The organism is Bacillus sp. B2-WWTP-C-10-Post-4, from assembly GCF_009183805.1.
GTDB classification, from domain to species: Bacteria; Bacillota; Bacilli; order Bacillales; family Bacillaceae_G; genus Bacillus_A; species Bacillus_A cereus.
In genome coordinates, this window is sequence record NZ_WEII01000003.1 from 1 (window position 1) to 115,343 (window position 115,343).

Here is a 115,343-nt window from a genome sequence, read left to right on the forward strand (position 1 = left end):
CCCCTAAATAGTTAGATGATTCAGTCATTTATATTGTACTTGAAAACGCTCTATCAGAAAAGAGCAAACTACTACTTGTTAAAAATATTCCATAAATTCAGTTTATTGTTTTTTATTGTCATATCGCTTATTATTTCGATAATTATTAACGTTTCTCATCATATTTTTCGCTTTTCTACATATATTTTTGTATATAATAAACAAAATTAATCGAAAAATCGAAAAATGAGCATTTGCAAATCAAAAGACAATTCTGTAAAATAAATTACAAGAAATTGTAATCGTTGCCCATAGCTAAATTTTAACAAAAATTAACAAAATAAAAAAGTTTACTTCACAAAAGTGAAGTAAACTTAAAAAATAACCTATTCTAAGAAATCCTTAAGACGCTTACTACGGCTTGGATGTCTTAATTTGCGAAGTGCTTTTGCTTCAATTTGACGAATACGCTCTCTCGTTACGCCGAATACTTTCCCAACTTCTTCAAGCGTACGAGTTCGTCCATCATCTAAACCGAAACGAAGACGTAGAACATTTTCTTCACGATCTGTTAGTGTATCTAACACATCTTCTAATTGTTCTTTTAGCAATTCATAGGCTGCATGGTCCGCAGGCGATGTTGCTTCTTGGTCTTCAATAAAGTCACCTAAATGGGAGTCATCTTCTTCACCAATTGGTGTTTCAAGAGAAACTGGCTCCTGTGCAATTTTTAAGATTTCACGTACTTTTTCTGGAGCAAGATCCATTTCCTCACCAATCTCTTCAGGAGATGGTTCGCGACCTAAATCTTGTAATAATTGACGTTGTACACGAATTAACTTATTAATCGTTTCAACCATATGAACTGGAATACGAATTGTTCGCGCTTGGTCTGCAATGGCACGTGTAATAGCTTGGCGAATCCACCAAGTTGCATACGTACTAAATTTGAAACCTTTACGATAATCGAACTTTTCAACAGCTTTAATTAGACCCATATTACCTTCTTGAATTAAGTCTAAGAAAAGCATACCACGGCCTACATAGCGCTTTGCAATACTTACTACAAGACGTAAGTTTGCTTCTGCAAGACGACGTTTCGCTTCTTCATCGCCTTCTTCAATACGCGTTGCAAGTCGAATTTCTTCTTCTGCAGATAGTAAGTCTACACGACCAATTTCTTTTAAATACATACGAACAGGATCGTTGATTTTAACCCCAGGTGGTACACTTAAATCATTGAGGTCAAACTCTTCTTCTGTTTTTGTAATTTGGCGATTATTAGGGCCTTCTTCGTTGTCATTATCACCAACTAAATCAATGCCTTGTTCACCTAAATATTCATAGTATTCATCCATTTGATCGGATTCAATTTCAAATCCATTCATGCGTTCTGCAATCTCTTCATATGTAAGAACGCCACGTTTTTTTCCGAGCTCAGTGAGTTGTTCTTTCACTTGCTCAAGGGTCATTTCAGTTTCAATTTGTTTAGAACGAGCTGGTTTGTCAGCCATCTGTTCCCCTCCTTACGCGAGATACAAACATTCATTATACTAAAACTTTATCAAAAAAGCTATTTTCTCGCTTTTTGATTTTGTAAATATGCTACATAATATTTAGCAGCCTCTACAGGATCTGTTTTTTCCATTTGTTTCACTTTAAAGATAATTTCCATCTTTTCAAGTTTTTCCTGATGCCGTCTAAGCGTCTCCAAATGGCCTTGCAACACTTCTTCTGTGTATTCTGGATTAATAAATTCATCCGTCGAAATATCAGTGATAATATTTTTCAACTTTTCATCAGAGAGCCAACTTAAAAATGTTCCAACTGAAGGTTCATTTCCCTTTTCATAATATGCGTATAGTTCATATAAAATCCCTTTATGTTCTTCTGTATGAAAATCTTCTATATGGGATTCCATACGAACAGCTACTTCTGCACTTTGCAACATATGGTAAATAATTTCTCTTTCCGCTCTTTCAAAACCTGTTAACTTCGGTTTTGTTTGAACGACTTGAGACGGTTTAGCAACCTGCTTTATTTGTTTTTGCTGTACCTTTTGTTCTTTGCGATATTGGTGCAATTGGTTCAAAAGTGTTTCCATTGAATACGAAAATTCTTGCGATAATGACTTCAAATATGACTCTGCCTGCATCGCATCTTGTAACAACGATAACTCTTTTAAAACACTCTTCACATATTCTTCTTTGCCAGACTCATCTTGCAAATTTTTCCCTAAACGCAAATAATTTATTTTAAAACCAACAAAACTCACACTTGATTTCACAAGATTTTCAAAAGCAGTAGTCCCATATTGTTGCACATATTCATCAGGATCAAGCTTATCTGGCAAGGATGTGACTTTCACTTGGCAACCAACTTTTAGCAATAATTGCCCTGCTTTCATCGTCGCTTCTCGCCCTGCTTTATCACCATCATAGCAAAGAACAACAGTTTCAACGTTACGTCGCAGAAGTTTTGCTTGTTCTTCAGTTAAAGCTGTTCCCATTGTCGCAACAGCTTCTTCCACACCACTTTTTACCGCAGCTAGTACATCGGCATATCCTTCGAAAAGAACCACTTGCCCACGCTTTCTAATAAACGGTCTTGCTTGGTGGAAGTTATACAACAATTTACTTTTGTGAAAAATCGGTGTTTCAGGGCTATTTAAATATTTCGGAGTGTCATCTCCTAACGCCCTTCCACTAAACGCTATCACCTTACCTTGTAACGTATAGATCGGGAACATAACTCTTCCACGGAAGCGATCATAATGACTACCATCCTTCTCACTTCTTATTAGAAGGCCAGCTTGTTCCATACTAGACAGCGATAAACCTCTTTTTTGTAAAATTTTCGTCGCTGCATTCCAAGCAGGTGATGCATAACCAATTTCAAACTTCTCAATCATCTCTTTCGTAATACCACGGTTTAATAAATATGAAAGTGCTTCATTTCCCTCTTCCGTATTTACTAATAAATGATGATAATACTTTTTCAATAATTCATGAGCTTGTTGCATGATGACAGTGTCATCAGATATGTCTTCTTGTTGTCCTTGCCCTGATGTATACTCTGCAACCGCAATTCCATTTCTTTCGCCTAGCTTTTGAACAGCCTCGGTAAAAGCCAGTCCTTCCATTTTCATTAGAAAGGAAAATACATTTCCACCTTCTCCACATCCGAAGCAATGAAAAATTTGCTTATCAGATGAAACAGAGAATGAAGGAGAATTCTCACCATGAAATGGACAAAGGCCGAAATAATTACGCCCCTGTTTTCTAAGTTGAACGTATTCACCAATGACTTCTACAATATCGGATGATGTCCGAATCTGTTCAACAACTTCTTCGGGAATTCTGTTCCCCATAACTCCATCTCCGTGTCGTATTTTGTATTCGATATAAATTAAAAAATTCCTTTATAATTCGACAATATTTTTCTAAACTTGTTAGAAAGTGTTGCCGATTACATTGTATAAACGATTTTGAACCTTTCCTATAGGTCCTTTATCTGCATAAATCGCATATACATACTTGCTATATAAAATTGTATACATTTGCTCATCTGTTACAAATGTATCTCTTAGAAACAATACATATACACCTTTTTATAAGAAGAGTAGCAAGCCACATATACTGTTTGATCTTGAGATTTGTAACTTTTTCATGTTGATCCATATAACGATCAACTCCATTTTGTTCAGTATCTACAAAGATCCAATTGCCTTGCTATTTCCTTAAAGGATGAGCATATGATGCGACAAACAAAATTCCGACATGAAATTCCGCTCCAACTTGCACAATTTCAGCCTTCACGGGATATACATCTACACCAACTAATATGTTGTTGATGCTTTGCATATTTCTGTATTCTACATCCCTTCTGCGAATCCTTCCATAATGTGCGTTTTCTTGTATAGATTTTGTCGATTTAACGTAATTACATGTCTTTTTCGTAAATCCTATCCCTAGTTTATTCTGAAAAATTAAAGTCTAAACGTAAAATATAGGTTTTTATCACAATTTTTTATTATAATATATTTTCTTCAACTACGCTACATATCCCTTTATTTTTTCATCTTACATTTCAGGATGACAAACTCACACCTTGAATATACTAAAAGACAAAGGAGTATAAGTATAACCATTACACTACAATCTATTACAAAATCCATAGGTATCATATTTCACACGAGCGAAAAAAGCACATTCACCTTTGGTAAATGTGCTAAAACATTTTTTGGTTTTGCACTGCATTCACAATAATATTTGCTGTTTCTTCAATCGCTTTATTCGATACATCGATTACTTGGCAATTTATTTTACTAATTACTTCCTCAAAATGATTAATTTCTTCTTGAATACGATTAATATTTGCATATGTTGCTCCATCACTTAATCCAAGTGATTTTAATCGTTCTTTTCGAATATGATTTAACTTATCTGGCGTAATTTTCAAACCGAAACATTTTTCTTTTGCCACTTGATATAGTTCTTCAGGTGGGTCAACTTCTGGCACGAGTGGTACATTCGCAACTTTCAAGCGTTTGTTATGAGCTAAATATTGGGAAAGTGGTGTTTTTGATGTACGCGAAACACCAATCAACACGATATCCGCTTTTAAAATACCTCGTGCATCTCTGCCGTCATCATACTTCACAGCAAACTCAATCGCTTCAATCTTTTTAAAGTATTCTTCATCTAACCTACGGACAACGCCTGGCTCATATCTCGGCACTTGCCCCGTAATTTCTTCTATTTGATCAATAAGAGGGCCGATAATATCGTATGCCTCTACCCCTTCTTTTGCAGCCTCTGTTACTAAATATTTGCGCATATCAGGCTTAACTAACGTAAAACATATAAGTGCTTGATTACTCTTAGCAATCGAAATCACTTCTTTTAGTGTCCCTGTATCTTCTACATATGGTACACGTCTAATATCAGGAGCAAACGGGAATTGCCCCATTGCTGCTCGAACAACCAAATCAGCCGTTTCCCCTACAGAGTCAGATACGACATATACGATTTTATTATCCATTACATTACCTCACTTTAAACAAATTACACTTATTCGTTATTTACTAAATTTACAAACGCACGTGTAATATTTGTTTTTGTAATTCGCCCAATCACTTCTAAACCTTGTTTCGTATCTTTTACAACTGGCATTGCATCAATCTGTCTTTCTATTAATTCCATCGCAATATCATATAAAGAATCCTCTCTACGACACATCGCAATGTTTGGCATCCTTGTCATGATAATATTAACCGGAAGAGAGGTTAAATCCTGCTTTCCTAAGCTCGCTCTTAATAAATCTTTACGAGACACAACACCAACTAATAGAGTCATCTGATCTACAACGAACAATGTACCAACGTCCTCTAAAAACATCGTACAAATTGCATCGTATACGGAAACATTTTTATCAATTACAACCGGTCTAGATTGATAATCTTGTACTTTAATTTTCTTAACAGCTTCAGATAATAGCTGCCCCCCAGTTTTACCCGTATAAAAATAACCTACGCGTGGACGTGCTTCTAAATAACCAGCCATCGTTAAAATTGCTAAGTCTGGTCTTAGCGTCGCACGTGTTAGACCCAATTGCGCTGCAATTGATTCCCCTGTAATAGGACCGTGATCTTTTACAATCTGAATGATATGTTCTTGCCGTTTATTCAGCTCTATGATAATCACCACCTTTAATGCACAACGAAAAAAGTTATACTATCTCTTAAATATTATATACTAAATATGCTATTCGAAAAAGAAAGTATGTAAAAAGGACCGTATACGGCCCAAAATTATATTTGAAACTTATCAAGTTGTTCTAAAAAACGTCTTGATTTCAAATAAATTCCGCAATATTCATCATAATATGTATTCAATACTAAACGCATTTGTTTTTTTGTGCTATCCTTTACCGATACATTTCCGAGCCTATGTAAATCAAAATGGAAGAAAAGACGTAATAATTTATGAACAGCTTCTCCTACCGGTATACGATACGGGTCTTGCTCCGCATGACGTGAGCACAGAAAACCGCCTTCCCTAACGGAGAAGGCGACAAAGTCTGTTTCTTGATGACAAATCGCACATGTATCAAAGTACGGGCGCATCCCTAATACCGGAAGCATTTTCGTTTGATAAATTAATGATAATACTTCTGGATCAACACCCTCACACATATAATGCAACGTTTGATATAACATTTCAAATAAATACGGATTATGTTTTTTATCTTCTGTTGCTTTATCAGTTAATTCAACAATAAATGATGCATAAGCAGTTAAAAATATATCCTCGCGAATTTCTTTCATAGTTGAAATAATCTCGCCTTGTTGCAATGTTCCAAGCCCAGATCCCATTTGAATAAGAAACTGGCCATGTGTCATTAATTGCGACATAGATGCTAATCGGCTTTTCGGTTTTTTTGCCCCTCTTGCCATTGCACTTACCTTACCAAGTTCTCTTGAGAATATTGTAACAATCTTGTTCGTTTCTCCGTAATCTGTCGTACGGATAACGATGCCCTCAACTTTTTGAAACATGTTCGTCACCATCCAAGGTTTGAACAAAACGGGTCAAGAAATTGGAGAGTCTAGATGCGCTAGCTCCTCTTCATGTTGATCCATCTCATCGTTTACGTCTTTTTCCATTTCTTTCAAAAGCAAGTACGTTTCAATGCTTCCTGTTTTGGAGAAAAACTTCCAGGTAAAATCTAGCATAAGAATCCACCTTTCTCAATAAGCGTAGCCTATAAACCAATTTCCTTTGTTGTTATTAAATTGACCCATTTTGTCCATTTTCATGTGAGAAAAATTTTTCCTAATTTATCAAAGTTCATAAAAACCAATAATCAGTGGATGAACCAACCATCCACTGATTACAGCTTGACTCTATTTTAGTACTCATCCTCGCGGAAACCTAGGTCACGAAGCTGAGACATTTTATTACGCCAATCTTTTTGCACTTTTACCCATACTTCTAAAAATACTTTAGAACCAAGTAGCGCTTCAATATCAAAACGAGCTCGCTTACCAACTTCTTTTAACATTTTCCCTTGTTTTCCGATGATGATTCCTTTTTGTGATGCACGTTCAACAACAATCGTTGCATTTATATAAACTGCCCCGCCCTCACGCTTTTGAATCGCATCGATAACAACAGCCACAGAATGCGGCACTTCTTCACGTGTTAAATGTAGTACTTTCTCACGAATAAGCTCTGCAATAATAAATCTCTCCGGATGATCCGTTACTTGATTATCTGGATAGTATTGTGGTCCTTCTGGTAAATACTTTTTAATTGTTCCAATTAAAGCGTCCACATTATTACCGTCTAACGCAGAAATTGGTACAATCTCTGCAAACTCATGTAGTTTACGATATTGATCAATTAACTCTAGTAATTGCTCTGGATGAAGTTGGTCAATTTTATTAATTACTAAAAATACTGGTTGTTTCGTTTCTTTTAACTTCTCGATGATGAATTCTTCACCACGACCAAAGCCTTCGACAGCATTAACCATAAACAGAACGATATCAACTTCTTTTAATGTCGTTTGCGCCATCTTCACCATGAAGTCGCCTAGTTTATGTTTAGGTTTATGTATTCCTGGTGTATCAATGAAAATAACTTGTGCATCATTTTCTGTATATACACCTTGAATTTTATTACGAGTCGTTTGTGGCTTATCACTCATAATAGCAATTTTCTGGCCGATAATACGATTTAAAAATGTAGATTTCCCAACATTCGGTCTGCCAATAATAGAGACAAAACCTGATTTATAACCTTTTCTATTCATGTAAATCCTCCGCTAAAAATGCTCCTGGTAACAATTCTCCGACTGTCGTCTCTTGAACGTCACCATGTAAATTTGTTAAGTATACTTTCGTATCCTGTTTACATAATTCTACCATAACTTGTCGACATGCTCCACAAGGAGGTACTGGGCGCTTTGTATCTGCTACAACCGCAATGGCTACAAATTCTTTATCTCCTTCAGAAACCGCCTTAAATAAAGCTGTTCTTTCAGCACAATTACATAAGCCATATGATGCATTCTCAACATTACATCCACGATATACTTTTCCATCGCGCGTTAATAGTGCTGCACCTACTTGAAATTTAGAATATGGTACGTACGCTTGTTTACGCGCTTCGATTGCTTCTAAAATTAATTGTTTACTATTCATATTCCCGCATCCTTCCTGTTCACAGCTATGAAGAGGTACACTCTCTCATTAAAGCCCCTTACGGCACTTCCAAAGCTTAATAAAAGCTTCGGAATGCAACTATACCATATACGGTAAAAAGATAATAGCACCAATTATAACAGCTATAATTGCAAACAATAAAACCGCTCCTGCCGCAACATCCTTTGCAATTTTTGCAAATGGATGAATATCGGCAGTCGCTAAATCTACTGTTTTTTCCACAGCCGTATTTACCATTTCTAAACTCATTACACTCCCTATTACAATAAGTAATATCATCCACTCTGTTCTCGTAATATGGAAATAAAAGCCGCAGCATATAACAATGACTGCGGCTAAATAATGGATTTTCATATTTCGCTCATGACGAAAACAAAAGAATATACCAGCTATAGCATATCCAAAACTATCTATAAGTTTTCCTTTTTTCATCGTCCTAATCCAAAAGCTTCTAAAATTTCTTTTTGTCTTCCGAACATTTCTTTTTCATCTTCTTCTGTCATGTGATCATAACCAAGTAAATGTAAAAAGCCATGTAATGCCAAAAATCCAAGTTCACGATCGAAAGAATGTCCGTACTCTTCAGCTTGCTCTTTCGCCCTTGGAATAGAGATAATAAGATCACCTAACATGCGTGGCATCTCTGCACCAACAATCTCCATTTCTCCTTCTCCCATTTCTTCCATCGCAAAGGATATTACATCTGTAGGTTGATCTTTATCTCGGTAATCACGATTAATTTCTCTAATGCGCTCATTATCTACAAATGTCACCGATACCTCCGCACCCTCCTCGATATTTTCCATTTGAGCTGCTTTTTCTAACACTTCACGAATTAAACTCATATACGCTTCTTTTACTTCTTCTGTTTCATCAATAAAATCAATTAACAAACTCATTCTTTCTCCTTTTCTTCCGGAAGTTCCGGATATGTAATACGCGAATGGAAAATACCATTTAACGTTTCACACAACGTTTTTCCAACGATTTGTAGTTCCTTAAACGTCAAATCACATTCACTAAATTGACCGTCTTGTAGTCGATCTTTAATAATACTTTGCACCAAATTATTAATTTGTTCTGGCGTTGGGTGATTCATAGAACGTACCGCAGCTTCTACACTATCAGCAATACCAACAATTGCCGATTCTTTCGAAGTTGCTTTTGAACCTGGATAACGGAACATCTCTTCTGTATATTTTTCTTTATCTTCTTTAATAGCTTTATAATAAAAATATTTCAGTAACGTTGTACCGTGATGTTGCCCAGCGATATCAATAATTTCTTGTGGAATATGATATTCTTCGAGCATTCTTACTCCATCCGTTACGTGAGCAATTATAATATCTTTACTCGTTACAGGATCTAATTTATCATGCGGGTTTTCAATTCCCATTTGGTTTTCAATAAAAAATTGCGGTTGTACTGTTTTTCCTACATCATGATAATATGCCCCTACACGCGCTAATACACCATTCGCCCCGACTGCTTCACAAGCAGCCTCAGAAAGATTCGCTACCATTACACTATGATGATATGTCCCTGGCGCTTCTAACAAAATTCTGCGTAAAAGCGGATGATTTGGACTTGATAGTTCCATAAGCTTCATGCTTGATACGATTCCAAGTCCACTTTCTAAATATGGTAAAATCCCCATAGCCAAAACGGATGATATAATCCCTGAAAGTGAAGCCATTAATAATTGCGTACCAATTTCAAGAGGCGAAAAATTCCCATTACGTAATAATAAGAGCGCCGCCAATACGACTACATTTAATACAGAAACGAGTATACCAGCTTGTAAAATCATTGTACGACGATTTTTTTCTCGCAAGAAAATACTAACCGATAATGAACTTAACAATACGTAAATCCCTACACTATAATTTAATGTACTCGTTACTCCTTCATTAAACATAATACTTCCGCATACAGAAAAAATCATACTCGTTAAAAAGACAAATCGATCACCAATCATTAGTTTTACAAGTATTGTTCCCATCGCAACTGGGACAACATATGCAATCCCCGCGTATTCAAGTTTTTGAAACAAACTAATGATTTTCATTAAGACGATTGTGATAGACAAAATTGTAATATACGCTAAAACATACGGTCTATCTTCTCTTTTTCTCTTTAAAAATAATTCAAATTGTTTATGCATAAAGTATAGTAACACACCAATGAGTACCGCTAATCCAACATAAGGTTGAAAGCCGTTCCCTTTTTCTAACAAACCAACTAATTTCAACTGATTATACACATCACTTGAAATTGTTTCACCTTCTCTAACAAGAACTTGTCCTTGAAGAATATAAACAGGTGGAACTAAATCTTCCTCTGCTTTTCTCTTCTCTTTCGTTAAGATCGGGTCATAAAAATAGTTTGCTGAAATTGCATATCTTCCTAGCGCCTTAATTGACTCTTTTAAACCATTATCAACATTAACACTATTCATCTCACTTACATATCGTTCTTTCGCATCTTTCAATTCGTCCATTTTAATATGCTCAGTCATGATACTATTAATCGCTGTGACCGCAGCATCTTTCGCTAATACTAATTGGCTCGAATCTGCATTAATCAAACTTAGTAAGTTTGAATCAGATAATTCTTTCGTTAAGTCAGCGGGTAGTTTCTTTTTTAACTTCTCCACTTTCTCAGCATCAGTCATCTTTTTTTGATCATCCGGTCCAACAGCTTTAATCTCTTGCACCACTTCATCCACTTTAGCAAAGACGTCATTCACAATATCAACTTTGTTTTGTTTATACTCACTTTTATATGTATATTGATCTTCAACTTTTGTAGCGGCTTCTTTTTTCTTTTTATCCGTTGTAACTTTATCTTCAATTTTTATAGGAGAATGGATTGTCTTTTTCGCAATAGAATACATATTAACATCTAATTGCTCTGGTTTTACATTATTCATAAGCGCAAAAAACAGCACTGCTCCTAATACAACGTAAGAAATCCAACTTAGTTTTTTCGAATGTTGTAAATTACGAAACCACTTAGAAATTTCTTGAGATCTTGACATGATTTCAATACCTTCTCCTCTCCAGAAATAAAGTGAAACTATTTATAGCTTTCATTTCTTCTACCAAACGATACTTTGAGGCAACATTTTATACACTAGTACCTATAGTTTATTTTCCTTATCTTTCATGATAGTAAAAAATATGACGTTCGCCAACCTTATCATACAAAAAGAAATGATCCTGACAAATAGGATCATTCCATTTTATCATATGCCTCAATAATACGTTGCACCAATGGATGTCTCACAACGTCCGTTTGTTCTAATGTAATAAATGACAGGCCTGATACACCAGATAAAATATTAGCAGCTATAGATAGCCCTGATTTTACCCCTTTTGGCAAGTCTACTTGTGAAGGGTCCCCTGTAATAACCATTTTAGAACTAAAACCTAATCTTGTTAAAAACATTTTTATTTGAGCACCCGTTGTATTTTGAGCCTCATCTAAAATAACAAATGAATCATCAAGCGTACGCCCCCTCATATAAGCAAGCGGCGCGATTTCAATTACTCCTCGCTCCATCATACGCTGCGTATATTCTTGTCCAAGAATATCATGTAAGGCATCATATAATGGGCGTAAGTATGGATCTACCTTCTCTTTCAAATCCCCTGGTAAAAAACCTAAATTTTCTCCAGCTTCTACAGCAGGTCTTGTTAAAATAATTTTCTTTACATACCCTTGTTTTAAAGCCCTCACAGCCATTACTACAGCTAAGTATGTTTTTCCAGTTCCTGCAGGCCCTATCCCAAAGACAATATCATTCTTCTTCATCGCATGAATATATCGTCTTTGCCCCATTGTTTTTACACGAATGGATTTACCTTTTGCAGTCTTGAAAATTTCTTCTTCATATAACTCTTCAAATTGAGCAATTTTCCCTTGTTGTGCAAGCTGAATTGCATACGCAACATCTCTCTCTGAAATTGATATACTTTTACGAATTACAACAAGTAATTGCTGTAAGATTTTTTCTACGAGTGTCACCGTTTCAACTGCCCCAGATACATGAACAGTTTCTCCTCTAGTTACGATCGATACATTCAGTTCTCGTTCAATTACTTTTAAATGTGCATCATTGACTCCAAAAAGAGCGATTGCTTCGTTAGTATTTTCCAATTGTTGGTTCATTTCTACTAATTGTTCTGCCATTACTCAGTCTCCTTGAATATCGGATTCGGATATTGGTTGTGGCTCTGCAATATTTTCAACCACAGTATAATGCAATGTGACCTTTAGTTGACCCGCCTCAACCTCTTTACTCAAAATCTTATCACTTACAATCATAGCATGTTCATCCAATTTTTTCTTTAGTTCTTTTTCGGCCATCTCTTTCGCTACTTTCAGCGCTTGCTTTTCTGTATATTCTCGATTCGCTTCTTCCTCTTCTCTCACAACATCTTTTTCATATGCAATCGGCAGTGTAAAACCAAATAATTTCACATCATGCTTTACACTTTCAGTACGAGAGCGTTTATACTTATCATGCTGAAATCCCCATATTTTTATTTTCGTATCCCCAAATTTAAGAAAATGTTCATTGTATACATTACCAGTATACACTTGGAATTGCGTCTTTAACGGGACATCCACCTTAGATGTATACCACGTTTCTCCATACACAATACCTTTCGCTGAAACAATCGTCGGACTTTCCTCATTACCATATATTCCTGATACGAGAATCTGCCCTTTTTCTACATGATCATTTTTCAGTACAACCGGCTTTCCAACTTCTACGAACGTCTTTGTAATAATCGCTTCTTTTTTTGCTACTAAATTTTGCGGCCTTTGTTCCTTTTCTTTCTTCGGTTCGTTTTTTTCAACAATTTTAAAATGATACGTCGTTCCTCTTACTTCTAGTCCCGCCCAAGTAATGGCATTAATATTATCTGTCAAATGGCGTTGTACATCTTCTACATTCGGCATTTGAAATTGTAGTTTCCCTTTTTTAATACCCATTTTATCCAATTCTTTCATCAATATATATTCCGTTTCAGGTTTTGCTCCTGTAATTTCAATTTTCCAAACCATATTTGACATTGCAATCACACCAAAAAAGAAAATTAAAAAACCAATTAAAAATCCACTATTTTTAATTAAACGCTTATTCCAAAAAGGAAAACCATAACGTCCAATAAAATATAATTTACATTCATTTTTTCTATAAATTGGTTTTATTTTTTTCACATCGCGTAACAACATACAAAAAACTAACGTTTCATCAGCTATCTTTTTAACATCCCAAACTAATAAATTCCTCCGTACACATTCATTAACAAACCGTTCCGCTCCTCTACCTTCAATTCGCACTTTTACATATCCAAGCCACTTTATAAACCATTTATTTTTCATTTACCACCTTCACTACCTTTCTAAAAGTAGATATACTACTTTTTATTTGAAACATTAAAATAGCTCGTACTAAAATGAAACCGAGTAAAACTGTAATCAGTCTCTATCAACGGAACTTTTACAGGATAAAGAAGAAAAACTTCACAAATGGAAGTTTTACTTCAATCACCTTTTTTTTCATTTTCTAAAAATGTTACTTGCTCAATTATCCCTTCGAGCAAAAGCTCTTCTGGAAGAATCGTTTTAATAACAAAGGATTGTCCTTTAATTAATAATTGACCGTGTTTTAAAAGTAATCGCACTTCTTTATCTGAAAACACTAATAACCCCCGATGATTTTCTATATAAATATGTATTTGCCCAACAAGAGTAATCCGAGGTAGATCCATTAATACATCCACTGGTAGGTCTACTTGTTTTGTCAACCAATTTTTCATTTGTTCTAATTTCTTCATCTCGAAAGACCCCCTCTCATCCCATATATATGTATTTCTTCACAAGTGCCTATCGTGTTATAACGACTTCACTAACATAACTATATTCTGTAAGAGTTCATATCATGTTAATTAAAACAGTCGCTATATGAAATCATATTTGTCAGGACAATGATGGATCAGAGGATGTTACCTTTAATAATAGAAGTATTAATACAAGAATATGCGCCCCTACAGGATATCAGTACAAGTTACATTAAGAAATTGAGCCTAGCGAGAAGTTAGAAACTTGAAAAAAACTGTTACAATTCGTTCTGGATGTGACATACTGACCATAGAATAAGTAGTTGTCATTTATTGGACAAATGAGATAAAGTGAAACTTTAATCCCCCCTCACCAATCGGGCTGCCCGTTAATGAGGGATAAAATCAAAAAAAAAAAGAAAATTTCTCCACTCTGAATGTTACGTTGTAAGTAAGAATATTTTATAGATGGTTGTTATATGAATTTCAAAAAATATTAGGGTTCATTAAAAAATGAATTAATAAATGAGGAAATACGAAAGTAAATTGGCTTTAGTCAAGAAATTTCGAATGTTATAAAACAAATTATCGACAGTAATATCCGGCCATTTTATGCAACTGATGCAAAATCTAAAATAGTTAGAATCTCTTTCGTTACCTTTGAGGATTATGCTGAAGAGCAAGCTATAAAACTTCAATCTGATTTTCAGAAGGTTCGGTACTTAGCTTTTATTTGCGAAAGAAGTTTTAGTCAAGGAAGTAAGAATAGGTGTAGAATCGGAATTATACAAGGAAATAATAAATTGAAACTTTAACTAGAGGGTTTTCTATCACTTATAGAAACCCTTTTTAAGTAATATAGCGTTTCTCCTTAATAAGAACAATAAAAAAACGTCTCATACGAAATGAGACGTTTTTTTACGCTAATAGCTGGATAACCAGCTTATTCACAAGTGATCCGTCTGTTTTACCTTTTACTTTCGGCATAACAGCAGTCATCACCTTACCCATATCTGCTTTAGAAGTCGCACCAACTTCAGAAATAACTTGCTTGATTACATCAACTAGTTCTTCTTCAGTTAATTGCTCTGGCAAATATGCGCTTAAAATCTGAATTTCACTTTGCAGTTTATTAACAAGGTCTTCACGACCAGCTTTTTTAAATTCAAGGAGGGAGTCCTTATACTGTTTTACTTCACGAGCTAAAACTGTTATTTCCTCTTCTTCAGTAAGAGTATGTTGCAGTTTAATACCTTCATTTTGTAAAGCAGCCTTAACCATACGAATAACGGTTAATTTTTCTTTTTGTTTATTCTTCATCGCTTGTTTCATATCATCGTTTAAACGACCGAGAAGACTCATAACTTACACCCTCTCTTAGAATTTACGCTTTCTTGCCGCTTCAGATTTCTTCTTACGTTTTACACTTGGTTTTTCATAAAACTCGCGCTTTCTTGCTTCAGCAAGTGTACCAGTTTTAGAAACCGATCTTTTAAAACGGCGAAGTGCATCCTCCAAAGACTCGTTTTTACGAACGACTGTTTTTGACATTCTCTTTCCCTCCCTCCGAAACATCACACTTACATACTAACTTCAGCATGCAAAAAGAAACACTTCTTCAGCATGTCTTTTACGATTATAATACATTTTATCACTTCAGGTCAACTATTTGGCAGAATAAAAGAAGAATAGAAGCATTTCCTTTTCATAAGTTATGCAAATAGCTAGTATCCTTTACTGATGAAGACAACTATATTTTTATCATTTCATCTTTTTTCATACAGGGATGCATGAAACGCCTCCCCACCTTATAGTACTTAACCGCTTCAAATAAAGAAAGCATGCAAACCGTTTCCGGTTGCACGCTCTTTTTATGCGCTAGCTGATTCTTTTTTTACATCATCTTCAAGAACACGAACAAATTGCGCTTCGTTATATGGATAACCAGCTTTCGTAATTTTCACTTTCACTAGCTTACCAATTAATTCTTCTGATCCTTCAAATACAATTTTCAAGTAGTTATCTGTATACCCTACATATAACCCTTCACGGTCGCCGTCTTTAAATTGCTCTTCTGGAATGATTTCAAGCACTTCACCTTCAAACGCTGATGCATATTCTTTCGCTAATTGATTAGATAGCTCAATTAAACGATGAACACGATCATTCTTCACATCTTCAGGAACTTGATCTTCCATGCGTGCTGCAGGTGTTCCTGTACGTTTTGAGTAAGGGAACACATGTAACTCAGAGAAGCGGTTCTCTTTAATGAAATTGTATGTTTCCATGAATTCTTCTTCTGTTTCACCTGGGAAACCAACGATTACGTCAGATGTAATCGCAAGGCCTGGTAACGCTTCTTTCAAACGATCTAAACGCTCTTGGAAGAACTCCATCGTATATTTACGACGCATACGTTTTAATACAGTATTAGAACCAGATTGCAACGGAATATGCAAGTGGCGTACAACTACTTCAGATTTATCTAACACTTCAATTACTTCATCTGAAATTTGACTCGCTTCAATAGAAGAAATACGAAGACGTTTTAATCCGCCTACTTCCGCTTCCATATCACGAAGTAATCCAGCTAAGTTATAATCTTTTATGTCTTCGCCGTATCCACCTGTATGAATACCCGTTAATACGATTTCTTTATAGCCTGCATCCACTAATTGTTGTGCTTGTTTAATAACTTCTTTTCCATCACGAGAACGCATTAAACCACGCGCCCAAGGAATGATACAGAATGTACAGAAGTTATTGCAACCCTCTTGTATTTTTAAAGACGCGCGTGTACGATCCGTGAAATAAGGTACATCAAGTTCTTCATACACACGTGTTTTCATAATATTACGGACAGCATTAATTGGTTGACGCTCTTTACGGAATTCTTCGATGTAACCTAACATCTTTTCACGATCCTGTGTACCAACTACAATATCTACACCCGGAATCGCCATAATTTCAGCTGGAGATGTTTGTGCATAACATCCCGTTACGCAAATAACTGCATCTGGATTTTGACGCACAGCACGTCTGATTACTTGACGGCTTTTTTTGTCCCCAGTATTCGTTACTGTACATGTGTTAATAACATATACATCAGCTTTCTTTTCATATTCTGTTCTTTCATAACCACCTTGTTTAAACAATTGCCAAATGGCTTCTGTTTCATAGTGGTTTACTTTACAACCTAACGTATGGAACGCAACAGTTGACATTGATCATCACCCCATCAATTCAAAATGATACGAAGCAGCACTTAACGCGTATAACGGCGCCGTTTCTGTTCTTAAAATTCTTGGTCCTAAACTACATGGTACAAATTTATGTTCACGAAGCGCTGTAATCTCTTCCTCAGCTAAACCGCCTTCTGGGCCAAATACAATCAATAGCTTTTGACCTGGTTTCATTGTCGTTAAAGCTTTCGCAAAATTAGATTTCTCACCTTGTTTTGCTTCCTCTTCGTAAGCAACAAGACAAACATCATACTCACCACTCATTGAAAGCAATTGCTTAAATGATGCCGGAGCATGTACTTCTGGAATTTCACTTCTATGTGATTGTTCCGCAGCTTCTTTCACAATTTTTCTTAAACGCTCAACTTTTTTATCAGCTTTTTTCGCATCCCATTTTACGATAGAGCGAGATGCTTGAAATGGTAAGAATGCAGCTGCCCCAAGCTCAGTTCCTTTTTGAAAAATTAACTCTAGCTTGTCTCCTTTTGGCAGTCCACTTGCAATCGTCACGAAAACAGGAAGTTCACTTGACGCCTCTACCCATTCTACAATAGCCGTATTAATAAATTCACTGGTAATTTCATCAATTGAACATACTGCTGTTTTTCCGTTTACACAGCAATAAATATGATCACCAGCTGACATACGCATCACTCTTGCGATATGATGTACGTCATCACCTACAATGCGAATACTTGTCTCATTTACATATTTCTCTTCTACAAAATAACGTTGCATATAATCACCTTAGTAGAGTTTCGTTCCTTTCGTAAGTCAACACTTACGAAAAGAACGAAACGTTATCATTTTTCATATAACAAACGGCAAGTCTCTCACCTTATAGTGAGAGACTCCCCTTTTCATTATAGACTAAAATCTATATTACGCATTTCGTGCAATAATTGCTACCCAATCTTCCATTCGTAACACTTCTTCAATTGTAAATCCAGCTTGTTCTAACGCCTCAGAAATTACTTTTTCCTTCGCAGCAATAATGCCCGATGTAATAAATAATCCACCTGACTTCACAACTCTTGCTGCATCTTCAGGGAATAATAGAATAATTTCTGCTAATAAGTTAGCTACGATTAAATCAACAGGACCTTCAATGCCTTCTAAAAGACTATTTTGTCCAACAGACACGATATCATCTGTTTTATTTAAACGTACATTCATTTCTGCACTTTCAACCGCAACCGGATCTAAATCATATGCTTGAACAGAAGACGCACCTAATTTTGCAGCCGCAATACTAAGTACACCAGAACCTGTTCCTACATCAATAATAGTGTCACCTGGCTGTACTGTTTTTTCTAAAGCACGGATACACATCGTTGTTGTTGGATGAGTTCCTGTACCAAACGCCATACCCGGGTCTAATTCAATGATTTTTTCATCAGGAGAAGATGGTGTATATTCTTCCCAAGTCGGTACGATTGTGAATGTATCAGAAATTTGTACTGGATGGTAATATTTTTTCCAAGCAGTAGCCCAATCTTCTTCATTGACTTCGTTAACGGTAATATTTCCAGTACCAATTTCGATGTCGTAAGATGGAAGCACATCAATAGATGATTTTACACCTGCAATCGTTTCATGTAAAGAATCCGTTTGCGGGAAATACGCTTTTATTAATACACCTTCCGCCGGATATTCATCTGGGTTCAATGCATAAATTTCACCATATTGTTGCTCGCGCTCTTTCGTTAACTCCGCTGGATCCTCAATCGCAACTCCACTAGCACCAGCTTCATGTAAAATATGAGAGACAGCTTCTACTGCTTCTTCTGTTGTATGAATACTAATTTCTGACCATTTCACAATTTACCAACTCCATTTTTTATTTCCATTATTCCCCTTTGAAAGCACGTTTAAGCTTTCCGAATAAACTATCATCCTGCTCTTCTTGTCCTGCAAATTCACGTAATAAATCTTTTTGCTGCGAAGTCAATTTCGTCGGTACAACAACACGAACGACTACATATTGATCTCCTTGGCCGTATCCACGTACGTTCGGAGCACCTTTTCCTTTTAAGCGGAATTCTGTTCCAGTTTGTGTTCCTGCTGGAATTTTCAGCTTCACTTTACCATGAACAGTAGGAACTTCCACTTCATCACCAAGCGCCATTTGCGCAAATGTTAATGGCATTTCGCAAATAATGTGATCTCCTTCACGCTCGAAGAATTCATGATTTCTTACATGAACGACAACATATAAGTCTCCTGCTGGTCCGCCATTTACGCCGGCTTCACCTTTTCCAGACACACGAATTTGTTGACCATTATCAATACCCGCTGGAATTTTAACATTGATTTTTTTACGTTTACGAACTTTACCTGAACCGTGACATGTCGTACATTTTTCTTTAATAATTTGTCCAGTTCCTGAACAATGACCACAAGCTTGACGATTTACGATACGACCAAACGGTGTGTTTTGTTCTACACTCACTTGACCAGAGCCTGAACAATGTTTACATGTTTCTTTTGAAGTTCCTGGTTTTGCTCCACTACCTTTACAAGTATCACATGGATCTTCTACTGGAATTTCCACATTTAATTCCTTACCAAAAATAGCTTCTTCAAAATCTAAAGTGACTTGATATTGTAAGTCAGCACCTTGGCGCGGAGCATTTGGATCACGACGTCTGCCGCCGCCACCGCCAAAGAAAGAACTAAATATATCTTCAAAACCGAAGCCACCGCCGAAGTCTCCTCCGCCGCCAAATCCACCGAATCCTTGATTTGCACCAGCATGACCAAATTGATCGTACTGTGCACGCTTTTGATCATCACTTAACACTTCGTATGCTTCTTGTACTTCTTTAAACTTTTCAATTGCATTTTCTTCTTTGCTTACGTCTGGATGGTATTTTTTAGCCAAACGACGATACGCTTTTTTAATTTCATCTGTTGAAGCGCCCTTGCTAAGTCCAAGGACCTCATAATAGTCTCGTTTACTCATAAATTTACAACCCCCGAATCTTTCACATAAACGTAATTTTAACACCGAAAGAAAGTGCTTTGCAACAAAGTTTCCTCACTTACAGTATGCAAAGCGAAAAACTTAAGATCCTCACACATCGCTTCTCATTCGTGAAAAAAGCCAAAGTCAAGGCACGCTTGACTTTGACTTTTTGTCATCTTACTTATTATGTTTACAGTTGAATTACTTGTCTTCTTTTACTTCTTCAAACTCAGCGTCAACTACATTGTCTTTCTTTGCGCCAGCGTCTTGTGCACCTTGCGCACCTTCTGCTTGACCGGCAGCTGCTTGAGCCTGCTCGTATAATTTAACAGTTAATTGTTGTACGATTTCTTGTAAAGCATCTTTTTTCGCACGAATTTCTTCAAGCTCGTTTTTCTCAATTGCAGCTTGTAATGCTTCTTTCGCTTCTGTTGCTTTTGCAACTTCAGCTGCATCTACTTTACCTTCTAAATCTTTTACAACTTTGTCTGTTTGGAATACAAGTTGGTCAGCTTCGTTACGAAGTTCTACTTCTTCCTTACGTTTTTGGTCAGCGTCAGCATTTGCTTCCGCTTCTTGTACCATACGTTCTACTTCTTCATCAGAAAGACCTGAAGAAGATTGGATTGTAATAGCTTGCTCTTTGCTTGTTCCTAAGTCTTTCGCACGTACGTTAACGATACCGTTCGCATCAATATCGAATGTTACTTCGATTTGTGGAATACCACGTGGTGCTGGTGGAAGGTCAGTTAATTGGAATCGACCTAACGTTTTGTTGTCAGCTGACATTGGACGCTCACCTTGTAATACGTGAATGTCTACTGCTGGTTGATTATCAGCAGCTGTCGAGAATACTTGTGACTTACTTGTTGGAATTGTAGTGTTACGCTCGATTAATTTCGTGAACACGCCACCCATAGTTTCAATACCTAAAGAAAGTGGAGTTACGTCTAATAATAGAACGCCTTCTACATCACCAGTAAGTACGCCACCTTGAACTGCAGCACCTAATGCTACAACTTCATCAGGGTTTACACCTTTATATGGCTCTTTACCAGTTTCACGTTTAATAGCTTCTTGTACAGCTGGGATACGAGTAGATCCACCAACAAGAATAACTTTATCTAATTCGCTTGGAGCAAAACCAGCGTCTTTTAATGCACGACGAGTTGGCTCTAATGTTCTTTCAACAAGACCTGCTGAAAGCTCTTCGAATTTCGCTCTTGTTAACGTTAATTCTAAGTGTAATGGACCAGCAGCTCCAGCACTAATGAATGGTAATGAAATTTGAGTTTGTGTTACACCAGAAAGATCTTTTTTCGCTTTTTCAGCTGCATCTTTCAAGCGTTGAAGCGCCATTTTATCTTGGCTTAAATCAATGTTATTTTCTTTTTTGAACTCAGCTACTAAGTGATCGATGATAACTTGGTCAAAGTCATCGCCACCAAGACGGTTGTCACCAGCAGTTGAAATAACTTCGAATGTGCCGTCTGCTAACTCAAGGATAGATACGTCAAATGTACCGCCACCTAAGTCATATACTAAGATTTTTTGTTCTTCGTCTTGTTTTTCTAAACCGTAAGCAAGTGCTGCTGCTGTTGGCTCGTTAATAATACGCTCAACTTCTAAACCAGCGATACGACCAGCATCTTTCGTTGCTTGACGCTCTGCATCGTTGAAGTATGCAGGTACTGTAATAACAGCTTTCGTTACTGTTTCACCTAAGTATGCTTCAGCAGAAGCTTTTAAGTTTTGTAAAATGATTGCAGAAATTTCTTGAGGTGTATAATCTTTACCTTCAACTTCTACTTTGTAGTCTGTACCCATATGACGTTTAACAGACATGATTGTATTTGGGTTTGTAATTGCTTGGCGCTTTGCAACTTCCCCAACTTGACGTTCTTCATTTTTGAAAGCTACAACAGAAGGTGTTGTACGGTTTCCTTCTGGATTTGGGATAACCTTTGGTTCTCCACCTTCCATAACAGCTACACAAGAGTTTGTTGTACCTAAGTCAATACCGATAATTTTACTCATGGCGAATCCTCCTAGTTTTATGTAAATTATTGATTTACTTTTACCATTGATGGGCGAATCACACGGTCTTTTAGTTTATAACCTTTTTGGAATTCTTCCACAACCGCGTTTGATTCAAATTCACTATCTTCCACTTGCATAATAGCTTGGTGTTCATTAGGATCAAACTGTTTACCAACAGCTTCAATCACTTCCACACCTTCTTTAGTCAGCGCTTCTAACAATTGACGATGCACCATTTCCATACCTTGTAACAAGGATTTCGTTTGCTCATCAGTCGCTTCCACTTGCATTGCTCTTTCAAAATTATCAAGAGCTGGCAAGATGTCTGAAACTAGACTTTGTGCTCTATATTTTTCAGCAGCCTGTTTATCCATTTGGACACGGCGCTTATAATTTTCAAAATCAGCTTGTAGACGTAATGTGCGACCTTCCGTTTCCGTTAGTTTCGCTTGTAGCTCATCTACTTTTTCTTGTAAAAGAGCAGCCTCACTTTTTTCTTCTACAGTTTCTTCACTGTTTTCTGGCGTGACAGCTTCTTCAACTTGCGCTTCTTTTACTTCTTCTACCACTTGTTCGTTACGCTCTTCCACAATATTCACCTCCTTAAAAGGTATTAGGTATCATGCATAGCATGATTACCTAAGCATTATATATTACACACAGCAATGAAAATTTCATCACTTGAGCGAATGTATTACTCTCATTTACTTTTTAAGTCCATCAGTAAATTGTCTCGTAAATAACTGTAACAAACTAATTACACGAGAATATTGCATTCTCGTAGGACCTAAAATAGCAATTGTTCCAAGTTGCTCTTCGCCGATTGAATATGTTGCAGAAATTAAACTACAATCCTCCATAGCCGTCGAAGAGTTTTCCCTACCAATTTTCACTTGAATCCCGACTTGTTTATGACGCAAAATGTCATAAAATTCGGCTTCATTATCAATCATGGTAAGTAAAGATCTAACCTTTTGAATGTCATGGAACTCTGGCTGCGAAAGCATATTTGCTTTTCCTCCAAAGTATATCTTTTCCGATAACGGAACTTGAAATGTACCATCCAACATTTTTATTGCACTATCGTAATTATGAACATACCCACGTAAAACTGTAACAATCTCCTTAAAGATTTTATTATGAAGTTCTTCCATCGGTACGCCAGATAGCTTTTCATTTAAAATATTAACCATTTTTTCTAAATCTGATAAATCAACAGATTCCGGAACGGTAATCGTTTTACTTTGTACATGCCCTGTATCGGTTACAATAATAGCGACAGCAGTTTGACGATCAAGCGGCACAATTTGTACATTTTTAAGTTTATTTGTACTTAACTTCGGTCCAAGAACAATGGCCGTATAATTCGTAAGTTCTGATAAAATTTGAGCAGATTGTTGTGCAATTTTTTCCGCTTCAAAAATTCTTTCAGCAAATAAATCTTTAATTTGTACAATTTCAGCGTTCGGTAAGTTTTGCGGTGCTAAAAGATGGTCTACATAAAATCGGTAGCCTTTCTCAGAAGGAACACGTCCAGAAGAACTGTGCGTTTTTTCAATAAAACCTAATTCTTCTAAGTCCGCCATTTCATTTCGAATAGTAGCTGAACTAAATGTAATTTCATCTTTTTTAGCCAACGTTCTAGACCCAACGGGCTGCGCTGATCCAATAAAGTCATCAATAATTGTTTGTAAAATTAAGAGCTGACGTTCCGTAAGCATCTCATCATCACCTCTGTTAGCACTCTTTGTCTTTGAGTGCTAAATCTATTAATAACTTACCAAAATTGACATTCAATTGTCAACGGAAACGTCACGAAATAATGAAACTTTTTCACGCCTATGGAACATTTAATTAGTCAATCAAAAATGATTGGAATACTTCATTCCCTAATAATTTTCCTTTTCGCGTTAAACGCACATGTCCATCTTCCTCTTCAAGCAATCCCTGCTCTTGGTTGCTTTGTAACTGCTTCGCGAAAACTTGATCCATCTCTACATTAAATTTATTGCGGAACGCCGTTTTAGAAACACCTTTTGTTTTTCGAAGCCCTAAGAACAACTCTTCTTCCATTCTTTCTTTCTCCGTCACTTTGTGAACATCTAAATACGGAAATCCTGTTTCATCAATTTTATTAAAATATTGCTTCAGCGGACCTACATTTTGAATACGTTCCCCGTTCACATAACTATGAGCTCCAGCTCCAAATCCATAATACTCTTCATTATTCCAGTATGTGAGATTATGTCTACTTTTATTGTCACCTTTTGAGAAATTACTAATTTCATACTGGTTATAACCGTGTTTCTCCATTTCATCCATTACTATTTCATACATTTTCGCTTCATGGTCTTCACCCGGAAGACGCAATTTCCCTTTGTTCATTAAGTTATAAAACACTGTTTTAGGTTCCACAATTAATGAATATGCAGAGAAATGTTGTACACCAAGCGTAAAAGCAATATCTAATGTTTCTTTTACATCTTCTATCGTCTGTCCTGGCAAAGCATAAATAATATCTACATTAATATTTTTAAATCCTACTTCCTGTGCTTCTCGAATCGCGAGGAATGCATCTTCCCTCGTATGCTTGCGCCCGATTTTCTCAAGCAGTTCATCACGGAACGTTTGCACACCAAAACTAATTCGATTCACTCCACCTTCTAGCAGTACATTCAACTTCTCTTTCGGCAGATCTCCTGGATTCGCTTCAAATGTTAATTCACAATTTGGGGCGAACGGACGCAAATGACGATTAATAATCTCGAGTAATTTTTTTGTCTGTTCCATATTTAACGCTGTCGGAGTTCCCCCGCCCACAAAAATCGTTTTTATACTATCAAACGGAACTTTTTGAACCGTATTTATTATTTCCTTCTCTAAATAATCTAAATATTGATCAACCGGTTGGCGTTCAATAAACACTTTATTAAAATCACAATAGTGACAAATGTGCTGACAAAACGGAATATGAATATATGCAGCTTGTACCAAATATAACTCCTACCTTTCTAAAAAGAAAACCTCCGCACTCCGGAGGGTTCTCTACTTCTCTAACGTATTACGAATTTGTTCCATTCGCATTTTTCCCCAATCATACATCATTTCAACGATCGGTAAAAGCGACATGCCTAGTTCCGTCATATAATACTCAACGCGAGGAGGAATTTCGGGATATACTGTCCGATCAACAATTCCATCTTCCATTAACTCTTTTAATTGGTTCGACAAAACTTTATGAGAAATGCTTGGGAATAACCGTTGTAATTCACTGAAACGATGTGGTCCTTCCACACCAAGGTGCCACAGTATCACAACTTTCCACTTTCCACTAATAATAGAAAGCGTCAATTCCTTTTCACAATTAAAATTACCATTTTGTATTTTATCTTGAATATCTTTTCGAATATTTTCGGACATTAACAATCTCCTAACTCTATATGAACTAAAAAGCTCTCTCATTATTGTAAATGAGAGCTGCTCAGATGTCTAAAAAGTAATTATACAGAAAAAAGAAGCCGCACAAACGACTTCTTTTTTATTTCAAATATTAGTTGTCATCCATTTTCAGTACAGCCATAAATGCCTCTTGCGGTACTTCTACAGAACCAACAGACTTCATACGTTTTTTACCTTCTTTTTGCTTATCAAGAAGTTTACGCTTACGAGAAATGTCACCGCCGTAACATTTTGCAAGTACGTTTTTACGCATCGCTTTAATTGTAGAACGTGCTACAACTTTATTTCCGATAGTCGCCTGAATTGGCACTTCAAATTGTTGTCTCGGAATTAATTCTTTTAATTTCTCTACGATTACTTTACCACGGTCATATGCTGAATCACGGTGTACGATAAATGATAAAGCATCCACTTGTTCATTATTTAAAAGAATATCCATTTTCACAAGTTTAGATGGTTTATAGCCAATTAACTCGTAGTCAAACGATGCATACCCTTTCGTATTTGATTTCAATTGATCGAAGAAGTCATATACGATTTCTGATAACGGGATTTCATATGTTAATGTAACACGCGTTTCATCTAAATATTGCATATCAATAAACGTTCCACGTTTACCTTGGCAAATCTCCATTACAGCTCCAACATAGTCATTCGGAACCATAATTGAAGCCTTCACAAACGGCTCTTCTACACGATCGATAGACTGTGGATCTGGCATATTAGATGGGTTATCAACAATAACATCTTCACCGTTAGTTAAATAAACTTTATAAATAACGCTTGGCGCTGTTGTAATTAAGTCAATCTTAAATTCACGTTCAATACGTTCTTGAATGATTTCCATGTGAAGAAGCCCTAAGAAACCACAACGGAAACCAAATCCTAGCGCTTGAGATGTTTCTGGTTCAAACTCAAGAGCAGAATCGTTTAACTCTAATTTTTCTAATGCATCACGTAAATCGTTATAACGAGCAGAGTCAATTGGATACAGACCACAGAATACCATCGGGTTTAACTTACGGTAACCTGCTAACGGCTCTGCAGCTGGACGTTTCGCATGTGTAATCGTATCACCAACACGTGTGTCACCAACATTTTTAATCGATGCTGCTAAGAAACCTACATCACCTACTGTTAACTCGTCACGTTGCGTAGTTTTCGGTGTAAATACACCTACTTCTGTTACTTCAAATTCTTTACCCGTTGCCATCATACGTACTTTATCGCCAACTTTTACTGTTCCATTTACAACACGGATATAAGCAATTACACCGCGGTACGGATCATATAAAGAGTCGAAAATCATACATTGTAATGGCTCTTCTGAATCACCCGACGGAGCTGGTACTTTTTCAACAATTTGTTCTAAAATTTCTTCAATACCAATTCCAGCTTTCGCAGAAGCAAGTACCGCTTCTGATGCATCTAAACCAATTACATCTTCTACCTCTTGACGTACACGTTCTGGATCCGCACTTGGTAAGTCGATTTTATTAATAACTGGTAAAATTTCCAAATTGTTATCAAGCGCTAAGTATACGTTTGCTAACGTTTGCGCTTCAATACCTTGCGCTGCATCTACTACAAGAATCGCGCCTTCACAAGCCGCTAAACTACGAGATACTTCGTACGTAAAGTCGACATGTCCTGGTGTATCAATTAAATGAAGAATATACTCTTCACCATCTTTTGCTTTATAGTTTAATTGTACTGCGTTTAATTTGATTGTAATACCACGCTCACGCTCTAAATCCATAGAGTCAAGCAACTGAGCTTTCATTTCGCGTTGTGTTAACGCGTTTGTTTTCTCTAAAATACGGTCTGCTAACGTTGATTTTCCGTGGTCAATATGAGCAATAATAGAGAAATTACGAATTTTGGACTGTCTTTTTGCTCTTTCTTCTTTATTCATCTATGTTCTCAACTCCTAATAGTCTCGCCAATATACACTAGCACTGATTATATCAATAGAGCAACAAAGATTCAATGAAAACTCGTGCTGCTTACGATACAAATCATTCTATCTATATCTTATGCGAATAAACCATAAGAGACAAACCCTTTTCAAATTTTAAAACGGCTGTCTTACAAATCAGTAAAACAACCGCCTCCCATGTTACTCTTAGCTAAAAATTCCTTTTATTTTCCCAACAACTATATCCGTCCCGAACTTCGTCATTTCATAAGCTACACTTGCTACCGCCATCCCAATTCCTTCTACAACATTAAAACTTCTTAAACGTTCTAATTGCTGTTGTTTTTCTGAGGCCGAAAACGAGCTACCCAAAATTTCTGATTCAGCACCTGTACTTTCTGTCCCTGTCATATGAGCTATTTGTTCATATGACAATTGCTGATAGCCTTTCATACTTTTCAAACCATGATTAGCAAGTGCCACTCCTGCTATCATCATAAGTAAACATAAAGCTACACTACATATACACAAAAGCGCAAAGCGACTCAAACCATAATCATCTGTTCCCCTCAATGTGTATATGCTCCCGTATTATCTTGATCAATTTGATGATGTAGCGCTGCATTTAAACCACTCGCTATTACATTCGCCATATCCTCAATAAAAGTATCTACTTCTTTTGGGGTTACCATTAAATTATGACCAAGAGGAGATAGCACTTCATAAATCAGCCTTCTTTTTTCTTCTTCTTCCAACGTACCAACAGCACCTAAAAACATATTTCTGCTCTTTTCATCCGGCATATCTTCTTCTGTTAATTTTTTCTTTTCTCCAAATGAAAATCCCGCTGGTAACAAAGATCGTGAAGGTTTATTTCCTTCTTTCATCTCTCGACCAAAATGTTTCAAAATAAAATCAATCGTATCACTTGTAATCGAAACAGCATCGACCACAGTCGGAACACCAATTGCGATAACAGGGATACCTAATGTGTCTTTACTTAGTTCTTTACGTTTATTCCCAACCCCCGATCCAGGATGGATTCCAGTATCAGAAATTTGTATCGTGCTATTTACTCGTTCAATAGAACGGGCAGCTAATGCATCAATTGCAATTACAAAGTCCGGGTTCGTCTTCTCAATAATTCCATAAATAACATCGCTCGTTTCGATTCCTGTAATCCCCATTACCCCCGGCCGAATTGCACTAACAGGCCTAAATCCTTCTTCTACACTTTCAGGCTGCAATTGAAACAAATGTCTCGTTACTAATACATTTTCTACAACTATCGGTCCAAGAGCATCTGGTGTTACATTCCAATTCCCAAGACCTACAATTAAACAGCTTGCTTCTTTTGTAACTCCAACCTCTTCTAAGAAACAAGAAAATTCTTTTGCAAAAATACGCTCCACTTTTTGTTGAAGTTCTGTATCTTGCTGACGTATCCCTTGTACTTCAAGTGTTAAATAATTTCCAGGTTTTTTCCCCATCGCTTCAGAGGCAGCTTCATCAATCGTTACTTTTGTAATTATAGTACCTTCTTCTTCTCTCTCTTTTACAATAACTCCCTGTATCCCTTTTTGTTCTTCTTGGCTTTCTTGCAACATTTGATGAGCTTCTACAGCAAGGTCAGTTCTAATGCTATATTTACTTAAATCTAATGGTTCTTTCATCGTATCTCCTCCGTAATTCATAGTAAATATCGTTAGATTTCCCAAAGTTATATAAGGTCATTCTTTCCTTTACGTGAAATTTCATGGATATACTATTGCAATTCTCTTCACCGTTTGATAGAATATCACTTGTTCTATGTAAGAATCGAGTCATTCGATTGCACCAGGGAGGTGAAAAGTATGGCAAACATCAAATCTGCTATCAAACGCGCTAAACTTAGCGAAGAGCGTCGTGCACATAACGCTTCTATCAAGTCTGACATGCGTTCTGCTGTTAAAACTGTAGAAGCTTTAGTTACTAATAACGATCTTGAAAATGCTAAAGAAGCTTTCAAAACTGCTTCTAAAAAACTTGACAAAGCAGCTCGTAAAGGTCTTATCCACCAAAACGCTGCAGCTCGTCAAAAATCTCGCTTAGCGAAACAAGTAAACGCGTAAGGCGTTTAAAAAACGATCCATTTGGATCGTTTTTTTATATACAAAAAAGTTCATGCACTAAGTACATGAACTTTTTTGTGTCATCACATATGATTTAATCGCATTAAGAAAAATTCGAGCACAAGCTTCTTATCCATCTTTCCCGTCTTCATACTATAATCAGCTTCCGCTAATTCTATAATCACTTTTTTTAATTCTTCAAAAGAGAAAAACTTCGTTTGATTCATTGCTAACTTTACACGATACGGATGTACACCAATATGAGACGCAATTTGATTTTGGCCATAACCACGTTGCTGTAGCTCTTTCACTTGATACAACAAGCGGAATTGACTCACTAATAACGCAAGTAATTTAATCGGCTCTTCCTGCTGCGTAAATAATCCATCCAAAATTTGCATTGCACCTGCAATATCTTTTTTCACCACTTTTTCTGTCAAAGCAAATACATTTTGCTCAACTGATTTTGGCACAAGCTCTGCAACAAGTTTCGTCGTAATCTCTCCGCCCATACCAACGTATAACGTTAACTTGTCCATTTCCTTCGCCAACATCGTTACATTACTTCCCACAAGCTCTAGCAACAAACTAACAGCCGCGTTATCAATATGCACATGCACTTCATCTGCACGAGCAACAATCCACTTCTGAACATCCTGTACTTGCATCGCATTCGCTTCTACTACATCTGCTGTTTTCTTTAATAGTTTTGTAATTTTTTTTCGCTCATCAAGTTTTTCGTAAGGCGCAACAAAAACAAGAATAGAAAATGGAGAAGGTTCACCAATGTATTCTTCTAAAATTTTTATATTTTGCTCTAACTTTTCTTTTTGCGAAGTCAAAAATAGCGGTGATTTTATTAACAGTACTTTTCGTTCTCCGAAGAAAGGAAGCGTACGCGCATCCTCAACCACATCTTCTAAATACGCTTCTTCTAAATCGTATGTCACAACATTAAACTCTCGATCTTCTTCTTCAAGTGCTTCTGTCGTAATAAGCTTTATCGTTTCATTTATAAAAAAAGCTTCCGTTCCATATATTAAATATAACGGAGCAAACTGTTTCTTTTTAATTTTTTTATGTATATCACTCATACTTTTTCCTACTCCCTAACTTGGCAATATATATTTATACTAATGCCCTAGCTTTTGTTTTACAAGTACAAAGGAACAGGCTTTATAACCCGTCCCTTTATTTATATTAAACGCCACGCAATAAGCCCCGGGTTTCTTATTGGTGTGCGGTAATCACCTTCCCTTTATTATTCGCAATAAAAATTTGAGTATAAGTGCCAACTGTTAACATGCTTGGAAACGAAAAACTCACATTACTTCATGATTTACAAGTAACAAAAAAGCTCGTTTTCTCTTCATATGGAAATTGTAGATTTTTTTCTGACAATATTTTATACTAAAGTGGAATGTTGGGGAGGGATTCTAAATGAATAATTTTGAACAAAACGTTCAAAGTAAACGCAATGACGCTATTGATTCAGGGGTAGGATTTATCGTCTCATTTGGTTTTTTCGCAACACTTTTCATCATTGCAACTGTTATTAAATTTATCGGTTCTTAAAGACTGCCACTTCATGGCAGTCTTCTCTTTTTCATCTATTATGTGTTTTATCATATGTGATTTTACTTTTAAAGGTTCCATTTTCCCCTTTAAAAACATAGGAAATAGCACCTTGCTTGTCCGTGCGCCATATCGCACTCCCCATCTTCTCAAAACGCTCTATCACTTCTTTATGCGGGTGTCCATACCTATTCTGCTTACCAACAGATATAATCGCTACACGAGGCTGTATGACGTTCAAAAAAGGCTCTATAGATGACGTATTACTCCCATGATGAGCAACTTTTAAAACATCCACTTGTAAATCTGGATATACCTCTACTAAAATCTTTTCCCCTTCTTCTTCCAAATCGCCTGTAAATAGCCACTTCAACCCTCCAAATTTTGCCCATATTACAATTGAAGCGTTATTTTCGCTTTTTTCTTTTCCTTTTGGAGCTAAAACGAAAAATTCCGCTTCATTTACACTCCAACCCTCCCCTTCCCCCACTTCAGTTATTTTCATTTCCTTTTCTAATGCCCGTTTCTTGACTACTTTTTCTAATACTGCATCTTTTCCCTTTCGGCCAAATACCACTTCTTTTACAGGTATATATGATAATAATTCTTGCGCAGCACCTATATGATCTGCATCTCCATGCGTTACGATTAATTTATCAATTGTTTTAATACCTTCTTTTTGTAAAAAGGGTATTAAAACATCATTTCCAACAGAAAATTCATGCTTTTTTTGTTGCCATTCTTCCTTATTTACACGAAGCGTTCCACCTGTATCAATAAGATAAATCCCTTTATCATACGGAAGGCGAATTAATATTGCATCACCTTGTCCAACATCAATAAATGTTACACTTCCGCTGCCTCTAAAATATGGATATATATAATGACATGTGCTAATAAAAAGAAATACACTCGCAACTATACAAACTATTTTTTTCGGCGCTCTCCGTTCCCAAACCATCAATATACTGACAATACTGGCGCAATATACAGCTACAAGATTGAAGGGCGTTTCCCCGAAGATAAGCTGGGTAAATGGTAAACTTTCACAATAACTTAGAAAATCATTAGACATACTCAAGCCTATTGATAATACATCGGCAAATCCTTTTGCGAGAAACGGGACAATTGGCATACACAGTAAAATAATAATGCTACATGGTAATACAATGATAGATAAAAACGGAACGTATAAGAGATTGAGGAGAATGCTATATGGAGAAAAATAACCAAAGTGATATAACAAAATCGGAGTACTAACGAGCTGTGAAATGATAGAAATATAAATAGAATTTCGGATTATTCCGTTGCTACTCTCTAACAATAACGGAGCAGACAAAAGTAAAGCGAAGCTACCTACAAAAGAAAACTGAAATCCAATATTAAAAACAAGATAAGGGTCATATATAAGCATGCATATAGCTGTTACACTTAAAGCATCTAAACTAGATAAACGAATCGAGCACATAAAAGCAATCAACATCAAAACTCCTGTTATAGAAGCTCTTATAACAGAGGGTGACGCCCCTGCTAAAACCATATACAAAGGAATACAAACGATAAGGCAAATTGTTGCTACCTCCCTTGTCACACCGCTTCTTAGCAAAATAAAATATACTATCACCATTAACATTACAATGTGCGAACCTGAAATTGCTAACAAATGTACAAGACCAAATTGTTGATATTGCTCTTCCACTTCAAACGTCATTTGTTGTCTATCACCAAATAGTAATGCATTCATAAAAGCACCTGATTGCTCTGGAAACATTTCTGTAACTTTCGAGATTGCTTGTTGCCTCAAAAGAAGAATCCATTGCGTGAGCGACAGTGATGTTTTATAGCATTCAGAAATATATGTAGCCTCAAATGTGAAATGAATATGTTGTTTGTATAAATAATCACGGTAATTAAAACCATGAAAATTCCGAGCTGTTTCCGGTTCTTTCCTCTCACCCTCGAATACACATGATATCCCTGCGTATAATTGTTGCATTTTTTTCTTTTCCAAGACTGATTTGATTCTATAACTTAACTGCACTATATTTTTATTCTGATCTTCAAATTGAAAAGATAGGCGATCCCCATTAACAAGCGGTGCATTTTGTATAACCCCTCTTGTAACTCCATAGGACTCCCCTAGAGGCTTATTCCACGTTTGAACATAGGAAGTGTACATGGCGCTCCTAAAGCACGCTACAATACAAAAAATGAAGGTTTTACGCGAAGTGCGATATAAACAGAAGAAAACATTTAAAAAGAGGCAAAAAACTATCAATAAAAGTGACGAGGAAAAGGCAATTGCAACCCCTATTATAAATGAGATTGCAACATACCCCCATTGTTCCTGCAACTTATACTCACTCCTTATAGCATCATTTTTGCTTTCGTGAATACATGCTGTAATTCTTCCATTGATAAATTATCTTTTTCTAAAGACGCAAATAATTCTTTCAACTCTGTATAACGTTTTTGCTCCTCTAATGCAGCAATATCATATTCTAGCGGAACGTGCTTCACTGTTACGTTCGCTTGTTCAAATAACTCTATGGCGTATGGATGATTTTTATAATCCTGCGCATAATAAACCGCTGTAATACCACTTTGAATAATTGCCTTACAACATTGTAAACAAGGGAAATGCGTAACGTAAATTTCTGCTTCCTCTGTTTTCGCACCAAACTTGGCACATTGTAATAAAGCATTCATTTCGGCATGAATTGTCCGAACACAATGATTATCGATTACGTAACAACCATCATCTATACAATGTACGCCACCTTTAATTGAACCATTATACCCACCAGCAATAATTCGTTTATCGCGAACGATCGTCGCTCCTACCGCAAGCCTTGTACATGTACTACGCAAAGATAGTAGATGGCTTTGCGTCATAAAATATTGATCCCATGAAATTCGTTCCATATTTTTCACCTACTTTTTTGTCTACTTGTAGTGTAGCGAAAGAAGAAAAACTTCGTCAATCTTTTACGGAATAATAATTTGATCTTTTATCTTTTCAAGAGACTTCGCACCAATCCCATCAATCTCTAATAAATCTTCTATTTTCTGAAACGGACCATGTTCTTCTCGATATTTCAAAATACTTTCTGCCTTTCGAGAGCCAATCCCTGTAATTTTTTCTAGTTGTTCTTTCGCCGCTGTATTTATTCGAATCTTACCATCTTCCTTAGAAGAAGTAAGCACCCTTGTTCTGACTCATTTTTACTCGGTATATAAAGAAGCATTTGATCTTGTACAATTTGTGCTAAATTCACTTTTTTCATATCTACTTCTGATAAAAAACCACCAGCCTTTTGAACCGCATCCTTTACGCGATCTCCTTCCTTCATTTCATATACCCCTTCTTTACTGACCGCTCCTTTCACATCAATTATAATTGTTCTTTTCTGTTCCTTTGTATCCGATATTTTCGGTTTACCCTTTTTTTCTATCTCCTTCTCTTGTACATTCATTGTAATAGGCGTTCGTTCTACACTCTGATTCGTTTTCCAAAAAACAAGAAAAAGTAAAGTTCCAATAATAGCTACTAAACCTAACCACTTTTTCGGAAAATCCCACATCATTTTACACCTCTAATCATAAATTTATAACATCATTCATATTGTTTAGGAGAAAGCTGTTACGAAGGAGGGATGAAACTTTGAACATAGGAATTATAGGGACAGGAAACATGGGAAATATACTAATCGATGCATTTTTAGAAACCCGTGCTGTCAAACCTTCTTGCCTTACAATCATTAATCGGACGCCTGCAAAAGCATATCATATAAAAGAAAAATACCCTTCTGTTCAGATAGCAAAAACAATCCCGGAAGTAATCGAACAATCACAACTTATTTTTATTTGTGTTAAGCCGATAGATATATACCCTATCCTAAAAAAATACGCTGAACATTTTTCTGATGAAACGTGCTTAGTTTCTATTACAAGTCCAATATCTCCATCACAATTAGAGACTCTCGTACCTTGCCACGTCGCACGTATCATTCCAAGTATCACAAATCGCGCTCTCTCTGGCGCCTCACTATTTACATTTGGAGATAATTGCTCTGAAGAATGGCAACAAAAACTACTTCGTCTATTCAAAAACATTTCTACACCTCTTGTAATAAAAGAAGATATAACGCGCGTTTCATCTGATATAGCAAGTTGCGGTCCTGCTTTCTTTAGTTATTTACTACAATGCTTCATTAACGCTGCTGTAGATAAAACAAATATTACACACGAAGAGGCTACTACTTTAGTAAGTGAAATGGTCGTGGGGATGGGGAAATTACTTGAAAAAGAAATCTTCACATTACCTACCTTACAAGAAAAGGTTTGCGTGAAAGGCGGCGTTACTGGGGAAGGCATTCGGGTTTTAGAAGAACACGTTGGAGATATGTTCCATAAGTTAATCGAGCGAACACATGAAAAATTTGATGAAGATTTAGAATACGTTGATCAGCAATTCAATAAACACACATAATAAATACGTCATTTTCATTCCAAATCCTTTTTATAAATACTTACTTTTTTACAATACATTTTCACGTCAACTACTATTCCCACACTTTACGCATACAATCTTCAGATTATGCTAGAACTAAAAATACATTTTCTTTATAAAACAAAAGCAACCTTCTCGGTTGCTTTTGTTTTATCCGTTTTTCTTCGCCATGAAGAAAATACGCTCTGTTTGTTCTGTAACTTCAAGTCGCTCAAAATCACCTGTTACACGAAGCACTGTAAAACCTGCTTCTTCAAGCCATTTCGTTAACTCTTCCACTTGATATGCACGTTGCACGTGACATTCGTCAAACCGATGGTACACATCTTCTTCCGGATCTTGAACAAAGAATGTTAAATCATGCTCTACACTATTTGATTCTTCACCAGGGAAGCAATTCCAAATAAGAGATATTTCTTCTCCATTCACTGTATACGTTTCATTTTGAAATACATGATGTATTTTATATAAAGAATGTACATCAAATAAAAACAAACCATCTTGACGTAAATGATGAAATACTCTTCTAAATGTTTCTTGTACTCCATCTTCTTGCAATACATAATTTAATGAATCACAAAAGATGGTTACACAATCAAACTCACCTGGAACATCAAGCTCTCGCATGTCTTGTTGATAAAAAGGAATAAAGTATCCCTCTCCTCCTAGTTTTTGCTGAGCGACTGTTAACATTTCTTCTGAAAGATCGACACCTATTAAATCGTAACCCTTTTGCACAAGCGGCAGGGTTACATTACCTGTACCGCATGCTACATCAAGAATTTTTGCCTCTTTCATATCTGCCTGCTGTAAACTTTCCTCTGTAAATTCCACCCATTTATCATAAGGGACATCATTCATTAGTTCGTCGTACAACAATGCAAATTGTTCGTATTTCATTGGCCTAACTCTTCTGTAATATCTTCACGTGGCACATCGCCCCATAGACGCTCTAAATTATAGTGATTACGCTCATCTTTATGGAATACATGAGCAACTACATCTCCAAGATCAACTAATACCCAACGTGCTTCGTCAAACCCTTCCATACGTTGTACGTCGATTTGGAACTCATGTGCTTTTGATTTAATTTCACGTGCAATTGCTTGCACTTGTTTGTCTGAATTCCCGTGACAAATAATGAAATAATCTGCAATTGGTGAAATACCTTGCATATTTAGGACAACCATATCTTCTGCTCTCTTATCATCAGCTGCTTTTGCCGCTAATACTAATAAATCTTTATCGTTCATTTACTCATTTCCTCCTTGATAACTGCATTGTATGTTTGGAATGTTAATGGATAAATCGTCTGATCTTTTTCCATTAAAAATTGAATTGTTCTCTTTAACGCAAATAATAAAGCTTGATTTATATCCGTATATGCGAGTTTACGAGCCTCTTCCACTCCTGGAAACTTTCGCCCAGGTTCAATGTAATCAGCTACATAAATCACTTTATCTAACATCGTCATATTCTCATGACCACTTGTATGATATGTAATAGCTTGCAAAATTTCAGAATCCGTAATGCCTACTTCTTTTTCTACTAAGTATGCCCCAACAGGTGCATGCCATAACTCTTTGTTATAGCAAAGTAAATCTTTCGGCAAATCTTCACGTTTAATAATCTCTTCCATCTCTGAAATTGCTCTACATTTCGCATAATCATGGAATATAGCTGCCATCTCTGCTTTTTTTTCGTCCACACCGTATAACTTAGCAAGCTCAATCGCTGTCTCCATTACACCAATTGTGTGTATATAACGTTTTTCATGCATTTGTTGTTTGACAATATGCAGTGCATTCTCACGATTCATACAACCCATTCCTCTCGATATATACCTGTACTTTTTCGGGAAGTAAATATTTACACGTTTTCTTCTCCTTATATCTCTCACGTAATAAGGATGAAGAAACTGCAAATTCCGGAATTTCCACTGTAGTAATCTTATATGGTGTATGCAATGTATACCCAGGTCTTGCAACTCCAACAAACGTTACAAGATTAAGTAAAGCTTCAATGTTATACCACTTCGGTAAATACTCAACCATATCCCCACCAATAATAAAGTGAAACTGCACATCCGGATACTTCTTCGTCAATTGTAACATAGTGTCATACGTATAAGATGGGCCCTTCCTACTTAGCTCTTCTAAACAAATAGAAAAGTGCTCTTCTGCCTCAGTCGCGAGCTCTAACATATGTAAACGACTTTCTACACTTGTAATATTCCGCCCTTGTTTATGTGGCGGAATCTGGTTTGGCAAGAACCATACTTCTTCCAAGTTCAAAGCGTGATATACTTCATTTGCAATTAGCAAATGTCCATAGTGAGGCGGATCAAATGTACCGCCAATGATGCCAATTTTTCTCAAAAGAAACGCCCCTTCCTTTTACATACAGCAACTCTCCTCGGTTAGGAATGAAGAGAGTTGCTATTAATAAAAGTTCAATTGGTTTCGCTCTCTACATCATTACGCATAAACGATAAAAATAGCGCATGCTAGTCTTTTTATCGAGGAAGCTTAATTTGTTTATTTTCTCTTGATTCTTTGTATAAAACGATTGTGCTTCCAATTACTTGAACGATTTCAGCACGTGCACCTTTTGCAAGTTCTTCCGCAACCTCACGGCGATCAAATTCACAGTTTTGTAATACACTTACTTTAAATAACTCACGAGCTTCTAAAGTATCTGCGATTTGTTTAATCATATTTTCATTTACTCCGCCTTTTCCTACTTGAAAAATTGGTGTTAAATGATGTGCTTGTGCACGTAAAAATCTTTTTTGTTTTCCTGTTAACATATATGTTAGCCTCCAAGCTTTTCTATAACTAATTGTTTCATTCTCTCGATATTTGGCGTGCGTCCTGTCCACATTTCAAATGCAAGTGCTCCTTGATAAACAAACATATCAATACCATTTTGAATGATTGCACCTTGCTCTTTTGCCTCACATAAAATTTTCGTTTCAAATGGATTATAAATTATATCTGATACAATCGTTCCTTTTTTTAACGAACAAATTTGTAATGGCGTATGTTCTACGTGTGGATGCATACCTATCGTTGTCGTCTGAATGATAATATCATAATTTCCTTGTTCTTCTGTCGCTTTTTCTAATGACAAAGCAACAGAATTAACATCGGCCGTACGTGCAGCAATAAGTTCCTTTGCCTTATCTACTGTACGATTGGCTACATCAATCTCTTTTACACCTACATCAGCAAGAGAAAAATAAATAGCTCGGCTAGCACCACCTGAACCAAGTAACAAAATACGTTTCCCTTGAAGTGGTTCATTACTAATTGACTGTAGCGCTCGAACAAAACCAATCCCGTCTGTGTTATAGCCAATTAATCTTCCATCCTTATGAACCACTGTATTTACTGCACCGATTTTCCTTGCCAATGGGTCAATCTCATCCAAATACTCCATAATAGCAACCTTGTGCGGAGTTGTTACATTAAATCCTGAAATACCTAATGCTTTTAAACCTCTTACTGCTTCCCCTAGCAATTCCTCTTCAACAAGGAACGCATGATAATGGGCATCCATATTCAAGTGTTCAAATGCATCGTTATGCATAACGGGTGATAATGAATGTCCAATTGGATTTCCGATTACACCATATAATTGTTTCATAAATCCCTCTCCATATTAAATTAAAGATTTACGTAGTGAAACACTTACTCCTTTTGGTACGTGTGCAACAATTTTTGCTCCTGGTTCGTTCACAGTAACCCATCCTAATCCAGAGAATACAACATCCGTTTTAGGTTCACGAATATTAAATTCGTATTTCACTAGCTCAGGCATATTTGCTAATTCTTCTGGCGTTGGTGGGCTTAATAAATCCCCGGCATGATTTTTATATAATTCATCTGCTTTCTCAAGCTTTGTACGATGGATTGTTAAGCGATTCGAGAAGTGACAAGTAAATGCACGACGACCACCACTTACATAATCAAAACGTGCCAATCCACTAAAGAATAACGTTTGTTCTTCATTTAATTGGAATACCATCGGCTTAATTTCTTTTGTTGGTGTAATAAGCTTTAAGCTTTGCTTTCCAACATAATGAGCCATTTGGTGGTGGTTAATAATACCTGGCGTATCATATAAAGAAGACTCTTCGTCCAATGGAATATCAATTAAATCCAGTGTTGTTCCTGGGAAATGAGATGTTGTAATTACATTTTCAGTCTCATCACTAAATTCTTTAATCATACGATTAATAAATGTCGATTTCCCTACATTCGTACATCCAACAACATAAACATCTTTGCCGCCGCGATAATACTCAATAGCATCTGCTAGTTCAGCAATTCCTTGTCCCTTCGCTGCACTAATTAAAAAGACATCTTCTGGTTTTAATCCTAGCTGCTTTGCACTATAGCGCATCCAATGTTTTACTTTATCATGTTTTACTGACTTTGGAATTAAATCAGCTTTATTTCCAACAAGTAATACTTTATTATTCCCTACGAAACGATGTAAGCCAGGTAACCAGCTACCATTAAAATCAAAAATATCTACAATTTTGACTACTAATGCATCTGATTTTCCAATTCCATTTAAAATGCGTAGGAAGTCATCATCTGTTAACGATACATCTTGAATTTCATTGTAATGCTTCAAGCGAAAACAACGTTGACAAATGACTTGTTCTTTCTCTAAAGATGAGGCAGGAGCATACCCCACTTCGTTTTTATTTTCTGTTTGAATTTCTACACCGCAACCAATACATTTAATTGTTTCAGTCAAACTTTATTCCTCCCAGTTAATTAAACCTTTTTTCTTCATATTTTTCATAATTCTTCGTTCAATTTTTCGATTAAAGCGCGTTACTAATCCGTCCGTTTGTGCTACCGGTACAACTAAAATTGTATGAAGGCCTACTCGGTTTCCACCAAGCACGTCAGTCAGTAACTGATCTCCAATTACTACAACTTCATCTGGCTGCAAACGCATCTCTTGTATCGCACGCTTAAATGCGCGAACAAATGGTTTACGTGCACTATGAATAAATGGAATACCTAATGGATCAGCAAAATCTTTCACACGTTGCTCATTATTATTTGAAACGACCGTTACTTGAATGCCTTGCTCTTTCATTTCCAAGAACCATTTTTCAAGTTGCGGCGTTGCATTGGGACGATCCCATTCAATTAAAGTGTTATCTAAGTCAGTAATAACGCCTTTAATCCCACGTTTTTTTAAATCTTCTGGTTGAACATGATATACATTTTTCACATATTCATTTGGTAAAAATAGTTTCAATTTCTTTCACCTCTTTGAGGATTTTTCATAAAATTTTTCGACAACATTTTTCGATATATAACCTGTGGATAAAATTGTACACATTTTCCACATTAATTTTGCAGTTAATTTGGAATTTACTAACAAACTATACACACTTTATCCACCTAGGTATGTGGATAACCACTCGTTTGTGACTGTCATATTTTTTTGGTACATTAAATGCATCAACGAATCAATCCTTATATTATTAGGAGGTGACTCACCTTGAAAACAAAACATATGGAACAGTTATCCACTGAGTTACTCACTGAGTCTTATTATAAAGCAAAAGAACTAAAATTAAATCCCGACTTCATTTTACTTATAAAACAAGAAATCATTAGACGCTCATTAGAGGACAAGCTTGTCAAATCATCTTGATTACATATAAAGTGAAAGTTTAATCAGCCCTTACCAATCAAACAGTTAAAGGATAAATTATTAGATGCCCTGTAAAAAGAGCCATCCTACGATGGCTCTCGAATAAACAAGTACTCCCATCTAGGGGATTTCATCATTAAGTATCTTTGCCCATAACTCTTACTTACGGTTATAAAAGCTTTTCTTTATTTATGAGCTAAGCGAGTAGCTATTTTTTCACCAAGACGAAGCTCTTGTCCACTCTTTAATTCCTGCACTACTTCTATCATATCTTTTTCAAACAATAACACAACTGTTGAACCAAATGTAAAGTATGCCATTTCTTCACCTTTTTGAACAGTGTCTCTCTCATGCAAAAGCTCAATACTATTAACAAACATAGCACCTACTTTTACAAGAGCCATATGCTCGCCATCACTGCTTACTTCTGTAACAGAACGATAATTTTTTGACAGTGGTTCTTTCCCGTATTCCATACCAGCTGCATTTACCGGATATGATTTTCTACCGAGTACAAATCTTTCAGTCACAGAACCAGAAAGCGGACTATGAATGCGATGATAATGACTTGGACTCAAATAAATTACCATATATGTACCGCCTGCATATCGCGTTGCACGTTCTTCATTACCTAGCATATCCACGATTGAATAGCGCTTTCCTTTAATATCAAATGTTTTTGTATCCTCAATAGGACCATGATCTGCAAAAACACCATCAACAGGACTAACGATACTCGATGCATCTGTATCAATACTACGCTTTCCTTCTTTTAGCTTACGCGTAAATAATTCATGCAATGTTCTATATTCCTTCAAACCCTTTTCCATCTCATCTTGATTAATTTGAAAAACTTTCGCGTACGATGGAATAATGATAGAGCTCAAACGAGATTGTGCAAATTTACGTAATATATAAGAAGTAAAGCGACCATTTGTAAGTTCTATCATAAGTCGATATAATGTACGTCGCAAATTGCGAAACCCCCTAATCAGTCTATAACTTTAGTTTTCCCTTCTTTTCTTTCTATATCATATGTAAAATTGGTTCTTATTCCCACATATCATATAAAGCAGCCTTATTATATATACAGAAAACTAAGTATGGTATTATTCTTAAATTATTTAGCACCTTCTAATATTACAGATAGAATCCGTCATTTTCAACAGTGAACATGTATTTCTTCTTAGCATAACGCGTTTTCTTTTCTTATTTACAATAAGAAAAGCAGCCCATTTTAAATATGGCTGCTTCTAATACACTTTACTCTTTCGCTTTTTTCTCTTTCTCTGCCCTTACAAACTCGTGGAACATTTTCATTAAAGCACGCTTTTCAATCCGTGATACGTAGCTTCTAGAAATACCAAGCGCCTTAGCGATTTCCCGCTGTGTTTTCTCCTTATCTAGCCCAAGTCCAAAACGTTTCACAATCACTTCTTTTTCTCTTTCGTCTAAAATATCGATATACTCTTTAATTTTTTCTAACTCCATACTAAGTTGAATCATATCAATTACATCTTCAGACTCTGATTTTAATATATCAATAAGCGATATTTCATTGCCCTCTTTATCTTGCCCGATCGGATCATGAAGTGAAACATCTTTTTTCGTTTTCTTTAGTACACGTAAATGCATCAAAATTTCATTTTCAATACAGCGTGCTGCATACGTCGCAAGCTTCGTTCCCTTTCCTGCAGAATAGCTCTCAATCGCTTTAATGAGCCCGATCGTACCAATTGAAATTAAATCTTCTGCATCTTCTCCTGTGTTCTCAAATTTTTTAACGATATGAGCTACAAGCCGTAAATTATGTTCAATTAAAAGATTTCTCGCTTGAGCATCACCTTGCTCCATTAACTCTAAGTACTTTCTCTCATCATCTGATGATAACGGCTGCGGGAACGCATTGTTCTTCACATAAGAAACAAAGACAAACACTTCTCGAACCATATATCCAATTGCGGCGAATAGACTCAAACCTTTCACCTCCGCCAAAATAGTGGTCTTTATTATGTGTATGTGGGCGTGAGGTTGTTTGTGTCTGTACAGTTTATTTATAAAACTCAACACTTCTAACATTTAAAATATTTTATCGTTATATTATAATTAAATAAAATTGTTATTTATATATGAATATGCTATTAAAGGGGACACTATTCATGATTACATTAGAACGATTATTAAATGTAACAATTTATTTAGGGGTATTTTTACTTTTCATTTCGTTCATTACTTTTGTTATTAAAAGAGGGCCTGATTTATTATTTTTTCAATTTGGAATTTCTTTATTTTTTGGAGCTCAAATTATAACTGGAATAAAATTTTTTCATAACTATGGTTTCTCCTTTCACTCAAAACTAGAACTACTTATCTTTATTTTCTATGTAATTGGAATTATTACATGTATACTATTATTCTTTCACTTTCAAAATCCGTATCGAATTTTTTTATTAATCTGTAGTTGTTTATTTTTAACTGGATCCAATTATTACTTTAAAGAAACATTAAATTTTAGTAAAAAAATTCCAAAGCAAAACAAAACTTTTTTAAGTACACAAGAAGACTCTTTTCCAAAAGAAGTTCGTAAATTTTCAGAGGATTACAACAACATAATAAGAAATGATTTTTATGAAATACCGATGATTCCTACTGAATTACAGATTACAAGCAAAAAAGATTCTTCCCATAGTACATCTTACTTAGTTGAACTTCATAATAGCGAAAATGAAATTACTGATGACTCTGTACAATTAACTCCATCAGACCGTTTTTATATGCTGTTAAATAAACAAAAAACAAAAATATCAAAAATAGTATATGAAGGGCAGAATTTTTTCACATTTACAGTCACACTAAAGGCTCTTAATTTACAGCAAGAACCAGAAATTCATAATATGTTTTTAGAAATAGATAAACGTAGAGCGATGAATCTTCTTAATTTTGAAATTAAAGCCCATACTAAAGAATGGAAAGTAATATTTAAAAGTGATAGTTCTCATTCCAATCTTCCTATCACATTTACTTTTGAAAAACGAACAGGCAAAGTATAAAAATAAAAAGAGTTATTTTCTTTGAAAAATAACTCTTTTTATTTTACTTACTCCAAATCTTTCTCCCCGCTTGGGCATCAATATAACGAATTTCCCGCCTATAATTAAAAGGTTCTTTATGTGTTTCATCTGTCGTTTGTTTGTAAAGTAGTTTGTATTTCGTTTCCTCTGCATCATGATCTAAAAACCATTCTAATTTAACTCGGATAGCCTCTCTGTATATTTCTAACGCTTTTTCTTTAGTTACTTTTGGTGTTATTTCATATGTGAGCAATTCTTTTATAAAGTTGCTAGACTCCCCCGAGTAGTGCATAACAGCACCATTTTCTGCATTGATGTTAATCATAAATTGGTTATACTCTGCCGGAATATCATTTATATATACAGAAAAGATAAATCTTTCAATCCCATCTTCTGCTTCTTCACGTTCCTCCCAAAGACGCAGATATTGTGTGATATCTGGAATAACTCGTTCTAAAAATTGAAGTGCTTTTTGTAAACATTCCTCTCTAGACAGTATTTGCTTTACTTCTTGATCATCTGTCAGTTTTATAAAACCAGTTAATTCATTGGTTAATTTATCAATTTTAACGCTAACTAAATTATTATATTTCAACATCGGTAAATGCTTTTTAAAGAATTCATTCATTAAATATGGATCCTTTTCTTCTTTCTGTTTTTGTAATTCCTCTTTCGGAACAAATTTCATCCTTATTTCATCATCATTTTCTGTCTCATCTACTTTTGTAAAACCTTCTTTATTCCAGTCAAATAATTCGAATACGTCACCTCGTTCGTTACCTTTTTTCGATTTTTCAACAGCTACAGCCGAAGGTAATTTATAATGATCTGGTCCAAATAAATCTTTACCTGTACTTGCATCAATAAACGCATGACTAGGCTCTGGTTCATATACAAGATGGTACCCTTTTACTTCTTCCCCGCTTTCATACTCACATGAAGAGTATGTTAAATCTATAAATACAAGTCTCATATCTTGTCTAGCTTTCAAATTTTCTAAAACGATATTCTCCTCAACAATTTCACTTGGCCATAACGGTTTTTTCTCTATAGCTTTTTGTCCATTGTAATGAAAATGCACAACATTACCTGAAGAGTGCACTCGCACAACGCACCCTGTATTCGGCAATGGATAGCTATTCACTTCTTGCATATAATTTACTTCTTTCCAACCGCGCCTGTCGTCCTTAACCGTTACATATGTATAGAATTCATATCCTTCTTTTGTATATTTTTTCAAGAACGCATTTGCAATCTCTCTTGCCTTCTTCTCCTCTATCGCTTCCTTGCCACTTGAAAAAGGATTTTCATCATCTATCCTAAATTCAATTAAATTACCAGTATGTCTATTTAATGTAATTTGTATCTGTTTCTCCTCATCATCTTTATGTGCCCACCACAATAAATGATACGGGTCATCAACCCCTTCTTGATCATCTACAACAAGCCTATAATCACCTGGAATATCAATAATATGAGCCACTCGCTCTTTTCTCTCTTTATCTTTTTGATTCATTATTCCCCTCCTCAACCTTACAATTTAAGGTAATTATAACAAAGAAAACTAAAATTTATTAACAAAAAAGACTAGAGATATCTCTAGTCTTCTACTTCGTTTCACGATGTAACGTTACTCGCTTTAACCGTGGACAATATTTTTTTAGTTCGATGCGTTCTGGATTGTTTCGTTTATTTTTTTTAGAAATATAATTACGATCGCCGCACTCCGTACAAGCTAACGTAATATTTACACGCATATTTATTTCTCCTTTCTTTCAAAGATCGCAACTAAAACGTAATGATTACGATTTATATATTATAAAACTTCATTCTATTTGTCAATTGCAAAAACAAGAAGATTCCATTTAGAATCCCCTTGTTTTTATAGTTAAATAAATCTTCTCCCGCATTAACGGGCAGTAAGACCCCCACTGATTAAAAGTTTCACTTTATTAAAACGATTCGTATGTAACAAACTCACTAATCGGCTTTCGATATCCTCGTGGGCGAGTTTTAGTCGTATCACTTTTTCCTATCGTAATCATTAAAACAGGTACTATATGCTCCGGCATATTCAATTCACTTTGTACTGCTTTTTCATCGAAACCAATCATTGGACATGTATCATAGCCATAATATTTAGCTGCGTACATAAAAGTCATCGCGCTTAACGAAGCATTTCTAATCGCTTCATCCTCCATGAAACGCTCTCCTTTTCCTTCATATAAACCTTTCGTTTGCCTAATTGTATCTTCATATTCACATTCATCAATCATTTTTAAAACTTTCATACCGAAGTAAATATTTTCAACATTTTGGTATGCTTTTTTATCACCACAAACGAGCACTACCGCTGATGCACTCGATACTTTATATTGACCGAAAGCTAATTCTTTTAATCTTTCTTTTCGCTCTTGATCACGAATTACAACATAATGTGTGTGCTGCAAATTATAGCAAGATGGAGAAAGCTTAGTTAACTCAAATATTTTTTTAAAATCCTCATCAGGGATTTCTATACCTTGTATAAATTTCATTGCAGAACGTCTAGCAATTGCTAATTCTTCAAAGTTCACCATATATCCTCCTCGATAACTGTAAATTTAAATATACATTAATTTATACAAATAGATAAATCAAATAAAAACACTTTAAATCCGAATAATAATTATGATTAACAGCAAAAAAGACAAAAAGCTGAAACAATTAGTTCATACGAAATTCACACGAATCTATTACTATAGAAACTGTACATAGTGAACTTATTAACAATCACGTTTATTTATATAAAATCTTACTCGAAAGGAGTTGAAAGTATGAAAACTAAATATCGCTTTATGATCTCATCATTTGCTGCTTGCGCTTATATGATTTGGTATTTAGTATAATAACGACCTCACTTGCAAATAGGAAAAGGTGTGTATATAAATGGAATATAATCAATCAACAGTTAACTACTGGAAAGCTTTTGTATTACCATATACATTTGCTTTAGAAGAGTTAAAAACTAAATTTGAAATTATGAACCGGGAAGCTCAATTTCTAGAGGATTACAACCCGTTTGAACATATAAAAACAAGACTAAAACAACCTGAAAGTATTATTAAAAAACTAGAGCGCAAAAGCTTATTACCAACAGTTGAAAATGCTCAAACACATTTACAAGATATTATTGGTATTCGTATTACATGTTGCTTCGTAGAAGATATCTATCATTTGAAAGAAGTCATTCAAAAACGCGAGGATATGGAAGTCATAGAAGTAAAAGATTATATCGCTAACCCAAAACGAAACGGATATAAAAGTTTACACATGATCATTAAATACCCTTTGTCACTAAATTCTGGTACAAAAGATGTATTTGCAGAAATTCAGTTACGTACACTGGCAATGGACTTTTGGGCAAGTTTAGAACACAAACTTTATTATAAATATGAAGGAAAAATACCGGAGTATTTAAAAGATGAACTACATGATGCAGCAATGAAAGCTGAAGATCTGGATAATAAAATGGCCACAATTCGTCAAGATATTGATGATATTGAGGCATGTTCAAATCAAATTATGCTACCACTATAAAAAAAGGTTCTCGCCAATGAGAACCTTTTTTATATCATTTTTTGGAAGTACGACTCCACACTTATTAAAGTTTCACGTTATTTTTTCTCTATTGTTCGAACCTCTTCAATCTTCCATTTACCCTCTTCTTTTCCAAGGGCATACTGTACTTTCTTTTGAAGAGTAATACTGTCGTCTACTTCCTTTTCTTTCGTTTCAACAATAACATACCCTACTTTACTAACTTTCATATCTATATGTTCCAATTCAATTTTCTTATTTCCCTTTTGAAATGCGGCTTCTTTTTGTGTTTTTAAGTCCTCAGCACTAGGCATCTTCTTTGAAAATAACTCCATATGTTCTGCAAGATTTTTTTCATTGGTCGTTCGCACAAATGTATGAATAACATCTTGAATAGATTTCTCTTCTTCTTTTGTTATTTGTACCTTTTCCTCAGTTTTTTTAGTAGTAGATTTTTGTGCTACATTATTCTCTTCTTGTTGACATCCAACTAGTAATACTACAAATGCTAGAAGGAATCTTAGTTTCGCAAATATTTTTTTCATATTTCCAACTCCTAAAAAGAAAAGCGAGGCAGTTCGCCTCACTTTCGCTCTTAATTAGCGTCTTCCTTTATTCGGATCACCACCGCCAACAATATCAAAGACACGTTTCGCTATATTTGTATTCTCTTGAACGCCAGAGAACAAGTATTTACCTGGACCAAATGCATACACGTTCACATCTTCCCCTGTATGTCCACCTGTTGTCCAGCCTGTAACCGAGCGCTTATTGAAAATATCTTCAATTGCATTATCAATCTTTGTTACATCTTTTGACGGAGCTATATCATTTACAGCTTGAATTTCTTCTGGAGTTAATTGTAAATCAATATACTTTTTCAATGTTTCTTCTACATTTGCACCTTTTGCAATCTCATTTGCCATAAAGTCTGGTGTGCGTTTTGCAGCTTTAATTGGATCTACTTTAAAGTTATACTCGCCATTGGCACCTAAAGATAAGCCACCCGTAGCGTGATCTGCCGTTGCAACAACTAACGTATTTTTATCTTTTTTCGCAAACTCAATCGCTGCTTTGAAAGCTTTTTCGAAGTCTTCCATTTCACTCATTGCACCAACAATATCATTATCATGTCCAGCCCAGTCGATTTGACTTCCTTCCACCATTAAGAAGAAACCATTTTTATTTTTGTTCAAACGCTCAATTGCTGCATTAGTCATTTCTTCTAATGAAGGTGTTTTCTCATTGCGGTCAATCATTTTATCTAATCCACCTGGTGCAAATAAACCAAGAATTTGATCATTTTTATCATTTAACAATTGATCTCGATCCGTTACATAGCTATAACCAGATTTCTTAAACTCTTCTGTAAGATTACGATCTTTTCTAACAAAGTTCTTTACGCCGCCGCCAAGCATAACATCTACCTTATGCTTCCCTTTAATTTTCTCATCAAAATAATCATTTGCAATTGCGTCCATATTTTTACGGCTAATGTCATGCGCACCGAAAGCAGCTGGTGTTGCATGTGTAATTTCAGAAGTTGCAACGAGTCCCGTTGATTTCCCTTTTTCTTTCGCTTGCTCAAGAACTGTTTTCACTTCCGCTTTATCATTATCAACTGCAATTGCAGCATTATATGTTTTAATTCCTGCTGACATAGCTGTTGCTGCCGATGCAGAGTCTGTAATATTTTCATGTTCATCTTCTGGGTATGTTTTTTGTGTTCCTACAAGATGCTTATCAAATTCTGTAGATTCCATTTCAAAGGTTTTTGGATTATCTTTCATATAACGGTGAGCCGTCATATATGAAGGGCCCATACCATCCCCAATTAATACGATAACATTTTTAATCTTTGCATTGCTTCCGTTCTCATCTGCATTAACCTCACTAGAACGAGTAAAATTCCATGTTGCTACCGAAGTAACTGCTAATGATGCCACAACTGCAAATGGCCATGCTTTTTTCACAAACTTTTTCACTGTCTTGTCCCCCTAATTAGGTTATTCATTTCCCACTATCAAATTTAATGGAAGACTATTAAGAGAAAATTAGCTGTATGTAAATTTTTTGTTAACTTATGTAAATATCAGTTATAATTTGTATAAGTTTGTCTTTTTGTATCAATCATTCCGCCCTTTACAATTTAAATATAAACAAGTTGGATTTCATTTAACGTAAATCTCTTTTTTTACATTTTGACTCTATGTTTATGAAAATAAATAGAAATGCGGTGAGCCTTTATGAAAATAGTAAAGCTAAATGAATCTTTTATTTTTGAATTACTTAATCTTTGCAAATCTGTTGGATGGTTACACGATGAAATTTTTATGAAAAAACAATTCGAAATGTATCTTTCTATCGGCACACTTGTAGGTTACATTCATGAAAACAAACTCATTGCGACTGGAGGAGTATTTCCCTTTACAAGTAACTTCGCTTCCATTGGTATGTTAATCGTTCACCCTAATTTTCAAGGACGCGGAATAGGGCGCATGTTGCTAAATCATTGCTTGGAACAAATTCATCCAAAACAACCCATTGCACTTATTGCGACAAAAGCTGGCGAACCTCTATACACATCATGCGGATTTCAAACAGCAACAACGATTCATCGTTTTGAAAAGCAAACTATTAAGACGTACCCTTCTCACTTACAACAAGTACAAGAAGAAGACCTTATATCTGTTACTTCTCTGGATCAAATTGCAACTGGTATGAATCGTTCTCTACTTTACTCTTTGCTATTACCAAGGGCCGTACACTCTTTTAAAATTGAAAGAAATAACTGTATAGAAGCTTTTTCATTATGCATACAAAAGGGCAATATATTATGTATCAATCCACTTATCGCCAAGCAAGAAGAAGATGCTATCCAATTATTAAAAAAGATATGTGAATGTTGGAATGGTATAGTACGAATTGATGTTCCACACTCACAATTTACATTTCGTCAATTTCTTCAAACAGAAAATTTCCAAGAAACGCTCCTTTCACCTCTTATGATAAAAAATGGTAGCCAACTTCCTGGAAATCGTAATATGCTATTTGCTATGATAGATACAGCGTTATGTTAGAAAGGAGACACCTAATTGAAGCGATTTAGCTATTTTATGGTAGGTTGTCTTACTCTTACACTATTAGTAGGATGTAGTGCAGCAGAAAAGCCAGTAGAACAAGTAAAACAAGTTAAAAATACAATTACAGCGAAACTAGCTACCGAGGAAAAAATGGTAGAAATAGATGGTCAAACCATTTACTTTAAAAAGATTGGTAATGAAAAACCACCCTTACTTATGATTCATGGCTTTGGAGGGTCATCAGATGGTTTTCAAAAGATTTACTCCGATCTAGCAAAAGATCATACAATTATTTCTGTAGATGCTTTAGGATTCGGGCGCTCATCTAAGCCAATGGATTTTTATTATTCTTTTCCAACTCATGCAAATTTGTATTATAAATTAATGAAAAAACTAGGGTATGATTCATTCGCAATACTGGGGCATTCCATGGGGGGAGAAATTTCTCTAAATTTAACATATTTATATCCTGAAGCAGTTACTCACCTTATTTTAACTGATGCTACAGGTGGCCCTCATACATTCGTTAATAAACAAGGCTCACCAAAACCACAATTGTCGACTGATTTAAATGCCGTTTCTTCTATTACAGATTATGATGAAAGCAAAGTGAAATTCAAACGTAATGATGAAGAGCATTATAATAAAATGAAATTATGGCCTAGACGTCTTAAAATTAATGCAAATGAAATAAAACAGCCAACTTTAATTATATGGGGCAGAAATGATAGTAGCGTTTCCTGGAAAGAAGGAGAAACGTATCATCAATTCTTAAAAAATAGCACTTTACATATTATTGAAAAAGGTTATCATGCACCATTTCGCCAAGAACCACAAGAATTTGTCGGGTATGTAAAAGATTTCTTTAAGAACAATCCGATTAAAGTTGAAAAATAACATAAACGGGTATCTCAAAATGAGATACCCGTTTTCATATATTAAGCAGCTTGCTTTTGGCGTTTTGGAGTTTTTGATCCTAATACTTTCGGGATAACGAAGCCATCCATTCCAAATTTCCCAGCGTTCATACCGGAAACAAGAACAAACATAGATAAGATAACCATCTCAGGGTTCACACCAATTGACCCACTAAACATATAGGAAAAGTTCATTACAAGACCAAAAAAGACCGCTGTTTTTGTTAAACAGCCTACAATTAAACCAATTCCGACTAAAATTTCTCCCCATGTTACAAGTGTATTAAACAAATCTACATTTGGAATTGCAAATTCTTGTAAGAATGATGCCCACCAAGATTGAACAGCCGGTTGTGCACCTTTAGATTTTTCAATTGCCCCTTGCAAATAACCTGTTGCATCGAATCCTTTTCCTTGTAGTTTACCTATTCCAGCCATTAACCATGTGTAACCAAGATATACTCGAATTACTGCTAATGCAAAAGAAACTGCTTTGTTTTCTCTTAAAAATTGAATAACCATATCTTCCTCCTAAAGTTGTAATTAAGTTAGTTACAGATAATATAATAACATTAGTTACTTATTTTTCAAACGTTAATTATGAATAATCTGTGACATGCGTATGAAACATTAAAAACTAACGTTTATATAGTAACTTTTATTACCTGTAAAAACTTGAACATATCATACCACAAGTGATAACCATTTTCATTGAAAAAAATGTAAAAAAAATGTGAGTTAAATGTGAAACACGTTTATTCGAATATAGAATAAACGTGTTTCACACTAATTATAGAATCGAAATGTATGTGTCTCCTCATCAATTAAACTCGCTTCTTGAAACGCTTCTTCTAACGTTTTCCCATGGTTAATAACCCCATAAAATAAGCGTATAGTAAACATAAGTGCTGCATTTCCATCTACATAATCAATCGATCCAATATATGATTTCGCACCACTATGTAAAAAAGATTTTGCTAGATTTTGCTCCCCTAACGTACACCCGCTATTTACAATATGTGTATTATGCAATTTTGCATATTTATAAATTTCTTCTGTACCAAAATACCCTCTCGGTTCATCTTGTTCATATACTTCTTCGCCTAACTCTTCCATGACAAACTTCCCTTCTTCACCATGAAAGCAAAAAATAATATAATTAATATTGTTAAATAAGTTCTTTCCAGAAAGAACTTCCACAAAATCTTTCGGTCTACCAATCCAATATGTCACAACCCTTGCACCAAAATATTCAAGAGATGCTCGGATTGATTGCGCCTCTAAATCCGAATTAAAACCAACTACTAATGCAATATTCAACATACAACCCCCATCCTATAATCAGCCCTTATCAATCAGAATTTTATGGGATAAATCCATTTCATATATGCCCGTTTCTTTCAAAAAATCTGATCTAGTTAAAACGACTTTCTGTAAATATTGCCTATATGCTGTAATTGTTCCATCGTGAGATACAATGCAAATTCTTTCAGCACCCAGTTCATAACACCAAAGAAGAAATTTATCTACTATTTGCTGAAAACTATTCTCTGAAATAGTGTTTATACCTTCCTTCCATAACTGATTATTTGAGCTTTTCTCTATCGAAAAATGCGGAAATAACTTTGTTATCATTCCCTGATCTACTATATAATCGCACGGTAATATTTTCGCTCCTTCTCGATAAGGAAAAATACGTGGGGATACATATGGGTGGACGAGTTTTTGACAAGCAACTTTCGCACTCCATATTGTCGCCGTTTGCAAAGTTCTAAGTGTAGGACTAGCAATTAATATATCCGTCTCTTGCAATGGCACATTGCATTGAAGTAATTTAGCTTGAGCCTTTCCTACTCTCGTCAATGGTGGGTCAAACACTTGTAAACTTTCTGGTAAATCCGTTGTATGTTCACCTTCACCATGCCGAACAAAAACGATTTTCATATTCAGCCTCCTCTTACTATAAAATCCTCACACATATTTCTTCCCTATTGCATTCTTTATTCCTGCTGTATAAAAACCGATATGTAAAAAACTTTTGACACTAATATTTGTAAAATATTACAATATTACATGTAAAATACTTTTTACACCGAAAGGAGAATTACATATATGAAATGGATAATTGTCTTTATTGGAATGATTGTATGGGGATATATAAACGGCTTCTTTAGTAGTGATCAAACTGCTAATCCCTGGATTACAGATGATGAACGTGAAACAAAAATTAAACAAAAAGCAATTACGACAAGCTGGTCCGGTGTTTTTATGTTTTGTACCATTAGCCTCTTAAATAAATGGTTAGGTTTAAGCACAAACGATAAATCACCGTACTTACCAGACCCTATCGCAGCTATTTTAAAGGAAAATGTAGAGTTACAAGTTTTACTCATGCTATTTGTTATGTATGGAATATTTTACTTACATTATCGAAGAAAATTAAGTGCCTAACTTCTAACTCATGATTATCCTCCTAAATGGTTATAGTAATTAGGACGAAATGAAAGGAGCGATAGAAAAATGAGTAACTCGAATGAATTTTTAGATACACTACATGAAAAACAAGCAAAAGATGAACAAAATAGAAAGCGCCAAGGGAACGGAAACCCAGCGAAAAAAAAGCCAAATAAAACGCATAAATAACAATAAAAAACTGCCTAAAATGATCTTTTAGGCAGTTTTTTATTGTTATTTCACCGAGATGACATTTTCCCAATTCCATTTCTCATAATACCACGCTGGTACATCTATATTTTCAATCCACTTCTTTTCCTGTTTCCCATCTTTATGAGCAAGCCATACATCCGCTTTCTTACGGTCTGAACGTATCCAAATTAATTGATTACTCTTCTTCATGAAGATCGGGTGGTAATCCCCTTGCTTGTTCTTTTTCTTTGTGATTTGATGCTGTGCATTACTTGTACTATCGACCTCATACAAAGATGGTAGTGGCCTTTTTTCTGGTGGAGTTTCTATCCCTGCCTCCTTTGCTCGTGAAACGATAATTACTCTATCGTTCTTCCATACAAAATCCCAATCAACATATCCTTTCGGCGTAAATATGTTCTGCTGAAGTGCTGGCAATTCCTTTACTTTTAAATGCTTATTTTCTAATGCAACTCTTCCGCTCCCTTCAATATAAGCTAATATATTTTTTGATGGTGCCCATTGAAACCATTGTGCGTTTAGTAACATTTGATCTACTTTTTCAAACCGACTGCCATCTGCACGAACTAAGCAAAGCGTATTACTATCAGCTGACCATGAAGCTGTCGGTACTGCTAAAAATGAAATCCACTTTTGATCTGGTGACCACTTAAAGCCACTTGCTACTAGCGCTAGGAAATCATCATGTTCATTTGGCAATGCATACAAATGCTTCATTTTGTGAGGATTCATATGTGCATCTTTTTGCACTTCATATAGCTGAGCCCCTGTCCATCCTGTTGGAAGTAAGTGCGCTTCAGAGGATACAAGAAAGTTCTTTCCATCGGGGTACCATGCATAATCCCCTACACCAGCCGATACATTTTCAAAATCTGCATTCTTTTTTTCTACATCAAATGTATTTAATGTACCTGTAAATATAAATGCAATTATATTTTCTGTTGGTGACCATTGATAATTCGATGCTTCTGAGTGAAACGGCGTAACTTTCTTTCCATCTTTCAGCCGATATAACTCAAGAATATTTTGTTTCTTCCCTTTTACATATGCCAGCCATTCTCCATCATGTGACCACTTTGGCCCTGTTATGTTCTCTCCTTTTGTAAGTTGTTTTTCTTTCCCCTCAACTTTAATCCAAAGGTTATGATGACGAATAAAAGCAACTTTCACACTATTATTTTCTGCGCTAGTAATAGTGATAGAACACAAAAACATAAACAACACTACACTACCACTTACTATTAGCCTTTTCATACCATCACTCCATTTCCCTCATAGCATTCCTCACTTTCTTCCTACAATATGTGAAAAATATCGATTCGACATAATCAGAAAAAATTTCCCAAGAAATTTTCAATTCATAGAGGATTGGTATGAATTATGTCGAAAGTATAGTTTAGCCAACATTTATATTTATAAGTTATAACTAAAATGTAAGATTTAATTTCTGAATATTGGCACTTTTTATTAAGGGGAGTATCAATGAAAAAAACTACATCTACACTATTAAGCATGGCGCTTGTCTTTTCTAGTTTTGGAGCTTTAAGCGCTCATGCTGAATCACTACAAAAGGAGAAGCAATTTAGTCCACAATTAAAAACAACGATTGAACAGTGGGGAGAACATAAAATTGCTCAAAATGTTGAAACGAAAACAACAAAAGAAATATCAGTAATTGTAGAATTGCAACATGCACCTCTCGCTGCTCAAAGTAATATTCAGCATGCTCCAGATTTACAAAATAGTAATGCTCAGTCTTATCATGCTGAGCTAAAAAAAGCACAAGAAGATACGACTAAGAAAATAAAAGAAAAAGCACCTGGTGCAAAAATTAAAGAAGTGTATAATACGTTATTTTTCGGATTCTCTATTTCAGTTCCTGGAGATCAAATTACCTCTCTTGCCTCTTTACCTGAAGTAAAAGCAGTCTATCCGAACTTAACATATAAATTGCATGAAACATCAAAAAGTACTACTAACGAAGAAGCACCAAATATCGGTGGACCGACAATTGGTGCACCTGAAGCGTGGAATTTAAAAGATCCATCTGGCAAACCGCTTGATGGAAAAGGCATGAAAGTAGCCATTATCGACTCTGGCGTAGACTATACACACCCTGACTTAAAGGCAAATTATATCGGTGGATATGACACGGTTGATGAAGATAGCGATCCAATGGATGGTAACGTACATGGTACTCATGTAGCTGGAATTATTGCGGGTAATGGAAAAATTAAAGGCGTTGCTCCAAACGCTTCTATTCTAGCCTATCGTGTAATGAATGACGGTGGAACTGGTACAACAGATGATATTATCCAAGGGATTGAGCGAGCGATTCAAGATGGTGCGGATGTGTTAAACCTCTCCCTTGGGCAAGATTTAAATGTACCTGATCAGCCTGTAACATTAACGTTAGAACGAACAGCGAAACTTGGTGTTACTACTGTCGTTTCAAATTGAAATGACGGACCAAAACCTTGGTCTGTTGATGCTCCCGGTAACGCAAGTAGTTTCATTTCTGTTGGAGCATCTACGGTTTCTATCCCGTTTCCAACATTCCAAGTAGCTGGTTCCAGCAAAACATATCAAGGGTTACCGTTATCAAAATCCGATTTTCCAATAGGAAATGATTCCCCTCTTGTATATGTTGGTTATGGCAATCCAAGTGATTATGCAAAACAAGATGTGAAAGGGAAATTCGCACTTATTTTACAAGGTACTTCTAGTACATTAGTAAAAGCAGAACAAGCGAAGCAAGCTGGGGCACTTGGTGTGTTATTAATCTCTAACGAAAAAGAAATTAATATGATGCCGGAATATTTTTCACGTGAACATCTGGCTATCCCAGTAATGCAATTATCAAATACAAATGGGGAAGAATTAAAAACTTTAATCACAAAACGAAAGAAAAATATAAAAATTGGACAACCAAAGCAAACAGAACTTATCGGTAACTTTAGTTCAAGAGGACCATCACAAGGAAGTTGGCTAATAAAGCCTGATGTTGTTGCACCTGGAGTACAAATTACTAGTACAGTACCGCGAGGCGGCTATGAATCGCATAACGGAACAAGTATGGCTGCTCCGCAAGTAGCTGGAGCGGTTACCCTCTTGCGTCAAATGCATCCGGATTGGACGACAGAACAATTGAAAGCGGCTCTTGCTAACAATGCAAAAACATTACATGATGTCAATGAAAATACATACCCTGTTATGGCACAAGGATCTGGTTTAATTAACATTCCGAAAGCAGCTCAAACAAATGTATTAGTAAAACCTAACAATGTCAGCTTTGGTCTTATTAAGCCAAATAGCGGAAAAGTAAAACTGACGCAAAATGTTACATTACAAAACCTTTCTAGTAAAAAGAAAAGTTTTTCAACTCGTGTGGAATTACTAGATGCCAACACAAAAACAAAAGTAAAAGCTTCTGTCCCTTCATCGATTAGCATACAACCGAATAGTAGTACCGAAAAACCATTTACTATCACGGTAGATAGCTCACTACCACAAGGTGTGTATACTGGAAATGTATATGTAAAAGAACAAGGGGCAAAAGAAGAAATTCGAATTCCATTCACATTTAGTATCGATCCTAAAGATTATAAACGTATCGATGGACTTGAAATTATTAATTCTACTTTTAGCCCAAATGGCGACCACGTACTAGATGATAATCTCATCAACTACTATTTAGTTGCGCCTGTGGATGATGTAACATTACATGCAAATTTAGTTACGAAAGAACGTGTAACGTATCAAGGGATTATCCATCAAGCTAAAAATGCAACTCCTGGATACAAACCTTTCAAATGGAATGGTACAAAAGCAGATGGCACTCCTTTAGCTGACGGGCTATATCAAATCGAAGCAGTTGCTTCTAATTCTGGTGGAGAAACAAAACAAACAGCTGCTGTATTTCTTGATCGAACTGCACCTAAGTTAACACACGAAGTTGACCAAGAAAATCTCGTAATTAGAGGAAAAGTTGATGATATTCTACTAGATTGGATGTCAGAATCTGGTTGGATAGCACCCGGTATTCCAGTGAGAATGCAATATGAAATTAACGGAAATGGTGTATGGGAACAGGCATTCCTGAACCCTTGGGAGAAAAGCTATGACATTTATTTCGATCGCACTCAATTACACGAAGAAAAAAATACTATTCACATTGTAGCAACTGATGCAGCTGGCAATACCTCTAATTTAACTGTTAATTTAGAAGTGAAATAAAGTGAAGCCTTAATCAGTAGAGATTTTGTTCATCCCCACTGATTATTAGCCTTCACCAATCGGGGGTTACGGGCAGTTATTCTCCCACCGAATTTTGAGGTAGGAATTTTACTGCTCATTACCACGGGATAAAAAATTTTTGTTGACAATTTTTTTAATATAGTTTTATAATACAAAACATAGTTTAGTTTAACGAATTATATATCGGCTTTGAAGGAATGCTATTAGCGACTTATATCACTGTCCCAGAGAACTGATGGTTGGTGCGAATCAGTACATATACAAGCGTGAATTACAATTCTGGAGCTTCTTTCCCGTAATGCTTTTTATGCATGAAGAGAAAGACGGATCTTTCCGTTATCGTAAAGTGAGTGGTAAACAATTAGTTGTTTACAAATAGGGTGGTACCGCGATTTTTATCGTCCCTATCGGATTTTCCGATAGGGACTTTTTTGCATCCATCCTCTTACACAATTTCATATATACGCGTTGAAAGAATCGCAGTAGTATCTTATATCCCTGTTACAGAGAGCTAATGGTCGGTGGAAATTAGCACATATATAAGTATGAATTACAATTCTGGAGCTTCTTTTTCGTAGTGCTTTTATGCATGAAGGAAAAGACGGAATTTTTCCGTTATCATTAATTGAGATGTAAGTATATTTTCACTTACAAATAGGGTGGTACCGCGATTCTTTCGCCCCTATCGGATTTTCCGATAGGGGCTTTTTCTATTTATCACAGAAACATATGTTAAATAATTCCGAATCTTATGATAAAATTTTATAAGCGCTTACAAAAAATGAAAGGGGGTGATACAAGCTATACGAAATCGATATTCAATTTTATTGAAAAAAAGGAGGATGTCTAAATGACAAAGAAAACAGAAATTCCATCGCATTTAAAACCATTTGTATCCACACAACATTATGATCAATACACACCGGTGAATCACGCTGTGTGGCGTTACATTATGAGACAAAATCATAGCTTCTTAAAAGACGTTGCTCATCCAGCCTATGTGAACGGACTACAATCATCTGGTATTAATATAGATGCAATTCCAAAAGTAGAAGAAATGAATGAGTGTTTGGCACCAAGCGGCTGGGGCGCTGTAACAATTGACGGACTTATTCCTGGCGTAGCATTCTTCGATTTTCAAGGACACGGATTACTACCGATTGCAACAGATATCCGGAAAGTAGAAAATATCGAGTACACACCAGCTCCAGATATCGTACATGAAGCCGCAGGACACGCACCGATTTTACTTGATCCTACATATGCAAAATATGTGAAACGTTTTGGGCAAATTGGTGCAAAAGCTTTCTCTACAAAAGAAGAACATGATGCATTTGAAGCTGTTCGTACATTAACGATAGTAAAAGAAAGCCCTACTTCTACTCCTGATGAAGTTAAGGCTGCTGAAAATGCTGTAATTGAAAAACAAAACTTAGTTTCTGGTTTATCGGAAGCTGAACAAATTTCACGTCTTTTCTGGTGGACAGTAGAATATGGATTGATCGGAAATATAGATGATCCAAAGATATATGGTGCTGGTCTCCTTTCTTCTGTTGGCGAAAGCAAACATTGCTTAACAGACGCTGTAGAAAAGGTTCCATTCTCTATAGAGGCATGTACAAGTACAACTTATGACGTAACAAAAATGCAACCACAACTATTTGTTTGCGAATCATTTGAAGAATTAACAGAAGCACTTGAGAAATTCTCTGAAACGATGGCCTTTAAAACTGGTGGTAAAGAAGGATTAGAAAAAGCAATTCGCTCTGAGAACTATGCAACAGCTGAGCTAAATAGTGGATTACAAATTACAGGTACATTTAGCGAGACAATTGAAAACGATGCAGGTGAATTAATTTACATGCGAACAAATTCGCCAACAGCATTAGCGCTTCATAATAAACAGTTAGCGAATCATTCTACTTCTGTACACAATGACGGATTTGGAACACCGATTGGATTACTTACTGAAAATATTGCATTAGAAAATTGTACAGACGAACAACTACAATCATTAGGAATCACAATTGGAACTATCGCTGAGTTTACTTTTGCAAGTGGTATTCATGTAAAAGGAACAGTAACAGATATTGTGAAAAATGATAAGAAAATTGCTCTTATTTCCTTTATCGATTGCACAGTTACTTATAACGCCCGCGTTTTATTTGATGCTTCATGGGGCACATTTGATATGGCTGTTGGCTCACAAATCACTTCAGTATTCCCAGGTGCCGCAGATGCTGCAGCATTCTTCCCAATGGATGAAGAAATTCAAGAAATTCCTGCTCCACTTGTGCTGAATGAACTTGAACGTATGTATCAAACAGTTCGAGATATTCGAAGTGAGGGGATTTTACACGACGCGCATATCGATCAATTAGTAGCAATCCAAGAAGTATTAAATAAATTTTATGCGAAAGAATGGTTGCTGCGCCTTGAAGTATTAGAGTTACTTTTAGAGCATAACAAAGGGCATGAAACATCTGCAGCATTACTACATCAACTTTCTACTTTCACAACTGACGAAGCTGTAACACGCCTTATTAACAATGGTCTTGCGTTACTTCCAATAAAGGATGTGAAAAATGATGCTAAGATTAACTGAAGAAGAAGTTCACGAGGAATTATTGAAGGTAGATAAATGGATGGTAAAAGATGAGAAATGGATTGAACGAAAATATATGTTTTCCGACTACTTAAAAGGAGTCGAATTTGTCTCTGAAGCCGCCAAACTATCAGAAGAACATAATCACCATCCATTTATCCTTATCCAGTATAAAGCAGTTATTATTACTTTGTCATCTTGGAATGCAAAAGGTTTAACGAAACTAGATTTTGAGCTTGCAAAACAATTTGATGAACTATTTTTACAAAACGAAAATGCAATTATAAGAAAATAAAAAAGAGAAGCCTTTTTAGGCTTCTCCTTTTATTTGGAAATGGATACAATGTCCAAATGGATCCTCGACTTGTAATATTCCATCTTTGTACGTAGCAATCTTACCAATATTTTTTAAGCTTTCACATACTTGCTCTTTTTGTTTTTCATCCGCTAATACAATTGTGAAATATTTCAAACCAACAGAACCTGGCATTTGCGGTGGTACCCCTTCACCTTGCCATGTATTTAAACCGATATGGTGATGATAGCCACCTGCTGATACGAACAACGCTCCATTACGAGCTGGGATTGTTACTTCAAAACCAAGACCATCAACATAGAAACGTTTCGCTTCCTCTAAATCAGCTACATGGAAATGAATATGCCCCATCACAGTACCAGCTGGAAATCCACTCCATGTACTTCCTTGCTGCAATAATTCTTCACCAGCTAACGGGTTACTAACAAATGGGAGCTCTCCATTCTCATCACGCCAAACTTCTTTTTGTCGATCATGATAAATTTCAATCCCGTTTCCATCTGGATCAGCTAAATAAAGAGCTTCACTAAAGTAATGATCGGCCCCGCCATGTAGTGGATATACCATTTCTACAAGATGACGAAGAACATTCGCTAAATCCTGCCTACTTGGTAATAAAATTGCGTAATGATATAACCCTGTTCTTCCTCTTTGCTTCGGAAAAGCTTCTTTCTTTTCTTCAATGATAAGAAGTGGTTCATCATTTTCATTCCCAAATGTAACGACTGCTTTTTCTTCTTTTAGCACCTTCATACTTAGTACTTCCGTATAAAACTCTAGTGATTTCTTTACATTAGATACGTATAAATGAATAACATCCAGTGTTGTATCGGGATGAAGTTGAAAACTCATCTTGTTAGCCCCCCATTTAAATTAGTTCTTCTTTGACATTTTTTCTTTTAAGAAATTATCTACAAAACCATCAGCTTTTGCAACAAATAAGTATGCACCCATTGCTAATAATGCAAGTTCTAATTCGAAACCAGGATTTTTTCCATCTCCCAATAAACCAGCTGACCATTTCACTTTTACGATTGCTCCAACCATAACAAGTGCAAATAATAATCCAATATATCTTACACCTAAACCTAGAATTAATAATAGGCCTCCAACTAATTCAAATGTTGCTACACCGTATGCAAGTCCTCCTGGTAAACCAATGCTTGTAAACCACCCTGCAATATTGTCAATTCCTGATTGGAATTTTGTTAAACCGTGCATGAAGAATGTTACCCCTAACACGATACGAATAATTAAGTTACCAATATGTTGATTCATTTCTTTCTCTCCTTTATAGTTTTCTTATACAAAACTTTTATTTACATTACAAAACATACACTAATTTTTTTTATTCGTCAATTCATTTTCACTGGGAAAAAATATATTTTTTTTGCTATGATACAAATAGTTGTTTACAAAAAGGAGCTTGATTTTATGAATATTGGTTCTGCAATACGTGAAATTCGTCAACGTAGGGGCATAACAATCGCACAAATTTGTGAGGGAACAGGTCTTTCTAAAGGATTTATGAGTCAGGTTGAAAATAATAAAACATCACCATCTATCTCAACTTTAGAAACGATCTCCAATTTTTTAAACGTTCCCCTTCCCTATTTATTGTTAGAGCAAAAAGATCGATTAAAAATTGTCAAAAAAGAAGAACGGAAATACAGTGTATACGGCAAAGATGAGCAAAGAATTGAACATGTTGCGGAGCAAGGGGGCCTTCGCCTATCTTTAGTAGAAATCCCTACTGGATTCCCGAAAGAAAACTCACCAAATGCCCATGAAGGGGAAGAATGTCACCTTGTATTACGCGGAAAACTAGAAGTTCAGCACGGTGAAGATATTGCAATTGTAGAAGAAGGTGATTCTTTCTCATGGAATGCATGCGTTCCTCATATTGTTCGTAATATAGGAGAAGAAACTGCATTATTACTCATCTCTAGTTATGCAGAAAATCGAAAACGTGTTTACTAAATAATAAAAAAGAAGCCTGCTAAACAGGCTTCTTTTTTATCCCCTTATAATTCCATAACTTGTCCCCACTAGTACAGTCTTTTCGTGTTGATTGCGATAAACTGACTCGATTGAAACTTTTTTATAACCTTCCATTTGCTCAACATTTGTTAAAGTTAATTCACAAGTGATTGTATCTCCTGTGAAAACTGGTCTAATAAACTCACTTACTAATTCTCTTGCTATGTAATGTAATTCTTCGCCTACTTTCGTTCCAATGCTAGCAGTCAATAAACCATGGACCATTAATCTTCCATTTTCATCATATTCCACATGGTGTCTACCTTTATCTCCGGTAATATTTGCAAATTCAAACACCTCTTCCTCAGTAAATCTTCTTTCATATTTAAATACATCCCCAACTTTTATACTCATTTTTATCCCCCTAATAATAAACAGAATTTTCTTTTATTTTATCATAAAACAATCCTCAATCCATTCTCTATTATCAAATCCTCAAAATTACCTCGCTAAACTTTTACTTTTCATTCATTTATCGGTGACCATCTCTTTTCGCGACTTGATATCCATAATACGCACATGTTCCATTTCTCGATAGCTCTCTAACTTCAAATCCACAGCTTCTATAAAAATCAAAATTGTTCGCAGAAGTATGTGCAAACCAGTCACCATGTGGTAGCTTTTGCAAACAAAGAGCGACAAGTTTCTTACCTAATCCCTTCCCTCTATATTCACATTTCACAACTAAATTTACTATGTTCGCGACCATGATTCCATCAGAAATGACTCTAACCATGGCAATCATCTCTTCTTCATCCCAGATTGTGAATGCCCATGTTGAATTTTCAAATGCTATCGTGAATTTTTCAATTTGCCAAGAAGGGATATTATCATTGCTCCAACCGGCATCTTCAAATAAAGTCTTAATTGCATATGCAGGTACACCATTCGTTCCCTCACGAATAATAAGTCCATTATGATAAATGTACATGTAATCCCCCCCTTTATTTTTATATACCATTCTTCAAAAAATGCAATTAACCTTTTTTCATCCAACGCGCCTAATGGAATAAACGAGAACATCCATCCCATGAAATGAAGTTGTTTTCTCATAACTAAGCCCCGTTTTTCTAGCAACAAAGATTGAGGCGGGGTGGTCCGGATTAATAAGAGAAATCAATTTATTCATTCGTAACGCTTGGAAGCCATAGTCTCGAAATGCTGCCGCTGCTTCTCTCGCATAGCCTTTTCCCCAATACTGAGGTAATAACCAATAACCAATTTCAATTTCCTCTTTTCCATCTATCTGCTGCTTTACTAATCCTGCATGACCAATCCGTATCCCCGTTTCCTTTTCAATTAATACAAATAAACCGAGGCCGTTTTTATAGCTAGGAATTACCCACTCTTCCAAACTTTTTTTACATTGCATATATGTTTTTAAATTCCCATTTCCAATATAGCGCATTACTTTTTCGTTTCCCCATAGTGAAGCGTAGAACTGTAAATCATCCATTGTATATTTACGAATTTGTAAACGGTCTGTATGAAACATTCCTTCACTCCTTTCTACTAATTTCTTCTTAATTTCACAATCATATTTTGTATGCACAATAAGTGTTACCATTTATTATAAATGAATCAACCACATAACACAGAATATTCAATCTTATAGAAACAAAAAAAGCAGTAGACAAATATTGTCCACTGCATCCATATCATAACTAGCATAAAGAAAACTACAATTGAGGGGGGTGTAGGATTTTCAAATATACTAGATACTTATCCCGTTCTAACGGGCGGTAAACTTTCCAATTGTTTCAAGTGAAAAGTTTACCGCACATAAGAACTTCCTTCGTTCATTAAGATAGTATTGCTAAATAATCATATACACGCTTAGATTTCTCTCCACCCATTCGTGCATGTTGAAGAAGAGAAATACCATGAGGACCAGATGCGCGCAATGCTTCTGGTTGAGCTACTAAAATAGCTTGTACAACTTCTAATTCACCAAGCATAGCTGCTGCAAAAATATCCATCCGAGCACCCTTTTCTAGTAAATAAAGAGCAATATCTTTACGACCTACATGTGCCGATGCGCCTAACGCACTTTCCCAATCTGATCCACCCCAATTATAAGAGGCGTGAAGTAAGCTTGGTGATTCAACCAATAGCTCTTGTACTTTCTCTAAATCCCCGTGAGCTGCCATAACAAATTCTCTTACTAATTCAATGGTAATACGCTCTTCTGTTTGCATCGCTCTTCTCCCCTTTTAGAAATTCGTTTCGGTGTAAAAAAAGGCTTGTCACTTCCCTGAAAAATATCTACATCTATGCCAAATACATGTTGAAACATTTCATGGCATAGTACTTCTTCTGGTATACCATCATACTGAATTTTTCCTCGCTTTAATACAAGTAAACGATCGCTATATTGAGCAGCTTGGTTAATGTCATGTAAAACCATTATAATTGTCATTCCAAACTCCTCATTTAATCGTTTCACAAGTTCCATTACTTCCAACTGGTGAACGATATCTAAAAAGGTTGTTGGTTCATCCAATAATAAGACATTTGTACGTTGCGCTAGCGTCATCGCAATCCAAGCACGTTGCCGTTCCCCTCCTGATAAAGAATGTAAAAGACGATATTCATACCCTTCAAGATTTGTAACAGACAATGCCCAATCAACAATTTCTTCATCTTCTTTATTTAAGTGGCTACTCCATGATTTATGTGGACCTCTTCCGAACTCAATTAGTTCTTTCACTGTTAAATCTAATTGATGATCATGCATTTGTGGTAACATTGCTAATTGCTTCGCTACATCAGCACTCTTCATCATATGAATATTTTTCCCATCTAAAATGATGTCCCCTTCGCTTTGTTTCAGTAGCCTTGCTATTAAACGAAGCAAAGTAGATTTTCCCGATCCATTCGGACCAATTAAACTAACGATTTCTCCAGCCTTAATATGTACATTCATATTTTGCATTTGAAATCTTTCAGAGTGTGCGTAAAACACTTTGTTAACGGAAATCACTTTGTTTTCCTCCTCTATGAATTAAATATAAGAAGAACGGACCACCTAAGAAGGACAGTAAAATACCAACAGGCAATTCGATTGGGTCAAACCAACTTCGAGCTATTGCATCCGCAAAAACAAGTAATACCCCGCCGCCAAGGCATGATAAAGGTAGCAAATATCTATAATCATTTCCAACTAATAAACGTAGCATATGTGGTACGACAAGACCGACAAATCCAATAAGACCAGACACACTTACTGCAATTCCAGCTAATAATGTACTTACTACGATTAAATAAAACCGACTTTTTTCCACGTTATGTCCTAATAACTTTGCCATTTCATCTCCAAGCATTAACACTCGAATATGCTTAATACCAAAGAAAGCTAATATAATGGCGAATATTGCATAATAAATAATCATATTTAAATGTGCCCAACTTACACCACCAATACCACCCGCTAGCCACGGTAACACCGATTGTACTTTGTCACTATGTAATAACATTAATGCTGACGTTGCTGCACCAATTAATGCATTGATCGACACCCCTACTAAGATGATTCTTGAAGGTGGTGCCCCTTTTTGCCATGATAAAGCATAAATAACCATCGCTGTTATGAAAGCTCCTAAAAACGCCCCTAGTGGTAAAAAAGCTAGATGCTGTGGGAATAAAATCATGATGACAATTGCTACAAGGCCTGCCCCAGATGAAACTCCGATAATACCAGGATCTGCAAGAGGGTTTCTCATAACTCCTTGTAGCAGTGTACCAGATGCAGCTAAACATGTTCCTACTATAAACCCAATGAGCACTCTCGGTATGCGAAGATCCCATACAATTCGATGAACTGTCGAACCTTCATCTTGTATACCCGTTAGAATATCTCGTACAGAAAAGGATAAACTTCCTGCGAAAAGACCGTAAAAGAGACCTAGGATTGTTAATACAACTAAAGTAACTGCTATTATCCATCTTTTTTTCGCAAAAGGATGTTCCTTTTCTCTTACTACTTCACTACTTTCCATAGTATCATTTCCTTACATCTTGTATACTTTTATACATAAAGTCCATTGCTTCTGTAACTTTTGTACCAGGATTAGATCCAAATAAATCAGGTGGCAAAATAACTACGCGGTTTTGTTTTACTGCCTCTAAATTTTTCCACGCTTCATTTTTCATCATTTCGCCTTCGAATGCTTTTTTCACACTTTTTGGATCTCCGTGTGTAATTAAATAAATCACATCTGGATTCGCCTCAATAATACGTTCTACACTTAGCTGTGCATATTGCGGATATTCTTTCGTTTCTGGAAAATCAGAAGCAATATTTTTTCCGCCTGTTTTTTCTAAAATATCACCTGATAAAGATGTTGGTAATGCCGCTAAATAAGTTCCTGGTGCGCCATACACTAGCAATGCTTTCACATCGCTCTTTTTCTCATATTTCTTCATTTGATCATTCATTTTTTGATTAATTTCTTTTGCTTTATCTTCTTTCTTCATTACCGTTCCATATAATTCAATATTTTTTTGAATATCTTGTACAGAATTCGCAGAAGAAATGATAACTTGCGTTCCTTGTCCTTCAACCGTTGGCACATTCTTTTGGAATCCATTGTTAGCAACAAGTACATCGGGCTTTAAACTAGCAATTTGCTCAAAATTCGGTTGATGTGCATTCCCAATTACTTGTGCTTTCTTTAGCTCATCCGGAAGAGTTAATTTCGTATCCGGGCGACCTACTATTTTTCCACCTAAAGCATGAATAATATCCATGTCCCCCATACTTAATGTTGCAAAACTTTCTGGCACTTTATCGAATGTTACCTTTCTTCCTGATAGGTCGGTAATTTCGATTTTCTCTTTTCCTTTTTCTGTTTTGGTTGCAGACGCTTTTTCGTCCCCTTTGGCACTGCAACCTATTAACAAGAAAAAAATAGATAAAATCGCTGTAAATAGCGTAATAGATTTTTTCATTCCTTCACCTCTAATTGATAATGATAATCATTAACTACTATTCTACTTTAATTGATAAGGATTATCATTGTCAACACGAAAGGCATATATTTTCCTACAAAAAAACAAAAAGCGCGACAAAAAGATTTTTTCTTTTCGCTGCGCTCTAGTTAACAATATTATTCACATTCATTTTCCTCTAGCTGGTCACGCATCACTTTCACACGCTGAAAGAAAAAGAACGATAAGCTTAAAAATATAACGATGCTCCCCATCATAACAAAAAATTGGATTGTCTCTTTTGCTCCACTCGGAATCAATAAGCCAACCATTAACAATGTACTTACAGCGAGAAGCATTTGTCCAAACCGAGTATAATCTTCTATTTTTCCTTTTAATTCTTTCATTATATTCTCACTCCTCCATTTCACTGTATCATATTCTATGAAACTGAAAGACCAGTAAATACAGCCATTCTGGGAGATGTTTTCCAATAAAAAAAGAGCCGCTTTTACTGCGGCTCTTTTTTTATCATTATTCACCTTTATATGCTTCCATATAAATTTCTTTCAGCTCTGAAATAAGCGGTAACTTTGGATTAGCAGTTGTACATTGATCTTCAAAAGCTCTTTCTGCTAATACTCCAACAACCTCTTCAAATTGCTCTTTATCGACTCCTTGTCCCGCAATACTCATATTAATATTTAAGCTTTTTCCAAGCTCAATAATTGCTCGGACGAGTGATTCCACCCCTTCTGCTGCCGAACTTGCTGGAAGCCCGAGCATTCTCGCTATATGTGCATATCTTTCATCTGCCACAAAGTGCTCATATTTTGGGAACAATGCGTGTTTTCTTGGCTTAATAGCATTATAGCGGACTACGTGCGGCATTAGAATGGCATTTGCGCGTCCGTGCGGAATATGGAATTCTGGTCCAATCTTATGTGCTAAGCTGTGATTAATACCGAGGAAAGCATTTGCAAATGCCATCCCTGCAATTGCAGAAGCGTTATGCATTTTTTCTCTTGCTTCTTCATCATTTCCATCTTTATATGCTCTCGGTAAATATTTGAATACGAGATCAATAGCTTTTAATGCTAATCCATCTGTATAGTCATTTGCCATAACAGACACATACGCCTCAATTGCATGTGTTAAAACATCCATACCAGTATCTGCTGTTACATGTGGTGGTACTGTCATTACAAATTGTGGATCAACAATTGCTACATCTGGTGTTAATTCATAATCTGCGAGCGGATACTTTATATTATTTTTCTTATCTGTAATAACCGCAAATGGTGTCACTTCTGATCCCGTTCCTGATGTCGTTGGAATCGCAACAAACCGCGCCTTATTTCCTAATTCTGGATATTTACATGTGCGTTTTCTTATATCTAAAAATTTCTGTTTAATACCATAGAATGTCGTTTCTGGATGCTCATAGAATAACCACATTCCTTTTGCTGCATCCATAGCTGAACCACCACCAAGTGCGATAATTACATCTGGCTTAAAGCTTTTCATCATTTCCGCACCTTTGAAAACAGTTTCATCTGATGGATCTGGTTCGACCTCAAAGAAAACTTCAACTTTCACATCATTTGCATTCTTGTTTAAATAGTGCGCGACTGTATCGACATAGCCATGTTCAACCATTCCGGGGTCCGTTACAATAAATGCACGTGAAATGTTAGGCATATTTGCTAAATAAGCTGTAGCATGTTTTTCAAAATAAATTTTTGGTGGCAGTTTGAACCACTGCATATTCTTTTTTCTATTTGCCAGCCTTTTTATATTTAATAAATGAGTCGCTGTTACATTTTGGGAAACTGAATTCTTTCCGTATGAACCACAACCAAGTGTAAGTGATGGAATAAATCCATTATATATATCCCCTATTCCACCTTGTGATGAAGGTGCATTTACAATGAGACGGCAAGCTTTCATACGTAACCCAAATTGCTTTTGCACATCTTTATTTGTAGAATGGATAACTGCTGAATGTCCTAAACCACCGAGGTTCAACATTTCTTCGCAATATGTAAATCCTTCTTCTAATGAATTTGCCTTCACACAAGCTAATACTGGACTCAGTTTCTCACGGGATAACGGATATGCTGCTCCGATACCTTGAATTTCAGCTACAAGCATTTTTGTATGTTCAGGAACAGTGATCCCAACTAAATCGGCAATATACTGTGCTGATTTCCCTACAACATCACTATTTACTGCACATGTATTTTCATTTATAACGAGCTTTTCTAATTTTTTTCTTTCTTCTTCTGTTACAAAGTAACAACTGTTTTCAATCATTTCTGTTTTAACATCATCATAAATTTCTTTATCAACAATGATTGCTTGTTCCGATGCACAAATCATACCGTTATCAAATGTTTTTGATAAAATTAAATCATTAACAGCTCGTTTTACATGTGCTGATTTTTCTATATAACACGGTACATTACCAGGACCAACGCCTAACGCTGGTTTTCCAGTAGAGTAAGCTGATTTCACCATACCAGCGCCTCCAGTTGCTAGAACGAGTGCTACACCATCATGGTTCATCAATTGTTTCGTCGCTTCAACAGACGGTCTTTCAATCCATTGAATACAGTGTTTTGGTGCACCAGCTTTCATCGCTGCATCATATACGGTTTTCGCTGCTGCCACAGAACATTTTTGTGCGGAAGGATGGAATGCGAAAATAATTGGATTTCTTGTTTTTATCGCAATTAACGCTTTAAACATTGTTGTCGACGTTGGATTCGTTACTGGTGTTACTCCAGCTACTACACCGACAGGTTCCGCGATTTCTATTATTTCTTCATGAGGATCTTCGTGAATAATCCCTACCGTTTTATCTTGCTTTATACTATGCCAAATATATTCAGTGGCAAAAATATTTTTAATGCATTTGTCTTCATATACACCACGGCCAGTTTCTTCAACTGCCAATTTCGCTAGCGGCATATGTTGATCAACACCTGCTAATGCCATTTCATGAACAATGTTGTCAATTTCCTCTTGTGTAAAACTTTCTAATGCTTGTAAAGCTTGTTGACCATTATTTACTAGCGTATCAATCATCTTTTTTACTTCCTGCATTTCATTTACAACTCTCTCTTTGACTAACATGTGAATTTCCTCCTATTCTACTATTACGGTCCTTATATGTCCCTGTAGGTCAAAATAAGTCCCAATTAACACAAAAAAATAGAGATGCTTTCCTACATGAATTTCATTGTTTGTGAAAAATTTCACAAATTTGTTCGTGAGTAACGTTTCCTGAATTCAATATACATGAAATCATTTCGTTTGTGTATGTCTATTTTGTGAAATGTTTCACAAAAGACGTAATAAAAAAACGCACTGCTAATATAGAGCAGTGCATTTTTTATTATGCTAGCGCTTGTGCTAAATCTTCAATTAAATCTTCACCATCTTCAATACCGACAGAAATACGAATTAATGTATCTGTAATTCCTAATTCTTTGCGGCGATCAGCTGGGATTGATGCATGTGTCATTTGAGATGGAATAGAAATTAAACTTTCTACCGCTCCTAAGCTTTCAGCAAGTGTAAAGTATTGTAGTTTCTCAAGTACTTTATTTAATGTTTCTTCACTATCTACATCAAATGAGATAATAGCACCAAACCCGTTTGCTTGTTCTGTTGCTAATTCGTGATTTTGATGTGATTCAAGACCTGGGTAATATACTTTATTTACTTTTGGATGATTATTTAAGAACTCAGCAATAGCACGTGAATTCGTTTCATGTTCTTCCATACGAATTCCTAATGTTTTTAAACCGCGAAGTAGTAAGAAGCTATCTTGTGGCCCAAGAATACCTCCTGTTGAGTTTTGTACAAAGTGAAGATCTTCTGCTAGTTGTGGGCTATTTACAACTACTAAACCTGCAACTACATCACTATGACCTCCTAAATATTTCGTTGCACTATGAAGCACAATATCTGCTCCTAAAGAAATCGGCGACTGCCAATATGGCGTCATGAATGTGTTATCAATAATTGTTAATAGGTCTTTCTCTTTAGCAAGAGTAGATATTTTCTTAATATCAGTAATTTTTAATAGTGGGTTCGTTGGTGTTTCCACATAAATTGCTTTCGTATTTGGACGAATCGCTTCTTCAACTTCCTCTAAGTTTGTTGTATCTACAAATGTATGCTCAATACCGAAACGGTTTAATACTTTCGTAATAACGCGGTATGTTCCGCCATAAACATCATCTGTTAAAATAACGTGGTCACCTTTTGAGAACAACATAATTGTCGCTGTAATAGCAGCCATTCCTGAACCAAATGCAAATCCAGCATGCCCATTTTCTAATACAGCAATCATTTCTTCTAAAGCTGCACGTGTTGGGTTACCTGTACGTGAATATTCATATCCTTGATGCTTACCAACTGCTTCTTGTTTGTACGTACTTGTTTGATAAATCGGTACGTTTACAGATCCAGTTGAAGGTTCTCCTATGCGAATACCATGAATTAACTTTGTCTTTGCTCTCATTTTTTATTCCCATCCTTTGTATATGTCTTTACTTAAATAGCGCTCACTGCTATCAGGAAAAATCGTTACAATATTTGTACCTGGTGCTGCCTTCTCGGCCTCAAGTAAGCTCGCATGAAATGCTGCTCCTGAAGAGCTCCCAACGAGAAGTCCTTCTTTTTGCGCTAATTCTTTCACTCGTAAAAATGCATTTCGATCAGAAATCGTATGAATTTCATCAAAATAAGATGTCTTCAAAAATGGCGGGATAAATTCCAGTCCAATTCCTTCGGTCTCATGTGAACCAGCCTTACCACCATTTAAAATAGATCCTTCTGGCTCTACGATAACTGTTTTAATATCTATATTTTTTTCTTTCAAATAAGATGCAGTCCCCATAAACGTACCGCCAGTTCCTGCTCCAGCAACAAATATGTTAATCTCTCCATTCAATGCGTCCCACAGTTCAGGTCCTAGTGTTTTAAAATATGCACGAGGATTTGCCTCATTTGCGAACTGACTTGGAGAGTATGAATTCGGTAGTTCATTTACTAACTCTTTTGCTTTAGCAATTGCACCGGTCATTCCTTGCTCAGTCGGTGTATGCACGACCGTTGCACCTAGTGCTTTCATTAATTCTTGTTTTTCAATACTAAATTTCTCTGGTACACAAACAATAACACGTAAATCATGTTCTAATGCTGCAAGTGCCAGTCCAATACCAGTATTCCCAGCAGTCGGTTCAATAATTGTTCCACCCTGGGTCACAAGCCCTTTTTCTAGCGCATCTTCGATTAATTCTCTTCCTAAACGATCCTTAACGCTTCCGCCTGGGTTATAAAATTCAAGCTTTGCAAATAAACGGACTCCTTTCGGAAGTGAAAAACGAGTAATTTCTACAATTGGTGTATGACCAATTAACTCATGAACTCCACGATATACATTCATCGTGTTCTCCCCCTTGTTTGCCAATAAAGAAAAGGCAACTGTATGTATTTTCTTTATATGAGACAGTTGCCTTTTTGTTACATTACTTTAACTCTTCTAACACTTTTACGATAAAGTTTGTAGAATGAAGAGCTGCTTGATCTAAAAACTGATCAAATGAAACATTTGACTCTTTACCAGCAATATCAGAAAGTGCGCGAATGATAACAAACGGAATTTCATATTGGTGGCATACTTGTGCAACAGCTGCTGCTTCCATTTCTACCGCATAAAGATTTTCAAATTTATCACGGATGGCTGCAACGCGGTTCGGATCACTCATAAATGAATCACCTGTTGCAATCATACCTTTTACAACTTGAATATTTTCTTCAGCCTGCATACATTTCTCAGCTAATGCAACTAACGCCTCATCAGCTTTAAATCCAGGCGGCATTCCTGGTACTTGACCATATTCATAGTTAAATGCTGTTACATCTACGTCATGGTGACGAACTTCAGTGGAAATAACTACATCACCAACGTTTAGAGAATGATGGAATCCACCAGCTGAACCAGTATTAATTACTTTTTCAGGCTTATATTTTTCTAATAAAATTGTCGTTGACATCGCTGCGTTTACTTTACCAATACCAGACTTTAACAAGATTACTTCATGCCCTGCTAATAGCCCTTTCGTAAATTCACAACCTGCAACCGTTTCTGTCTCTGCTTGTTCTAATTTGTCACGTAAAATACGTACTTCTTCTTCCATTGCTCCAATTACAGCAATTCTCAATCTAATCCCTCTTTCTATTGCTTAGTTGCCTCCATTACCCAAACGAAATGATTTAATCTCGTGAACGTTACATGGAAGCCATTGTTTTCAAAAATAGTCTGCATAACTGGAATACGTGTATAGTATTCCGTTTGCAAATCGTTTGCTAACTGGTGGAAACCTCTTTGTTTTGCTGTTTCAACAGTTTTATCATATGCATCTTGATCTGCAAATATCGTATCAGCAAACACTATTTTACCACCTTTGTTTAGCAATTGACTATACTTCGCAATCGCTACATTTTTTTCATCATCTGTTAAATGATGAAATGCATAGGTGCTTACAATGGTATCAATTGAATTTGGAACTTCAAACGAAAGAAAATCACCGTCTGTAATTGAAAATTCTTTTGGCAATTTCTCTTTTGCAATCATGCGCATTTCACGCGACGGTTCTATACCGTAAACTGTGCGGCCAGCAAGTAATAATTTATTTGTTAAATTACCTGTACCGACACCAAATTCTAATACATTACCAAATGACTTGTTAACTACATCCTCTAGAATGTCCTCATAATGGGCGAAAACTTCTTTATATTGTATATCTTCGCCTTGTACAAATGAGTCGTACGTATGAGCCCACTCATCAAATAAACCATTAAATTCTGTACCCATAAAAATTCCCCTTTTTCTTATCGGTTTTATCAGTATGATATTCCCTCTTTCTAAAAATGTCAATTGAAATGTACATGGTATTTCCTTCTTTTCTTTGTTACACTATAGTTGATTACATAGGAGAGGGGCCGTCTTCATGTCATTTACCTTTGAAATGTTAGAAGATAAAGTAGAGTTTTTTGAAGCGGGAGACTTAGCTTCTTTAGAACGAAAAATTAGTGAACAAATTGATAATAATAAAGCACTTATGCTTGAAGTTCATCACATCTCACATCAAATGGTTATGGATCCTGAAAGCAAAAGACCGTATTATAGCGCGGTTGTTCATTTTAAATTAAAGAAATTGCGTTAACAAAAAAGAGAAGCTCCTAAGGAGCCTCTCTTTTTTAGTTTAGAGTTTGAACAAGTACTGGTTTCCAGCCCTCATTGTCTACCCAATCAATATTTACATAATATCTTTTCCCACTTTGCTTATCTTGAACATCACCATAAGCTTTGCTCTTTCCAGTTTTGTCTCTTCCAACAAAATGGAATACTAATTGCTCTTTCGGTACTTCAACACCTGCAGCAATTGCACTTTGCATCTCATTCCAATCTGATGAACCCTGTTTAAACGTCATCGCTGGTGATGAACCTTGTTCTGTTCCTACAGCTTTCCAAGAAGGGTTTGTATACGCCTCTTTTGCCTTAGATACAGTTTTCTCAGCTGATACTTTCTCGTTAGCTTTCGCTTCTTCTTCAGCTTTTTTCTGTTCTTCTTCAGCCTTTAGCTTCTCTTCTTCAGCTTTTTTCTTAGCTTCTGCTTGCTCTTGTTCTTTTTCTTTTTTCTTAGCAGATTCTTTATCTTCTGATTTTCCAGCTTTCTCATTCTTTGTTGTTTGTTGAGAGACTTTCTTATCAGTAGAAGATGCTTGCTCTTTCGTACTAGGAACGAACAATTGATATGCTACAATAGCTACTAATAGTAATACAATAGCGATTGCAATATTTAAAACACCGTTTTGACGACGTTTTTGTTGTTTCTGTTGGAATCTTGATCCTCCTGCCATTCTCCAAACCTCCATGCAGTTTTTCCTAATTGCTATTGTAACATTAAATCTAGAAAGGTTGAACATTTACAATGATATTTTCATGAAATGAAGACATTTCACTATAAATTGCAAGATTACTTTTCATTCTCCAATTGATAGATTGCTCCTACCATATCTTTAAAAATAGGTGTAACTTTATTCACTTTGCTATCAGTCTCTAGATCAACAACAACTAAAGCATATCTTGGATTCTCATACGGAAAATAACCTGCAAACCAGCGATTCACCCTCGTCCCTTTCCCTGTTTGCGCTGTCCCAGATTTTCCAGCGACACTTAGTGGCAACGAACGGAATGCCGTTCCTGTTCCTTTCTCCCTTGTTACAACGCCTCTTAATAACTCTTGTAATGTTTTCACTGTTTCATACGAAAGCTGTTTTCCATTTAACGTATGGCTCTCAAATGTAAAAAAATCCGCTCCATTTTTATATACTATTTTTTCAACTGCTTTCACTTCCATCTTTTCTCCATTCCTCGCAATCGTCGCCATCATATTTGCAATTGCTAGAGGTGATATACGTACATCTTTCTGTCCAATTGCTGTTTGTTCTACCGCTTTTTTACTATTTTTATTTTCTTCATTCCCCCAAATAGTAGTACCCTTTTCTTCTGGCATTTGCTCAAAATGAGGTGTATGAAATACAGAACCTTTCCATCCAACCTTTTCATTTGCTCCTAAAGCTGCTACGTATGTTTCTAGCACCGTCTTATCCTTTTGTAATAGCTCGTTACCTAACTCGGAAAATGTCCTGTTACAGCTCCTAGCAAAGCTCTCTTTAAAGTTAAGTGTACCCATCCTAACTTGCGGGTCGTTTTCACCATATAAATCTTTATTACAGTTAAATGTCCGATTAAACAAATTTACTTTTTGATCAATGACTGCAGCTGCAACTACTGTTTTAAAAACAGAGCCTGGAAAATGTGGCGTTAACATTTGATTTTCAAGTGTAGTTTTATATAAATTCTCATCCCTTACTTGTAAAGACGGCTTACTAGCCATCGCTAATATTTCATTTGTCTTTACATCAAGTAATACTAGTCCCCCCTTCTTTATTTCATTCGCTTCAATCACTTCTTCTGCTTTTTGCTGCAACTCTTTATGTAAAGTAGTTTGAATCCTAACTGGATAAAATGGATTTCCTGGTGAAGTGTATTTCGCTTGCTTTCCGAAAATTGGTTCTCCTTGCCTATCTACTTGATATAATACTTTTGCCTCTCCATCAGTCAATAGAAATTCATCAAATGATTGCTGTAATCCTGAAATACCTATCGGCGTTTGTTTTGAGATTCTTTTCAATTCTCCATATCGCTTTTGAAACTCCCTTTCGTTCTCCCCTACATCACCAATTAAATGATTTATCTCTCCAGTTTGTTTTAATCGCACTTCAGCTGCTACAATACCTAATACATGTAATTCATTTACCTTCTCCATCTGTTCTCGTGTCACTCGAAATGGAGCAGTTTCTCCTTGTAGTGTAAATGCATTTTTATTATTTTTCATTTGTCTTCTAATCTCTTGTCTCGACACACCAATGATATGCGCGATTTTCTCTAACATGTCATTTTTTATTTGTAAAAATGGAAAAATAATTAAAACAGGATATTTTTCCTCACCTATTTTTTTACCATTACGATCTATAAACTGCCCACGTCCATCGTCTACTGTAATGGATTGTGTGCGTTGCGTAACACTTTTTTCAATTAAATTTATTTTGCGATCAGTAAATGATTCTGTATCTATAATTTGAATTTGGATTAAACGACAAAGCAATACAAACATAACGCACATAAAACAAATTAAAACAATTGTAATTCTCCGTTTTATTTTCATAAAAAACACCTCGTCTATTGTAGTTTAGACGAGGTACTATTTTATTTATACAATCTCCAAAACAAAAACAGATATTATATAAGGCTATTATTGTTTCTTTGGCTTCTCTAAAAATTTCATAAGAAGCGATCTAAATTCAGTTTCATTCACTCCAGTGTTTTTAGCAACTTCAATTACAGTGGTTGTTACATTAGCCGCTATTTTTAAATAATCCTTACTAAGATTATCCATTTCATTTCTTTTTTCTTTTGCATTCTCAACTGTTACAGAATCAATACAAGTAATCATCTTATCTACAATATGTAAATAATTATTTTGTGCATCTATTATTTTTTGAATATCATCTTTATTACTTACTTTCGATTGTTTTAAATATGTATATGCTTGATTCACTTCATCTTTTAAAATTTTATCATTATTCTTCGCCTGTTCTTGTAACATATTCTTCATATCATCTATTGTTTTTTGATCCATCGAATCTCGCAATAAATAATCTGGATTCCCAATTGCGTAATCATACTTAATCGTTACATCTTGAAATATTTTCATGACAATTGCTAATTGATACGCTACATCAAAATCATTAAATTCCTTTTTATCTTGTGGATTTTCTAAGGCTTTTGAACTCTCAGTTGCTTTAATATCCTTTTTTTCTTCTTGCTTTACTTTTTCTCCCTTTGATGATGTAGTTTCTTCATTCGTTCCGCATGCAGCAAGTCCTAATATAGAGATACTACAAACCAATCCTGTAAAGATTTTATGTTTCATAATTAGCCCCTTTTCCCTTTTAAAAACTATGGTCTCTAATTATGATATCAAAGCTTAAAATGTTTTTTTGACATTTTTTGTCGAATCACTCTAAGGTTTACACAAATTTTTCTATTCTACAGATAAAAAGAAACTTTAATTAGCCCTCACCAAGCGGGCGTTTACGAGCAGTCCGACGCCCACCTAACTTCTTTGCTTCCGCTGAATTTTGAGATGGTGGTCTTACTGTCTGGCAAATAGCGGGATAAAAAAAAGATTCTCCCGATAGGAGAATCTTTTTTTTATTTTACAGAGACAATCTCTACTTGCATTTCTCCGCCTGGTGTTTGGATTGTTACTTTCTCACCAATTTGCTTACCTAATAAGCTTTTTGCGATTGGAGAATCGTTAGAAATTCTTCCTTCGAATGGATCAGCTTCCGCGCTACCTACGATTGTATACGCTTCTTCATCTCCGTTTGGTAATTCTTTAAATGTTACTGTTTTACCTAATGTAACAACAGTAGATACTTCGCCAGTATCTTTAATGATAACTGCGTTACGAATCATATTTTCTAATTGTGTAATACGTCCTTCTACGAACGCTTGCTCATCTTTCGCTGCATCGTACTCAGAGTTCTCAGAAAGATCCCCGAAGCTACGTGCGATTTTAATACGTTCTACTACTTCTTTACGTCTTACTGTTTTTAATTGCTCAAGTTCGTTCTCTAGTTTTTGCTTACCCTCTTGCGTCATAGGGTATGTTTTTTCTGTTGACATATTTTCCACTCCTTTTATATACCAATCCCCCGAAAAAAAAGAGGAGTTCCATATGAAAACTCCTCCGCTTCCATTGTTAGCGGAGGTTTCTAGTACCCTTGCACTAGCGGAGTTGTCACATACAACCCCGTATTTCCAATTCTTCTTTATATAAAGAAGATATGTATGGAAAGTTGATATAAATATGCCCTCACCTATATATAGATGAGGTTGCATGTTTCATTGTATTCGATAAGAAGGGAAAAAATCCCTTCCTACCGTATATCTTTTACTATGCTATTACAAATTTACTTTTTGTTCAAGAATTGTTGCAATTTTTGTCACCATAATATCAATTGCAACGTGGTTTTGTCCACCTTCAGGGATAATAATATCCGCAAATTTCTTAGAAGGCTCAATAAATTGATTGTGCATTGGACGTACAACATTTACGTACTGATCGATAACAGAATCCATCGTACGACCGCGCTCTTTAATATCACGTTGCATGCGGCGCAGAATACGAAGGTCAGCATCCGTATCAACGAATAATTTAATGTCCATTAACTCGCAAAGACGTGGGTCTTCTAAAATAAGAATTCCTTCTAAAATAATTACATCTTTCGGCTCAACCGGAATAATTTCTTCTGAACGCGTATGCAATGTATAGTCATATACAGGCTTATCAATTTGCTCATATGCAAGCAACTGCTGCAAATGTTCAATTAACAGATCATTATCAAACGCAAGCGGATGATCATAATTTGTTTTTAAACGCTCTTCCATTGGTAAATGGCTTTGATCTTTGTAATAATAATCTTGCTCTAAGATTAAAATAGAATGACCTTTAAAATGGTCAAAAATCGCTTTCGTTACACTCGTTTTACCTGATCCCGAACCACCAGCAATTCCAATTACAACAGGCTTATTCGTCCCCATTCGACTATCACTCTTTCTTATTGAAGTATGCTTTTGCGCATCATATTATTCACATACACTCGTTGATCCACTTTGAATTTCACGATTTGCAACGGATGTCTCGCTGCATCTAATTCGTTTCCATCCTCATCCCAAATTTTCTCCACCGTTTGCGTAAAGTTTTCTATTTCTGGTCCAAAGAACTCCACTTCATGTCCTGGTTTGAAATGATTACGTTGCTCAATCGTTACGATGCCCGTTTCTTCATTATAATCTAACACTAAACCAGCAAAATCATACGTTGTTTTCTTACTATGATTTCCAAACATTTGCTCTTGATGTCCTGGAACCCCTTCAAAGAATGCAGGAGCTGTATCACGATTTGCACATTTATCAAGCTCATCTAACCATTCTTGTTTAAACTCAAAGTTATCTGGATCCGCACAATACGCATCAATTACTTTACGATATACAGTTGCTACAGTCGCTACGTAATGGATTGATTTCATACGTCCTTCTACCTTTAAGCTATCGATTCCGATTTCAATCATTTTTGGAATTGATAAAATTAAATTTAAATCTTTTGGACTCATCGCAAAGTGAGCATCTCCTTCTTGGAATAGAGGAAGCTCTTTTGCATCTTTATGTTGTGATACTGTTTGAACTAAATCATAATCCCAGCGGCAAGATTGGCAACAACCACCACGATTAGAATCACGTGCTGTCATATGGTTACTTAATGTACATCTTCCTGAATATGCGATACACATTGCACCATGGACGAACGCTTCAATTTCAATATCCACTTTTTCTTTAATTTCTTTCATTTCTTCATAGCTTGCTTCACGAGCTAATACAAGACGATGTAAACCTTCTTCTTTCCAATACTGTGCTGCTTTCCAGTTGGATAGTGATTGCTGTGTGCTTAAATGCACCTCAACAGAAGGCGCTACGCGTTTACAAGTCTCAATGATAAGCGGATCAGCAACGATAATTCCCGTTACGCCAGCTTTTTCAATCCCTTTTAAATATTCCTCTAGCCCGTCCATATTTTCATTATGTGCAAAGATATTTGTTGTTACGTATATTTTTGCTCCATACTTCTTTGCAAACTCAACGCCTTCTGCCATTTCTTCTAGCGTAAAGTTACCTGCATTCGAACGAAGACCAAATTCTTGTCCACCTAAATATACAGCATCTGCCCCGTAATGGATAGCTACTTTTAATTTTTCTAAGTTACCCGCAGGGATTAACAGTTCAGGTTTCTTCACAATAACACGTTTGCCATCGATCACTCGTGAAATTTCTTGTACAGTCATTTCCTACACCCTCCTCGTTTAGTAAACCGTTTCTTTAAAGAAGAATCCTGTATCTAACGGACGATTTACTGGTTGCATTTCTTCTATTTCTTTATATAGATCATCTTTCACGTCATAATATGCATCACGATCTTCTACGCATAAATCAATCGCTTGACGATATTTCTTCGTTACTTCAATAATGTATTCAGAGCTTTTTAGTACACCGTCGATTTTTAAGCTATCAACTTCAGCATCGATTAGTTCCTCTAATTCATCGATGAAACAAATGTCGTTCGGACTCATAATGTGAGTACCATTTTCATCTTCATAAATTGGATATTTATTGTTACGCTCTGGGTCATATAAGAACATATTCTCTTCATATTTTTTCTTTTCAATGTCAAGATTACGTCCTTGATACTCAAAGTAGTTTCCTACTAATGAACGCTTCGATTGGAACATACAAGTCATACCGTGAATTTGTACTTCCAGTTCCACTTCAGCATTTTCTTTTAAATCAACAATTTCATCTAAGCTAAGCTCACGAGCTAATACAGCACGCTTTGATCCTCTTTGTCCCCAGTAATTACAAGTGAACCAGTTTGTTGCTGTCGTTTCTGTATTCCAGTGCAACTGCATATTTGGTGCTACTTCACGAACAGCCATTAATACCGCTGGATCTCCGAAAACAATTGCATCTACATTTACTTCGTTTAAAAATGAAACGTAATCTGTTAATTCTTCTACTTTATCGTTGTGGAACATAGCGTTCATGGCTACGTATACTTTCACACCATTTTCATGTGCAATCTTCACAGCTTGTTTTACATCTTCACGTGAAAACTCCCCTGCTAAACGTAAACCAAACTTTTGCTCACCGATCATTACCGCATCTGCTCCTGCTTTCGCAAGTTGTTCGATATCCGCCACCGCTCTTGGCGTTACTAACAATTCAGGTTTCTTCATACCTTGGTCACCCTCTCTTTTTACTAACAGCTACTCCATCACCAATTGGGAAAATCGTTGTATCATATCCTTCATGGTTCATAAGCCACTCATTGTACGTCTTAATACGACGGATTAAACCACGTGTACGTCTGTTTTCAATTTTCTCTTTTGTCGTTACAAGACCGTGGTACATAACATTATCTGAAATAATTACGCCACCAGGATTTAATAACGGTTCATATAAGTCAAAAAAGCGACGATACTGTCCTTTTGCTGCATCAATAAAAATAACGTCAAATGTCCCGTGTTCTTTTACTTGTTCACCTGTCTCTAACGCATCACCGTAAATAACTGAAATACGATCTGTTACTGGGGAACGTTCTATATATTCAAGTGCTTTTTCATATCGCTCACGATTGCGCTCAATTGTCACAATACGTGAATTTGGAATAGCTTGCATCATACGAATACTAGAATAACCGATTGCTGTTCCAAGTTCTAAAATGCTTTTCGGTCCAATTAAACGTAAAAATTGCAGCATAAATTCCATTCCAAGTCGATCCATAATCGGCACATGATTTTCTGTTGCATATTCTTCCATTTCAAGAATTAATTTATCTTTCGGATCAATAAATGATAATAGGTACTCGTTAACTGCATCCTCCATAAATGGTCCTCCTTATTTACATGGAGAAGTGCCTCTATGACGTCTTTTCACACATAGAATGCAATAAAAATACAAGCCAGCTTTATCCTTAGCTTGTACGTCCCGTTTTGATATTAAAAACGATTCTTCTGCCAGTTTTTAACCCGATATATTTTACCACAAAAAAGAGGGATGTGCGACTTTTTTCGCTATCCCTCCCCATTTCACTATTTTTTCGTAATGTATTTTTGCTTTAATGCATTATGCTCTTCTAATGTTTTCGCATAGTACACTTCACCACTTGGTGCAGCTAAGAAATAATAATAATCTGTTTGCGCAGGTTCTAACGCAGCTTCTACTGAATGTTTACCAGAGTTTGCGATTGGCCCTACCGGTAATCCTTTTACAACATACGTATTGTACGGTGAGTTGACCTTTAAATCTTCGTATAATACACGTTGTTTATGCTTTCCAAGTGCATATAATACCGTTGGATCCGTTTGAAGCGGCATACCTTTTGCTAAACGATTATAAAAGACACTAGAGATCTTTTGACGATCTGTAAAACCAGTTGCCTCTTCTTCAATAAGTGAAGATAATGTTAAAAGCTGATGAACATCCCAATTCTTCGCTTTCATTTTCGCCTCATTTTGAACAATGATTCCATTTGTTTTCTCAAGCATTGGAATTACAATTTCTTCTAACGTTGTATCTTTCTTATAAAACGAATACGTTGCAGGATATAAATAACCTTCTAATGGGTATTTAATATTACTATCAAAGATTTTATCCGTTAATAACTTCGGATACTTTTGCTGCATTTTTTGAATAAATGCTCTATCGTTTAATTGACGCGTAACATCATCTTTATTCCACTTTAGTTCTGTTGCAATCGTTTCTGCAATTTCAGTTACTTGCGCCCCTTCTTTAATCGTCACTTTATAAAGAGCTGGACGATGCACGTTGCCAGATGACATTTGTTCGATCACATCTTCAGCATTCATTGAAGGATTTAATAAATATGTACCTGCTTGTAAACTTTTCGATTTAGCCTTTGTATAAAAACTAAAAACTGTACCGTTTTTTACAGCGCCTTTTTCTTCTAAAATTTCTCCAATTTTACTTGTAGATGATCCTTTCGGAATTTCTACTTCAATCTCTTTTTTATTCCCGCTATCAACTGGTCCTAATGCGGATGAAATATACGCATAGACTGAACCACAAACTAAAAGCAGTGCAATAATCGAAAATAAAAAGATGCGTCTACGCTTCTTTTTCACTTGATTCTCTATCAAAACATTTCCTCCTTACTTAATTGTAGACCGTATGTACACCTTTCTATACAGCACGATGTAAAAACGCAACAAATTCACTTATCTTTTTTAATTGACACTTTATTTTTCTACAATCCGTCTCATTATACTACAAAGACTTACACAGTTTCGACAAAAAATCTTTCATTTTACATATAAATACAAAAAAAGATGGACTGTATGTCGTCCATCTTTTCAGTACTTATTATTCAGCTTCTTGCTCATCAGCAATAGTGTTAAACGTTTCTTGTACCATTTCCCACTCTTCTTCTGATTCGATTGGAAGTAAAACTCCGCCCTCTTCTTCATTTTGCTCATAAGCCATTGCATCATAAATTGGGTCTCCATCTTCATCTACTTCACCGATTGGAGAGAAGATTACGTATGATTTTTTACCAAATTTGTCAGCATCAAAAGTGAAAATAATTTCACATAAATGTTCGTTACCTTTTTCGTCTACAATTGTAATTTGACGTTCTTCCATTTTGGTCACCTCTTATTTTCTATCTAAAAATCCTTGTAAGATTACGACTGCAGCCATCTTATCGATTACTTGTTTTCGCTTCTTACGACTTACATCAGCTGAAATGAGTAGACGTTCCGCTGCCATTGTTGACAAACGCTCGTCCCACATTACAACGTCTAATTGTAACAGCTCTCGTAGGTTTTCTGCAAATTGTTGGCACGCTTCACCACGCGGGCCAATTGTACCATTCATATTTTTAGGTAAACCTACTACTATTTTGTCCACATTGTACTGCTTTACTAACTCAGAAATACGATCAAAACCAAAGTGACCTCGTTCTTCGTTAATCTTAATTGTTTCTAATCCTTGTGCTGTCCAGCCCATTTCGTCGCTAATTGCAACTCCGACTGTTTTTGTACCTACATCTAAACCTAATATCCGCATAAACTACTCCTCACGATGATGTTTCAAGTAAGACTTCACAAGCTCTTCAATTAACTCATCACGTTCAAGCTTGCGAATGATGCTACGTGCATCTTTATGGCGAGGTATGTATGCTGGGTCTCCACTTAATAAATAACCGACGATTTGGTTAATCGGATTATAGCCTTTTTCTTGAAGTGCATCATACACAGTTAAAAGTACATCATTTACATGGACACTCTGTTTTTCATCTTGAATGCTAAACTTCATTGTTTTATCAAAACCGTCCATTTCAAGCACCTCACTTATATAGTAAGTATAGGGAGAAGAACTTCTCCTCTCCCTACCATTGTACACTACTATCTCTTTATTTTGAAACAGATTTAACGTACTCTTGTACAAATGCTAAAGCTTCTTCGACTTGAGCTGGGTTTTTACCGCCTGCTTGTGCCATATCAGGACGGCCGCCACCGCCACCGCCGCAACGAGAAGCTACTTCTTTCACAAGTTTACCAGCATGGTAACCTTGGCTAATTAAGTCTTTCGTTACACCTGCTAGGATGTTTACTTTATCGTCATTAACAGACGCTAATACAACAACTGCTGACTCTAATTTATTTTTCAGATCATCCATCATCGTACGTAAGTTATTCATATCTGCAACATTTACTTTCGCTGCTAATACATTCACACCATCAACTGTCATTACAGAATCAGTTAAGTTTCCAGCTTCGATATTGCTTAATTTCGCAGCAAGAGATTCATTTTCTTTTTGCAGTTGTTTCACTTCAGCAAATAGACCATCAACTCTTGTTAAAATATCTTTCGGATTTGTTTTCATTTTTCCTGCTGCTTCTTTTAATAAACCTACTTGATCGTTCATTAATTCGTATGCAGACTTACCAGTTACTGCTTCAATACGACGAGTTCCTGCACCGATACCAGACTCAGCAACGATTTTGAAAATACCGATAGAAGCTGTGTTATCAACGTGACAACCGCCGCAAAGCTCTAAGCTGTAATCGCCAACTTGTACAACGCGTACAACATCACCGTATTTTTCACCGAATAATGCCATTGCACCCATTTCTTTCGCTTCTTCGATTGCTTTTTGAGAAATCTCAACATCAATACTTTCCCAAATTTTCTCGTTTACCATACGCTCAATTTTTTCTAATTCGTCAGCTTGTACTTGACCGAAGTGAGAGAAGTCAAAGCGTAGACGTTCAGAAGTTACAAGAGAACCTGCTTGGTTAACGTGTGTTCCAAGTACGTCTTTTAATGCTTGATGTAGTAAATGAGTTGCTGTGTGATTTTTTACAACGCTACTACGATTTTTCGTATCGATAATAGCTTTTACAGCCGCATCTTTCGTTAATGTTCCTTCTTCAACAACAACTTTATGCAAGTTTTGGCCGTTTGGTGCTTTTTGTACGTCTTTTACAAGAACTTTCACGCCATCAGCAAGAAGGTAACCACGGTCTGCAATTTGTCCACCGCTCTCAGCATAGAATGGTGTTACATCAAGAATTAACTGTCCTTCTTCACCAGCTTGTAAGCTGTCTGTGTATTCGCCATTTTTCACAAGTGCAACAACGTTACTTTCTGTTGCAACTGTACCGTAACCAACGAATTCGCTCGCTACTTTAATTTCTCCAAGGACACCACCTTGAACTTGCATAGAATCAACGTCTTGACGAGCAGCACGTGCACGCTCACGTTGTTTTTCCATTTCATTTTCAAAGCCTTCATGATCAACTGTCATGCCAGCTTCTTCTGCATATTCTTCTGTTAATTCAATTGGGAAACCGTATGTGTCATATAGACGGAACGCATCTACTCCAGAAATAACAGTTGTTTTTTCTTCTTTTGCTTTTGCAATTACTTCAGCTAAAATCGCTTCACCATCATGAAGTGTTTCATGGAAACGCTCTTCTTCGTTCTTCACAACTTTCGCAATGAAATCTTTCTTTTCAAGTACTTCTGGATAGAAGTCTTTCATTACTTCTCCAACAACCGGTACTAATTCAAACATAAATGGACGATTGATGTTTAATTTCTTCGAATAACGAACAGCGCGGCGTAATAAACGACGTAATACATAACCACGGCCTTCGTTAGATGGAAGAGCACCGTCACCAACAGCGAATGTTACTGTACGGATATGGTCAGCAATTACTTTGAATGCCATATCTTTTTCTAAATCGCCATTACGATATTTTTCACCAGAAATTGTTTCTGTTGCACCAATCATCGGCATGAATAGGTCTGTATCGAAGTTTGTAGGCACATCTTGAACGATAGATGTCATACGCTCTAGACCCATCCCTGTATCGATGTTTTTCTTAGGAAGTGGTGTATATGAACCGTCTGGATTATGGTTAAATTGAGAGAATACAAGGTTCCATACTTCTAAGTAACGCTCGTTTTCTCCGCCTGGATATAATTCTGGGTCACTAAAGTCATTACCGTAAGCTTCTCCACGGTCATAGAAAATCTCTGTATTCGGTCCACTTGGTCCTTCACCGATATCCCAGAAGTTTTCTTCTAAGCGAATAATACGCTCTTTTGGAACGCCCATTTTCTCATTCCAAATTGTGAATGCTTCTTCATCTTCTGGATGGATTGTAACTGATAGTAATTCTTTATCGAATCCGATCCATTTGTCGCTCGTTAAGAATTCCCAAGCCCATGTAATTGCTTCTTCTTTGAAGTAATCACCAATTGAGAAATTTCCTAACATTTCAAAGAATGTATGGTGACGAGCTGTTTTCCCTACGTTTTCAATATCGTTTGTACGAATTGATTTTTGAGCATTTGTAATACGTGGATTTTGTGGGATTACACGTCCATCAAAATATTTTTTTAATGTAGCTACACCACTATTAATCCATAGAAGAGATGGATCTTCATGCGGAACTAGTGATGCACTAGGTTCTACTGCATGTCCTTTTTCTTGGAAAAAGTCTAAAAACATTTGACGAATTTGTGCGCCTGTTAGTTGTTTCATTGTATTTTCCTCCTTAAATATAAAAAACTCCCGTCCCTATAAAAGGGACGAGAGTTAACTCGCGATACCACCCTAATTATGAATTGATTACAATAACAATCAATTCATCACCTCATGGTGCCGTAACGTGGCAAGACGGCAGTGATTAGCTGCTCTCAGGATTAGCTTTCTGTTACCCTTCATTTAAAGCTTCTTTCAGCCATATGGAAGCTTCTCTCTATAAATGGACTGTAACGTACTTGTTCCGTCATTGATTTAATGTATTATATGACTAAATATAATAGAATTCTCTTAAGTTTGTCAATGTAGATAATCATTTATATTGGATTAATTACTTATTAATCATAAGTATTCTACTATTCATTCTTAACAGCCTTTTCATATAGTATGCATTTATTAATAAATCGGAATCTCCTTATAAGAATAATTTATATAAATTTCTAAATATTACCTTTTTTTGTTATAATTAAATTATTGTTAATAAAATAAAGGAGCGATCACAATGACAACCTTACTTAGCAAAGCTAAAAACATATTAGCGACTGACGAAACGATATTATTTTACGCAGCATGTTCATTAGACATATTTATTTATCGTTCCGTCGCAAGGCCAGGATTGCTAATTTTAACGAACAAAAGGCTATTCTTTTATGGGCCAGATGCAAGTAAGAATCCAATATTTGAAGAGTACTCTTTCGCAAAAATTTCTAATCTAAAAGAACAAAAGCGTCTTTTCAACAATCAAATTGTATTTATGTATGATAACGAATGGAAAAAAATAAAACATATTCAAACAAATGATGTGAGCTCCCTCGTTCAAAAGATACACAAGCAGCTTTCTAAATAAATATATGATTAGCCCTCTATTTCTTACATAGAGGGCTTCTATACTTACACATCTTCTTTTTTCAAGAGCGGTCTCACATGAACAATGACAGTGCGAATAACTGCTAAAATCGGAACCGATATTAGCAACCCTACAATCCCAGCTACCTCTCCCCCAACTAGTAAGGCAAGCATAATAATAACGGGATGCATACGAAGTGACTTACCAACGATGTAAGGCGATAAAATGTTACTCTCCACAAATTGCAAAATCGCAATTGTGATCCCCGCCTTAATAAGTATACTCGTTGATACTGTTGCTGCAATCATTAACGTCGGGATTGCTCCTAAAATAGGACCGAAGTACGGGATTATATCCGTTACCCCAATAATAATGCCAAGCAATAATGGATATTTCATACCGATAAACCAAAAAGAAAGAGCTGATACTCCCCCTAATACTAAACAAACAAATAACTGTCCTCGAATATAACTTCCAAGTGATTTATCAATTTCTTTCGCAAGCATTTGCCCCGTACCTCGCCATTTACTTGGGACTAGTTTCCAAAAGATATGATAAAACTCACCATAATCTTTTAATATGTAAAATACAATGAACGGTATTAAGAAAATAATGAGCAATGAATCGAGTACACCACGAGCTGTACTCATCACTTTATTTAAAAGCGCTTGAATCTTCGTTTCCACACCCACAAAAAGTTGTTTCACCTTTTCATGAATGAACGAAGGGAAATTCGCCGTTTGTTCTGTAACGCCATCCATCCACGAATCGTACATTTTTGTAAACTGCGGAAATTGTTCATTAATCTCTTGTAACTGTTTAATAACGACTGGTGTTCCTTTATAAATCCCATAACCAATTCCGCCAAAGAAAAGGATATAAATGAGCAAAATGGCAAGTGTACGGGGCATCCCTTCCTTATGAATTTTTTCAATTAAAGGGTGCAATAAATACGCAATAAAACACGCGATAAGAAACGGCGTGATTGCTACTTTAAATACAAAAATAATCGGTGCCCATAGCGGCTTAATTTTTAAAAAGACGAGCAGACAAAGAAAAACAAGTAACAATAATCCTAAACGATATATCCAAATGATTTTAAGATTCTTCACATGAAAAACCTCCTCCACCTTTATTTTGAAAATAAATGGGGTAGGTTATGTGCGAAACTTTTAAAATCTTTTCATACGGACCATACTGTTTTTTAAAGACGTACATATAAATAACATAACAAGGACAACCACCCCTGAGAATACAGCATGAATTAATATAATCAGGAGGGCTAATTATGGTTTTATTTATGCTTGGATTATCAGCACTTTTTATGATTCTTGAATGGATTTGTATCGGGTTCGGTATTTGGAAGGGGTTCTTTATTCATTCCTCACGTAAAGAAAAAGCGAAGCAATTATGGCAGTATGGAATACTTGGCGTTGGCTGCTACGGTCTATCTTATCTTTTCTCAGAGATCGGACTTTTTTATTTGCATATGGGTGCATAAAAAAACTCCCTTGTCTACAAGGGAGTTTTTCACTTTATCGAAATGATTATAAGTAAGACTTAATCATCTTACGTGCTTTTTTCATATTGCGTTTTGAAAATACATCTTGCTTACGAGCATATTGATATGCTGCAGCTCCAACACCTAATGCGATTAATGAATTGCGTAGATTCAAAGTAAATCCCCCTTTTCGTTATCCGATCGTTCTTTCATTCTCATCAAATAAATCATCAAGAGAGCTTAGTGAACCATCTTCCTCAACTTGATGCGTATGGATTTTCCCCTTTGAAACCGATAATTCGATATAACAATTCCAGCAATAAAATTGGTTGACACCTATTTTTCCAATGTCTTTCCCTTTGCAATTTGGACAAATAAACATATGGCTTTCATCTCCTTACAGTCTCCCAGATTCTATTCGCCATTATGTCCAAACTGCATTCATTTATACATTTTACTGGAGCCTTTCAACGCTATGCGTTTGAAAGTTTCACTATATAATTTCACCTTGTTACATGAAATCATACGGTGAAATGTTTTCCACGTCCATTTCCTCGCCATTAACTGTGACCATCTGTACTTCTCCTTGTGATTCTTGCAAGCGACTAGCTAAGGTTGTTTGACGCATTGCATCATCAAGGCGATTTACACCAGATTGGAAAGCTGCTTCCTCTCCGCAAATAATAAGGAACTTCTTACTTCTTGTAATGCCCGTGTAAATTAAATTACGACGTAACATACGGTTGTAACTTTTCACGATTGGCATAATAACAATCGGAAATTCACTACCTTGTGATTTATGAATGGAACAACAATATGCATGCGTAATTTGATTTAAATCGGGCTTCGTATACGTTACCTCAATTCCATCAAATGAAACGATAATCATATCTTGTTGCTCAACGTTTTCTTTCGCATAAAACACCGAAACAATTTCCCCAATATCACCATTAAACACTTGGCTCTCCGGCTGATTCACGAGTTGCAGTACTTTATCGCCTCTTCGGTACACAACATCACCGTAAGCAATTTCTTTACTCTTTTCCCTCTTCGGATTAAATACTTGTTGCAGCGCTTCGTTTAATACATTAATACCAGCAGGCCCGCGGTACATCGGTGCTAATACTTGTACATCTCTTGCGCTAAAGCCTTTTGTTTTAGCATTTTCACAAACTTTTTTCACAACCTCAACAATTTGAGCTCCTGTACAGCCGATAAATGAACGATCTTTTTGATTTTGTGCTAAATCTGGTGGTAGAGTTCCATTTTTTATCGCATGGGCAAGTTGAATCACTGATGAGCCTTCCGCTTGACGATAAATTTCAGTAAGCTTCACTGTCGGAACTGCGCCTGCATTTAATAAATCTTTTAATACTTGTCCAGGTCCTACAGATGGCAACTGATCTTCATCACCTACAACGATAACTTGAATGTTCGTCGGCAACGACTTAAATAGCTGATTTGCAAGCCAAATATCAACCATTGAAAATTCATCGATAATAAGGAGCTTACCTTGGACAGGATCCGTTTCATTACGCTGGAAAGATCCTTCTGGCGTCCAACCAAGTAAACGGTGAATTGTGCAAGCTGGAAGTCCTGTCGATTCACTCATCCGCTTCGCCGCTCTTCCTGTTGGAGCTGTTAATAGTATTGGAAATGGATTATCATCACTGTATTCATTCGGATTTAACGATAATCCGTGTAGTGATGCATACATTTCAACAATCCCTTTAATAACTGTTGTTTTCCCTGTTCCTGGTCCACCTGTCAATAACATCATCGGTTTATGAAGTGCCGTTTGAATTGCTTCTTGCTGAAACGGTGCATATTGTACGTTCAGTTGTTCTTCAATTTCACCTAACGTTTTTAACACTTCTGCTTCTGGAAATGAAGGTGTTTCTTCTTGATTCATAAGCCTGCGAATAGACTTTACAACACCTTTCTCAGAGTAGAATAACGTTGCTAAATACACTCGTTCTTCTTCTATGATGACTTTCCCTTCACTTTGCATCGTTTCAATACAACCTATAATATCTTCCTCAGTCACTCTTCCTTCTTGATTGTTTAAAAGTGACATCGTTTCTCTTGCAAGTTGATCTTTCCTCATATAAACGTGACCAAGTTGTAATGAGACATTCTCTAATGTGTAAAAACATCCTGCGCGTACACGGTCGTCATGATTACCCGATATCCCTAACGCACGCCCTATATCATCCGCTCTTCCAAAACCAATCCCGTCCACTTCTTCGATAAGTTGATACGGATTATTACGAATCACTTCTAATGTCATCTCTTTATATTGCTGGTAAATCTTAATAGAAAGTTTCGTTCCAAAACCGTAGCCATTTAAAAAGCTCATTACTTTCTCTAGCCCTTGATGTTCAACAATTGTCTCATATATTTCCTGAGCCTTTTGTTTATTAACAACACCATTTAATGCCTCAGGGTCATCCATAATTTTAGAAATAGCATGTTCTCCGAGATGGTCCACAATTTTTTCAGCTGTACGCTTTCCTATCCCTTTAAATAAATCACTCGCTAAATATTGCACCATACCTGCTTTTGTTTGCGGCAATTCTTTTTTAAATGTTTCAACCATATATTGTTTTCCATACTTTGGATGGTCCTTAAAATGACCTGTCAATGTAAACACTTCATCTTCATGCATGCGGGGAAAATGACCGTTTATCATTACTTTCTTTTCGTCATACGTTTCATTCGTTTCAATGACTTTCATACTGACAACGGAATAGAGGTTTTCTTCGTTGTGGAAAATGGTATGAAGAACTTGCGCTTTTATAAACTTTTTCTCTTCCTCAAACAAATCCATTGCATGTTGATTTCCCATTTTTCCTCTCCTTTCCGGTATTTTCACTTTAATGAGCAGTACATCCCCCACCTTTTTAGATGAGGGATAACTACCCATTAAACTATATTTTTATCTTATTCAGCTTCTTGCTCTAATAAACGAACGCCATTACCCGCTAAAAAGTGATCTGGCTGAATTTCAATTGCTTTCTTAAATAAAGCGAGAGCCTTCTCATTATTTTCCTCAAATACGTACGCAACACCTAAATTGTAATACGCATCTGCATGCTCCTCATCCATTTCTAATACCTTTTCAAAATAAGGTTTCGCCTCTTGAACGTGTTCTAATCGCGCGAAGCAAAGTCCGCACTGGAATACAGCTTCTACATCGTTTTCATCTAATTCTGTTGCTCTTTGTAAGAATGGTAGTGCAAGACGATCATTTCCAAGCTGTACATGTGTGATACCTAACATAAATGTTACATCAGCTGATTGTAATCCAGCTTGCATTGCTTGTTCAAATACAGCTTTCGCTTCAGTAAATTGCTCTTGGCCATAATATACATTTCCTAAACCATAATAGGCTGCTGCAGATTTATCATCTAACTCTAGTGCACGTTTATAAAATAAAATCGCTCGCTCGCTATCACCTAATACGTCTAATAAATTTGCAAAATTAATGTACCCAAGCGCATCTTTCGGATTTTCTTCGATTGCTTCTGTAAAATTTTTAGCTGCTTCTTCCCAGTTTCCTTCTTGCATATATTGAATACCTGTTTCAAGTTTGTTTGACATGTCCTTCACCTCTACAACAAATTATAACAAAGAATGTATTTTCCAAGCGAACGAAAATTCGCTTTATGTAAAAGAAACCTCTAACCGCTAATCGGCAGAGGCTTCTCATTTATCCTAAATAATCCAATTTCTTACCACTACGGTACACTTCATCAATTGTAGCACCGCCTAAGCACTCATCTCCATCATAGAAAACGACTGCTTGTCCTGGTGTAATTGCACGAATTGGCTCATCACAAAGAATACGAACTGTATTTTCATCAACGATTTGAACCGTTACTTTATTGTCTTCTTGACGATAACGGAATTTCGCCGTGCACTTAAATTCTGTTTCTTTTTCTTTGTTACTTACCCATCCTACATTCGTAGCAATAACTTCATCACCATATAGAAGTTCGTTATGGAATCCTTGATCAACATATAAAATGTTTTCTTTTAGATTTTTCCCAACAGCAAACCATGGATCACCATTACCACCAATTCCAAGGCCATGACGTTGTCCAATTGTATAATACATTAAACCGTCATGCTTCCCTTTCACTTCACCAGATAATGTTTGCATTACACCTGGTTGTGCCGGTAAGTAGTTACTTAAGAAATCTTTAAAGTTACGCTCACCAATGAAGCAAATACCTGTACTATCTTTTTTCGCCGCTGTCGCTAAGCCAGCTTCTTTCGCCATTTCACGAATTTGCGGTTTCTTTAATTCACCTAATGGGAACATTGTTTTTGATAATTGCTCTTGGCTTAATTGATTTAAGAAATATGTTTGATCTTTATTGTCATCAACACCGCGAAGCATTTTATATTCGCCGTCCATATAAGCAACGCGTGCATAATGGCCTGTTGCCACATAATCCGCACCAAGCGCAATTGCATGCTCTAAAAATGCTTTAAATTTAATTTCTTTATTACACATTACATCTGGGTTTGGTGTACGACCAGCTCGGTACTCATCTAAGAAGTACGTAAATACTTTATCCCAGTATTGTTTTTCAAAGTTTACTGCATAATACGGAATACCAATTTGGTTACACACTTCAATTACATCATTGTAATCTTCTGTTGCTGTGCAGACACCATTCTCATCTGTATCATCCCAGTTTTTCATAAAAATTCCGATTACATCATAACCTTGCTCTTTTAATAAAAGTGCTGCTACAGATGAATCGACGCCACCGGACATTCCGATGACAACGCGTGTTTCGTGAGGTAGTTTGTTCATCATGTCACCTCCCATGCTAATTTTGTGTTAATCGCTTCACGATTTTCACTGTTTCGTACGCCGCTTTTTCAATTTGCTCTTTCGTATTTCCAAGTCCAAAACTAAAGCGTACGGATGAACGTATTTGATCGGAGTCTTTTCCAAACATCGCTACTAATACATGTGATGGATCAATCGAACCAGCTGTACAAGCAGAACCACTTGATACTGCAATGCCAGCTAAGTCTAAGTTCACAAGGAAAGGTTCAATGTTCATTCCTGTAAAACTTACATTAAGTACATGCGGTAAGCGATGTTCTAAGTTTCCGTTTACCTCGAAAGTAATGCCTTCATTTTTGAAGACAGATACCATTATATCTTTAAACTCTTCATATTGGGCATTTTTTTGCTCACGAGTTTTTTCAGCTATAAGAATTGCATGCTGAAGCCCCGCAATACTAGGCACATTTTCCGTACCAGCACGGCGTTTTCTTTCTTGCTCTCCGCCTATTAATAACGGTTCAAATTTCACATTTGCACCAGCGTATAAGAAACCTACACCTTTTGGCCCGTTAATTTTATGAGCTGAAATTGATAATAAATCAATACCAAACTCTTTCACATTAATTTCTACTAAACCGTAAGCTTGTACCGCATCTGTATGGAAATACGCTTGATGCTCTTTTAACAGCTTTCCTATTTCCACAATCGGTTGCATCGTCCCTACTTCATTATTCCCAAACATAACAGATACAAAAATCGTCTCTTCTGTTAATGCCTTTTGTATGTCAGAAACTTGAATGCGCCCTGTTTCATCGACAGGTAAATATGTCACTTCAAACCCTTCACGCTCTAACAATTCGCACGTATGCAAAATCGCATGATGTTCAATTTGCGTCGTTATAATGTGGTTACCTTTATGACGGTTCGCACGTGCTACACCGATAAGCGCTAAATTATCAGCTTCTGTACCACCGCTCGTAAATATAATTTCATTCGGATTCGCATGAATGCTGCGTGCACACACTCTTCTCGCCTCATCTACTGTGTGACGAGTTTGACGTCCATAAAAGTGAATACTAGACGGGTTCCCGAATATTTCTGTCATATATGGAATCATCTTTTCGACCACTTCTGGGTGAGTCGGAGATGTCGCAGCATGATCTAAGTAAATGCGTTCCATTAAATCTCCTTCTTTCCAAATCGTTTCACAAGGAATTAAATGTAAAACATATAGCCCCCGTGATTTTCTTCCTCATAACGTACTAAATCTTCTAACGTTGTACTATCTAACACTTCTTGCACCGCATCACGAACACGCATCCATAACTGGCGCTGCGCTGGCTCTTCTTCTTCTATCATTTCTACAACACTAATCGGTCCCTCTAATACACGGATTACATCCCCAGCTGTAATGTTAGCCGGTTGATCAGATAATACATATCCGCCATATGCCCCGCGCGTACTCTTTACAAGACGAGCGTTACGAAGTGGTGAAATTAATTGCTCTAAGTAATGCTCAGATAAGTCATGCGCCTGCGCAATTGATTTTAATGAAATCGGACCTTCACCAAACTTTTTTGCAAGATCAATCATAATTGTTAAGCCATAGCGGCCTTTCGTTGAAATTTTCATCTATTTTGCACCTCTTTTCAAATTTTCACTTCTATTGGTTATATCTTATTTATAAAAAGAACACAATTTAAAATCCTATGAAATTATAGCATAATATAGTATTATAAGAAATTTCAACTTGTGTATCAAAATGATAACATAAAATCACATTGAAAAACTCGGAAATTATTACAATTGAAAGAAAAATGAAAATATTATCCTTCATTTTTCCCATAAAACAGCATCCTATTTCAAATTTCGTAGAAAAAAATGATACGATAGAACGAGATTATATATTAAGGGAGACGGTCCAAATGAAACAACCACTCGCACATCGAATGCGCCCTACAAATATTCAAGAAATTATTGGGCAACAACATTTAGTTGGTGAAGGAAAGATTTTATGGCGAATGGTCCAAGCCAATCATTTTCAATCTATGATTTTATACGGTCCTCCAGGTACAGGAAAAACATCCATTGCCAGTGCAATTGCTGGAAGTACCGGTACCCCGTTTCGTCTATTGAACGCTGTTACTCACAATAAAAAAGATATGGAAGTTGTCGTGCAAGAAGCGAAGATGCATCGACACCTCGTTTTAATTTTAGATGAAGTTCACCGTCTAGATAAAGCAAAGCAAGACTTTCTATTACCTCACTTAGAAAGCGGACTTCTTACTTTAATTGGTGCAACGACAAGTAATCCATTCCATGCAATAAACTCCGCTATTCGAAGCAGGTGTCAAATTTTCGAATTACACGCACTAACAGAAGATGATATTTTAATTGGGTTGAAAAGAGCTTTAGAAGATAAAGAAAAAGGCCTTGGAGAATATGCTGTAACGGTAACAGATGAAGCACTACATCACTTTGCAAATGCCTCTGGTGGTGATATGCGTTCCGCTTATAACGCACTTGAGCTTGCTGTATTATCTAGCTTTACTACAGACGATCAAGCGGCTGAAATCACACTCGAGATTGCGGAAGAATGCTTACAAAAGAAGAGCTTCGTTCACGACAAAGGCGGCGATGCTCATTATGACGTATTATCAGCATTTCAAAAATCAGTGCGCGGAAGTGATGTAAATGCAGCGCTCCATTATTTAGCACGCCTTATTGAAGCAGGTGATTTACAAAGTATTGGCAGACGCCTTCTTATTATGGCTTATGAAGATATTGGACTTGCTAGCCCACAAGCTGGACCACGTACACTAGCTGCAATTGAATCAGCTGAACGAGTTGGATTCCCAGAAGCACGCATCCCACTTGCAAATGCCGTTATCGAGCTATGCTTATCACCAAAATCAAATTCAGCTTATAAAGCACTTGATGCTGCATTACACGATTTACGCAACGGTCAAACAGGTGACATTCCAAGCCATTTAAAAGATAGTCATTACAAAGGCGCAGAATCACTTGGAAGAGGCATTGGATATTTATATCCACACGACCATCCAAATGGCTGGGTAAGGCAACAATACTTACCTGATAAAATAAAAAACAAGCAATATTATAAACCGAAAACGACAGGGAAATTTGAGCAAGCCCTTTCTACTGTTTATGAAAGATTACAAACTTCGAATAAAACGAAAAATAAAGGGTAACATAAACGAAAACGTCACCATTATGGAGGCTTCGCTTATGAAAACACGTCAAGATGCATGGACAAAAGAAGATGATCTCCTTTTAGCAGAAACTGTTTTACGACATATTCGCAGCGGAAGTACACAAATAAAAGCATTTGATGAAGTCGGCGATACGTTGAACCGGACTTCAGCAGCTTGCGGCTTTAGATGGAATGCTGAAGTAAGGCCGAATTACGAAGATGCTGTGCAGCTTGCGAAGAAACAACGTAAAGAATTAAAGCGCTCCGAAGCTAAAATAGAAAAAAATCAGTTCACGAAAACGAAACAACTCGTAATCGATGCTGAGTTTTCTGAAGATATTACGCCAAGTAAACAAGAACTTACGATGCAAAATGTCATCTCATTTTTGCAAAACTTGGAGCATAATAACCCTTCACTCGCAAAGTTGCAAACTGAAAATGATGTATTACAAGCTCAGCTCACTTCTCTGCAAAAAACGAATCATGAACTTGAAACGAAATTAGCGGTACTCACAAAAAAACAACAAGCAATCGAAGAAGATTACGCGATGCTTGTTCGAATTATGGATCGTGCTCGAAAACTTGTTTCGGTCGAAGAGCAAGAAGAGCAAATTGCCCCGATTTTCAAAACCGATCAAAACGGGAATTTAGATATTATTTATTCTGCTGAGAATTAAAAACAGGGATGTCACTTTTTTGACTGAGTGACATCCCTGTTTGTTTTCGGTAAATCATATATATACATGTCGGTAAATGAAATTATACCAACGATTTTTCGAATATATCTATCGTAACTTGCAATATATCAACGATTTTTCGAATATATCTATCACAACTTGCAATATATCAACGATTTAATAAAGGATATCGATTTAACGACAAAGATTGACAATAACATTCCTCCTTGTCATACAAGGAAACTCCTAAAACGGATTAGATATTTTTTACTAAAATGTTATTATAAACATATAATTTTAAAGGGAGCTGGTTACTATTTCTTTAATAGTCTTCAAAATAACACTCGGTGTTCTCGTCCTAACTTTGGCTCTTTTCACCATTAACAGTTTAAAAAAGACGTCCGCCTATACATCAGATAAATATGATCATTACTTACTAGCGTTACTTACATTTGAACTAGTAGTAATGCAAATATCCATATTTCTTTAATACATATAAAAAAGCATATATCCAAAATGGATATATGCTTTTCTTTTATTCTTGCCCTACACGTTTCACTTCTACATTTTTAATACGTTCACGTACAACGTGACTTGCCATAATTAAGCCTGCCACAGATGGTACGAATGCATTTGATGAAGGCGGTAATTTCGCTTTACGAATTTTTGCATTTTCGTCTGGTACGATTTCTTTACGTACTTCTTCACGAATTACGATTGGGTTTTCGTCAGAGAAGACAACTTTTACACCTTTTTTAATACCCTCTTTACGAAGCTTCGTACGAATTACTTTCGCAATCGGATCTGTGTGTGTTTTAGAAATGTCCGCAATACGGAAACGAGTTGGGTCCATTTTATTTGCTGCACCCATACTGGAGATAATTTTAATTTTACGACGTAAACATTGTTTAATTAAATGAATTTTGAACGTAATCGTATCAGATGCATCCACTACGAAATCCAAACCGTGCTTAAAGAACTCTTCATATGTTTCATCTGTATAAAACATTTCAAGTCCAATTACTTCACACTCTGGGTTAATGTCTGCGATACGCTCTTTCATTAATTCTACTTTTGAACGTCCTACAGTAGATACTAAAGCGTGAATTTGACGGTTTACGTTTGTAATATCTACAACGTCTTTATCAACTAATACAAGACGTCCAACGCCAGAACGTGCTAACGCTTCAGCTGCAAAAGAGCCTACGCCGCCAATTCCTAAAATACCGACTGTACTATTTTTTAATATTTCAAGTCCTTCTTTACCGAAGGCTAATTCATTACGTGAAAATTGATGTAACATTCAGCTCTACACTCCTATTACAAAAATGGTCTACCATGTATTCTAGCGTTTTTCCGACTATTTGTATAGAAAAAGTTATAGAATTCCTAAAAATACATATTTCGAAAATGAAAACATAGACCAGAATTTCATTTCTTCCTAAATACACGTTTAAAAAGGAGGATTTAGAGAACCGAGCAGATCGAGGCGCTGAAGCCAGGAGGAGCGCAGTGTAGAAAAATACTACTCGAGCACCGGACTGGCGAAGCAACGATGAGATGCGACAGTTATCTAAACCGGACTTTTTAAACAACCTCTCAAAAAAAGTCTAGACGGTTATAGTATAACCATCTAGACCCTATTCTTACTTCTCTTCTTTTAAGCTTAATTTTAAGTTTAACTCTTCAAGCTGTGCTTCTGCAACTGGGCTTGGAGCTTCTGTTAATAAGCAGCTTGCGCTTGCTGTTTTTGGGAATGCAATTGTATCACGAAGGTTCGTACGGCCTGCAAGTAACATAACAAGACGATCTAAACCTAATGCGATTCCGCCGTGTGGTGGTGTACCGTATTCGAATGCTTCTAATAAGAACCCGAATTGCTCTTGCGCTTCTTCTTGTGAGAATCCAAGTGCTTTGAACATTTTTTCTTGTACGTCACGCTCGTAAATACGAAGTGATCCACCACCAAGCTCATAACCGTTTAATACAAGGTCATATGCTTGTGCACGTGCTTTTTCTGGTGCTGTTTCTAGTAACTCAACGTCTTCACGGAATGGCATTGTGAATGGGTGGTGAGCTGCGAAGTAACGATCTGCATCTTCATCGTACTCAAGAAGTGGCCAATCCGTTACCCATAGGAAATTATATTTACTTTCGTCAATTAACTCAAGCTCTTTACCTAGACGTAAGCGAAGTGCACCTAAGCTATCTGCAACAACGCTCTTCTTATCTGCTACGAATAGTAATAAGTCGCCAGCAGTAGCCTCTAATGTGCTCATTAACACATTTGCATCTTCTTCACTGAAGAATTTCGCAATCGGTCCTTTTAAGCCATCTTCTTCAACTTTAAGCCAAGCTAGACCTTTTGCACCGTATACTTTCACGAATTCAGTTAATGCATCGATGTCTTTACGAGAATATTTACTTGCAGCACCTTTTGCATTAATTGCTTTTACTTGTCCGCCGCTTTCTACAGCACTTGTAAACACTTTAAAGCCACAACCTGCTGCAAACTCAGATAAGTCTGTTAGTTCCATTTCAAAGCGTGTATCTGGCTTATCAGAACCGTAGCGAGCCATTGCATCAGCATATTTCATACGAGGGAATGGTGCACTAACTTCTACACCTTTTGCATCCTTCATAACTTTCGTCATCATACGCTCCATCATATCTAAAATTTCATCTTGTGTTAAGAATGAAGCTTCGATATCGATTTGCGTGAATTCCGGTTGACGATCCGCACGTAAATCTTCATCACGGAAACAACGTGCTACTTGATAGTAACGCTCAAATCCGCCGACCATAAGAAGCTGTTTAAATAACTGTGGTGACTGCGGTAGTGCATAGAATTCACCATCATGCACACGACTTGGCACTAAATAGTCACGAGCTCCTTCTGGCGTGCTTTTCGTTAAAATTGGTGTTTCTACTTCTAAGAACTCTTCTGTGTCTAAGAAGTTACGAATTGTTTTCGTTACGTCATGACGCATTTTGAATGTGTTAAACATTACTGGACGACGTAAGTCTAAATAACGATATTTTAAACGCACATCTTCTGATGCATCTGTATCATCAGCAATGATGATTGGCGTTGTTTTCGCTGCATTTAGTACATTTACTTTTGTTGCTTGTACTTCAATACGACCAGTTGCCATATTGTCATTAATTGCGCCTTCACCACGTTCAACAACTGTACCTTCTACGTGTAATACGTATTCGCTACGAATTGTTTCTGCTACTTCTAACGCTTCTTTTGATGTTTCTGGGTTAAATACAACTTGCACGATACCTGTACGGTCACGTAAGTCGATAAAGATTAATCCACCTAAGTCACGGCGTTTTTGTACCCAACCTTTTAATTGAACTGTTTGTCCAACAGCTTCTACTGTTACTTTTCCACATGCATGTGTTCTTTCAGCCACTGTAAGTTCCCCCTATATTAATTTCTCTGCTACGTATGAAGCAAATACATCTAACGCTACTTCTTCTTGTTCACCTGTTGCCATATCTTTTAAGTTAATGATGCCTTTATCTAGCTCATCTTCTCCTAATACAGCTACAAATTTCGCCTTTAGACGATCTGCTGATTTAAATTGTGCTTTCATTTTGCGATCTAAATAATCTTTTTCAACTGACAATCCAGCTTTACGAAGATCGAACGCAACTTTTGCAGCATGGTCTTTCGCTTTTTCGCCAAGCGCCACAACGTAACAATCAATGCTATGTTCAAGTGGTAATTCAATGTTTTCAGCTTTTAGCGCCATAATTAAACGTTCAATACTCATTGCAAAACCGATACCTGGCATTTCTGGTCCACCGATTTCTTGTACAAGTCCGTTATAACGGCCACCACCGCTTAATGTAGTGATCGCACCGAAACCTTCTGCCTCACTCATAATTTCAAAAACAGTGTGTTGGTAGTAGTCTAAACCACGCACTAAGTTCGGATCTTTTTCAAACGGAACATCCATCATCGTTAATAGTTCTTGAACTTTGTCGTAGTATATTGCTGAATCTTCGTTTAAGTATTCTGTAATAGATGGTGCTGTTCCCATTAATTCATGGTTACGGTCCTTCTTACAGTCTAAAATTCGAAGTGGATTCTTTTCTAAGCGAGATTGACAGTCAGAACAGAATTCGCCGATACGTGGCTCAAAGTGTGCGATTAATGCATCACGGTGTGCTTGACGGCTCGCTGCGTCACCTAAACTGTTTAATACAACTTTAATATTTTTTAAGCCCATGCCGCGGTAAAATTCAACAGCAAGTGCAATTACTTCTGCATCAATTGCAGGGTCATTACTGCCGATTGCTTCGATACCGAATTGTACGAATTGACGATAGCGACCTGCTTGTGGTCTTTCATAACGGAACATTTGACCGATATAGTATAATTTCGTTGGTTGTGTTGCATCACCAAACATTTTATTTTCAACGTAAGAACGTACAACAGGTGCAGTACCTTCTGGACGTAATGTTAAGCTACGCTCTCCACGATCTTGGAATGAGTACATTTCTTTTTGTACGATATCTGTCGTATCACCAACACCGCGTAAAAATAGCTCAGTGTGCTCAAAAATTGGTGTACGAATTTCTTTATAATTGTAACGACGGCAAATTTCGCGTGCTTGCCCTTCGATATACTGCCATAACTCAACAGTGCCTGGAAGAATATCTTGCGTTCCGCGTGGGATTTGAATAGACATATTCAGTTCCTCCTCAAATTGTTTTAATCTTAATAAAAATAAAAAAACTCCCGCCTCTACTGTTTGAACAGTAGGGACGAGAGTATTATACCCGTGGTGCCACCCTAATTGAAGCACTTATGCTTCCACTTTTTTAATAACGCTTAAATATGCGTTCATCCCTACTAAGCGTATATGCCGTTCAAGTTGAAACCTCTAGAGTGTCATTCAATCAGTCATCATGTAGAAATGTTTTCAGCCTAAGACATTCCTTCTCTTTCCATGTGTGTCTCATTTACTCTTCTCTATCAACGGTTATATTCATATGTAAATATAAAATTACTATACGTTTGTTAAGTAGGATTGTCAAGTGCTCTAAGAACGTTCAATCTGCTTCTTTAAACGCTTTACATCTTGAAGAGAAATCCCAAACTCGGAAGCAAGCTCCATTGAAGTATTGTTTTGCTCTTTTGAAATAAAATCATGAAAATTCACGTTAAATAGTTGATTTGCACCATTTGTAACAGAATGCCCTTTTTCATTCATACGCATACGTATATCCCTCACATTCAATATGGATGTTTTACTTTTCATTGTTCCATATTGATGAAAGAGTTATACATAACCAAAACTGCTATTAATTCCAAATAAATGAACAAAACATACAACAATGTATAAAAAAGAGAGGATTATATAACCCTCTCTTTTTTATCAACACTATTTACTTTCTACAATTAAGGTCACCGGACCATCATTGATTAAAGAAACATCCATCATTGCTCCGAACTTCCCTGTTTCCACATGTAATCCTTGTTTACGAACTTCTTCATTAAAGAAATCGTATAAACGCTCTGCATAATCAGGTTTCGCAGCATCCATAAAGTTTGGACGTCTTCCCTTGCGGCAATCTCCGTATAATGTGAATTGCGAAATAGATAGAACTTGTCCTTCTACATCAAGTACAGAATGATTCATCTTTCCGCTCTCATCTTCAAAAATACGTAAGTTTGCAATTTTTTCCGCAATGTAAGTTGCATCTTTTTCTGTATCTTCGTGCGTAATGCCAACTAGTAATGTTAAACCGAACGGAATTTGTCCTACGATCTCACCGTCTACTGTGACAGACGCTTTCTTTGATCGTTGTAAAACAACTCTCATCTTTCTACACTCCCTATTAATGCATCATGCGTCGTACTGCATAAATTTCTGGAACGCGTTTAATGCGTTCTACTACTTTTTTCAAGTGTTGTAAGTTACGAATCGAGATTGACATATTAATTGTTGCCATCTTATTACGGTCACTTCTACCAGAAACAGCTGAAATGTATGTTTTCGTCTCTGTAACAGCTTGCAGTACTTCATTTAATAAACCGCGGCGATCGTAACCTGAAATTTCAATATCAACGTTATACTCTATTTCTTTTTCAGGGCTACCTTCCCACTCAACTTCTAATAAACGTTCTATCGCTTCTTCTGTATGAACATTTACACAATCACGGCGGTGAATCGATACACCTCGGCCTTTCGTAATATACCCAACGATATCATCACCCGGAACTGGGTTACAGCATTTCGATAAACGGATTAATAAATTATCAGCACCGCTTACCTTTACACCAGAATCCCATTTTCGAATTTTCATCGGTTTACGAACTTCTTTAACTTCAACAATTTCTTCTTCTTCGCGTTGCTTGCGGAACTTGTCCGTTAGTCGCGTAACAATTTGCGAAGCTGTAATTCCGCTATATCCAACTGCTGCAAACATATCTTCTTCATTTGCAAAGTTAAATTTCTCAGCGACGCGTTTTAAGTTATCAGGCGCTAATACTTCTTTCATCTCATACTCTAGACCACGTACTTCCTTTTCAACAAGTTCACGGCCTTTTTCAATATTTTCGTCTCTACGTTGTTTCTTAAAGAATTGACGAATTTTATTTTTCGCATGAGATGTTTGAGCAAGTTTTACCCAATCTTGACTTGGGCCATATGAATGTTTCGACGTTAAAATTTCAATGATATCACCGGTTTTTAATTTATAATCCAGCGTTACCATTTTCCCGTTTACTTTTGCACCAATTGTTTTATTCCCAATTTCCGAATGGACACGATACGCGAAATCAATTGGAACCGATCCAAGTGGTAATTCCATTACATCGCCTTTCGGTGTAAAGACGAATACCATGTCAGAGAATAAATCAATTTTTAATGACTCCATAAATTCTTCTGCATTAGAAGCTTCATTTTGCCATTCTAATATTTGACGGAACCACGTGAGTTTCTTCTCTAATGTACCTGTTGTTTCTGCTGTTTTTCCTTCTTTGTATGCCCAGTGTGCCGCGATCCCGAATTCTGCAATTTCGTGCATTTCTTTCGTACGAATTTGCACTTCAAGTGGATCACCTTTCGGTCCAATTACAGTCGTATGAAGAGATTGATATAGATTTGCTTTTGGCATTGCAATATAATCTTTAAAACGACCTGGCATCGGCTTCCAGCACGTATGAATAATTCCAAGCACTGCATAACAATCTTTGATACTATTTACAACAACACGTACAGCTAATAAATCGTAAATTTCATTGAACTGTTTATTTTGCAGTGCCATTTTACGATAAATACTGTAAATATGTTTCGGTCTTCCAGAGATCTCAGGTTGAATTGCAACTTCTTTTAATTTCTCACGAATACCAGTCATTACTTCGTCTAAGTATTCTTCACGTTCTGCACGTTTACGCTTCATTAAATTTACAATACGATAATATTGTTGTGGATTTAAATAGCGAAGTGACGTATCCTCTAGCTCCCATTTAATAGTACTAATTCCGAGTCTATGTGCTAAAGGTGCAAAGATTTCTAGCGTTTCATTCGCTATGCGACGCTGCTTCTCTTGAGGCAAATGTTTCAATGTACGCATGTTATGAAGACGATCAGCTAGTTTAATTAAAATAACTCGAATATCTTGAGCCATTGCAATAAACATTTTGCGATGGTTTTCTGCTTGTTGTTGTTCGTGAGATTTATATTTGATCTTCCCAAGCTTCGTAACACCATCAACAAGCATAGCAATTTCTTTGTTAAATTCCCGTTCAATATCTTCTAACGTAATCTCTGTATCTTCCACTACATCATGTAAGAAACCTGCTGATACCGTAGCTGGATCCATGTGTAAATCAACTAAAATACCTGCAACTTGAATTGGATGAATAATATACGGTTCACCCGATTTTCTGTATTGTTCGCTATGCGCATCGCGTGCATATTCATAGGCACGTGCTACTAGCTCAATATCTTCATCCACTAAATATTGACTTGCTTTCTCGAGTACCTGTTCAGCTGTTAGTACCTGCTCATTTGCCATCGAATCACCTTTTATTGAAAATTGACTTTATCTTTATTTAATAGAATAAATTATATTCTATCATTATAACCCAATGATTGTGAATTGTGAAAAGGAAAAGATTTTACTAACATTTCACCATGATTTTTTGTTCAATTATACAAAAGTACCCGCTCCTCTCCAAGAGATTCACGGGTACTTTTTATCACCGTAGTTTTACCTATATAGTGATTAGTATTTTTCTAATACTAATACATCGTAACCATCTAACATTTTACGACCATCTAAGTAAGTAAGCTCTACTAAGAATGCAATCCCTGCTACAACTCCGCCAAGTTCTTCAACTAGCTTAATTGTCGCTTCAATAGTTCCACCTGTAGCTAATAGGTCATCTGTAATTAATACGCGTTGACCTGGCTTAATTGCATCTTTATGGATTGTTAAAACATCTTTACCATATTCTTTACCGTAGTCAACTGTAATTACTTCACGTGGTAATTTTCCTAATTTACGAACTGGCGCAAATCCTACTTCTAACGCATAAGAAACTGGGCAACCGATAATGAAACCACGAGCTTCTGGTCCTACTACAACATCGATATCTCTTTCTTTTGCGTATTCAACGATTGCATCTGTTGCTGCTTTGTATGCTTTACCGTCATTCATTAAAGGTGTAATGTCTTTAAACACAATACCTTCTTTCGGATAATCCGGTACAATTGCGATATGTTGCTTGAAATCCATATTTCTGAATCCTCCTCAGATCTAAAAGGTTTGTAAATACAAATCCTTTACCCTAACTGTTCTACTTCTTTATGATTACGAATCGTTTCAAACCATGTATATAGTTGCTGATATGTGCTATAAACCAATTCTTTTTCTAATTGTAAGTGGTTCATTTTCTCACGATATGTGTTCGATTCAATTAAATCACGCTTTTGTTTTTTGTCTGCCATAAAAATGACGCCATCTTTTATTGTAACAAATTCTAACTCAAAAAACACCTGTGTCATAAAATTTACTGTATCTTTTGACCAACCTTTATGACGACATAGTTGTTCTCCATATTGTCTTAAAGAAAATGGTGTTTTTTGGCTTAAGAAAGAATAGTACCATTTAAAGTGTTCTCTCGTCGGAACTGTACTAAATAAGTGGTTATTCTCTTGATAAAATAGCGTATAAATTCGCGCTGGGAATCCTGCCTTAAATAACTCACGTAATTCATCGGTTCCTTTTGGTAAATCAAGTAACACGATATATTGATCATCTAAATGCGTTACTTCTGAAGCATGCATGAGCTTTTCTTTATAGCTCTCTAAAGAAAATTTATTCAATACCTCTTCAGAAAAATACACCATTGTTATTTTTTCTTTCGGAAGTTCTGCTAAATTTGCTTCTGCATTACGCATACTACGCCAATCAAATAATTGCCACGCCTCTACAGCAATATCTTGTACCATTAGTTGTGGCTTCTTAAAATTATTCCATTCATTGATGGATGCTTCTCCTATTACAGATACTTTTGCAACTGGAGAGATTTCTTTCGCATATGCACCAAAACCAAATCCAATTGTATCCAGTGTTGCTTGTCCATCACGAAGAGCCATTTTTAAATGAGAACCATCTGATCCGATTGCGCGAATGCTTTCTAACTCTGCATCTTTTACTGCAATACGTGGTTTCGGATTTCCAATACCAAACGGGGCTAGTTTTTGCATATCTTCAATTGCCGCTAGCGTTACATCCTCTACTTTGCAAAAAACATCAACTGCTGTAATTGGAATAAAATCTTCTTCTGTTAAAATCGCATCTGCTTGTTCATTTAATCGGCGACGTAATTCATCTACATCATTCATATGTAGCGTCATTCCCGCTGCCATCGGATGCCCTCCGAAGTGTGGCAATAACTCTCTACAATCTGATAAGTTTGCAAACAAATCAAATCCTGCAATACTACGTGCTGAGCCTTTTGCTGTTTCTTTTATAGGATCGATGCTTAATACAATCGTCGGACGATAAAAACGTTCAACTAATTTAGAAGCAACAATTCCAATTACCCCTGGGTTCCAGCCTTCTTTTGCAAGTACTAATACTTTATTTTCTTCTGGCGGGAATTTATTTTCAACTTCAGCGATAGCTTCTTCTGTAATTTGCTTTACAATATCTTTTCGCAGTTTGTTCAGCTCATCAATTTCTTCGGCCAACTCTTTCGCTTCCTCTGGATCATCTGATAATAAAAGGTGTACAGCCGGCGCAGCATCTTCTAAACGCCCAACCGCATTAATACGAGGTGCAATTGAGAAGCCAATACTCTCTTCTGTAATTTCACTTTGCGAAACGTTAGCAACTTTAAACAATGCCTTCAAACCAATATTTCTCGTCATACGCATATGTTTTAAACCGCGTTTCACTAGCAACCTATTTTCACCATGAAGTGATACTAAATCGGCTACTGTACCGATTACTGCAATCTCTAATAAATGTTCTGGTACACGGCCTAATAGTGCATGCGCAACTTTAAACGCAACACCTACACCAGCTAAATAGTGAAACGGATATACGCCACCTTCTAATTTCGGATGTATAATCGCAAGCGCTTCTGGCAATTCTGGCGGTGGCTCATGGTGATCTGTAATAATTAGATCTATTCCAAGCTCTTTCGCTACATTCGCTTCATGTACTGCTGCGATGCCAGTGTCGACAGTAATAATCAGTGAGAAACCTGCACTATGCGCCCAACGAAATGCTTCTTCGTTCGGTCCATACCCTTCTGTAAAACGATTTGGAATGTAAAATTCTACTTCTGCACCTAATTCTTGAAGAGCAAGATATAAAACCGTCGTACTACTTACTCCGTCCGCATCGTAATCACCAAATATTAATATTTGCTCTCCATTTTGAATCGCCTTATTTACACGTTCTACCGTTCTATCCATTCCTTCTAATAAAAATGGATCATGAAATTCTTGATTTTCTGTATTTAAAAAATCTAAAATCTTATCTTCTGTATCTAGTCCTCTACCGAGGAATAATGAAACGACAAGTGGCGATAACTGTAATTTACTTGCTAATTCACTCACTCGCTCGTCATTATATTCTTTTTCTTTCCAACGCGTCTTCGGTTGTAACACGAAATCACCCCTTAACCTGTTCATTATACAAGACAGATTAAGGGGTGACAATATAATGCAAACTACGATGCAATATCTATATACTAAAATGTTAATGATGTTTAATTTGGAGAATACGGATTTATATGTACGAATACATTTTGTACATTATCTTGTTTCATAAGTATTTCTTTCACATGTTTTCCAATACGGTGTCCTTCTTCTACGGTAATGTATGGATCTACAGACACTTTAATATCGACAATAACATAATGACCATGCTCCCGTGCATATAAAGAACCAATTTTTTTCACACCATCTACTTGAAGAACGGCCTCTCTAAGCGGAATAACATCCTCCTCATGAAGAACATGGTCAAGCGTTGCATGAATTGCTTCCGCTCCAATGCTCCATGCCATTTTTACAACAAGAAGTGAAACAACTAATCCTGCAATCGGATCAGCATATACGAGCCAGTCTATACCAAACTTACCACCGATTATAGCTGCACAAATACCGATTAAAGCTGCAATTGAAGAAAATACATCCGAACGGTGCTCATATGCATTTGCAATAATTGCATCACTGTTTACTCTTTTCCCTAATCGGAATTTATATTGAAACATTCCTTCTTTCACGACGATTGAAAGAACAACAGCAAATATCGTAATTCCTTTCGGCGGTTCTAGTTCTTGCGAAAAAGCTTTTATAGACGAAATCGCGATTTCAAGTCCCACAATAAATAATAATACCGCAACAATAATCGCTGAAATCGATTCCGCTTTACCATGACCATACGGATGATCCTCATCAGGTGGCTGCTTTGCCGCTCGCAGTCCAAAAAGTACAGCTAGCGAACCTATTACATCTGATGCAGAATGCACGGCATCCGCTAATAACGCTTTACTGTTCCCAATATAACCAATTACCGCCTTTACAATCGCTAATATAATATTACCAACGATCCCGACAATAGCACCAAACTCGGCCTGTTTAAAACGTTCATCTTTTTCCATAATTAAAATCCCTTCTTTTCTTAACCTATCTTTTTATTTTAACAAAAACAGCGATAACACCACCACTTTCTTCCATCTTCTTTCTGTTAAAAAGTTGCTATCTTATTGTATCCACAAACGAAAAAAGAGATGCCTCATAAAGAGACATCATCTTTTCTATACTTGCGGTTCAGATTCTACTTTCTCAACCTTCTTCTTGTTTTTTCCCTTTTTCAAACGACGGTTTTCAAGCATTAACCAAATTTGAGAGGCAACGAAAACAGAAGAGTACGTACCTACAATTAATCCAACAAGTAACGCAAACGAGAAGTTACGTAGTGACTCACTACCGAAGATAAGCAGTGCAATTACTGGGAATAACACTGTTAATACGGTGTTAATCGAGCGACCAAGCGTTTGGCGAATACTTGCATTTACGATTTCTTCTAGATCTTTTATATCGCGCACTCGTTTTTTCTGTTTGTATAATTCACGGTTTCTATCAAATGTAACAATCGAGTCATTAATAGAATAACCGATGATTGTTAGTACTGCAGCGATAAACGTTAAGTCTACCTCTAGTTGGAAAATACTAAACATAACAATCATAACGAATGCGTCATGTAATAATGCAAGTACTGCAGATAATGCGTACGTAAATCGGAATCGAATACTTACGTATAAAATGATAACCGCAGAAGCGATTAATACTGCGATAAATGCATTTCGTGCAATTTCTTTCCCGATTGTTGGTGAAACTGTACTTACGTTTGGATCTGTACCATATTTATCGTGGAAGAATGTTTTTGTTTTTGCAATTTCATCTTTTGATAGAACACCTAATGTACGAACTGCGAATCCTTTATTGTCATCTCCAGTCGGTACAATATTTTCTTCCTTCACATCAATGTTCAACTCTTTAAAATCTTTATGAACATCAGACACAGTAACTGCTTGTTTTGATTGCAAGTCGATACGTGTACCACTCGCAAAGTCAATACCAAGATTCAATTTGAAAATTGGCAAGATAATTGCACCTGCAATTACAACTACAATCGAGAAGATAAGGAATTTATGACCGACATTTACGAAGTTAATACGATCAAATTTCGTTGGTGGATGTACTACACCTTTTGTTAATGGAATAATATCCTTTTGCTTCACACCAAAGTATCCTGGTTTTTTATCGAAGTAACGGCTCTTTACTAGTAAACTTAGTAAGAAACGAGTACCGAATACGTTCGTAATGAAACCGACTAAAATACTTACGATTAAACTTGTTGCGAACCCTTTTACGGAACTATTACCGTAAACGAATAACACACCAGCTGCTGCAAGTGTTGTAATGTTCGCATCTAAAATCGTTGCTAATGAACGATGGTTACCAGCACGGAATGCTGACATCATTGACTTACCAATTTTCAGCTCTTCTTTCAGTCTCTCGTACGTAATAATATTCGCATCAACAGCGATACCTACCCCGAGCACTAGCGCCGCAATACCCGGCAGCGTAAGAACTGCATGCATCCAGTTAAAGACAAGTAACGTAACGAAAATGTATAGACCTAACATAATAACCGCTACAAGTCCTGGTAAACGGTAGAATACAAGCATAAATAAGAAAATAAGAGCGATACCAATCGCACTAGCGAAAATCGTTTGCTCTAACGCTTGTTGACCAAATTTCGCTCCAACAGATGTTGAATACATTTCTTTTAAATCAACAGGAAGTGCACCTGCATTTAATAAAGATGAAAGTTGTTTCGCACTTTCAACTGTGAAGTTTCCACCTACGATAGATACTTCAGCTTGGTTAAATACTTGGTTTACTGTTGCTGCTGATAAGAACTTCGGATTCGGTTTTGCAGATTCTGCTTTGTACGAATCTTTTCCTTCTTCAAAATCAAGCCAAATTACCATTAAATTCGTTGGTGGTGGCATTTTTGAAATTTTTTCAGTTACTTCACGGAATTTTTCAGCGCTCTTTAGTGTAAGACCTACGCTCGCACGGCCTTGCTCATCAAATGTTTGCTTCGCTCCGCCGCCTTTTAAATCCGTTCCGTCCATAAGAAGATTATCATCTACATCACGGAATGTTAATTTCGCTTGTGTTGATAACATTTCACGTGCTTTTTGCTGATCTTGTACACCAGCAAGCTGTACACGAATTCGATCTTGCCCTTCGATTTGAATGTTCGGCTCACTTACACCGAGAACATTGACACGATTCTCAAGAGCACCTACTGTACTTACAAGTACGTCTCGATCGATTTTGTCACCTTTTTTGGCTGGTTTTACTTCATACAGAATTTCAAAACCACCGCGAAGGTCTAGTCCTAGACTAATTCCTTTTGCTATGTCTTTTCCTGCCGCACCAATTACTCCACCGATTAATAAAACGATGAGGAAAAAGGCGGCAATTCTCGTACCACGCTTTGCCATATGTACCCTCTTTCCGCTACTAACACTTTAAATAAATCTCTTACGATTCACTTTTACACGTGTGCATACGTCTAGTTAGTAGACTTCCTTTCTATAATTTTGCTAGCTCATCACTAGCTGTGCCGGTACGTTTTCACGATACCTGCACTTTCATTATTTGTTTTCTCTCTTCACTACCTCCTTTATATATGATCTTAGACATAATTATTTCCTGATTATCAATACCTATCATTATACTGCAAAAGGAAGAACAAACCAATTGCAGTCGGTTATTTATTTTCATATTCATCAAATGACCAAAGTGGCGCTTGATATGCTTCAACAGTTAAATATGTCATATA

Annotated in this window: 116 protein-coding genes, 2 pseudogenes and 4 other annotated features (1 of these 122 running past the window's edge); of the genes and pseudogenes, 19 read left to right on the plus strand and 99 right to left on the minus strand. The window is 36.2% G+C overall.

All coding sequences use genetic code 11. The features are described from left to right. Positions 1 to 365: 365 nt before the first annotated feature. The 29 genes from rpoD to gpr all read right to left on the minus strand — a co-directional run bounded on the left by rpoD (position 366) and on the right by gpr (position 29,364). Complete coding sequence (gene rpoD / locus GBN78_RS02680; protein ID WP_000764066.1) at positions 366 to 1,493, minus strand: RNA polymerase sigma factor RpoD; 1,128 nt, start codon at positions 1,491 to 1,493, stop codon at positions 366 to 368. Between the two features lie 59 nt (positions 1,494 to 1,552). Continuing rightward, a complete protein-coding gene (gene dnaG / locus GBN78_RS02685; RefSeq protein WP_152126915.1) occupies positions 1,553 to 3,349 on the minus strand; it encodes a DNA primase in 1,797 nt (598 codons plus the stop codon). A gap of 81 nt (positions 3,350 to 3,430) precedes the next feature. Next, positions 3,431 to 3,574 carry a hypothetical protein gene (locus tag GBN78_RS30060; RefSeq protein ID WP_000479733.1) on the minus strand — a complete coding sequence of 48 codons (144 nt, stop codon included), beginning with the start codon at positions 3,572 to 3,574 and terminating at the stop codon, positions 3,431 to 3,433. A 635-nt stretch (positions 3,575 to 4,209) separates the two neighbouring features. Then, positions 4,210 to 5,022, minus strand: coding sequence for a pyruvate, water dikinase regulatory protein (locus GBN78_RS02690; RefSeq protein ID WP_000368937.1), 813 nt, complete (start codon positions 5,020 to 5,022; stop codon positions 4,210 to 4,212). A gap of 29 nt (positions 5,023 to 5,051) precedes the next feature. Beyond that, positions 5,052 to 5,684 (minus strand): transcriptional regulator CcpN, encoded by a 633-nt coding sequence (gene ccpN / locus GBN78_RS02695; protein ID WP_000583756.1) that lies wholly within the window; start codon positions 5,682 to 5,684, stop codon positions 5,052 to 5,054. Positions 5,685 to 5,791: 107 nt separating this feature from the next. Next, positions 5,792 to 6,538 carry a DNA repair protein RecO gene (gene recO, locus GBN78_RS02700; RefSeq protein ID WP_152126917.1) on the minus strand — a complete coding sequence of 249 codons (747 nt, stop codon included), beginning with the start codon at positions 6,536 to 6,538 and terminating at the stop codon, positions 5,792 to 5,794. Positions 6,539 to 6,571: 33 nt separating this feature from the next. After that, positions 6,572 to 6,715, minus strand: coding sequence for a YqzL family protein (locus GBN78_RS02705; RefSeq protein WP_000883924.1), 144 nt, complete (start codon positions 6,713 to 6,715; stop codon positions 6,572 to 6,574). Between the two features lie 176 nt (positions 6,716 to 6,891). Continuing rightward, positions 6,892 to 7,797, minus strand: a complete 906-nt coding sequence (era, locus tag GBN78_RS02710; RefSeq protein WP_001080229.1) for a GTPase Era — start codon at positions 7,795 to 7,797, stop codon at positions 6,892 to 6,894. Further along, positions 7,790 to 8,188: a cytidine deaminase gene (locus GBN78_RS02715; RefSeq protein WP_001086282.1), complete on the minus strand. Its 399-nt coding sequence runs from the start codon at positions 8,186 to 8,188 to the stop codon at positions 7,790 to 7,792. Before GBN78_RS02715 ends, era begins: the two co-directional genes overlap by 8 nt. Before the next feature lie 99 nt (positions 8,189 to 8,287). Continuing rightward, positions 8,288 to 8,641 carry a diacylglycerol kinase family protein gene (locus GBN78_RS02720; RefSeq protein WP_000715469.1) on the minus strand — a complete coding sequence of 118 codons (354 nt, stop codon included), beginning with the start codon at positions 8,639 to 8,641 and terminating at the stop codon, positions 8,288 to 8,290. After that, positions 8,638 to 9,108: an rRNA maturation RNase YbeY gene (gene ybeY, locus GBN78_RS02725; protein WP_152126919.1), complete on the minus strand. Its 471-nt coding sequence runs from the start codon at positions 9,106 to 9,108 to the stop codon at positions 8,638 to 8,640. Before ybeY ends, GBN78_RS02720 begins: the two co-directional genes overlap by 4 nt. After that, a complete protein-coding gene (locus tag GBN78_RS02730) occupies positions 9,105 to 11,249 on the minus strand; it encodes an HD family phosphohydrolase (RefSeq protein WP_000091514.1) in 2,145 nt (714 codons plus the stop codon). Before GBN78_RS02730 ends, ybeY begins: the two co-directional genes overlap by 4 nt. A gap of 194 nt (positions 11,250 to 11,443) precedes the next feature. Next, positions 11,444 to 12,403, minus strand: coding sequence for a PhoH family protein (locus tag GBN78_RS02735; RefSeq protein ID WP_000840520.1), 960 nt, complete (start codon positions 12,401 to 12,403; stop codon positions 11,444 to 11,446). Between the two features lie 3 nt (positions 12,404 to 12,406). Further along, positions 12,407 to 13,606 carry a sporulation protein YqfD gene (gene yqfD / locus GBN78_RS02740; protein ID WP_000792499.1) on the minus strand — a complete coding sequence of 400 codons (1,200 nt, stop codon included), beginning with the start codon at positions 13,604 to 13,606 and terminating at the stop codon, positions 12,407 to 12,409. A 161-nt stretch (positions 13,607 to 13,767) separates the two neighbouring features. Continuing rightward, positions 13,768 to 14,061 carry a sporulation protein YqfC gene (yqfC, locus tag GBN78_RS02745; protein ID WP_000732269.1) on the minus strand — a complete coding sequence of 98 codons (294 nt, stop codon included), beginning with the start codon at positions 14,059 to 14,061 and terminating at the stop codon, positions 13,768 to 13,770. A gap of 921 nt (positions 14,062 to 14,982) precedes the next feature. Then, positions 14,983 to 15,426, minus strand: coding sequence for a GatB/YqeY domain-containing protein (locus tag GBN78_RS02755; RefSeq protein WP_000054562.1), 444 nt, complete (start codon positions 15,424 to 15,426; stop codon positions 14,983 to 14,985). 15 nt (positions 15,427 to 15,441) lie between these two features. After that, positions 15,442 to 15,615, minus strand: a complete 174-nt coding sequence (gene rpsU, locus GBN78_RS02760) for a 30S ribosomal protein S21 (RefSeq protein WP_000048061.1) — start codon at positions 15,613 to 15,615, stop codon at positions 15,442 to 15,444. Between the two features lie 320 nt (positions 15,616 to 15,935). Further along, positions 15,936 to 17,288: a tRNA (N(6)-L-threonylcarbamoyladenosine(37)-C(2))-methylthiotransferase MtaB gene (mtaB, locus tag GBN78_RS02765; RefSeq protein ID WP_000108679.1), complete on the minus strand. Its 1,353-nt coding sequence runs from the start codon at positions 17,286 to 17,288 to the stop codon at positions 15,936 to 15,938. Positions 17,289 to 17,294: 6 nt separating this feature from the next. After that, positions 17,295 to 18,044, minus strand: coding sequence for a 16S rRNA (uracil(1498)-N(3))-methyltransferase (locus GBN78_RS02770; RefSeq protein ID WP_001190159.1), 750 nt, complete (start codon positions 18,042 to 18,044; stop codon positions 17,295 to 17,297). Between the two features lie 144 nt (positions 18,045 to 18,188). Continuing rightward, positions 18,189 to 19,127: a 50S ribosomal protein L11 methyltransferase gene (prmA, locus tag GBN78_RS02775; protein WP_000872103.1), complete on the minus strand. Its 939-nt coding sequence runs from the start codon at positions 19,125 to 19,127 to the stop codon at positions 18,189 to 18,191. Positions 19,128 to 19,155: 28 nt separating this feature from the next. Beyond that, complete coding sequence (gene dnaJ, locus GBN78_RS02780) at positions 19,156 to 20,271, minus strand: chaperone protein DnaJ (RefSeq protein ID WP_000043947.1); 1,116 nt, start codon at positions 20,269 to 20,271, stop codon at positions 19,156 to 19,158. A 204-nt stretch (positions 20,272 to 20,475) separates the two neighbouring features. Continuing rightward, positions 20,476 to 22,311: a chaperone protein DnaK gene (gene dnaK, locus GBN78_RS02785; protein ID WP_000034700.1), complete on the minus strand. Its 1,836-nt coding sequence runs from the start codon at positions 22,309 to 22,311 to the stop codon at positions 20,476 to 20,478. Between the two features lie 26 nt (positions 22,312 to 22,337). Further along, the gene (gene grpE / locus GBN78_RS02790) at positions 22,338 to 22,904 is read right to left on the minus strand and encodes a nucleotide exchange factor GrpE (RefSeq protein ID WP_000392711.1); all 567 of its coding nucleotides are present in this window, start codon (positions 22,902 to 22,904) and stop codon (positions 22,338 to 22,340) included. Between the two features lie 114 nt (positions 22,905 to 23,018). Then, positions 23,019 to 24,035, minus strand: coding sequence for a heat-inducible transcriptional repressor HrcA (gene hrcA, locus GBN78_RS02795; protein WP_000954941.1), 1,017 nt, complete (start codon positions 24,033 to 24,035; stop codon positions 23,019 to 23,021). Positions 24,036 to 24,168: 133 nt separating this feature from the next. Further along, positions 24,169 to 25,308: a radical SAM family heme chaperone HemW gene (hemW, locus tag GBN78_RS02800; protein WP_000249427.1), complete on the minus strand. Its 1,140-nt coding sequence runs from the start codon at positions 25,306 to 25,308 to the stop codon at positions 24,169 to 24,171. A gap of 51 nt (positions 25,309 to 25,359) precedes the next feature. Beyond that, complete coding sequence (locus GBN78_RS02805; RefSeq protein WP_001293539.1) at positions 25,360 to 25,734, minus strand: winged helix-turn-helix transcriptional regulator; 375 nt, start codon at positions 25,732 to 25,734, stop codon at positions 25,360 to 25,362. A 130-nt stretch (positions 25,735 to 25,864) separates the two neighbouring features. Then, on the minus strand, positions 25,865 to 27,688 hold the full coding sequence (lepA, locus tag GBN78_RS02810; protein ID WP_001030951.1) for an elongation factor 4: 1,824 nt from the start codon (positions 27,686 to 27,688) through the stop codon (positions 25,865 to 25,867). Between the two features lie 210 nt (positions 27,689 to 27,898). Further along, the gene (locus GBN78_RS02815; protein WP_001215034.1) at positions 27,899 to 28,264 is read right to left on the minus strand and encodes a YqxA family protein; all 366 of its coding nucleotides are present in this window, start codon (positions 28,262 to 28,264) and stop codon (positions 27,899 to 27,901) included. Beyond that, positions 28,261 to 29,364: a GPR endopeptidase gene (gene gpr, locus GBN78_RS02820; RefSeq protein WP_000662616.1), complete on the minus strand. Its 1,104-nt coding sequence runs from the start codon at positions 29,362 to 29,364 to the stop codon at positions 28,261 to 28,263. The genes GBN78_RS02815 and gpr overlap by 4 nt, the downstream gene beginning before the upstream one ends. A gap of 180 nt (positions 29,365 to 29,544) precedes the next feature. Here gpr and rpsT point away from each other — a divergent pair, with 180 nt between their 5' ends. Further along, positions 29,545 to 29,802: a 30S ribosomal protein S20 gene (rpsT, locus tag GBN78_RS02825; protein ID WP_001274011.1), complete on the plus strand. Its 258-nt coding sequence runs from the start codon at positions 29,545 to 29,547 to the stop codon at positions 29,800 to 29,802. A gap of 83 nt (positions 29,803 to 29,885) precedes the next feature. On the opposite strand, the gene holA is transcribed toward rpsT, so the two are convergent. Then, positions 29,886 to 30,896: a DNA polymerase III subunit delta gene (gene holA, locus GBN78_RS02830; RefSeq protein WP_001279908.1), complete on the minus strand. Its 1,011-nt coding sequence runs from the start codon at positions 30,894 to 30,896 to the stop codon at positions 29,886 to 29,888. Positions 30,897 to 31,242: 346 nt separating this feature from the next. Here holA and GBN78_RS02835 point away from each other — a divergent pair, with 346 nt between their 5' ends. Further along, complete coding sequence (locus GBN78_RS02835) at positions 31,243 to 31,377, plus strand: YqzM family protein (RefSeq protein ID WP_001058627.1); 135 nt, start codon at positions 31,243 to 31,245, stop codon at positions 31,375 to 31,377. Positions 31,378 to 31,408: 31 nt separating this feature from the next. Here the strand turns inward: GBN78_RS02835 and GBN78_RS02840 are convergent, their stop codons facing one another. The 3 genes and pseudogenes from GBN78_RS02840 to GBN78_RS02850 all read right to left on the minus strand — a co-directional run bounded on the left by GBN78_RS02840 (position 31,409) and on the right by GBN78_RS02850 (position 34,964). After that, entirely contained in the window at positions 31,409 to 33,730 is a 2,322-nt protein-coding gene (locus GBN78_RS02840) for a DNA internalization-related competence protein ComEC/Rec2 (RefSeq protein WP_152126921.1), read from the minus strand. 14 nt (positions 33,731 to 33,744) lie between these two features. Next, complete coding sequence (locus GBN78_RS02845) at positions 33,745 to 34,302, minus strand: ComE operon protein 2 (protein WP_000439773.1); 558 nt, start codon at positions 34,300 to 34,302, stop codon at positions 33,745 to 33,747. A gap of 63 nt (positions 34,303 to 34,365) precedes the next feature. Further along, positions 34,366 to 34,964, minus strand: a pseudogene (locus GBN78_RS02850) (helix-hairpin-helix domain-containing protein). Between the two features lie 77 nt (positions 34,965 to 35,041). Between GBN78_RS02850 and comER the strand changes: the two are divergent. After that, positions 35,042 to 35,869: a late competence protein ComER gene (gene comER / locus GBN78_RS02855; protein ID WP_152126923.1), complete on the plus strand. Its 828-nt coding sequence runs from the start codon at positions 35,042 to 35,044 to the stop codon at positions 35,867 to 35,869. A gap of 171 nt (positions 35,870 to 36,040) precedes the next feature. Here comER and GBN78_RS02860 read toward each other — a convergent pair whose 3' ends face one another. The 8 genes from GBN78_RS02860 to GBN78_RS02895 all read right to left on the minus strand — a co-directional run bounded on the left by GBN78_RS02860 (position 36,041) and on the right by GBN78_RS02895 (position 41,176). Then, complete coding sequence (locus GBN78_RS02860; protein ID WP_000873069.1) at positions 36,041 to 36,790, minus strand: class I SAM-dependent methyltransferase; 750 nt, start codon at positions 36,788 to 36,790, stop codon at positions 36,041 to 36,043. Beyond that, on the minus strand, positions 36,787 to 37,143 hold the full coding sequence (rsfS, locus tag GBN78_RS02865) for a ribosome silencing factor (RefSeq protein WP_000998173.1): 357 nt from the start codon (positions 37,141 to 37,143) through the stop codon (positions 36,787 to 36,789). The genes GBN78_RS02860 and rsfS overlap by 4 nt, the downstream gene beginning before the upstream one ends. Beyond that, positions 37,140 to 37,709, minus strand: a complete 570-nt coding sequence (yqeK, locus tag GBN78_RS02870) for a bis(5'-nucleosyl)-tetraphosphatase (symmetrical) YqeK (protein WP_001078477.1) — start codon at positions 37,707 to 37,709, stop codon at positions 37,140 to 37,142. The genes rsfS and yqeK overlap by 4 nt, the downstream gene beginning before the upstream one ends. Then, the gene (gene nadD, locus GBN78_RS02875) at positions 37,699 to 38,268 is read right to left on the minus strand and encodes a nicotinate-nucleotide adenylyltransferase (RefSeq protein ID WP_001226048.1); all 570 of its coding nucleotides are present in this window, start codon (positions 38,266 to 38,268) and stop codon (positions 37,699 to 37,701) included. Before nadD ends, yqeK begins: the two co-directional genes overlap by 11 nt. A gap of 137 nt (positions 38,269 to 38,405) precedes the next feature. After that, on the minus strand, positions 38,406 to 38,699 hold the full coding sequence (gene yhbY / locus GBN78_RS02880; RefSeq protein ID WP_000955224.1) for a ribosome assembly RNA-binding protein YhbY: 294 nt from the start codon (positions 38,697 to 38,699) through the stop codon (positions 38,406 to 38,408). A 5-nt stretch (positions 38,700 to 38,704) separates the two neighbouring features. Beyond that, positions 38,705 to 39,538, minus strand: a complete 834-nt coding sequence (aroE, locus tag GBN78_RS02885; RefSeq protein ID WP_000812076.1) for a shikimate dehydrogenase — start codon at positions 39,536 to 39,538, stop codon at positions 38,705 to 38,707. Between the two features lie 15 nt (positions 39,539 to 39,553). Further along, entirely contained in the window at positions 39,554 to 40,660 is a 1,107-nt protein-coding gene (gene yqeH, locus GBN78_RS02890) for a ribosome biogenesis GTPase YqeH (RefSeq protein ID WP_000140799.1), read from the minus strand. Between the two features lie 3 nt (positions 40,661 to 40,663). Continuing rightward, complete coding sequence (locus GBN78_RS02895) at positions 40,664 to 41,176, minus strand: YqeG family HAD IIIA-type phosphatase (protein ID WP_000765314.1); 513 nt, start codon at positions 41,174 to 41,176, stop codon at positions 40,664 to 40,666. A gap of 246 nt (positions 41,177 to 41,422) precedes the next feature. On the opposite strand from GBN78_RS02895, the gene sda reads away from it, so the two are divergent. Beyond that, on the plus strand, positions 41,423 to 41,578 hold the full coding sequence (sda, locus tag GBN78_RS02900; RefSeq protein ID WP_000850094.1) for a sporulation histidine kinase inhibitor Sda: 156 nt from the start codon (positions 41,423 to 41,425) through the stop codon (positions 41,576 to 41,578). Positions 41,579 to 41,763: 185 nt separating this feature from the next. Here sda and GBN78_RS02905 read toward each other — a convergent pair whose 3' ends face one another. Together GBN78_RS02905 and sigK are read right to left on the minus strand one after the other, a co-directional pair. Further along, positions 41,764 to 42,552 carry a phosphatidylserine decarboxylase gene (locus tag GBN78_RS02905; RefSeq protein ID WP_001255000.1) on the minus strand — a complete coding sequence of 263 codons (789 nt, stop codon included), beginning with the start codon at positions 42,550 to 42,552 and terminating at the stop codon, positions 41,764 to 41,766. Positions 42,553 to 42,841: 289 nt separating this feature from the next. Continuing rightward, positions 42,842 to 43,555, minus strand: coding sequence for an RNA polymerase sporulation sigma factor SigK (gene sigK, locus GBN78_RS02910; protein WP_000051382.1), 714 nt, complete (start codon positions 43,553 to 43,555; stop codon positions 42,842 to 42,844). Between the two features lie 152 nt (positions 43,556 to 43,707). Between sigK and GBN78_RS02915 the strand changes: the two genes are divergently transcribed. Beyond that, positions 43,708 to 44,628, plus strand: coding sequence for a hypothetical protein (locus tag GBN78_RS02915; protein WP_080473651.1), 921 nt, complete (start codon positions 43,708 to 43,710; stop codon positions 44,626 to 44,628). A 43-nt stretch (positions 44,629 to 44,671) separates the two neighbouring features. Here GBN78_RS02915 and GBN78_RS02920 read toward each other — a convergent pair whose 3' ends face one another. The 3 genes from GBN78_RS02920 to GBN78_RS02930 all read right to left on the minus strand — a co-directional run bounded on the left by GBN78_RS02920 (position 44,672) and on the right by GBN78_RS02930 (position 47,228). Continuing rightward, on the minus strand, positions 44,672 to 46,165 hold the full coding sequence (locus GBN78_RS02920) for a YcdB/YcdC domain-containing protein (RefSeq protein WP_152126925.1): 1,494 nt from the start codon (positions 46,163 to 46,165) through the stop codon (positions 44,672 to 44,674). Positions 46,166 to 46,256: 91 nt separating this feature from the next. Further along, complete coding sequence (gene rpmG, locus GBN78_RS02925) at positions 46,257 to 46,406, minus strand: 50S ribosomal protein L33 (RefSeq protein ID WP_001265617.1); 150 nt, start codon at positions 46,404 to 46,406, stop codon at positions 46,257 to 46,259. Positions 46,407 to 46,601: 195 nt separating this feature from the next. Further along, entirely contained in the window at positions 46,602 to 47,228 is a 627-nt protein-coding gene (locus GBN78_RS02930; protein ID WP_000245978.1) for a nitroreductase family protein, read from the minus strand. Between the two features lie 349 nt (positions 47,229 to 47,577). Here GBN78_RS02930 and GBN78_RS02935 point away from each other — a divergent pair, with 349 nt between their 5' ends. Then, complete coding sequence (locus GBN78_RS02935) at positions 47,578 to 48,228, plus strand: GTP pyrophosphokinase (protein WP_000456230.1); 651 nt, start codon at positions 47,578 to 47,580, stop codon at positions 48,226 to 48,228. A gap of 77 nt (positions 48,229 to 48,305) precedes the next feature. Here the strand turns inward: GBN78_RS02935 and GBN78_RS02940 are convergent, their stop codons facing one another. Both GBN78_RS02940 and GBN78_RS02945 read right to left on the minus strand, forming a co-directional pair. Further along, positions 48,306 to 48,773, minus strand: coding sequence for a hypothetical protein (locus tag GBN78_RS02940; RefSeq protein ID WP_000717906.1), 468 nt, complete (start codon positions 48,771 to 48,773; stop codon positions 48,306 to 48,308). Between the two features lie 54 nt (positions 48,774 to 48,827). Further along, complete coding sequence (locus tag GBN78_RS02945; protein ID WP_000714912.1) at positions 48,828 to 50,213, minus strand: alkaline phosphatase; 1,386 nt, start codon at positions 50,211 to 50,213, stop codon at positions 48,828 to 48,830. Positions 50,214 to 50,474: 261 nt separating this feature from the next. On the opposite strand from GBN78_RS02945, the gene GBN78_RS02950 reads away from it, so the two are divergent. Beyond that, positions 50,475 to 51,308, plus strand: coding sequence for a GNAT family N-acetyltransferase (locus GBN78_RS02950; RefSeq protein WP_000706696.1), 834 nt, complete (start codon positions 50,475 to 50,477; stop codon positions 51,306 to 51,308). Positions 51,309 to 51,323: 15 nt separating this feature from the next. Further along, positions 51,324 to 52,208, plus strand: a complete 885-nt coding sequence (locus GBN78_RS02955; RefSeq protein ID WP_000819810.1) for an alpha/beta fold hydrolase — start codon at positions 51,324 to 51,326, stop codon at positions 52,206 to 52,208. A 41-nt stretch (positions 52,209 to 52,249) separates the two neighbouring features. On the opposite strand, the gene GBN78_RS02960 is transcribed toward GBN78_RS02955, so the two are convergent. From GBN78_RS02960 to GBN78_RS02970, 3 genes are all read right to left on the minus strand, one after another. Then, positions 52,250 to 52,750, minus strand: coding sequence for a DoxX family protein (locus GBN78_RS02960; RefSeq protein WP_000236592.1), 501 nt, complete (start codon positions 52,748 to 52,750; stop codon positions 52,250 to 52,252). A gap of 264 nt (positions 52,751 to 53,014) precedes the next feature. Then, the gene (locus GBN78_RS02965) at positions 53,015 to 53,551 is read right to left on the minus strand and encodes a hypothetical protein (RefSeq protein WP_000931929.1); all 537 of its coding nucleotides are present in this window, start codon (positions 53,549 to 53,551) and stop codon (positions 53,015 to 53,017) included. Positions 53,552 to 53,569: 18 nt separating this feature from the next. Continuing rightward, positions 53,570 to 54,172: a histidine phosphatase family protein gene (locus GBN78_RS02970; protein WP_097918783.1), complete on the minus strand. Its 603-nt coding sequence runs from the start codon at positions 54,170 to 54,172 to the stop codon at positions 53,570 to 53,572. A 168-nt stretch (positions 54,173 to 54,340) separates the two neighbouring features. On the opposite strand from GBN78_RS02970, the gene GBN78_RS02975 reads away from it, so the two are divergent. Further along, positions 54,341 to 54,679, plus strand: a complete 339-nt coding sequence (locus tag GBN78_RS02975; protein WP_097918782.1) for a phosphoglycerate mutase — start codon at positions 54,341 to 54,343, stop codon at positions 54,677 to 54,679. A gap of 69 nt (positions 54,680 to 54,748) precedes the next feature. Then, positions 54,749 to 54,871: a DUF4023 domain-containing protein gene (locus GBN78_RS02980; RefSeq protein WP_000071866.1), complete on the plus strand. Its 123-nt coding sequence runs from the start codon at positions 54,749 to 54,751 to the stop codon at positions 54,869 to 54,871. Positions 54,872 to 54,916: 45 nt separating this feature from the next. Here the strand turns inward: GBN78_RS02980 and GBN78_RS02985 are convergent, their stop codons facing one another. Continuing rightward, positions 54,917 to 56,149 carry a TolB family protein gene (locus tag GBN78_RS02985; protein ID WP_000825724.1) on the minus strand — a complete coding sequence of 411 codons (1,233 nt, stop codon included), beginning with the start codon at positions 56,147 to 56,149 and terminating at the stop codon, positions 54,917 to 54,919. A gap of 228 nt (positions 56,150 to 56,377) precedes the next feature. On the opposite strand from GBN78_RS02985, the pseudogene GBN78_RS02990 reads away from it, so the two are divergent. The 3 genes and pseudogenes from GBN78_RS02990 (at position 56,378) to GBN78_RS03000 (ending at position 62,052) form a co-directional block, all read left to right on the plus strand. Continuing rightward, positions 56,378 to 59,131 (plus strand): annotated as a pseudogene (locus GBN78_RS02990) (S8 family serine peptidase). Positions 59,132 to 59,332: 201 nt separating this feature from the next. Continuing rightward, positions 59,333 to 59,561: a binding site (T-box leader), on the plus strand. Positions 59,562 to 59,611: 50 nt separating this feature from the next. Continuing rightward, positions 59,612 to 59,839, plus strand: a binding site (T-box leader). A gap of 163 nt (positions 59,840 to 60,002) precedes the next feature. Then, the gene (locus GBN78_RS02995; protein ID WP_152126927.1) at positions 60,003 to 61,757 is read left to right on the plus strand and encodes an aromatic amino acid hydroxylase; all 1,755 of its coding nucleotides are present in this window, start codon (positions 60,003 to 60,005) and stop codon (positions 61,755 to 61,757) included. Further along, on the plus strand, positions 61,738 to 62,052 hold the full coding sequence (locus GBN78_RS03000; RefSeq protein ID WP_000979538.1) for a 4a-hydroxytetrahydrobiopterin dehydratase: 315 nt from the start codon (positions 61,738 to 61,740) through the stop codon (positions 62,050 to 62,052). Before GBN78_RS02995 ends, GBN78_RS03000 begins: the two co-directional genes overlap by 20 nt. A 15-nt stretch (positions 62,053 to 62,067) precedes the next feature. On the opposite strand, the gene GBN78_RS03005 is transcribed toward GBN78_RS03000, so the two are convergent. Beyond that, positions 62,068 to 62,925 (minus strand): VOC family protein, encoded by an 858-nt coding sequence (locus tag GBN78_RS03005; RefSeq protein ID WP_000009812.1) that lies wholly within the window; start codon positions 62,923 to 62,925, stop codon positions 62,068 to 62,070. Between the two features lie 21 nt (positions 62,926 to 62,946). Beyond that, positions 62,947 to 63,351, minus strand: a complete 405-nt coding sequence (locus tag GBN78_RS03010; RefSeq protein WP_001071553.1) for a DoxX family protein — start codon at positions 63,349 to 63,351, stop codon at positions 62,947 to 62,949. A 156-nt stretch (positions 63,352 to 63,507) separates the two neighbouring features. Between GBN78_RS03010 and GBN78_RS03015 the strand changes: the two genes are divergently transcribed. Then, positions 63,508 to 64,053, plus strand: coding sequence for a helix-turn-helix domain-containing protein (locus GBN78_RS03015; RefSeq protein WP_001020693.1), 546 nt, complete (start codon positions 63,508 to 63,510; stop codon positions 64,051 to 64,053). A gap of 36 nt (positions 64,054 to 64,089) precedes the next feature. Here GBN78_RS03015 and GBN78_RS03020 read toward each other — a convergent pair whose 3' ends face one another. The 13 genes from GBN78_RS03020 to GBN78_RS03085 form a co-directional block, all read right to left on the minus strand. Then, positions 64,090 to 64,467 (minus strand): hotdog family protein, encoded by a 378-nt coding sequence (locus GBN78_RS03020; RefSeq protein ID WP_000025015.1) that lies wholly within the window; start codon positions 64,465 to 64,467, stop codon positions 64,090 to 64,092. Between the two features lie 118 nt (positions 64,468 to 64,585). Next, positions 64,586 to 65,044, minus strand: a complete 459-nt coding sequence (locus GBN78_RS03025) for a GNAT family N-acetyltransferase (RefSeq protein ID WP_000276114.1) — start codon at positions 65,042 to 65,044, stop codon at positions 64,586 to 64,588. A 57-nt stretch (positions 65,045 to 65,101) separates the two neighbouring features. After that, positions 65,102 to 65,680: a GNAT family N-acetyltransferase gene (locus tag GBN78_RS03030; protein ID WP_000258037.1), complete on the minus strand. Its 579-nt coding sequence runs from the start codon at positions 65,678 to 65,680 to the stop codon at positions 65,102 to 65,104. Positions 65,681 to 65,915: 235 nt separating this feature from the next. Then, positions 65,916 to 66,311 carry an ankyrin repeat domain-containing protein gene (locus tag GBN78_RS03035; RefSeq protein WP_001192763.1) on the minus strand — a complete coding sequence of 132 codons (396 nt, stop codon included), beginning with the start codon at positions 66,309 to 66,311 and terminating at the stop codon, positions 65,916 to 65,918. Then, entirely contained in the window at positions 66,278 to 67,096 is an 819-nt protein-coding gene (locus tag GBN78_RS03040) for an ABC transporter ATP-binding protein (protein ID WP_000626525.1), read from the minus strand. Before GBN78_RS03040 ends, GBN78_RS03035 begins: the two co-directional genes overlap by 34 nt. After that, entirely contained in the window at positions 67,083 to 68,111 is a 1,029-nt protein-coding gene (locus tag GBN78_RS03045) for a FecCD family ABC transporter permease (protein ID WP_000445961.1), read from the minus strand. Before GBN78_RS03045 ends, GBN78_RS03040 begins: the two co-directional genes overlap by 14 nt. Before the next feature lie 4 nt (positions 68,112 to 68,115). Next, a complete protein-coding gene (locus tag GBN78_RS03050) occupies positions 68,116 to 69,063 on the minus strand; it encodes an ABC transporter substrate-binding protein (protein WP_000748454.1) in 948 nt (315 codons plus the stop codon). A gap of 158 nt (positions 69,064 to 69,221) precedes the next feature. Next, on the minus strand, positions 69,222 to 69,449 hold the full coding sequence (locus GBN78_RS03060; RefSeq protein ID WP_000661265.1) for a YrhC family protein: 228 nt from the start codon (positions 69,447 to 69,449) through the stop codon (positions 69,222 to 69,224). A 127-nt stretch (positions 69,450 to 69,576) separates the two neighbouring features. Further along, complete coding sequence (gene adhE, locus GBN78_RS03065; protein WP_152126929.1) at positions 69,577 to 72,180, minus strand: bifunctional acetaldehyde-CoA/alcohol dehydrogenase; 2,604 nt, start codon at positions 72,178 to 72,180, stop codon at positions 69,577 to 69,579. 262 nt (positions 72,181 to 72,442) lie between these two features. Continuing rightward, positions 72,443 to 73,576 (minus strand): bifunctional cystathionine gamma-lyase/homocysteine desulfhydrase, encoded by a 1,134-nt coding sequence (locus GBN78_RS03070; protein WP_001201908.1) that lies wholly within the window; start codon positions 73,574 to 73,576, stop codon positions 72,443 to 72,445. A 3-nt stretch (positions 73,577 to 73,579) separates the two neighbouring features. Further along, positions 73,580 to 74,503, minus strand: coding sequence for an O-acetylserine dependent cystathionine beta-synthase (locus tag GBN78_RS03075; protein WP_001103881.1), 924 nt, complete (start codon positions 74,501 to 74,503; stop codon positions 73,580 to 73,582). 82 nt (positions 74,504 to 74,585) lie between these two features. Further along, positions 74,586 to 75,281, minus strand: coding sequence for a 5'-methylthioadenosine/S-adenosylhomocysteine nucleosidase (gene mtnN, locus GBN78_RS03080; protein ID WP_001217024.1), 696 nt, complete (start codon positions 75,279 to 75,281; stop codon positions 74,586 to 74,588). Between the two features lie 14 nt (positions 75,282 to 75,295). After that, positions 75,296 to 75,934, minus strand: coding sequence for a class I SAM-dependent methyltransferase (locus GBN78_RS03085; RefSeq protein WP_000536315.1), 639 nt, complete (start codon positions 75,932 to 75,934; stop codon positions 75,296 to 75,298). A 136-nt stretch (positions 75,935 to 76,070) separates the two neighbouring features. Between GBN78_RS03085 and GBN78_RS03090 the strand changes: the two genes are divergently transcribed. Beyond that, positions 76,071 to 76,286 (plus strand): YrzA family protein, encoded by a 216-nt coding sequence (locus tag GBN78_RS03090; RefSeq protein ID WP_000010984.1) that lies wholly within the window; start codon positions 76,071 to 76,073, stop codon positions 76,284 to 76,286. Between the two features lie 34 nt (positions 76,287 to 76,320). Here the strand turns inward: GBN78_RS03090 and GBN78_RS03095 are convergent, their stop codons facing one another. From GBN78_RS03095 to alaS, 13 genes are all read right to left on the minus strand, one after another. Then, positions 76,321 to 76,983: a YrrS family protein gene (locus GBN78_RS03095; protein WP_152126931.1), complete on the minus strand. Its 663-nt coding sequence runs from the start codon at positions 76,981 to 76,983 to the stop codon at positions 76,321 to 76,323. 116 nt (positions 76,984 to 77,099) lie between these two features. Beyond that, on the minus strand, positions 77,100 to 78,854 hold the full coding sequence (locus tag GBN78_RS03100; RefSeq protein WP_000695140.1) for a peptidoglycan D,D-transpeptidase FtsI family protein: 1,755 nt from the start codon (positions 78,852 to 78,854) through the stop codon (positions 77,100 to 77,102). A gap of 87 nt (positions 78,855 to 78,941) precedes the next feature. Beyond that, positions 78,942 to 79,622, minus strand: coding sequence for a hypothetical protein (locus tag GBN78_RS03105; protein ID WP_000680878.1), 681 nt, complete (start codon positions 79,620 to 79,622; stop codon positions 78,942 to 78,944). Positions 79,623 to 79,903: 281 nt separating this feature from the next. Then, on the minus strand, positions 79,904 to 80,380 hold the full coding sequence (gene greA / locus GBN78_RS03110) for a transcription elongation factor GreA (RefSeq protein ID WP_000102591.1): 477 nt from the start codon (positions 80,378 to 80,380) through the stop codon (positions 79,904 to 79,906). 279 nt (positions 80,381 to 80,659) lie between these two features. After that, positions 80,660 to 81,298: a uridine kinase gene (udk, locus tag GBN78_RS03115; protein WP_000537078.1), complete on the minus strand. Its 639-nt coding sequence runs from the start codon at positions 81,296 to 81,298 to the stop codon at positions 80,660 to 80,662. Positions 81,299 to 81,315: 17 nt separating this feature from the next. Then, positions 81,316 to 82,596 (minus strand): peptidase U32 family protein, encoded by a 1,281-nt coding sequence (locus GBN78_RS03120; RefSeq protein WP_000217974.1) that lies wholly within the window; start codon positions 82,594 to 82,596, stop codon positions 81,316 to 81,318. A gap of 18 nt (positions 82,597 to 82,614) precedes the next feature. Beyond that, complete coding sequence (locus GBN78_RS03125; RefSeq protein WP_000742807.1) at positions 82,615 to 83,544, minus strand: peptidase U32 family protein; 930 nt, start codon at positions 83,542 to 83,544, stop codon at positions 82,615 to 82,617. Between the two features lie 7 nt (positions 83,545 to 83,551). Beyond that, positions 83,552 to 84,193 (minus strand): O-methyltransferase, encoded by a 642-nt coding sequence (locus tag GBN78_RS03130; protein WP_065703147.1) that lies wholly within the window; start codon positions 84,191 to 84,193, stop codon positions 83,552 to 83,554. Between the two features lie 206 nt (positions 84,194 to 84,399). Further along, complete coding sequence (mltG, locus tag GBN78_RS03135) at positions 84,400 to 85,467, minus strand: endolytic transglycosylase MltG (RefSeq protein WP_152126933.1); 1,068 nt, start codon at positions 85,465 to 85,467, stop codon at positions 84,400 to 84,402. A 223-nt stretch (positions 85,468 to 85,690) separates the two neighbouring features. Continuing rightward, positions 85,691 to 85,969 (minus strand): DUF1292 domain-containing protein, encoded by a 279-nt coding sequence (locus GBN78_RS03140; RefSeq protein ID WP_000392730.1) that lies wholly within the window; start codon positions 85,967 to 85,969, stop codon positions 85,691 to 85,693. Positions 85,970 to 85,981: 12 nt separating this feature from the next. Further along, entirely contained in the window at positions 85,982 to 86,395 is a 414-nt protein-coding gene (ruvX, locus tag GBN78_RS03145) for a Holliday junction resolvase RuvX (protein WP_001221192.1), read from the minus strand. 3 nt (positions 86,396 to 86,398) lie between these two features. Further along, positions 86,399 to 86,665 carry an IreB family regulatory phosphoprotein gene (locus GBN78_RS03150; RefSeq protein WP_000348590.1) on the minus strand — a complete coding sequence of 89 codons (267 nt, stop codon included), beginning with the start codon at positions 86,663 to 86,665 and terminating at the stop codon, positions 86,399 to 86,401. A gap of 76 nt (positions 86,666 to 86,741) precedes the next feature. Continuing rightward, positions 86,742 to 89,384 (minus strand): alanine--tRNA ligase, encoded by a 2,643-nt coding sequence (gene alaS / locus GBN78_RS03155; protein WP_000811825.1) that lies wholly within the window; start codon positions 89,382 to 89,384, stop codon positions 86,742 to 86,744. 40 nt (positions 89,385 to 89,424) lie between these two features. Beyond that, positions 89,425 to 89,644, minus strand: a binding site (T-box leader). 242 nt (positions 89,645 to 89,886) lie between these two features. On the opposite strand from alaS, the gene GBN78_RS03160 reads away from it, so the two are divergent. Next, on the plus strand, positions 89,887 to 90,231 hold the full coding sequence (locus GBN78_RS03160; RefSeq protein ID WP_088867922.1) for a PH domain-containing protein: 345 nt from the start codon (positions 89,887 to 89,889) through the stop codon (positions 90,229 to 90,231). 44 nt (positions 90,232 to 90,275) lie between these two features. On the opposite strand, the gene GBN78_RS03165 is transcribed toward GBN78_RS03160, so the two are convergent. Continuing rightward, positions 90,276 to 91,343 (minus strand): AI-2E family transporter, encoded by a 1,068-nt coding sequence (locus tag GBN78_RS03165; protein ID WP_152126935.1) that lies wholly within the window; start codon positions 91,341 to 91,343, stop codon positions 90,276 to 90,278. A 176-nt stretch (positions 91,344 to 91,519) separates the two neighbouring features. Between GBN78_RS03165 and GBN78_RS03170 the strand changes: the two genes are divergently transcribed. After that, the gene (locus tag GBN78_RS03170) at positions 91,520 to 91,732 is read left to right on the plus strand and encodes a hypothetical protein (RefSeq protein ID WP_000242535.1); all 213 of its coding nucleotides are present in this window, start codon (positions 91,520 to 91,522) and stop codon (positions 91,730 to 91,732) included. 46 nt (positions 91,733 to 91,778) lie between these two features. Here GBN78_RS03170 and GBN78_RS03175 read toward each other — a convergent pair whose 3' ends face one another. The 7 genes from GBN78_RS03175 to cymR form a co-directional block, all read right to left on the minus strand. Continuing rightward, positions 91,779 to 91,907 (minus strand): YrzQ family protein, encoded by a 129-nt coding sequence (locus GBN78_RS03175; RefSeq protein ID WP_001053553.1) that lies wholly within the window; start codon positions 91,905 to 91,907, stop codon positions 91,779 to 91,781. An 18-nt stretch (positions 91,908 to 91,925) separates the two neighbouring features. After that, on the minus strand, positions 91,926 to 92,114 hold the full coding sequence (locus GBN78_RS03180) for a hypothetical protein (RefSeq protein ID WP_000469281.1): 189 nt from the start codon (positions 92,112 to 92,114) through the stop codon (positions 91,926 to 91,928). 129 nt (positions 92,115 to 92,243) lie between these two features. Continuing rightward, the gene (gene recD2, locus GBN78_RS03185; protein ID WP_152126937.1) at positions 92,244 to 94,580 is read right to left on the minus strand and encodes an SF1B family DNA helicase RecD2; all 2,337 of its coding nucleotides are present in this window, start codon (positions 94,578 to 94,580) and stop codon (positions 92,244 to 92,246) included. 95 nt (positions 94,581 to 94,675) lie between these two features. Continuing rightward, the gene (locus tag GBN78_RS03190; RefSeq protein ID WP_000066407.1) at positions 94,676 to 95,335 is read right to left on the minus strand and encodes a tetratricopeptide repeat protein; all 660 of its coding nucleotides are present in this window, start codon (positions 95,333 to 95,335) and stop codon (positions 94,676 to 94,678) included. A 109-nt stretch (positions 95,336 to 95,444) separates the two neighbouring features. After that, complete coding sequence (gene mnmA, locus GBN78_RS03195) at positions 95,445 to 96,560, minus strand: tRNA 2-thiouridine(34) synthase MnmA (protein ID WP_001038010.1); 1,116 nt, start codon at positions 96,558 to 96,560, stop codon at positions 95,445 to 95,447. A 16-nt stretch (positions 96,561 to 96,576) separates the two neighbouring features. Next, positions 96,577 to 97,722, minus strand: a complete 1,146-nt coding sequence (locus GBN78_RS03200; RefSeq protein ID WP_000439888.1) for a cysteine desulfurase family protein — start codon at positions 97,720 to 97,722, stop codon at positions 96,577 to 96,579. Positions 97,723 to 97,757: 35 nt separating this feature from the next. Then, entirely contained in the window at positions 97,758 to 98,174 is a 417-nt protein-coding gene (cymR, locus tag GBN78_RS03205; RefSeq protein WP_000704116.1) for a cysteine metabolism transcriptional regulator CymR, read from the minus strand. Positions 98,175 to 98,467: 293 nt separating this feature from the next. On the opposite strand from cymR, the gene GBN78_RS03210 reads away from it, so the two are divergent. Both GBN78_RS03210 and GBN78_RS03215 read left to right on the plus strand, forming a co-directional pair. After that, positions 98,468 to 99,754, plus strand: coding sequence for a replication-associated recombination protein A (locus tag GBN78_RS03210; RefSeq protein ID WP_000812919.1), 1,287 nt, complete (start codon positions 98,468 to 98,470; stop codon positions 99,752 to 99,754). A gap of 37 nt (positions 99,755 to 99,791) precedes the next feature. Further along, a complete protein-coding gene (locus GBN78_RS03215) occupies positions 99,792 to 100,433 on the plus strand; it encodes an RsfA family transcriptional regulator (protein ID WP_000857722.1) in 642 nt (213 codons plus the stop codon). A 535-nt stretch (positions 100,434 to 100,968) separates the two neighbouring features. Here the strand turns inward: GBN78_RS03215 and GBN78_RS03225 are convergent. From GBN78_RS03225 to GBN78_RS03275, 11 genes are all read right to left on the minus strand, one after another. Next, positions 100,969 to 101,736 (minus strand): tRNA threonylcarbamoyladenosine dehydratase, encoded by a 768-nt coding sequence (locus GBN78_RS03225; RefSeq protein ID WP_000903177.1) that lies wholly within the window; start codon positions 101,734 to 101,736, stop codon positions 100,969 to 100,971. A 343-nt stretch (positions 101,737 to 102,079) separates the two neighbouring features. Then, positions 102,080 to 103,855, minus strand: a complete 1,776-nt coding sequence (gene aspS / locus GBN78_RS03235; RefSeq protein ID WP_000840905.1) for an aspartate--tRNA ligase — start codon at positions 103,853 to 103,855, stop codon at positions 102,080 to 102,082. 12 nt (positions 103,856 to 103,867) lie between these two features. Further along, entirely contained in the window at positions 103,868 to 105,139 is a 1,272-nt protein-coding gene (hisS, locus tag GBN78_RS03240; protein ID WP_000027081.1) for a histidine--tRNA ligase, read from the minus strand. A gap of 69 nt (positions 105,140 to 105,208) precedes the next feature. Then, positions 105,209 to 105,439: a binding site (T-box leader), on the minus strand. A gap of 54 nt (positions 105,440 to 105,493) precedes the next feature. Beyond that, entirely contained in the window at positions 105,494 to 105,670 is a 177-nt protein-coding gene (locus GBN78_RS30065) for a hypothetical protein (protein WP_001242605.1), read from the minus strand. Between the two features lie 165 nt (positions 105,671 to 105,835). Beyond that, positions 105,836 to 106,276: a D-tyrosyl-tRNA(Tyr) deacylase gene (locus GBN78_RS03245; RefSeq protein WP_001266965.1), complete on the minus strand. Its 441-nt coding sequence runs from the start codon at positions 106,274 to 106,276 to the stop codon at positions 105,836 to 105,838. Positions 106,277 to 106,292: 16 nt separating this feature from the next. Next, entirely contained in the window at positions 106,293 to 108,476 is a 2,184-nt protein-coding gene (gene relA / locus GBN78_RS03250; RefSeq protein WP_001262811.1) for a GTP diphosphokinase, read from the minus strand. A gap of 210 nt (positions 108,477 to 108,686) precedes the next feature. Beyond that, a complete protein-coding gene (locus GBN78_RS03255; RefSeq protein WP_000346215.1) occupies positions 108,687 to 109,199 on the minus strand; it encodes an adenine phosphoribosyltransferase in 513 nt (170 codons plus the stop codon). 47 nt (positions 109,200 to 109,246) lie between these two features. Continuing rightward, positions 109,247 to 111,586 carry a single-stranded-DNA-specific exonuclease RecJ gene (gene recJ, locus GBN78_RS03260; RefSeq protein ID WP_000941237.1) on the minus strand — a complete coding sequence of 780 codons (2,340 nt, stop codon included), beginning with the start codon at positions 111,584 to 111,586 and terminating at the stop codon, positions 109,247 to 109,249. A gap of 101 nt (positions 111,587 to 111,687) precedes the next feature. Beyond that, entirely contained in the window at positions 111,688 to 112,581 is an 894-nt protein-coding gene (locus tag GBN78_RS03265) for a cation diffusion facilitator family transporter (protein WP_000409741.1), read from the minus strand. Positions 112,582 to 112,737: 156 nt separating this feature from the next. Then, entirely contained in the window at positions 112,738 to 115,002 is a 2,265-nt protein-coding gene (gene secDF / locus GBN78_RS03270) for a protein translocase subunit SecDF (RefSeq protein WP_001119061.1), read from the minus strand. A gap of 269 nt (positions 115,003 to 115,271) precedes the next feature. Continuing rightward, positions 115,272 to 115,343 carry the final stretch of a post-transcriptional regulator gene (locus tag GBN78_RS03275; protein WP_000886978.1) on the minus strand. The gene runs 213 nt beyond the window's last position, so the window shows 72 of its 285 coding nt (coding positions 214-285); its start codon lies off the right edge, out of view; the stop codon is at positions 115,272 to 115,274.

Coding starts and splice junctions, on each gene's coding strand:
- rpoD (WP_000764066.1), bottom strand. CDS start 1,493: ATGGCTGACAAACCAGCTCGTTCTAAACAAATTGAAACTGAAATGACC.
- dnaG (WP_152126915.1), bottom strand. CDS start 3,349: ATGGGGAACAGAATTCCCGAAGAAGTTGTTGAACAGATTCGGACATCA.
- GBN78_RS02690 (WP_000368937.1), bottom strand. CDS start 5,022: ATGGATAATAAAATCGTATATGTCGTATCTGACTCTGTAGGGGAAACG.
- recO (WP_152126917.1), bottom strand. CDS start 6,538: ATGTTTCAAAAAGTTGAGGGCATCGTTATCCGTACGACAGATTACGGA.
- GBN78_RS02705 (WP_000883924.1), bottom strand. CDS start 6,715: ATGCTAGATTTTACCTGGAAGTTTTTCTCCAAAACAGGAAGCATTGAA.
- era (WP_001080229.1), bottom strand. CDS start 7,797: ATGAATAGAAAAGGTTATAAATCAGGTTTTGTCTCTATTATTGGCAGA.
- GBN78_RS02715 (WP_001086282.1), bottom strand. CDS start 8,188: ATGAATAGTAAACAATTAATTTTAGAAGCAATCGAAGCGCGTAAACAA.
- GBN78_RS02720 (WP_000715469.1), bottom strand. CDS start 8,641: ATGAAAAAAGGAAAACTTATAGATAGTTTTGGATATGCTATAGCTGGT.
- ybeY (WP_152126919.1), bottom strand. CDS start 9,108: ATGAGTTTGTTAATTGATTTTATTGATGAAACAGAAGAAGTAAAAGAA.
- GBN78_RS02730 (WP_000091514.1), bottom strand. CDS start 11,249: ATGTCAAGATCTCAAGAAATTTCTAAGTGGTTTCGTAATTTACAACAT.
- GBN78_RS02735 (WP_000840520.1), bottom strand. CDS start 12,403: ATGGCAGAACAATTAGTAGAAATGAACCAACAATTGGAAAATACTAAC.
- yqfD (WP_000792499.1), bottom strand. CDS start 13,606: ATGAAAAATAAATGGTTTATAAAGTGGCTTGGATATGTAAAAGTGCGA.
- yqfC (WP_000732269.1), bottom strand. CDS start 14,061: ATGAAGAAATTAGAACAAATGAAAAATTGGTTGACAAAACAAGTAGAC.
- GBN78_RS02755 (WP_000054562.1), bottom strand. CDS start 15,426: ATGAGTCTTCTCGGTCGTTTAAACGATGATATGAAACAAGCGATGAAG.
- rpsU (WP_000048061.1), bottom strand. CDS start 15,615: ATGTCAAAAACAGTCGTTCGTAAAAACGAGTCTTTGGAGGATGCACTT.
- mtaB (WP_000108679.1), bottom strand. CDS start 17,288: ATGTCAACTGTTGCGTTCCATACGTTAGGTTGTAAAGTAAACCACTAT.
- GBN78_RS02770 (WP_001190159.1), bottom strand. CDS start 18,044: ATGCAACGTTATTTTGTAGAAGAGAAATATGTAAATGAGACAAGTATT.
- dnaJ (WP_000043947.1), bottom strand. CDS start 20,271: ATGAGTAAACGAGACTATTATGAGGTCCTTGGACTTAGCAAGGGCGCT.
- dnaK (WP_000034700.1), bottom strand. CDS start 22,311: ATGAGTAAAATTATCGGTATTGACTTAGGTACAACAAACTCTTGTGTA.
- hrcA (WP_000954941.1), bottom strand. CDS start 24,035: ATGCTTACGGAACGTCAGCTCTTAATTTTACAAACAATTATTGATGAC.
- GBN78_RS02805 (WP_001293539.1), bottom strand. CDS start 25,734: ATGTCCGAAAATATTCGAAAAGATATTCAAGATAAAATACAAAATGGT.
- lepA (WP_001030951.1), bottom strand. CDS start 27,688: ATGAATAAAGAAGAAAGAGCAAAAAGACAGTCCAAAATTCGTAATTTC.
- gpr (WP_000662616.1), bottom strand. CDS start 29,364: ATGAAAGAACCATTAGATTTAAGTAAATATAGCATTAGAACTGACCTT.
- rpsT (WP_001274011.1), top strand. CDS start 29,545: ATGGCAAACATCAAATCTGCTATCAAACGCGCTAAACTTAGCGAAGAG.
- holA (WP_001279908.1), bottom strand. CDS start 30,896: ATGAGTGATATACATAAAAAAATTAAAAAGAAACAGTTTGCTCCGTTA.
- GBN78_RS02835 (WP_001058627.1), top strand. CDS start 31,243: ATGAATAATTTTGAACAAAACGTTCAAAGTAAACGCAATGACGCTATT.
- GBN78_RS02845 (WP_000439773.1), bottom strand. CDS start 34,302: ATGGAACGAATTTCATGGGATCAATATTTTATGACGCAAAGCCATCTA.
- GBN78_RS02860 (WP_000873069.1), bottom strand. CDS start 36,790: ATGAAATACGAACAATTTGCATTGTTGTACGACGAACTAATGAATGAT.
- rsfS (WP_000998173.1), bottom strand. CDS start 37,143: ATGAACGATAAAGATTTATTAGTATTAGCGGCAAAAGCAGCTGATGAT.
- yqeK (WP_001078477.1), bottom strand. CDS start 37,709: ATGAATCGTGAGAATGCACTGCATATTGTCAAACAACAAATGCATGAA.
- yhbY (WP_000955224.1), bottom strand. CDS start 38,699: ATGTTAACAGGAAAACAAAAAAGATTTTTACGTGCACAAGCACATCAT.
- aroE (WP_000812076.1), bottom strand. CDS start 39,538: ATGAAACAATTATATGGTGTAATCGGAAATCCAATTGGACATTCATTA.
- GBN78_RS02915 (WP_080473651.1), top strand. CDS start 43,708: ATGAATATGCTATTAAAGGGGACACTATTCATGATTACATTAGAACGA.
- GBN78_RS02920 (WP_152126925.1), bottom strand. CDS start 46,165: ATGAATCAAAAAGATAAAGAGAGAAAAGAGCGAGTGGCTCATATTATT.
- rpmG (WP_001265617.1), bottom strand. CDS start 46,406: ATGCGTGTAAATATTACGTTAGCTTGTACGGAGTGCGGCGATCGTAAT.
- GBN78_RS02930 (WP_000245978.1), bottom strand. CDS start 47,228: ATGGTGAACTTTGAAGAATTAGCAATTGCTAGACGTTCTGCAATGAAA.
- GBN78_RS02935 (WP_000456230.1), top strand. CDS start 47,578: ATGGAATATAATCAATCAACAGTTAACTACTGGAAAGCTTTTGTATTA.
- GBN78_RS02940 (WP_000717906.1), bottom strand. CDS start 48,773: ATGAAAAAAATATTTGCGAAACTAAGATTCCTTCTAGCATTTGTAGTA.
- GBN78_RS02950 (WP_000706696.1), top strand. CDS start 50,475: ATGAAAATAGTAAAGCTAAATGAATCTTTTATTTTTGAATTACTTAAT.
- GBN78_RS02960 (WP_000236592.1), bottom strand. CDS start 52,750: ATGGTTATTCAATTTTTAAGAGAAAACAAAGCAGTTTCTTTTGCATTA.
- GBN78_RS02965 (WP_000931929.1), bottom strand. CDS start 53,551: ATGTTGAATATTGCATTAGTAGTTGGTTTTAATTCGGATTTAGAGGCG.
- GBN78_RS02970 (WP_097918783.1), bottom strand. CDS start 54,172: ATGAAAATCGTTTTTGTTCGGCATGGTGAAGGTGAACATACAACGGAT.
- GBN78_RS02975 (WP_097918782.1), top strand. CDS start 54,341: ATGAAATGGATAATTGTCTTTATTGGAATGATTGTATGGGGATATATA.
- GBN78_RS02980 (WP_000071866.1), top strand. CDS start 54,749: ATGAGTAACTCGAATGAATTTTTAGATACACTACATGAAAAACAAGCA.
- GBN78_RS02985 (WP_000825724.1), bottom strand. CDS start 56,149: ATGAAAAGGCTAATAGTAAGTGGTAGTGTAGTGTTGTTTATGTTTTTG.
- GBN78_RS02995 (WP_152126927.1), top strand. CDS start 60,003: ATGACAAAGAAAACAGAAATTCCATCGCATTTAAAACCATTTGTATCC.
- GBN78_RS03000 (WP_000979538.1), top strand. CDS start 61,738: ATGATGCTAAGATTAACTGAAGAAGAAGTTCACGAGGAATTATTGAAG.
- GBN78_RS03005 (WP_000009812.1), bottom strand. CDS start 62,925: ATGAGTTTTCAACTTCATCCCGATACAACACTGGATGTTATTCATTTA.
- GBN78_RS03010 (WP_001071553.1), bottom strand. CDS start 63,351: ATGAATCAACATATTGGTAACTTAATTATTCGTATCGTGTTAGGGGTA.
- GBN78_RS03015 (WP_001020693.1), top strand. CDS start 63,508: ATGAATATTGGTTCTGCAATACGTGAAATTCGTCAACGTAGGGGCATA.
- GBN78_RS03020 (WP_000025015.1), bottom strand. CDS start 64,467: ATGAGTATAAAAGTTGGGGATGTATTTAAATATGAAAGAAGATTTACT.
- GBN78_RS03025 (WP_000276114.1), bottom strand. CDS start 65,044: ATGTACATTTATCATAATGGACTTATTATTCGTGAGGGAACGAATGGT.
- GBN78_RS03030 (WP_000258037.1), bottom strand. CDS start 65,680: ATGGTAACACTTATTGTGCATACAAAATATGATTGTGAAATTAAGAAG.
- GBN78_RS03035 (WP_001192763.1), bottom strand. CDS start 66,311: ATGCAAACAGAAGAGCGTATTACCATTGAATTAGTAAGAGAATTTGTT.
- GBN78_RS03045 (WP_000445961.1), bottom strand. CDS start 68,111: ATGGAAAGTAGTGAAGTAGTAAGAGAAAAGGAACATCCTTTTGCGAAA.
- GBN78_RS03050 (WP_000748454.1), bottom strand. CDS start 69,063: ATGAAAAAATCTATTACGCTATTTACAGCGATTTTATCTATTTTTTTC.
- GBN78_RS03060 (WP_000661265.1), bottom strand. CDS start 69,449: ATGAAAGAATTAAAAGGAAAAATAGAAGATTATACTCGGTTTGGACAA.
- adhE (WP_152126929.1), bottom strand. CDS start 72,180: ATGTTAGTCAAAGAGAGAGTTGTAAATGAAATGCAGGAAGTAAAAAAG.
- GBN78_RS03070 (WP_001201908.1), bottom strand. CDS start 73,576: ATGAGAGCAAAGACAAAGTTAATTCATGGTATTCGCATAGGAGAACCT.
- GBN78_RS03075 (WP_001103881.1), bottom strand. CDS start 74,503: ATGAATGTATATCGTGGAGTTCATGAGTTAATTGGTCATACACCAATT.
- GBN78_RS03085 (WP_000536315.1), bottom strand. CDS start 75,934: ATGGGTACAGAATTTAATGGTTTATTTGATGAGTGGGCTCATACGTAC.
- GBN78_RS03090 (WP_000010984.1), top strand. CDS start 76,071: ATGTCATTTACCTTTGAAATGTTAGAAGATAAAGTAGAGTTTTTTGAA.
- GBN78_RS03095 (WP_152126931.1), bottom strand. CDS start 76,983: ATGGCAGGAGGATCAAGATTCCAACAGAAACAACAAAAACGTCGTCAA.
- GBN78_RS03100 (WP_000695140.1), bottom strand. CDS start 78,854: ATGAAAATAAAACGGAGAATTACAATTGTTTTAATTTGTTTTATGTGC.
- GBN78_RS03105 (WP_000680878.1), bottom strand. CDS start 79,622: ATGAAACATAAAATCTTTACAGGATTGGTTTGTAGTATCTCTATATTA.
- greA (WP_000102591.1), bottom strand. CDS start 80,380: ATGTCAACAGAAAAAACATACCCTATGACGCAAGAGGGTAAGCAAAAA.
- udk (WP_000537078.1), bottom strand. CDS start 81,298: ATGGGGACGAATAAGCCTGTTGTAATTGGAATTGCTGGTGGTTCGGGA.
- GBN78_RS03120 (WP_000217974.1), bottom strand. CDS start 82,596: ATGACTGTACAAGAAATTTCACGAGTGATCGATGGCAAACGTGTTATT.
- GBN78_RS03125 (WP_000742807.1), bottom strand. CDS start 83,544: ATGAAGAAACCTGAATTGTTAGTAACGCCAAGAGCGGTGGCGGATATC.
- GBN78_RS03130 (WP_065703147.1), bottom strand. CDS start 84,193: ATGGAGGATGCAGTTAACGAGTACCTATTATCATTTATTGATCCGAAA.
- GBN78_RS03140 (WP_000392730.1), bottom strand. CDS start 85,969: ATGGAAGAACGTCAAATTACAATTGTAGACGAAAAAGGTAACGAACAT.
- ruvX (WP_001221192.1), bottom strand. CDS start 86,395: ATGCGGATATTAGGTTTAGATGTAGGTACAAAAACAGTCGGAGTTGCA.
- GBN78_RS03150 (WP_000348590.1), bottom strand. CDS start 86,665: ATGGACGGTTTTGATAAAACAATGAAGTTTAGCATTCAAGATGAAAAA.
- alaS (WP_000811825.1), bottom strand. CDS start 89,384: ATGAAACAACTAACAGGCGCACAAATTCGTCAAATGTTTTTAGACTTT.
- GBN78_RS03160 (WP_088867922.1), top strand. CDS start 89,887: ATGACAACCTTACTTAGCAAAGCTAAAAACATATTAGCGACTGACGAA.
- GBN78_RS03170 (WP_000242535.1), top strand. CDS start 91,520: ATGGTTTTATTTATGCTTGGATTATCAGCACTTTTTATGATTCTTGAA.
- GBN78_RS03180 (WP_000469281.1), bottom strand. CDS start 92,114: ATGTTTATTTGTCCAAATTGCAAAGGGAAAGACATTGGAAAAATAGGT.
- recD2 (WP_152126937.1), bottom strand. CDS start 94,580: ATGGGAAATCAACATGCAATGGATTTGTTTGAGGAAGAGAAAAAGTTT.
- GBN78_RS03190 (WP_000066407.1), bottom strand. CDS start 95,335: ATGTCAAACAAACTTGAAACAGGTATTCAATATATGCAAGAAGGAAAC.
- mnmA (WP_001038010.1), bottom strand. CDS start 96,560: ATGAACAAACTACCTCACGAAACACGCGTTGTCATCGGAATGTCCGGT.
- GBN78_RS03200 (WP_000439888.1), bottom strand. CDS start 97,722: ATGGAACGCATTTACTTAGATCATGCTGCGACATCTCCGACTCACCCA.
- cymR (WP_000704116.1), bottom strand. CDS start 98,174: ATGAAAATTTCAACGAAAGGCCGCTATGGCTTAACAATTATGATTGAT.
- GBN78_RS03210 (WP_000812919.1), top strand. CDS start 98,468: ATGAAACAACCACTCGCACATCGAATGCGCCCTACAAATATTCAAGAA.
- GBN78_RS03215 (WP_000857722.1), top strand. CDS start 99,792: ATGAAAACACGTCAAGATGCATGGACAAAAGAAGATGATCTCCTTTTA.
- GBN78_RS03225 (WP_000903177.1), bottom strand. CDS start 101,736: ATGTTACATCAATTTTCACGTAATGAATTAGCCTTCGGTAAAGAAGGA.
- hisS (WP_000027081.1), bottom strand. CDS start 105,139: ATGTCTATTCAAATCCCACGCGGAACGCAAGATATTCTTCCAGGCACT.
- GBN78_RS30065 (WP_001242605.1), bottom strand. CDS start 105,670: ATGCGTATGAATGAAAAAGGGCATTCTGTTACAAATGGTGCAAATCAA.
- GBN78_RS03245 (WP_001266965.1), bottom strand. CDS start 106,276: ATGAGAGTTGTTTTACAACGATCAAAGAAAGCGTCTGTCACAGTAGAC.
- relA (WP_001262811.1), bottom strand. CDS start 108,476: ATGGCAAATGAGCAGGTACTAACAGCTGAACAGGTACTCGAGAAAGCA.
- GBN78_RS03255 (WP_000346215.1), bottom strand. CDS start 109,199: ATGGATTTCAAGCAACATATCGCAATTGTACCGGATTATCCGAAAGAA.
- GBN78_RS03265 (WP_000409741.1), bottom strand. CDS start 112,581: ATGGAAAAAGATGAACGTTTTAAACAGGCCGAGTTTGGTGCTATTGTC.
- secDF (WP_001119061.1), bottom strand. CDS start 115,002: ATGGCAAAGCGTGGTACGAGAATTGCCGCCTTTTTCCTCATCGTTTTA.